The 113,624-nt window shown below is 69.8% G+C and carries 100 protein-coding genes and 2 tRNA genes (2 of these 102 only partly in view); 58 read left to right on the top strand and 44 right to left on the bottom strand.

Annotated elements, in window-relative coordinates:
- Both JOD67_RS21460 and JOD67_RS21455 read right to left on the bottom strand, forming a co-directional pair.
- Window positions 1-1,204, bottom strand: partial view of a M20/M25/M40 family metallo-hydrolase gene (locus tag JOD67_RS21460; RefSeq protein WP_205119427.1) — the 5' portion only. It extends 92 nt beyond the left edge of the window; the window shows 1,204 of its 1,296 coding nt (coding positions 1-1,204); the start codon lies at window positions 1,202-1,204; its stop codon lies off the left edge, out of view.
- Window positions 1,204-2,517 carry a M20/M25/M40 family metallo-hydrolase gene (locus JOD67_RS21455; protein WP_205119426.1) on the bottom strand — a complete coding sequence of 438 codons (1,314 nt, stop codon included), beginning with the start codon at window positions 2,515-2,517 and terminating at the stop codon, window positions 1,204-1,206. The genes JOD67_RS21460 and JOD67_RS21455 overlap by 1 nt, the downstream gene beginning before the upstream one ends.
- 19 nt (window positions 2,518-2,536) lie before the next feature.
- Between JOD67_RS21455 and JOD67_RS21450 the strand changes: the two genes are divergently transcribed.
- Entirely contained in the window at window positions 2,537-3,301 is a 765-nt protein-coding gene (locus JOD67_RS21450) for a GNAT family N-acetyltransferase (protein WP_205119424.1), read from the top strand.
- A gap of 129 nt (window positions 3,302-3,430) precedes the next feature.
- Here JOD67_RS21450 and JOD67_RS21445 read toward each other — a convergent pair whose 3' ends face one another.
- The 4 genes from JOD67_RS21445 to argS are packed head-to-tail and all read right to left on the bottom strand — an operon-like array spanning window position 3,431 to window position 7,598.
- Entirely contained in the window at window positions 3,431-4,072 is a 642-nt protein-coding gene (locus JOD67_RS21445; RefSeq protein WP_205119423.1) for a thymidine kinase, read from the bottom strand.
- Window positions 4,073-4,125: 53 nt separating this feature from the next.
- Window positions 4,126-5,241, bottom strand: a complete 1,116-nt coding sequence (locus JOD67_RS21440) for an alkaline phosphatase family protein (RefSeq protein ID WP_205119421.1) — start codon at window positions 5,239-5,241, stop codon at window positions 4,126-4,128.
- Window positions 5,238-5,843: a DUF5998 family protein gene (locus JOD67_RS21435; protein ID WP_205119419.1), complete on the bottom strand. Its 606-nt coding sequence runs from the start codon at window positions 5,841-5,843 to the stop codon at window positions 5,238-5,240. The genes JOD67_RS21440 and JOD67_RS21435 overlap by 4 nt, the downstream gene beginning before the upstream one ends.
- 27 nt (window positions 5,844-5,870) lie before the next feature.
- On the bottom strand, window positions 5,871-7,598 hold the full coding sequence (gene argS / locus JOD67_RS21430; protein ID WP_205119417.1) for an arginine--tRNA ligase: 1,728 nt from the start codon (window positions 7,596-7,598) through the stop codon (window positions 5,871-5,873).
- Between the two features lie 61 nt (window positions 7,599-7,659).
- Between argS and JOD67_RS21425 the strand changes: the two genes are divergently transcribed.
- Genes JOD67_RS21425 through JOD67_RS21410 form a run of 4 tightly spaced genes read left to right on the top strand, consistent with a single transcriptional unit; the run spans window position 7,660 to window position 9,480 of the window.
- Window positions 7,660-8,313, top strand: coding sequence for an MBL fold metallo-hydrolase (locus tag JOD67_RS21425; protein WP_307782491.1), 654 nt, complete (start codon window positions 7,660-7,662; stop codon window positions 8,311-8,313).
- A gap of 34 nt (window positions 8,314-8,347) precedes the next feature.
- Window positions 8,348-8,698, top strand: a complete 351-nt coding sequence (locus tag JOD67_RS21420) for a hypothetical protein (RefSeq protein WP_205119414.1) — start codon at window positions 8,348-8,350, stop codon at window positions 8,696-8,698.
- Window positions 8,699-8,756: 58 nt separating this feature from the next.
- Window positions 8,757-9,026, top strand: coding sequence for a type II toxin-antitoxin system Phd/YefM family antitoxin (locus tag JOD67_RS21415; protein ID WP_205119412.1), 270 nt, complete (start codon window positions 8,757-8,759; stop codon window positions 9,024-9,026).
- Window positions 9,016-9,480: a type II toxin-antitoxin system VapC family toxin gene (locus JOD67_RS21410; protein ID WP_205119410.1), complete on the top strand. Its 465-nt coding sequence runs from the start codon at window positions 9,016-9,018 to the stop codon at window positions 9,478-9,480. Before JOD67_RS21415 ends, JOD67_RS21410 begins: the two co-directional genes overlap by 11 nt.
- A gap of 228 nt (window positions 9,481-9,708) precedes the next feature.
- On the opposite strand, the gene JOD67_RS21405 is transcribed toward JOD67_RS21410, so the two are convergent.
- Window positions 9,709-10,113: a winged helix-turn-helix transcriptional regulator gene (locus tag JOD67_RS21405; RefSeq protein ID WP_205119408.1), complete on the bottom strand. Its 405-nt coding sequence runs from the start codon at window positions 10,111-10,113 to the stop codon at window positions 9,709-9,711.
- A gap of 105 nt (window positions 10,114-10,218) precedes the next feature.
- On the opposite strand from JOD67_RS21405, the gene JOD67_RS21400 reads away from it, so the two are divergent.
- Both JOD67_RS21400 and JOD67_RS21395 read left to right on the top strand, forming a co-directional pair.
- Window positions 10,219-11,079: an SDR family oxidoreductase gene (locus JOD67_RS21400; protein ID WP_205119406.1), complete on the top strand. Its 861-nt coding sequence runs from the start codon at window positions 10,219-10,221 to the stop codon at window positions 11,077-11,079.
- A 56-nt stretch (window positions 11,080-11,135) separates the two neighbouring features.
- Window positions 11,136-11,630, top strand: coding sequence for a phosphoribosyltransferase (locus tag JOD67_RS21395; protein ID WP_205119404.1), 495 nt, complete (start codon window positions 11,136-11,138; stop codon window positions 11,628-11,630).
- Between the two features lie 3 nt (window positions 11,631-11,633).
- Here the strand turns inward: JOD67_RS21395 and JOD67_RS21390 are convergent, their stop codons facing one another.
- Window positions 11,634-12,881, bottom strand: coding sequence for a hypothetical protein (locus JOD67_RS21390; RefSeq protein ID WP_205119403.1), 1,248 nt, complete (start codon window positions 12,879-12,881; stop codon window positions 11,634-11,636).
- Between the two features lie 4 nt (window positions 12,882-12,885).
- A complete protein-coding gene (locus JOD67_RS21385; RefSeq protein ID WP_205119402.1) occupies window positions 12,886-13,659 on the bottom strand; it encodes an alpha/beta fold hydrolase in 774 nt (257 codons plus the stop codon).
- Between the two features lie 54 nt (window positions 13,660-13,713).
- Between JOD67_RS21385 and JOD67_RS21380 the strand changes: the two genes are divergently transcribed.
- Window positions 13,714-14,196: an LURP-one-related/scramblase family protein gene (locus JOD67_RS21380; protein WP_205119400.1), complete on the top strand. Its 483-nt coding sequence runs from the start codon at window positions 13,714-13,716 to the stop codon at window positions 14,194-14,196.
- A gap of 18 nt (window positions 14,197-14,214) precedes the next feature.
- On the opposite strand, the gene JOD67_RS21375 is transcribed toward JOD67_RS21380, so the two are convergent.
- Entirely contained in the window at window positions 14,215-14,877 is a 663-nt protein-coding gene (locus JOD67_RS21375; RefSeq protein ID WP_205119395.1) for a response regulator transcription factor, read from the bottom strand.
- 147 nt (window positions 14,878-15,024) lie between these two features.
- On the opposite strand from JOD67_RS21375, the gene JOD67_RS21370 reads away from it, so the two are divergent.
- Window positions 15,025-15,402 carry a response regulator gene (locus JOD67_RS21370; protein ID WP_205119393.1) on the top strand — a complete coding sequence of 126 codons (378 nt, stop codon included), beginning with the start codon at window positions 15,025-15,027 and terminating at the stop codon, window positions 15,400-15,402.
- On the opposite strand, the gene JOD67_RS21365 is transcribed toward JOD67_RS21370, so the two are convergent.
- The 8 genes from JOD67_RS21365 to JOD67_RS21330 form a co-directional block, all read right to left on the bottom strand.
- On the bottom strand, window positions 15,365-16,825 hold the full coding sequence (locus JOD67_RS21365) for a phytoene desaturase family protein (RefSeq protein WP_205119392.1): 1,461 nt from the start codon (window positions 16,823-16,825) through the stop codon (window positions 15,365-15,367). The genes JOD67_RS21370 and JOD67_RS21365 overlap by 38 nt on opposite strands.
- A complete protein-coding gene (locus JOD67_RS21360) occupies window positions 16,822-18,756 on the bottom strand; it encodes a sensor histidine kinase (protein WP_307782748.1) in 1,935 nt (644 codons plus the stop codon). Before JOD67_RS21360 ends, JOD67_RS21365 begins: the two co-directional genes overlap by 4 nt.
- Before the next feature lie 205 nt (window positions 18,757-18,961).
- Window positions 18,962-21,259, bottom strand: a complete 2,298-nt coding sequence (locus JOD67_RS21355; protein ID WP_205119388.1) for an ABC transporter permease — start codon at window positions 21,257-21,259, stop codon at window positions 18,962-18,964.
- A 1-nt stretch (window position 21,260) separates the two neighbouring features.
- Entirely contained in the window at window positions 21,261-23,672 is a 2,412-nt protein-coding gene (locus JOD67_RS21350) for an ABC transporter permease (RefSeq protein WP_205119386.1), read from the bottom strand.
- Window positions 23,673-23,864: 192 nt separating this feature from the next.
- A complete protein-coding gene (locus JOD67_RS21345) occupies window positions 23,865-26,270 on the bottom strand; it encodes an ABC transporter permease (protein ID WP_205119384.1) in 2,406 nt (801 codons plus the stop codon).
- Between the two features lie 188 nt (window positions 26,271-26,458).
- Complete coding sequence (locus JOD67_RS21340; RefSeq protein ID WP_205119382.1) at window positions 26,459-28,876, bottom strand: ABC transporter permease; 2,418 nt, start codon at window positions 28,874-28,876, stop codon at window positions 26,459-26,461.
- 189 nt (window positions 28,877-29,065) lie between these two features.
- Complete coding sequence (locus JOD67_RS21335; protein ID WP_205119380.1) at window positions 29,066-29,803, bottom strand: ABC transporter ATP-binding protein; 738 nt, start codon at window positions 29,801-29,803, stop codon at window positions 29,066-29,068.
- Between the two features lie 134 nt (window positions 29,804-29,937).
- On the bottom strand, window positions 29,938-31,251 hold the full coding sequence (locus tag JOD67_RS21330) for an adenylate/guanylate cyclase domain-containing protein (RefSeq protein ID WP_205119379.1): 1,314 nt from the start codon (window positions 31,249-31,251) through the stop codon (window positions 29,938-29,940).
- Window positions 31,252-31,415: 164 nt separating this feature from the next.
- Here JOD67_RS21330 and JOD67_RS21325 point away from each other — a divergent pair, with 164 nt between their 5' ends.
- The 3 genes from JOD67_RS21325 to rpmB all read left to right on the top strand — a co-directional run bounded on the left by JOD67_RS21325 (window position 31,416) and on the right by rpmB (window position 33,617).
- Complete coding sequence (locus tag JOD67_RS21325; RefSeq protein WP_205119378.1) at window positions 31,416-32,408, top strand: cyclic nucleotide-binding domain-containing protein; 993 nt, start codon at window positions 31,416-31,418, stop codon at window positions 32,406-32,408.
- The gene (locus tag JOD67_RS21320; RefSeq protein WP_205119375.1) at window positions 32,405-33,220 is read left to right on the top strand and encodes an MBL fold metallo-hydrolase; all 816 of its coding nucleotides are present in this window, start codon (window positions 32,405-32,407) and stop codon (window positions 33,218-33,220) included. Before JOD67_RS21325 ends, JOD67_RS21320 begins: the two co-directional genes overlap by 4 nt.
- 118 nt (window positions 33,221-33,338) lie before the next feature.
- The gene (gene rpmB / locus JOD67_RS21315) at window positions 33,339-33,617 is read left to right on the top strand and encodes a 50S ribosomal protein L28 (RefSeq protein WP_372442339.1); all 279 of its coding nucleotides are present in this window, start codon (window positions 33,339-33,341) and stop codon (window positions 33,615-33,617) included.
- Window positions 33,618-33,626: 9 nt separating this feature from the next.
- Here the strand turns inward: rpmB and JOD67_RS21310 are convergent, their stop codons facing one another.
- The 3 genes from JOD67_RS21310 to JOD67_RS21300 are packed head-to-tail and all read right to left on the bottom strand — an operon-like array spanning window position 33,627 to window position 35,638.
- Window positions 33,627-34,526 (bottom strand): TIGR03619 family F420-dependent LLM class oxidoreductase, encoded by a 900-nt coding sequence (locus JOD67_RS21310; RefSeq protein WP_205119367.1) that lies wholly within the window; start codon window positions 34,524-34,526, stop codon window positions 33,627-33,629.
- Complete coding sequence (locus JOD67_RS21305; RefSeq protein ID WP_205119360.1) at window positions 34,523-35,083, bottom strand: dihydrofolate reductase family protein; 561 nt, start codon at window positions 35,081-35,083, stop codon at window positions 34,523-34,525. Before JOD67_RS21305 ends, JOD67_RS21310 begins: the two co-directional genes overlap by 4 nt.
- Before the next feature lie 21 nt (window positions 35,084-35,104).
- Window positions 35,105-35,638 (bottom strand): SDR family oxidoreductase, encoded by a 534-nt coding sequence (locus JOD67_RS21300; protein ID WP_205119358.1) that lies wholly within the window; start codon window positions 35,636-35,638, stop codon window positions 35,105-35,107.
- A 63-nt stretch (window positions 35,639-35,701) separates the two neighbouring features.
- Between JOD67_RS21300 and JOD67_RS21295 the strand changes: the two genes are divergently transcribed.
- Window positions 35,702-38,413: an ATP-binding protein gene (locus tag JOD67_RS21295; RefSeq protein ID WP_205119355.1), complete on the top strand. Its 2,712-nt coding sequence runs from the start codon at window positions 35,702-35,704 to the stop codon at window positions 38,411-38,413.
- 113 nt (window positions 38,414-38,526) lie between these two features.
- On the opposite strand, the gene JOD67_RS21290 is transcribed toward JOD67_RS21295, so the two are convergent.
- The 3 genes from JOD67_RS21290 to JOD67_RS21280 all read right to left on the bottom strand — a co-directional run bounded on the left by JOD67_RS21290 (window position 38,527) and on the right by JOD67_RS21280 (window position 40,982).
- The gene (locus tag JOD67_RS21290; protein ID WP_205119353.1) at window positions 38,527-39,084 is read right to left on the bottom strand and encodes a ferritin; all 558 of its coding nucleotides are present in this window, start codon (window positions 39,082-39,084) and stop codon (window positions 38,527-38,529) included.
- A gap of 77 nt (window positions 39,085-39,161) precedes the next feature.
- A complete protein-coding gene (locus JOD67_RS21285; RefSeq protein ID WP_205119351.1) occupies window positions 39,162-40,202 on the bottom strand; it encodes a 2-hydroxyacid dehydrogenase in 1,041 nt (346 codons plus the stop codon).
- Window positions 40,203-40,220: 18 nt separating this feature from the next.
- Window positions 40,221-40,982: a DeoR/GlpR family DNA-binding transcription regulator gene (locus tag JOD67_RS21280; protein WP_205119349.1), complete on the bottom strand. Its 762-nt coding sequence runs from the start codon at window positions 40,980-40,982 to the stop codon at window positions 40,221-40,223.
- Window positions 40,983-41,125: 143 nt separating this feature from the next.
- On the opposite strand from JOD67_RS21280, the gene JOD67_RS21275 reads away from it, so the two are divergent.
- From JOD67_RS21275 to JOD67_RS21245, 7 genes are all read left to right on the top strand, one after another.
- On the top strand, window positions 41,126-42,580 hold the full coding sequence (locus JOD67_RS21275) for an extracellular solute-binding protein (protein ID WP_205119347.1): 1,455 nt from the start codon (window positions 41,126-41,128) through the stop codon (window positions 42,578-42,580).
- Between the two features lie 688 nt (window positions 42,581-43,268).
- The gene (locus tag JOD67_RS21270; protein WP_205119346.1) at window positions 43,269-44,195 is read left to right on the top strand and encodes a carbohydrate ABC transporter permease; all 927 of its coding nucleotides are present in this window, start codon (window positions 43,269-43,271) and stop codon (window positions 44,193-44,195) included.
- Window positions 44,192-45,055, top strand: a complete 864-nt coding sequence (locus JOD67_RS21265; RefSeq protein WP_205119345.1) for a carbohydrate ABC transporter permease — start codon at window positions 44,192-44,194, stop codon at window positions 45,053-45,055. Before JOD67_RS21270 ends, JOD67_RS21265 begins: the two co-directional genes overlap by 4 nt.
- A gap of 1 nt (window position 45,056) precedes the next feature.
- Window positions 45,057-46,082, top strand: a complete 1,026-nt coding sequence (locus tag JOD67_RS21260; protein ID WP_307782490.1) for an NAD(P)-dependent alcohol dehydrogenase — start codon at window positions 45,057-45,059, stop codon at window positions 46,080-46,082.
- Complete coding sequence (locus JOD67_RS21255) at window positions 46,079-47,017, top strand: carbohydrate kinase family protein (protein WP_205119344.1); 939 nt, start codon at window positions 46,079-46,081, stop codon at window positions 47,015-47,017. The genes JOD67_RS21260 and JOD67_RS21255 overlap by 4 nt, the downstream gene beginning before the upstream one ends.
- 170 nt (window positions 47,018-47,187) lie before the next feature.
- Complete coding sequence (locus JOD67_RS41995; RefSeq protein ID WP_205119343.1) at window positions 47,188-48,183, top strand: zinc-dependent alcohol dehydrogenase family protein; 996 nt, start codon at window positions 47,188-47,190, stop codon at window positions 48,181-48,183.
- A gap of 11 nt (window positions 48,184-48,194) precedes the next feature.
- Window positions 48,195-49,184 (top strand): VOC family protein, encoded by a 990-nt coding sequence (locus JOD67_RS21245; RefSeq protein ID WP_205119342.1) that lies wholly within the window; start codon window positions 48,195-48,197, stop codon window positions 49,182-49,184.
- 4 nt (window positions 49,185-49,188) lie between these two features.
- Here JOD67_RS21245 and JOD67_RS21240 read toward each other — a convergent pair whose 3' ends face one another.
- Window positions 49,189-51,582: a glycoside hydrolase family 2 protein gene (locus JOD67_RS21240; protein WP_205119341.1), complete on the bottom strand. Its 2,394-nt coding sequence runs from the start codon at window positions 51,580-51,582 to the stop codon at window positions 49,189-49,191.
- Window positions 51,583-51,678: 96 nt separating this feature from the next.
- On the opposite strand from JOD67_RS21240, the gene JOD67_RS40310 reads away from it, so the two are divergent.
- The 16 genes from JOD67_RS40310 (at window position 51,679) to JOD67_RS21170 (ending at window position 71,940) form a co-directional block, all read left to right on the top strand.
- On the top strand, window positions 51,679-52,641 hold the full coding sequence (locus tag JOD67_RS40310; protein WP_239553956.1) for a hypothetical protein: 963 nt from the start codon (window positions 51,679-51,681) through the stop codon (window positions 52,639-52,641).
- A complete protein-coding gene (locus tag JOD67_RS40305) occupies window positions 52,638-53,021 on the top strand; it encodes a GntR family transcriptional regulator (protein WP_307782489.1) in 384 nt (127 codons plus the stop codon). Before JOD67_RS40310 ends, JOD67_RS40305 begins: the two co-directional genes overlap by 4 nt.
- On the top strand, window positions 53,018-53,836 hold the full coding sequence (locus JOD67_RS21230) for an LLM class flavin-dependent oxidoreductase (RefSeq protein ID WP_205119340.1): 819 nt from the start codon (window positions 53,018-53,020) through the stop codon (window positions 53,834-53,836). The genes JOD67_RS40305 and JOD67_RS21230 overlap by 4 nt, the downstream gene beginning before the upstream one ends.
- A 261-nt stretch (window positions 53,837-54,097) precedes the next feature.
- Complete coding sequence (locus JOD67_RS21225) at window positions 54,098-54,940, top strand: serine hydrolase (protein ID WP_307782488.1); 843 nt, start codon at window positions 54,098-54,100, stop codon at window positions 54,938-54,940.
- Window positions 54,941-55,085: 145 nt separating this feature from the next.
- Entirely contained in the window at window positions 55,086-57,764 is a 2,679-nt protein-coding gene (lanL, locus tag JOD67_RS21220) for a class IV lanthionine synthetase LanL (RefSeq protein WP_205119339.1), read from the top strand.
- Window positions 57,758-59,524, top strand: coding sequence for an alpha/beta hydrolase family protein (locus JOD67_RS21215; protein ID WP_205119338.1), 1,767 nt, complete (start codon window positions 57,758-57,760; stop codon window positions 59,522-59,524). Before lanL ends, JOD67_RS21215 begins: the two co-directional genes overlap by 7 nt.
- Window positions 59,525-59,530: 6 nt before the next feature.
- Complete coding sequence (locus tag JOD67_RS41265) at window positions 59,531-59,659, top strand: hypothetical protein (protein ID WP_275577124.1); 129 nt, start codon at window positions 59,531-59,533, stop codon at window positions 59,657-59,659.
- Window positions 59,660-59,828: 169 nt separating this feature from the next.
- A complete protein-coding gene (locus JOD67_RS21210; protein WP_205119337.1) occupies window positions 59,829-60,911 on the top strand; it encodes a mandelate racemase/muconate lactonizing enzyme family protein in 1,083 nt (360 codons plus the stop codon).
- A gap of 311 nt (window positions 60,912-61,222) precedes the next feature.
- Window positions 61,223-61,840 carry a response regulator transcription factor gene (locus tag JOD67_RS21205; RefSeq protein WP_307782487.1) on the top strand — a complete coding sequence of 206 codons (618 nt, stop codon included), beginning with the start codon at window positions 61,223-61,225 and terminating at the stop codon, window positions 61,838-61,840.
- 245 nt (window positions 61,841-62,085) lie between these two features.
- Window positions 62,086-64,704 (top strand): class III lanthionine synthetase LanKC, encoded by a 2,619-nt coding sequence (gene lanKC, locus JOD67_RS21200; RefSeq protein WP_307782486.1) that lies wholly within the window; start codon window positions 62,086-62,088, stop codon window positions 64,702-64,704.
- Between the two features lie 23 nt (window positions 64,705-64,727).
- Window positions 64,728-64,862: a SapB/AmfS family lanthipeptide gene (locus JOD67_RS21195; protein WP_205119336.1), complete on the top strand. Its 135-nt coding sequence runs from the start codon at window positions 64,728-64,730 to the stop codon at window positions 64,860-64,862.
- Between the two features lie 81 nt (window positions 64,863-64,943).
- The gene (locus JOD67_RS21190) at window positions 64,944-66,989 is read left to right on the top strand and encodes a prolyl oligopeptidase family serine peptidase (RefSeq protein ID WP_205119335.1); all 2,046 of its coding nucleotides are present in this window, start codon (window positions 64,944-64,946) and stop codon (window positions 66,987-66,989) included.
- Window positions 66,986-68,650: an ABC transporter ATP-binding protein gene (locus JOD67_RS21185; protein ID WP_205119334.1), complete on the top strand. Its 1,665-nt coding sequence runs from the start codon at window positions 66,986-66,988 to the stop codon at window positions 68,648-68,650. Before JOD67_RS21190 ends, JOD67_RS21185 begins: the two co-directional genes overlap by 4 nt.
- On the top strand, window positions 68,647-70,377 hold the full coding sequence (locus JOD67_RS41260) for an ABC transporter ATP-binding protein (RefSeq protein WP_205119333.1): 1,731 nt from the start codon (window positions 68,647-68,649) through the stop codon (window positions 70,375-70,377). Before JOD67_RS21185 ends, JOD67_RS41260 begins: the two co-directional genes overlap by 4 nt.
- 42 nt (window positions 70,378-70,419) lie before the next feature.
- Window positions 70,420-71,028: a hypothetical protein gene (locus tag JOD67_RS21175; protein WP_205119332.1), complete on the top strand. Its 609-nt coding sequence runs from the start codon at window positions 70,420-70,422 to the stop codon at window positions 71,026-71,028.
- A gap of 9 nt (window positions 71,029-71,037) precedes the next feature.
- Window positions 71,038-71,940 carry a C40 family peptidase gene (locus tag JOD67_RS21170; protein WP_205119331.1) on the top strand — a complete coding sequence of 301 codons (903 nt, stop codon included), beginning with the start codon at window positions 71,038-71,040 and terminating at the stop codon, window positions 71,938-71,940.
- On the opposite strand, the gene JOD67_RS21165 is transcribed toward JOD67_RS21170, so the two are convergent.
- On the bottom strand, window positions 71,930-72,991 hold the full coding sequence (locus JOD67_RS21165; RefSeq protein ID WP_205119330.1) for a TerC family protein: 1,062 nt from the start codon (window positions 72,989-72,991) through the stop codon (window positions 71,930-71,932). The genes JOD67_RS21170 and JOD67_RS21165 overlap by 11 nt on opposite strands.
- A 297-nt stretch (window positions 72,992-73,288) precedes the next feature.
- On the opposite strand from JOD67_RS21165, the gene sppA reads away from it, so the two are divergent.
- From sppA to JOD67_RS21150, 3 genes are all read left to right on the top strand, one after another.
- A complete protein-coding gene (gene sppA / locus JOD67_RS21160; protein ID WP_205119329.1) occupies window positions 73,289-74,956 on the top strand; it encodes a signal peptide peptidase SppA in 1,668 nt (555 codons plus the stop codon).
- 87 nt (window positions 74,957-75,043) lie between these two features.
- The gene (locus JOD67_RS21155) at window positions 75,044-75,556 is read left to right on the top strand and encodes a hypothetical protein (protein ID WP_205119328.1); all 513 of its coding nucleotides are present in this window, start codon (window positions 75,044-75,046) and stop codon (window positions 75,554-75,556) included.
- Window positions 75,553-75,888, top strand: coding sequence for an MmcQ/YjbR family DNA-binding protein (locus JOD67_RS21150; RefSeq protein WP_205119327.1), 336 nt, complete (start codon window positions 75,553-75,555; stop codon window positions 75,886-75,888). The genes JOD67_RS21155 and JOD67_RS21150 overlap by 4 nt, the downstream gene beginning before the upstream one ends.
- On the opposite strand, the gene JOD67_RS21145 is transcribed toward JOD67_RS21150, so the two are convergent.
- Complete coding sequence (locus tag JOD67_RS21145) at window positions 75,885-76,409, bottom strand: DUF4287 domain-containing protein (protein WP_205119326.1); 525 nt, start codon at window positions 76,407-76,409, stop codon at window positions 75,885-75,887. The two genes, JOD67_RS21150 and JOD67_RS21145, sit on opposite strands and share 4 nt — an antisense overlap.
- Window positions 76,410-76,549: 140 nt before the next feature.
- On the opposite strand from JOD67_RS21145, the gene JOD67_RS21140 reads away from it, so the two are divergent.
- Window positions 76,550-78,799: an alpha-L-rhamnosidase gene (locus JOD67_RS21140; RefSeq protein WP_205119325.1), complete on the top strand. Its 2,250-nt coding sequence runs from the start codon at window positions 76,550-76,552 to the stop codon at window positions 78,797-78,799.
- Here the strand turns inward: JOD67_RS21140 and JOD67_RS21135 are convergent.
- Window positions 78,796-79,095, bottom strand: a complete 300-nt coding sequence (locus JOD67_RS21135; protein WP_205119324.1) for a hypothetical protein — start codon at window positions 79,093-79,095, stop codon at window positions 78,796-78,798. The genes JOD67_RS21140 and JOD67_RS21135 overlap by 4 nt on opposite strands.
- 207 nt (window positions 79,096-79,302) lie before the next feature.
- Between JOD67_RS21135 and JOD67_RS21130 the strand changes: the two genes are divergently transcribed.
- Entirely contained in the window at window positions 79,303-80,631 is a 1,329-nt protein-coding gene (locus JOD67_RS21130; protein ID WP_307782485.1) for a restriction endonuclease, read from the top strand.
- 13 nt (window positions 80,632-80,644) lie between these two features.
- On the opposite strand, the gene typA is transcribed toward JOD67_RS21130, so the two are convergent.
- The gene (typA, locus tag JOD67_RS21125) at window positions 80,645-82,510 is read right to left on the bottom strand and encodes a translational GTPase TypA (protein ID WP_205119322.1); all 1,866 of its coding nucleotides are present in this window, start codon (window positions 82,508-82,510) and stop codon (window positions 80,645-80,647) included.
- A 46-nt stretch (window positions 82,511-82,556) separates the two neighbouring features.
- On the opposite strand from typA, the gene JOD67_RS21120 reads away from it, so the two are divergent.
- The 4 genes from JOD67_RS21120 (at window position 82,557) to JOD67_RS21105 (ending at window position 84,598) form a co-directional block, all read left to right on the top strand.
- Window positions 82,557-83,300, top strand: a complete 744-nt coding sequence (locus tag JOD67_RS21120; RefSeq protein ID WP_205119321.1) for an arginase family protein — start codon at window positions 82,557-82,559, stop codon at window positions 83,298-83,300.
- Window positions 83,301-83,443: 143 nt separating this feature from the next.
- A tRNA-Leu gene (locus JOD67_RS21115) sits at window positions 83,444-83,517 on the top strand.
- A gap of 4 nt (window positions 83,518-83,521) precedes the next feature.
- Window positions 83,522-83,594, top strand: a tRNA-Leu gene (locus JOD67_RS21110).
- A gap of 83 nt (window positions 83,595-83,677) precedes the next feature.
- Window positions 83,678-84,598 carry a hypothetical protein gene (locus JOD67_RS21105; RefSeq protein ID WP_205119320.1) on the top strand — a complete coding sequence of 307 codons (921 nt, stop codon included), beginning with the start codon at window positions 83,678-83,680 and terminating at the stop codon, window positions 84,596-84,598.
- Between the two features lies 1 nt (window position 84,599).
- On the opposite strand, the gene uvrB is transcribed toward JOD67_RS21105, so the two are convergent.
- Window positions 84,600-86,708, bottom strand: coding sequence for an excinuclease ABC subunit UvrB (gene uvrB, locus JOD67_RS21100; protein ID WP_205119319.1), 2,109 nt, complete (start codon window positions 86,706-86,708; stop codon window positions 84,600-84,602).
- 167 nt (window positions 86,709-86,875) lie between these two features.
- Here uvrB and JOD67_RS21095 point away from each other — a divergent pair, with 167 nt between their 5' ends.
- Window positions 86,876-88,126, top strand: coding sequence for an epoxide hydrolase family protein (locus JOD67_RS21095; RefSeq protein WP_205119318.1), 1,251 nt, complete (start codon window positions 86,876-86,878; stop codon window positions 88,124-88,126).
- Between the two features lie 61 nt (window positions 88,127-88,187).
- A complete protein-coding gene (locus tag JOD67_RS21090) occupies window positions 88,188-88,991 on the top strand; it encodes a methyltransferase domain-containing protein (protein WP_205119317.1) in 804 nt (267 codons plus the stop codon).
- Here JOD67_RS21090 and coaE read toward each other — a convergent pair.
- Both coaE and JOD67_RS21080 read right to left on the bottom strand, forming a co-directional pair.
- On the bottom strand, window positions 88,961-89,569 hold the full coding sequence (gene coaE / locus JOD67_RS21085) for a dephospho-CoA kinase (protein WP_205119316.1): 609 nt from the start codon (window positions 89,567-89,569) through the stop codon (window positions 88,961-88,963). The genes JOD67_RS21090 and coaE overlap by 31 nt on opposite strands.
- Window positions 89,570-89,763: 194 nt before the next feature.
- The gene (locus tag JOD67_RS21080; protein WP_205119315.1) at window positions 89,764-90,333 is read right to left on the bottom strand and encodes a hypothetical protein; all 570 of its coding nucleotides are present in this window, start codon (window positions 90,331-90,333) and stop codon (window positions 89,764-89,766) included.
- 121 nt (window positions 90,334-90,454) lie between these two features.
- Between JOD67_RS21080 and JOD67_RS21075 the strand changes: the two genes are divergently transcribed.
- Together JOD67_RS21075 and JOD67_RS21070 are read left to right on the top strand one after the other, a co-directional pair.
- Window positions 90,455-90,829, top strand: coding sequence for a hypothetical protein (locus JOD67_RS21075; protein WP_205119314.1), 375 nt, complete (start codon window positions 90,455-90,457; stop codon window positions 90,827-90,829).
- Between the two features lie 20 nt (window positions 90,830-90,849).
- Window positions 90,850-91,197 carry a hypothetical protein gene (locus tag JOD67_RS21070; RefSeq protein ID WP_205119313.1) on the top strand — a complete coding sequence of 116 codons (348 nt, stop codon included), beginning with the start codon at window positions 90,850-90,852 and terminating at the stop codon, window positions 91,195-91,197.
- Window positions 91,198-91,434: 237 nt separating this feature from the next.
- On the opposite strand, the gene rpsA is transcribed toward JOD67_RS21070, so the two are convergent.
- The 3 genes from rpsA to JOD67_RS21055 form a co-directional block, all read right to left on the bottom strand.
- Entirely contained in the window at window positions 91,435-92,940 is a 1,506-nt protein-coding gene (rpsA, locus tag JOD67_RS21065; protein ID WP_205119312.1) for a 30S ribosomal protein S1, read from the bottom strand.
- A 210-nt stretch (window positions 92,941-93,150) separates the two neighbouring features.
- The gene (locus tag JOD67_RS21060; RefSeq protein ID WP_205119311.1) at window positions 93,151-94,230 is read right to left on the bottom strand and encodes a phosphotransferase family protein; all 1,080 of its coding nucleotides are present in this window, start codon (window positions 94,228-94,230) and stop codon (window positions 93,151-93,153) included.
- Window positions 94,227-95,597 (bottom strand): M18 family aminopeptidase, encoded by a 1,371-nt coding sequence (locus JOD67_RS21055; protein WP_205119310.1) that lies wholly within the window; start codon window positions 95,595-95,597, stop codon window positions 94,227-94,229. The genes JOD67_RS21060 and JOD67_RS21055 overlap by 4 nt, the downstream gene beginning before the upstream one ends.
- Window positions 95,598-95,626: 29 nt before the next feature.
- Here JOD67_RS21055 and JOD67_RS21050 point away from each other — a divergent pair, with 29 nt between their 5' ends.
- On the top strand, window positions 95,627-96,424 hold the full coding sequence (locus JOD67_RS21050; RefSeq protein WP_205119309.1) for a class I SAM-dependent methyltransferase: 798 nt from the start codon (window positions 95,627-95,629) through the stop codon (window positions 96,422-96,424).
- Here JOD67_RS21050 and JOD67_RS21045 read toward each other — a convergent pair.
- Window positions 96,405-97,946 (bottom strand): FAD-binding oxidoreductase, encoded by a 1,542-nt coding sequence (locus JOD67_RS21045; protein ID WP_205119308.1) that lies wholly within the window; start codon window positions 97,944-97,946, stop codon window positions 96,405-96,407. The genes JOD67_RS21050 and JOD67_RS21045 overlap by 20 nt on opposite strands.
- Before the next feature lie 52 nt (window positions 97,947-97,998).
- On the opposite strand from JOD67_RS21045, the gene JOD67_RS21040 reads away from it, so the two are divergent.
- Together JOD67_RS21040 and JOD67_RS21035 are read left to right on the top strand one after the other, a co-directional pair.
- A complete protein-coding gene (locus JOD67_RS21040; RefSeq protein WP_205119307.1) occupies window positions 97,999-98,823 on the top strand; it encodes a MerR family transcriptional regulator in 825 nt (274 codons plus the stop codon).
- A gap of 14 nt (window positions 98,824-98,837) precedes the next feature.
- Window positions 98,838-99,179 carry a VOC family protein gene (locus JOD67_RS21035; protein ID WP_205119306.1) on the top strand — a complete coding sequence of 114 codons (342 nt, stop codon included), beginning with the start codon at window positions 98,838-98,840 and terminating at the stop codon, window positions 99,177-99,179.
- Here JOD67_RS21035 and JOD67_RS21030 read toward each other — a convergent pair.
- Window positions 99,176-100,357 (bottom strand): winged helix DNA-binding domain-containing protein, encoded by a 1,182-nt coding sequence (locus JOD67_RS21030; RefSeq protein ID WP_205119305.1) that lies wholly within the window; start codon window positions 100,355-100,357, stop codon window positions 99,176-99,178. The two genes, JOD67_RS21035 and JOD67_RS21030, sit on opposite strands and share 4 nt — an antisense overlap.
- Before the next feature lie 150 nt (window positions 100,358-100,507).
- Here JOD67_RS21030 and JOD67_RS21025 point away from each other — a divergent pair, with 150 nt between their 5' ends.
- Window positions 100,508-101,125 (top strand): dihydrofolate reductase family protein, encoded by a 618-nt coding sequence (locus tag JOD67_RS21025; RefSeq protein WP_205119304.1) that lies wholly within the window; start codon window positions 100,508-100,510, stop codon window positions 101,123-101,125.
- 22 nt (window positions 101,126-101,147) lie between these two features.
- On the top strand, window positions 101,148-101,471 hold the full coding sequence (locus JOD67_RS21020; protein ID WP_205119303.1) for a YciI family protein: 324 nt from the start codon (window positions 101,148-101,150) through the stop codon (window positions 101,469-101,471).
- A gap of 55 nt (window positions 101,472-101,526) precedes the next feature.
- On the opposite strand, the gene JOD67_RS21015 is transcribed toward JOD67_RS21020, so the two are convergent.
- Both JOD67_RS21015 and polA read right to left on the bottom strand, forming a co-directional pair.
- The gene (locus JOD67_RS21015) at window positions 101,527-101,868 is read right to left on the bottom strand and encodes a Uma2 family endonuclease (RefSeq protein WP_205119302.1); all 342 of its coding nucleotides are present in this window, start codon (window positions 101,866-101,868) and stop codon (window positions 101,527-101,529) included.
- Window positions 101,869-101,995: 127 nt separating this feature from the next.
- The gene (gene polA, locus JOD67_RS21010; RefSeq protein WP_205119301.1) at window positions 101,996-104,692 is read right to left on the bottom strand and encodes a DNA polymerase I; all 2,697 of its coding nucleotides are present in this window, start codon (window positions 104,690-104,692) and stop codon (window positions 101,996-101,998) included.
- Between the two features lie 84 nt (window positions 104,693-104,776).
- Between polA and JOD67_RS21005 the strand changes: the two genes are divergently transcribed.
- A complete protein-coding gene (locus JOD67_RS21005; RefSeq protein ID WP_205119300.1) occupies window positions 104,777-105,193 on the top strand; it encodes a PaaI family thioesterase in 417 nt (138 codons plus the stop codon).
- A 168-nt stretch (window positions 105,194-105,361) separates the two neighbouring features.
- Here the strand turns inward: JOD67_RS21005 and JOD67_RS21000 are convergent, their stop codons facing one another.
- From JOD67_RS21000 to JOD67_RS20990, 3 genes are all read right to left on the bottom strand, one after another.
- Window positions 105,362-106,567 carry a threonine synthase gene (locus JOD67_RS21000; protein WP_205119299.1) on the bottom strand — a complete coding sequence of 402 codons (1,206 nt, stop codon included), beginning with the start codon at window positions 106,565-106,567 and terminating at the stop codon, window positions 105,362-105,364.
- 28 nt (window positions 106,568-106,595) lie between these two features.
- Window positions 106,596-107,912 carry a delta-60 repeat domain-containing protein gene (locus JOD67_RS20995; RefSeq protein ID WP_205119298.1) on the bottom strand — a complete coding sequence of 439 codons (1,317 nt, stop codon included), beginning with the start codon at window positions 107,910-107,912 and terminating at the stop codon, window positions 106,596-106,598.
- Between the two features lie 117 nt (window positions 107,913-108,029).
- The gene (locus tag JOD67_RS20990) at window positions 108,030-110,291 is read right to left on the bottom strand and encodes an ATP-binding cassette domain-containing protein (RefSeq protein ID WP_205119297.1); all 2,262 of its coding nucleotides are present in this window, start codon (window positions 110,289-110,291) and stop codon (window positions 108,030-108,032) included.
- Between the two features lie 60 nt (window positions 110,292-110,351).
- Here JOD67_RS20990 and JOD67_RS20985 point away from each other — a divergent pair, with 60 nt between their 5' ends.
- Complete coding sequence (locus JOD67_RS20985; protein ID WP_205119296.1) at window positions 110,352-111,128, top strand: TetR/AcrR family transcriptional regulator; 777 nt, start codon at window positions 110,352-110,354, stop codon at window positions 111,126-111,128.
- On the opposite strand, the gene JOD67_RS20980 is transcribed toward JOD67_RS20985, so the two are convergent.
- Window positions 111,125-111,628: a putative immunity protein gene (locus JOD67_RS20980; RefSeq protein ID WP_205119295.1), complete on the bottom strand. Its 504-nt coding sequence runs from the start codon at window positions 111,626-111,628 to the stop codon at window positions 111,125-111,127. The two genes, JOD67_RS20985 and JOD67_RS20980, sit on opposite strands and share 4 nt — an antisense overlap.
- Window positions 111,625-112,734 carry an erythromycin esterase family protein gene (locus tag JOD67_RS20975; protein WP_205119294.1) on the bottom strand — a complete coding sequence of 370 codons (1,110 nt, stop codon included), beginning with the start codon at window positions 112,732-112,734 and terminating at the stop codon, window positions 111,625-111,627. The genes JOD67_RS20980 and JOD67_RS20975 overlap by 4 nt, the downstream gene beginning before the upstream one ends.
- A gap of 82 nt (window positions 112,735-112,816) precedes the next feature.
- On the opposite strand from JOD67_RS20975, the gene JOD67_RS20970 reads away from it, so the two are divergent.
- Both JOD67_RS20970 and dinB read left to right on the top strand, forming a co-directional pair.
- Window positions 112,817-113,515, top strand: a complete 699-nt coding sequence (locus tag JOD67_RS20970; RefSeq protein WP_205119293.1) for a TioE family transcriptional regulator — start codon at window positions 112,817-112,819, stop codon at window positions 113,513-113,515.
- 41 nt (window positions 113,516-113,556) lie between these two features.
- Window positions 113,557-113,624, top strand: partial view of a DNA polymerase IV gene (gene dinB, locus JOD67_RS20965; protein ID WP_307782483.1) — the beginning only. It continues 1,123 nt past the right edge of the window; 68 of the gene's 1,191 nt are visible here — the first part of the coding sequence; it begins with the start codon at window positions 113,557-113,559; the stop codon falls past the right edge of the window.

Raw genomic sequence — 113,624 nt, 5'->3', positions numbered from 1 at the left:
CCAGCGGGAAGTCCTCCGGCACCCACATCGGCGAGAACCCGTACCCCGCGATCCCCAGCTGGGCGAAGGCCTTCGCGTCCGTCCCGCCGCCCATGCAATACGGCACCACGACCGCCTCCGGGTCCTCCACACGCAGCGCGGACGCCATCGCCTCGAACCAAGGCGAGTCGATCGGCGCGCTCACCGCCGTCGACCGCGACACGAACTCCCGCACCACGCCCGGCTCCAACAAAGAGTCGACCGTCGCCAGCGCCTCCTCCTCGGTCCCCGGCAGCACCCGCATGTCGACCTGCCCGTACGCCACCGACGGGATCACGTTCACCTTGTAGCCGGCCTCGAGCATCGTCGGAGTCGTGCTGTTCCGGATCGTCGACGCCACAGCCTCGCCTGCCACCCCGAGCCGTTCGACCATCCCGTCGACGTCGTCGAGATCGACCGGAAGCCCGAGCGTCGCGGAGGCCTGTTCGAGGTACGCGCGGACCGTCGGCGTGAGGTGAATCGGCCACTTGTACGAGGCGATCCGGCTCATCGTGGTGACGAGCCGGGTGACCGGGTTCTCGTCGTTCGGCCGCGACCCGTGCCCCGCCCGGCCGTGCGCCGTCAGCTTGAGATGCATAGTGCCGCGCTCCGCCGTGGCGATCGGGTACAGGCGCTTCCCGCCGACGTGGAACGTGTTGCCGCCCCACTCGCTGACGCCGACGACGCAGCTGTCGAAGAGCTCGGCGTGCTTGGCCACGAGGAAACACGCTCCGTACTCGCCGTTGTCCTCCTCGTCGGCGACGAACGCGAACACCACATCCCGCTTCGGCCGCACCCCACTCTCCGCCCACGACAGAGCGCTCGCGAGCATCGAGGCGCACATCGCCTTCATGTCCAGCGCGCCGCGGCCCCAGACGAAGCCGTCCTCGATCGCGCCGGAGAACGGGTCGCACGTCCAGTCCTTCGCTTCAGCAGGCACCACATCGATGTGACCGTGCACGAGCAACGCGTCCAGAGAGGGATCCGCGCCCGGAACGCGGACGACCACGTTCGCCCGGCGAGGAGCGGACTCGATCAGCCGCGGCTCGAGCCCGACCGACGTGAGACGCGCCGCGATGTACTCCGCGCACTCGCGCTCGCCGCGCGAGTCACCCTTGCCGAAGTTCGTCGTGTCGAACCGAAGCAGGTCTGCGGTCAGCTCGACGACGGTGTCTTCCGGAGCCATCAGACGCTCAGCAGGAAGCGGTCGAGAACGCGGGCGCCGAACGTGAGGCCCTCGAGCGGCACCCGTTCGTCCACGCCGTGCGCCAACTGGCGCGACGGGAAGCCCTCGGGGAAGTACAGCGGAGCGAAGCCGTACCCCGCGATGCCCAACGGCGCGAACGCCTTCGCGTCCGTTCCGCCGCCCATGCAGAACGGGACCACCACCGCCTCCGGGTCCTCGGCGCGCAGCGCGGACGCCATCGCCTCGAACCACGGCGTGTCGATCGGCGCGCTGACAGCCGTCGACCGCGACACGAACTCGCGCACCACGCCCGGCTCCAGCAGAGAGTCGATCGTCGCGAGCACCTCGTCCTCGGATCCCGGCAGTACGCGGACGTCGACCTGCCCGTACGCCACCGACGGGATCACGTTCACCTTGTACCCGGCCTCGAGCATCGTCGGCGTCGAGCTGTTCCGCACCGTCGGGATCACCAACTGACCGGCGGCGCCGAGCAGTTCCACAGCGCCGTCGACATCGTCGAGCGAGATCGCGATGCCGAGCGCCGCCGACGTCCGCTCGAGGTACGCGCGAACGGTCGGCGTGAGGCGAATCGGCCACTTGTACGAGGCGATCCGGCTCATCGTGGTGACGAGCCGGGTGACCGGGTTCTCGTCGTTCGGCCGCGACCCGTGCCCCGCCCGACCATGCGCTGTCAGCTTGAGATGCATCGTGCCGCGCTCGGCAGCCCCGACCGGGTAGAGGCGGATCCCGTTCACGTGGTTGGTCATCCCGCCGGACTCGCTGATGCCCGCGACGCAGCCCTCGAGCAGGTCGGCGTGCTTGGTCGCGAGGAACTCCGCCCCGTACTCGCCGTTGTCCTCCTCGTCCGCCACGAACGCGAACACCACGTCCCGCTTCGGCCGCACGCCACGCTGTGCCCACGACAACGCGCTCGCGAGCATCGAGGCGCACATCGCCTTCATGTCGAGCGCACCGCGGCCCCACAGGCAGCCGTCCTCGATCGCGCCGGAGAACGGGTCGTGCGTCCAGTCCTTCGCCTCGGCCGGAACGACGTCGAGGTGACCGTGCACGAGCAGCGCGTCGAGACCGGGATCGGCGCCGGGGATGCGGACGACGACGTTCGCCCGCCGCGGCGCCGACTCGAGCACGGTCGGCTCGAGGCCGACAGACGCGAGCTTGGCGGCCACGTACTCGGCGCACTCGCGTTCGCCGCGGGACTCGCCCTTGCCGAAGTTCGTCGTGTCGAAGCGGACCAGGTCCGCCGTGAGCTCGACGACGGTGTCTTCTGGACGGAGCGGTGAGGTGGTCGTCACGAGGGCTACCGTACGACGGATGATCACGATCTCGGGTGCGGAGCTGGCGTCGCTGCGGCCTTGGTTCGCGCGGGAGCCGCTGGGGCCTCGGCGGCTGCTCGGGCAGCACGTACTGGCGACCGGCGTCGGTGTCGTACGGGTCGACCGCTGGCCGGATCCGGAGCTGGTGCTCGTGGATGTCGTGGGCAACCTGGCGCTGCTCGGAAGGTCCGACGGGTCGCTCCCGGAGTCGATTTCTTCTTACGTACAAGGGGTTCTGGCCGCTTCGCCGGCGCACGAGGTCGCGCTGCGGGCGACGTTCCCCGACCTGAAGGTGTGGGACCGGGTGATCCAGCATCTGCCCGGGGCGCCGCAAGAGGTGGTGCCGCATCGTGGCGCCGTACGACCGCTCAGGCCCGACGACGCGGCGCTGGTGGCGGGGCTCAGCGAGAACGTGTCGTGGATCTCCAAGTCGTGGGGCGGGCCGGCTGGGTTGTCCGGAAGTGGCACCGCTTGGGGCGGGTTCGTCGACGACCGGCTGGTCTCGGTGTCGTGCACGTTCTTCCTGGGCGACGACGAGGAGGACATCGGCATCGTCACCGAGCCGGCGGCACGAGGCCTCGGCCTGGGCGCGGCGTCAGCGGCGGGCGTGTGCCGCGGGATCGTGGAGCGCGGACGTACGCCGACCTGGACCACCTCGCCGGACAACGCGGGCAGCCTCGGCGTGGCACGCAAGCTCGGCTTCATCGGCGCGTGGACCGACGTGCTCTACGTGATCAACGCCGAGATCCCGCCGGTCGACTGAGCCGCACCGATCGACGAACGGTCCCCACCGGCCATCAGCCCAGGTGCCCTCAAACTGTGGGGTTCTGGTAGCGACACGCTGGCGTGTCGCTACCAGAACCCCACAGTTGATCTTCGTGCGATCTGAGCGTCAGGCGGACTGGCCGAACGGCAGGGTGTCGGGCGATCCCGCGCCGGCCGTCTTGGCGGTCACCCGGCGGCGGTGATGGCGGCGGCAGAGCACCTCGTACCCGACCGCCAGCGTGTGCGTGTCGCCGACGACCAGCTGCTCCCCCTCGGTGACCATCACGCCGTCGATCGTCCGCGCGTTGTGGGTGGCGCGCTTGCCGCACCAGCACAGCGCCTGGACCTGCAGCGTCTCCACCCGGTCGGCCAGCTCGATCAGCCGCGCGCTGCCCTCGAAGAGCTTGGTACGGAAGTCGGACAGGATCCCGAACGCGTACACGTCGACACCCAGGTCGTCCACGACCCGCGCGAGCTGCTCGATCTGCGCCGCGGTGTAGAACTGCGCCTCGTCGCAGATGAGGTAGTCCAACCGCGCGCCGGCGGTCATCTCGCGAACGAGCATCTGCAGCAGATCGAGCCCCGGCCGTACCTCGGTCGCCTCGACCGTGAGCCCCAGCCGACTGGACAGAACGGCGTTCCCCGCCCGATCGTGCGACGTGAAGATCCGCCCCACCCGACCACCCTGCCGAGCGTTGTAGTCGGTCTGCAAAGCGAGGGTGGACTTCCCGCAGTCCATCGTCCCGGTGAAGAACACGAGCTCAGCCACGAGGGGACATCCTCCCCCATGCCGTTCGACGCCCGACCTCGGGGCAGGGCAGCTCAGCCGGCGTCGATGAGCAGCGGGATCAGCATCTCGTCGGGGGTCAGGGAGCCGTGCCAGCCGATCAGCTGCTCCTCCATCGGGAACGCCGACAGGACCTGGATGGCGAACTCCCCCGTCGTCGCCACGATCACGTCGCCCAGGCGCGGGAGCACGCGGGGCTCGACAGCGCCGAACCAGCCGGCTGCCACGGCTTCGTCGCGCAGCAACACCTCCGCGCGCGAGCCCAGCTCCGCACGCCACCGGGCCGCCACGTCCGGGGCAGCGTCCGGCAACGTGTAGAGATAGCGCAGCCGCGGGTCGCCGCCGACCAGCACCACGCCCGAGCGCAACGAGGGCACCGCGTCCACGTCCACGCGCGACGCCGCCGGGACGTCGACCATCCCGTGGTCGCCGGTCACCACCAGTACCGCGTCCGACGGCAGGGTCGCGCGCAGCCGCGAGGCCAGCGCGTCGACCACCGCGAGCTGGTGCCGCCACGCCTCCGACCGGCAGCCGTCGCGGTGCCCGGTCCAGTCGAGGTCCCCGTCGTACACGTACACCAAGGCCGGCGTCGAACGGCTCGCCGCGTCAGCCGCCGCCGCGAGCCGCTGCCCGAACGAGTCGGCCGACACGTACGCACCGCCGCGCAGCCCGGCGATCGTCAGCCCCGACCCGCGGAACGCCTTCCGCCCCACCGAGGTCACCGTCACGCCCGACGAGACGGCCTGCTCGAACAGCGTCGGATGCGGCTGCCACTCCAGCGGCGCGACAGTTCCGTCCCAGTGCAACGCGTTCAGCAGCCGCTGCTCCCCCGGCACCAGCGACGTGTACCCGACCACCCCGTGCGTGCCCGGCGCCAGCCCCGTCCCGAGGGAGACGAGGCTGGTCGCGGTCGTCGACGGCACGCCAGCGGTCATCGAGCCCGAGCGAAGCGCCAGCGAGTGCAGATAGGGCGCGTCGGACGGATGCTCGAGCAGCAGGTTCCAGCCCAGCCCGTCGATGAGCATCACGACATACCGCCGGGCAAAGGGCAGCCCGAGCACGTTCGGCGATCCGGACAGCGCCGTCAACGCGGACGGCAACAGGTCGCTGAGCGCGCCGTCGCCGTACCGAGGGAGGACGAAATCCGTCACCGGTGCGTGATGCGGACCGCGGGACCGGTACGCGTCGCCAGCGACAGCTCGAGCGCGAACCCGAGCAGCTTCGCCACCGCGTCACCGCCCTCGGCCGCCGACGCCACCCGCAGGGAGAAGTCGTCGGAGGTGAACGTGCCGGCGTAGCCGTGATCGGCCTCGCAGTTGGGGTCGGCGCACGTCGCCGGCTCCAGGTCGATCCGCCCGACCGCGCCCCAGCCGACCGTCAGCACCGCCTCGTGCACCGGGCCGCCGGGCTCGTACCCAGCCGGGTTGGCGACCGTACGGTTGACGACCACCGAGCTGATCCGGTCGATCGGCACCGCCTCGGTCGACGCGGTCGCGTACGGCGCCGACAGCGTCTCGTCGCCGGGGTGCTCGTCGGTGTGCCCCACGATCAGCCGCGTCGCGGTCAGCACGAGCACGGTGATGTGCCGGCGTACCTCGTCCCGGTCGAACGTCGGCGCGTGGTGCACGAAGTACGACACCACGCGCTCTCCGGCCAAGCACGTCTCCAGGGCGTCCGCGACGACGTCGGGGTAGTAGCCGCTGCGATCGATCGCCGCGCGCAGCTCCTGGGTCGCACTGCCGGTTTCTGCCATGAACTCATCCTTCCAGCCGGACCTCCGCTACATGCGGTCCGGCGCGCTGATGCCGAGCACACCGAGTCCGGCCGCAAGGGTACGTCCGGTGACCTCGCAGAGCACGAGCCGGCTCAGCTTGGTCTGCTCGTCCGGTGCCTTGAGCACCGGGCACTTGTCGTAGAACGCCGTGAACGCCGACGCCAGGTCGAACAGATAGCCGCAGACCCGGTGGATCTCCACGCCGTCGGCGGCGCGCAGCAACGCGGCCTCGAACTCCAGCAGCCGCAGCGCGAGCGCGTGCTCCTCGGGCTCGGCGATGCGCACCTCGACGCCGCGCAGGCTGGCCGGGTCGACCTCGCCGCGCCGCAGGATCGAGCGCGTACGGGCGTGCGCGTACTGCATGTACACACCGGTGTTGCCCTCCATCGCGAGCATCCGGTTCCACTCGAACACGTAGTCCTTGACCCGGTCGTTCGACAGGTCGGCGTACTTGAGCGCGCCGATGCCGACCGCCTTGGCGACCGCCTGCTGCTCCCCCGCTTCGAGGTGGGGGGACTTCTCCTCCACGACGGCGGCCGCCCGGCGGATCGCCTCCTCGAGCAGGTCGACGAGCTTGGGGTTGTTGCCCTCCCGGGTCCGCAGCCGCTTGCGATCCGGCCCGAGTACGACGCCGAACCCGTCGAACTCCGCGGTCGTCGTCTCGCCGTCCAGCCAGCCGGCCTGCTTCGCCGCCTGGAAGACCATGTGGAAGTGGAGCTGCTGGCCGAGGTCGGTGGTGTAGACGAGGCGCTGCGCCTTGAGGTCGCGGATGCGCATGCGGATCGCGGCGAGGTCGGTGGTGTCGTAGTTGTAGCCGCCGTCGCTCTTGCGCAGGATCAGCGGGAACGGGTTGCCGTCGCGGCCCTTGAAGCCGTCCGGGAACACGCAGAGCGCGCCGTCGCTCTCGACCGCGAGGCCGAGCTCGGTGAGCTCCTCGACGACGCTGGCCAGCTGGTCGTTGTACGCGGACTCGCCGACGTTGTCCTCGGGGGTGAGCGTGACGCCGAGCGTCTCGTACACCGCGGCGAAGTAGCGCTCGGACTCAGCGACGAGAACCCTCCACAGGGCAAGGGTTTCCTCGTCACCCGCCTGGAGCTTCACGACCCGTTGGCGGGCGCGATCCTTGAAGTCCTCGTCTTCCTTGAACTTCGCGTTCGCGGCTGTGTAGAGGCCGCCGAGGTCGCTCACGTGCAGGTCGGTGGGGGTGGCGCCCTCGTCGATGAGGTGCTCGATCACCAGGCCGAACTGGGTGCCCCAGTCGCCGATGTGGTTGCGGCGGATCACCTCGTGGCCGAGGTGCTCGAGGATGCGTACGAGCGCGTCGCCGATGATCGTCGAGCGCAGGTGGCCGACGTGCATCTCCTTGGCGACGTTCGGCGAGGAGTAGTCGACGACGATGCGCTGCGGCTCTTTCGCGTTCGGGACGCCGAGCCTGTCGTCGTTCGCCACGTCGGCGACGAGGCCGCTGAGGGTGGTGTCGTTCAGCGTGAGGTTGAGGAAGCCGGGGCCGGCGATCTCGACGTTCGCGACGAGGTCGCCGAGGTCGGCCTTCTCGAGCACCTCGGTCGCGACCTCGCGGGGGTTGCGACGGAGCTTCTTCGCCAACGGCAGCGCGCCGTCCGCCTGGTAGTCGGCGCGGTCGGAGCGCCGTACGGCGGGGTCCGCGGGCTCGCCGGCCACGTCCGCGAACGCGGCGGCCAAACGGTCGGCGATGAGCTGGGGAAGGTCCGTCACCTCTCTATTCTCCCGTGGTCGCCAACTCGATTCCCTGTCGGGCCTACTACTGTGCGGAACCGTGGCGTACACCGGAGAAGTCAAGGACAGCGGACCGCAGACCCGAGAGCTCTCTCGACTGACCGTGACGAAGGTGTCGGTCGGGCCGATGGACAACAACGCTTACCTGTTGCGCTGCACGTCGACCGGCGAGCAGGTGTTGATCGACGCGGCGAACGATGCCGCGACTCTGCTGGCGTTGGTGGGGCCCTCTGGGCTCGCGCGCGTCGCGACCACGCACCAGCACGGCGACCACTGGCAGGCTCTCGCGGAGGTGGTCGCGGCGACCTCGGCCCGTACGACCGCTGGCGCTGACGACGTGGCGGGGATCCCGGTGCCGACCGACGAGCCACTGGTCGACGGCGCTTCGGTGCCAGTCGGCGACTGCACGTTGGAGGCGATCCACCTGGTCGGGCACACGCCCGGCTCGATCGCGTACCTGTACGAGGATCCCGATGGCATCGCGCACGTCTTCACCGGCGACAGCCTCTTCCCGGGCGGGGTGGGGAACACGCGGGGGAACAAGGCCAACTTCGAGAGCCTGATCGGTGACGTCTCGCGGAAGCTGTTCGATCGGCTGCCGGACTCGACCTGGGTGTACCCGGGGCACGGCAACGACACGACGCTCGGCGCCGAGCGGCCTTCGCTGCCTGCGTGGCGGGCTCGCGGTTGGTAGCCTCGCTCCCCTAGTCGACGGGGAGGTCGAGCTGATGGGGTTCTTCGACGAAACGGGACAGACCGCGGCGGACAGTCAGCAGGCGACGACGGCCGGGGTCCAGGCGGTGGCGGCAGCTTTGTTGCTCGTCGTCGGGCCGAGCGTGTGGTTCCAAGTCATGGCGCCGGGCGGGAGCGTCATCCCGACGTTCACGACCGTGATGCTGCTCTGCGGCGCGATCGTCCCCGGCATCCTCGCCCTCCTCAGCTGGCGCCGCCGCCACGCCGCCCCACTGTGGATCCGCGCCGTAGGCGGTGGAGCCCTCCTCGTGGCGGGCATCCTCGTCGCACTCGCCGTCCTCGGCCTCATCCTCGCCACGGTCGCCCCGAACCTCGGTCTCAGCTGAACCACGCCTGGTAGCACGCAGTAGCACGGCGTGCTACAGGTGCCGTAGACTGGCCCCCATGTCAGCGCAGCCTGAGATCACCCAACGGGACCTTCGCATGCGGTCGAAGGAGATCATGGACGCCGTCGAGAACGGGGCGTCGTTCACAGTGACGCGCGACGGCCACCGGATCGGCGAGCTGATCCCGCTGCGCAAGCGCCGGCGCTTCGTCGGGCGCGACGAGTTCGCGGCACTCTCCCGGACCGCCGCGGCCGTCGATCTCGAGGTGTTCCGCGCCGACCAGGAGGCCGCGGTCGACCAGTCGCCTCGCGATCCCTATGACCGCTGAGGTTCACCACGAAGGGCTCATCGACACCAACGTCGTGATCCTGCGCCGCTCCATCGACCCGGCGGAGCTCCCGCTCTACCTGGCAATCAGCGCGCTCACGCTCGCCGAGCTCTCCGCAGGGCCTCACCAGGTCCGCGAACGTTCCAAGACCGTCACCTACGACCCGCATGCGGAGCGGGCGAGACGGCTGGACATCCTCCAACGCACCGAGAGCGAGTTCGAGCCGATACCGTTCGACGCCGAAGCAGCCCGCCAGTTCGGCCGCGTCGCCGCCGCAGTCGTCGCGGCGGGACGCAAACCCCGAGGCCGCATGGTCGACCTGATGATCGCCGCGACAGCGATCGCCCACGGGTTCCCGCTCTACACCACGAACCCGGCCGACTTCGCCGGCCTGGACGACCTCCTCACCGTCGTCCCGGTGCGGGTCTCGCGCCATGACCTGTTGCGTACGTAAGTCGGGGGTGCTGGCGGATGGGCACCGATGCCGCTTTACCTGGCGAGTGGGTGCCTTACGCGGGGTGTATCCCACGTAGAGCGGCAAATGATCATGTAAACATGATCATTTGCCGTGACTACGGAGTCAGCCAGGAGCGACGCAGAGCCATCCAGCAGCATGCGGGCAGCCTGCTCGCCAGCCATGCCGAGACGCCACGGCGTCGCTCCAGCCACTTCCTCACGGGCGCTAGCCGATGCGGGCGGATTTGGCTTCGTCGTAGCGGCGTTGGGACTCGGTCGCTTCCGGGAGGTCGTCCTCGACCTGGCCGATCAGCGCCAGCAGGAGCTTCGTCGTTCGCTCGCCGCGTGGGGTGAGGCTGTACTCCACGCGCGGCGGGATCGTCGACTGCTCGTCGCGGCGGACGAAGCCGTCGCGTTCCAACGCCTGCAAGGTCTGGGCCAGCATCTTCTCGCTCACCCCGTCGACCCGCCGCCGCAACGCATTGAAGCGCGCCGGGCCCGACGCGAGGGCGGCGAGCGCCAGGATTCCCCAGCGGCCGGTGATGTGTTCCAGTACGTCCCGCGACGGGCAGCCGCGGGCGAACACGTCGGCGAGGACCTGTTCGTGCAAGGCGGCGTCGTCGTACGGCATAGCCACCACTGTACCAACCCGCAGCACTAACCCAACGGTTGGCACTTTCGAATAGTTAGTGCAATGCTCGCGGTAAGCGAACCCCAGCCAACCCAAGGACTGCCCATGATCGTCGTCACCGGAGCCACCGGCGGGCTCGGCCGCCTCGTCGTCCAGGACCTCCTCGCCAAAGTCCCCGCAAGCCAGATCCGCGGCGCGGTCCGCACCCCGGAGAACGCCAAGGACCTCGCCGACCTCGGCGTCGACGTACGAAAGGCCGACTACGACCAGCCCGAAACGCTCGCCCAAGCGCTCGAAAGCGCCGACAAAGTCCTGCTGATCTCAGCCAGCGAGCCGGGCAAGCGCGTCCCGCAGCACCAAGCAGTCGTCGACGCCGCTGCCAAGGCGAACGTCAGGCACCTCGCCTACACCAGCGCCCCACGGGCCGACACGTCCAAGCTGTTCGTCGCCCCCGACCACAAGGCGACCGAGGAGCTGATCCGCGCGAGCGGGCTGCCGTTCACGTTCCTCCGCAACGGCTGGTACCACGAGAACTACGCCCAGGTCGTCGCCAACGTCACCGCCACCGGCGTACTGCATGGCAGCGCCCATAGAGGCAAAGTCGCGAGTGCCGCACGCGCCGACTACGCCGCAGCCGCGGCGGAGGTGCTCACCACCGAAGGACACCACGGCAAGACCTACGAGCTGTCCGGCGACGCCGCCTGGACGTACGAAGACCTCGCCGAGGCGATCGGCCGCGAAGCCGGCCGGCAGACCCGCTACGAGGACCACAGCAGAGAAGACCACGCCAAGGTGCTCGCCGACGCCGGCGTTCCCGAGGCCGTCGTCGGCTACCTGCTCACCGCCGACCAGGCCGTCGCCGACCACCTGCTGGGCGACACCTCCGGCGACCTGCGCGCGCTGATCGGCCGCCCCACCACGCCGCTCGCCGCGTACGTCAAGGAGGTGCTCGCCACCCGCGGTTGACCATCCGGCACGATGGTCCCCGGGGATCGCCCGTCGTGGGAAAGGCGCAGGGGGAGATGGCAGAACGCGAAGAGCTCGACTGGCAGCTGTTCGGCAAGGCGACGAGGGAGCTCGCGGAGCAGATCGCGGCGAGCGGGTACGAGCCCGATATCGTGCTCGCGATCGCCAGAGGCGGGCTCTTCCCCGCCGGCGCCCTCGGCTACGCGCTGGACGTGAAGAACCTGCACGTCGTGAACGTCGAGTTCTACACCGGCGTGGAAGAACGCCTCCCCCTCCCCGTCATGCTGCCGCCCGTCCCGAACGTCGTCGACCTTTCCGGCGCCCGCGTCCTCATCACCGACGACGTCGCCGACACCGGCGCGACCCTCAAGCTGGTCAGGGACTTCTGCGCCGACCACGTCGCGGACGCGCGCTGCGCGGTGATCTACGAGAAGACGATCAGCGAGGTCAAGGCCGAGTACGTCTGGAAGCGCACGGACAAGTGGATCAACTTCCCCTGGTCCTCCACGCCGCCGGTCGTAACGCGCGACGGCCAGGTCCTCGACGCCTGAGCGTCAGTAGCCGCCGCCGAAACCACCGCCGCCGTCGAAGCTGCCGGGGTCGGTCGGCCAGCTGCCGATCGCGCCATGCCGGACCGGCGGCGGAGGAGGCGGGCAGGGGTTGGGGCGGCCGGCCCGTTCGGCGGCCTCCTCCAACCAACGGCGGTACGACGGACCGGAGTAGTCCTTGGCGTACGTCGCGCAGTACTCCCCCAGCAGTTGCCCGGTTGGGTCGGCGCGGTCGTACACCTCCCACTGCGACGTACTGAACAGGAACGCCAACGCGTCCCGCTCCTCCGCCGGCAGGTAGCCGGCGTCCGCGACGGCCGACAACGCTTCGGACACCCCAGCCAGCGCGATGCGGCACAGGACCTCGCGGCCCTCGCCGGGTGGAAGCTCGCGCAACGACTGCCGGCAGGCGGCGACGAACGACTCCGGCGCCGGCATCGAAGCCCCGGCGATCAACGCGTTCACCGCACCAGCACCGTGCTGAGGGCCGAAGAACGCGCGCACGGCATCGGGCCGGTCCTGCAACAGCGCGATGAGGACCGGCGCCTCGTCCCGCAGCGTCCCGTCCGTCTTCGGCTGCCGCCGCACCGGCAGGTGGGGGTTGGCCCGCAGTACGTGGGTCAGCCGGGTCGGCGCGCCCTCGTGCCACAGCACCCCGTCCCGCTTGGACAGGACGGCGTCGCCCAGCCGGGACTCCAGCTGGCCGAGCAGAGTCACGTCGGCGGTCTCACCCAGCAGGCCGGCGAGGTCGCTGACCGCCTGGTCGTCGACGCTCTCCACCAGCGCGCCGACGAGCCAGTACCCCACCTCGTGTCCGGGGAACGGCGTGGCGACCGGTCCGAACCGCTCAGTCAGCTGGTGACCCTCGGACGCCGCCCAGGCCAGGTACGCGACGACGCGCGGGACAACGAAGCGCGTCACCGTCACCGGTACGTTGAACAGGCGCCGGCCGGGCAGGTCGACCGCGGTCGCCTCCCGGAAGCCCAACAACACCAGCGACTGGAACGAGAGGCCGCTCCCCTCCCACCTCTGCTCGAGCACCCGCAGCGCCTCGGCGCGGACATCGGCGTCGGCCGCCTTGCAGACGAGGGTCGTCAAGGAAACGATCGGTGCGGCCACGCGGGCGACCTCGTCGTCCGTCTCGACCTTCGCGCGGGCGACCCGCGCGACCAGGCGGTCCGCCGCGAACCGCGTCACCCCTCCCGGACCCGTGACCGCCAACGACTCCCAGAACTCCGTCATACCCTGGCCCATCGCCTCAGTATGTCCCCGAAACGGCGGCCCCAACCGCGGCGGCGAAGGCGTCGAGGTCGTCGTCCATCATCGTGTGCCCCGCGTTCTCGATGACCACGATCCGCACCCCGGCCTCGGCGAGCCCGGCCGGAGCCTCGCCGGTCGACAGCGCGCCGAGTACGTACGTCCGCGGCACCTCGAGCGCACACAGCTGCTCCCGGAACGTCGGCGTACGCTCGGCCAGCAACGACACCGCGGTGCGATGCAGGATCAGCGGATCCCAGCGGCGCATGGTCGCGTGGTACGGCCAGGCCTCCTCGCGTTCGAGCGCCGCGAGCAACGCCGAGAAGCCGCGCTCGACGAAGAACGCCTCGTCCTGCTTGGCGATATGCGCGCTGACCTGGCCGATGCCGGGATCGAGGTTCGGCTCGGCGACGACCAACCGCGAGACCAAGTCAGGCCGCCGCGAAGCCAACGCGATCCCCACCGAGCCGCCCAGGCTGTGTCCCACGAGCACGACGTCCCGCAGCCCCAGCTCGGCCAGCACGGCAGCGACCACGTCGGCGTGCTCCTCGATCGTGGCGCCGAACGCCGACGAGCTCTCGCTCCACCCCGAGCCAATCAGGTCGACGAGCACGGAACGGCGGCCGTGCCGCATCGACGGATGAGCGACGGTCTCGGCGAACACCGCCGTGGTCGCCGAGCCCAGCCCGCCGACGTAGACGACCGCCGGCACCGAGCCCGGCACGTCCACGTACGAGATCCGCGCCGGCAACGAAGGAAGCTGGAGAGTACGCACGAGGACAGATCCTCCCAGTCGCGCAAACCGCCCGAACCCGGCAGGCTGTGCGTCATGCGCTTCCAGATGCAGCAGAAGTTCTTCTCGTTCGGCGACTTCACCATCACCGACGAGGCCGGGAACGACGCGTTCGCCGTCGACTGCCACGCGTTCGTGATCGGCAAGGAGCTGTCCCTCAACGACCTGTCCGGCCGGGAGCTCGCGTTCATCAAGAAGCCGGCCTTCTCGTTCTCCGAGACCTACGACATCAGCCGCGACGGCGAACTCCTCGCCACGATCCACAAGCCGGCGCTGCAGTTCTTCAAGCACAGCTTCGAGATCGAGGGCCCGGACGCGAACGGGCTGAGCGTGGAGGGCGACTTCTTCGAGCTGGAGTACACGTTCGCCCGCAACGGGACGACGGTCGCGCAGGCGTCGAAGGAGTACTTCTCGTTCAGCGACAGCTACGGCGTCGACATCGCCGACGGCGAGGACCCCGTCCTGATCCTGGCCACCTGCGTCGTCATCGACATGGCCTGCCACAGCGACAACGACTAGCCATTGATGGTCGCAGCCTCAGCGGTCCGAGAGGTAGAGCAGCACCGCCATCACGCGGCGGTTCACGTCCCGCTCCGGCGCCAGGCCGAGCTTGCCGAACAGAGCGTTGATGTGCTTCTCGACCGCCCGCTCCGACAGGAACAGCCCCGCCGCCACGGCCGCGTTGCTCTTGCCCTCCGCGATGCCCGCGAGCACCTCGCGTTCCCGCGGCGAGAGCGCGTCCATCGGCGTCGGCCGGGCCTGCCGGGAGTCCGCGACGAGCGCCTCGACCACGACCGGGTCGATCACCGAGCCACCGGCGACGACCGTACGAACGGCGGACGCCAGCTGCGCCGGGTCCGACACGCGCTCCTTGAGCAGGTACGCCCGTCCCCCACTGCCCGCGGCGAGCAGCGGGGTCGCGTACCCGGGCTCGGCGTACTGCGAGAGCACGACGACGCCGACCGACGGGTGCGTCGTCCGCAGCTGGGTCGCCGCCTGGATCCCCTCGTCGGTGTTCGTGGGTGGCATCCGTACGTCGGTCACCACCACGTCGGGCTCCTGCTCCGGGACGGCGGCGAGCAGCTCCGGCAGGTCGGCGCACAGGGCGACGACCTCGAAGTCGGGCTGGCTGTCGAGCAGCCTGCCGATGCCCTCGCGTACCAGGAGGGAGTCCTCGGCGACGACGATCCGTACGGTCACAGACGAAAGAGTACGGTTCGCACGGTTCGGGCGAGCAGGTAGTGCTAGCACCCCGGTAAGCGACCGGCCTGCAGCCCTTGGGCAGATCGACCCCAAGCAGGATCCTGGAATCGGACCCAGACGGGGGGAAACACGAAGGGTAGGACGATGGCAGTGGCGATGACATCGACGGTCGAGGTGCTCATCGTCGATGACCAGGCGCCGTTCCGGATGGTCGCGCGGACGCTCGTACGCCGGCTGGACGGATGGCAGGTGGTCGGCGAAGCGGCCTCTGGAGAGGAAGCGGTCGAGGCGGCCGCGGCGACGCGCCCCGGTCTGGTCCTCATGGACATCAACCTGCCTGGCATCAGCGGCATCGAGGCGACCCGCCGCATCCTCGCGGCGGCACCGGAGACGCAGGTGATCCTGCTGTCGACGTACGCCGACGACGACCTCCCGCCCGACGCCCGCACCTGCGGGGCGAAGGCGTACGTCCGCAAGGACGCCCTCACGCTCGCACTGCTGCGCGAGCTCCAACCCGCTTGAGCGCCAGCCGGGCGGCGTGCCAGCCGCCCATCCCGTGCACGGCAGCCCCCGGCGGCGTCGAGGCCGAGCACAGATACAGCCCTGGCACCGGGGTCTTCCAGGGCGTCAGGCCGTACGTCGGCCGCCCGAAGAACTGACCGATCGACGCCAGGCCGCCGCCGATGTCGCCGCCGACCAGGTTCGCGTTGTGCGCCTCGAGCTCGGCCGGCCCGCGCGAGTGCCGCGCGAGAACGAGGTCCTTCCACCCCGGCGCGTAGCGCGTGAGCTGCGCCTCGATCGCGTCGGTCATGTCGACCGTCGAACCGTTCGGCACGTGGCAGTACGCCCACAACGTGTGCTGTCCGGCCGGTGCCCGCGACGGATCCGCGGCCGTCGCCTGCACGACCAGCACGAACGGCCGCTCGGGGTGCCGACCGGCGGCGACCTCGGCCTCGCTCAGCGCGATCTCGTCCAGCGTCCCGCCGAGATGCACCGTTCCCGCCGAGGCCACCCGAGGGTCGGTCCACGGCATCGGCCCGGACAAAGCCCAGTCCAGCTTGAACACTCCCGGCCCGTAGCGGTACTTCGCCAGCCGCCGCCGATAGCCCGCCGGCAGCCGGTCGCCGCCCACCGCGAGCACCTGCCGGGGCGTCAGGTCGAGCAGCACCGCCGCTGCCGGCGGCAGGTCGTCGAGGGAACGCACCGGCTGCCCGGTCACCACCTCGCCGCCCGCCTTCTCCACCCGCGCCACCAACGCGTCGGCCAGGACCTGCGAGCCGCCCCGCACCACCGGCCACCCGACCGAGTGCACCAGCGAGCCGAGCAGCATCCCGTACCCCGCCGTGAGCGGCTCGCGCAACGACAGCATCGAGTGCGCGGCCATGCCGGCGAACGCAGCACGCGCACCCTCGGTACGGAACACCCGCGGACCCACGACGGTCGCCGGGAGCAGCCCCAGCGCGGCGTACCGCGCACCGGCGAACGGCGCCCGCGGCGGGATCGAGAGCGGCGAGAACAGCGTGTCCACGAGCCGCGAGCCGGCGCGGGCGGTCGCGCCGATCGTCGCGCGCCAGGCCTGCCCGTCCTCCCCCAGGTCGGCAGACGTCTCCTCGAGCGAACGCCGTACGAGCACGGCGGGCTGACCGTCCAGCGGATGCGCCGCGCCGATGGGCGGATGCGCGAACTCCACGCCGTCCTTGGACACGTCGAGCGCCCGGAACGCCTTCGACGCCAGCGTCGTCGGCAGTACGGTCGCGCACGGGTCGTGCAGGAAGCCAGGCAGCGTGAGGGATTCCGTACGCAGTCCGCCGCCCCACCGGTCCGCGCCCTCGACCAGCAGGACCCGGGCGCCCGCCTCCGCGAGAACGACCGCGGCGACCAACCCGTTCGGCCCGGCCCCGACGACGACCGCGTCGAACCCGTCCGGCCGCGTAGCAGCCGTCATGCCGACACCGCCGGCGCAACCGAGACAGCGGGAATCTCGCCGCGTACGCAGGTCCCCGAACCGACCGTCGACTCCACGCTCAACTGCCCGCCGATCGCGCCGAGCCGGTCGGCCATGTTGACGAAGCCCGCGCCGGACAGAGTGCCGGCGGTCTCGAAACCGTGACCATTGTCACCCACCGCGAACCGCAACGTGGACGCGTCCGCGGTGATCTGCACGGTGATCGACGCCTCAGGGCCGGCGTGCTTGCCCGCGTTCTGGATCGCCTCCAGACAACAGAAGTACACGGCCGCCTCGACCTCCTCGGGGTAGCGCCCGGGCAGTTCCACCGTGACGGCACAGGGAAGGGCCGCCCGCCGCGTCACCGCTCGCAACGCTTGTTCCAGTCCATGATTGCGCAACAACGGCGGGTAGATTCCGTGAGCTAGCTCACGGAGTGTCGCGATCGTGGCCTGAACGTCGGTACGCAGCTCCTCCAGCAGCTCGAGCACGGCCGCGCGATCCTCATCGAGCAGCTGCCCTGCCAACCCGAGCTTGACAGACAGCGCGACGAGGTGTTGCTGCGCTCCGTCGTGCAGGTTGCGTTCGATCTCGCGCCGGGAGTTGTCGGCGGCGGTGACGATGCGGAGCCGAGAGGCCTGCAGCTCCTCGTTGCGTTGGCGGAGCTCCTCGAGCGAGGCCTGCAGCGCGGTGTCGAGGCGCATGTTGTGCAGCGCGAGGCCGACCTGGCGGGCCAGCTCGACGAGCACGCGGTCCTCGTCCTCGTCGTACAGCTCCGCGCCCGCTGGCCGGCGCACCACGAGCAGTCCGAGGAGCTCGCCGAGGTGCGCGACCGGCGCCACGCGGATCGGCGCGTTGACGGGTTGGGTGGTGAGCAGCGCCGGCAGCCAGACAGTGAGCCAGCTCGAGCCGGCAATGCGCGTACGGCCGAGCACGACGCGTTCGCGGTCGGTGAGCTGCATCCGGTCGGCTGGCCGGTCGGGCACACTGACCGTACGACTCAGCGTTCCGTCCCCGCCAACCCACACCTCGGCACCGGCGGGGCCGAGCGTGGCGTGCAGCGACTCGGCGAGCTGCAGCAACAGTTCGTCGAACGGGATCGCGCGGGTCATCCGCGCGCCGAACGAGGCCAACGCCTCCTCCGGCGGCGCCTCCGTCCGCCGCAACAGTGAACGGCCGAACGTCGACAACCGCACCCGCGCGGGCAGCGCGAGCACAGCGGACACGAGCGCGGCGACGACCGAGGCAGCGAGGATGTCGCGCTCGCCGCCGACCGGCATCCGCCCGAGCCCGAGCACCACGACGAGGTAGACGCCGATGACGAGGAACGCCAAGCCCGCCGCGACGATCGCCTCGATCAGTGCCCACTCCGCGTACCGCGCCGTCCGCGGCAGCTCGCCGAGCAGCACCCCGAGCGGCAGCAGGATGAGCGCGGCGACGAGCCAGGTCAGCAGCTCCACCGGCGCGCCGAACAGCAGGTGCAGCGCACCCATCACCGCGTCCGCGGCCGCCATCGCGACGGCCGCCGCGGCGACCCACTGCAGCGCGCGCCTCCGCTCGACGGTGGCGCGCGAGCACCGCCACGCGACCGCGATCAGCGTTACAAGACCGATCACCGCGGCACTGGCCAGTGCCCAACCCACGTTGACCGAACCGCCCGAGAGCAGCAGTGAGACCGACCACGCCACTCCCCCAGCGAGCCCCACGGCGGCGAAGATCCGCCGGACCCACGTACCCAGCAGGCCGGTCGGCAACGCGAGGCCGCCCACCAACCACGACGCCATCGCGACCGGGACGACCTCGGGCCACGCGGTCGCCGCAGCCTGGCTCGCCGCGACGAGCGTGGCGATCCGCGCCGGCTCGGTGCGCCTGGTCCGCCAGCAACCGAGCGCGACCAGGGCCCAGATCACGGCCAGGATGGCCGACACCACTCTCAAAGCCCCCATCGTGATCACTCAGCTCTCCTCATGGCGACCGCTCGCACGTGTCGGCCGCGGACGGCCTCCCCGGCATCGGGTCGCGGTGCTCGACGCCGCCGGGTGACCCTGCGGCGACAGACGGCGGCCTTCGGCCGGAGAGCCGTCCTCGGCCCCCGGAAGCCGGCGCCGCCGAGCGTGGTGGTTTCGGCAGCCTTCATCACTCAGCCCTCAGAACTTGACCAACCCGCATGCGGGCGGCACGTTCGCCGGGTAGGACGGCAAGGAGATAGGCGACCAGGAGGGCACCGGGCACGCACAGCAACAGCGGCCAGAACGGCATGGGGGGAACGTACTGCAGCGCCACGTAGTTAGTGACCATCCGCCACAGCAACCGCCCCAGCGCGACGCCGAGCGGCACGCCGAACACCAGACCCACCCCGGCGAGGACGAACGCCTGCACCGCCACGGTCGCCCGGCACTGTCGCCTGCTCATTCCCAACGCGCGAAGCACCGCAAGCTCGGAGCGCCGATTCCGGATCGCGGTCACCAGAGCGTGTCCGACCGCGCCGGTCGCGATCAGCGCGAGGAACACCGACAGCGTGATCGGCAACACCTGCGCCTCCCTGATCTCCAACGGGTACGAGGCCGAGCGCAACCTGTCTACCTCAACGGCCTCCGTTGTCAAACGTTCCTTGACAGCGTCCACGGACACGCCGGGACGAACCGAGACGTACCCGAGGTGGTACTTGAAGGCGCTGAACAATGAGCCGAAGCCGGACTCGGTGAGCCACGCACCGTCGTGGTAGTAGTTCTCCAGACCCTCGGGGACAAAGGCGATTCCCACGACCTCGAAGCTCCGGTCGCCTTGGCTTCCGGAGAGCTGGACCGTCCCGCCGACCTCGACACCGAGGGTCCGAGCCGTATGCGGACCGATGGCGATCTCGCCGGTGTCCTCGGGCATCCGACCGTTCGTCAAGACAGGGTTGACATCGCCGGTGATCGGCTTCCGCTTGTAGACGTTGACCGTTCGCTGCGACGGCTGCGAGGTCGCCACGTCCACCCAGGCCTCGGTGGTGGCGAGCACGCCCTGGTCGTTCGACCAGTCGCCAAGAACCTCCTCCGCCGGAGCGAGCTCTGCGCCGCGAAACCCGAGCAGCCCTTGGAGCTGGTAGACCTGTCCGCCGCGGGCGGGGTTGGTCACCGCCTCGGCGACCCCGGCGACCAACGTGAACGCGGCGAGCACTCCGACGACGCCGAGCACGGCCGCGACGAGGGCAGGCCGTACGGACAACGAGCCACTGCCTCGCCCGCGCTCCAACGCGAAGCGGGTCCCGAGCACGACCGGCACCGGCAGCCCGGAGTTCGCCACCACGCGAGCGACGGCGGAGGACCGCCGCGCGTACGGCTGCGTCTCCGCCGAGGCCGACCATCGAGCCGCCACCGCGACGCCGAGAGTCACGAGTACGACAGCGCCGAGCCACCCGAGACCGAGCACGAGCGGGTCCACGTCGATCCCGGAAACCGGCTCGAACAGGGCCGGATTGCCGAGCGGCATCCACCGCGACCCGGCGACGGCACCACCGACTCCTATCGCGGCGCCGATCATCGCGGCGAGACCCGGTCCGACGCTCGCGCACCACAGCCGAAGCCCGATCGTCATGCCCAACGCCGACAGCACGCGGAACTCCGCGGTGCCTGCGGCGACGTGCCGTGCAACCGCCTGTCCTACGACGATCAGCGCGGCCGCGAACGCCGCGATGCCGAAGGCCAGCAGGAAAGCCGCGTCGAAGTTCCCCGTGCGCCTGGCCAACCCGTGCGCCTCGACCCACGGCCACACGTCGATGTCGGTCCGGCCGGTGATCTTGGCGAGTCCGGCCGTGAACGCCGGCAGGTCTGCCTCGGCGTTCCGCAGCCGTACGAACCCCTGGACCTGCCCGGCGGGCACATCTCCGGGCTGTCTGCCCGGGATCAGGCCGCCGTACGACCCGGGCGTCTCGGCCAGCAGGAACGAGCGGACGACGCCGACGATCCGCACCCGGACCGTCCGTCCCTCCACGAAGCGCAGCGTCACCTCGTCGCCGAGCCGGTGCTTCGTACGCGGGAGGAACAGAGAAGTCACGACCGCCTCGTCAGGTCCCGCCGCGAGCCGACCGGCGAGGACCACCGGCCGCTCCAGGGTGTTCAGGAGCTGATCGTCGAGCGGGACGCCCCACGCGGCATAGGAGTCGGCCGGAACCCCGTCGATCGTGAACGCCTCGCCGACCGCGAGCCCGAGCGCCTCGACCTCGGGCAGCCGCCGGATCCCTTCCCAGTCGATCGTGCGGTTGGGGACGACCGCGTAGTGCGCCGGCGAGGTCGCCTCCAGCAGCCGATCCGCCGCGCTCGCACCCCGGCGAGCACCGGCGACCGCGGTCAGGACCGTCGCGGTGGAGATGGCGACGAGCAACGCGAGCACGACCAGCGAACGCCATCGCCGGCGTACGTCCAGCCGCATCCACGCCGCGAGAAGGCTCATGTCACTCAGCCCTCAGGACTTGTCCGACGCGCATCCCTGCCGCGAGCCGGCCGGGCCACAGGGCGAGCAGGTTCGCGACGAGCAACGCCACGGGAACGATGAGCAGCGACGCCAGTGCCGCGACCGGAGCGGCGTACTCGAGCGGCGTGATGTCGGCGACCACCCGCCACAGGATCCGGCCGATCGCGATGCCGAGCGGAATGCCGAAGACCAACCCGATCGCGGCCAGCACGCTCGCCTGCGTGATCACGATCACCCGTGCCTGCCACCGCGTCATGCCGAGCGCGCGCAACACCGCGACCTCGTGCCGCCGCCGACGCGCGGCCGTGGCGATCGCGTGTCCGACCGCACCGAGCGCCAGCACTCCCAGGAAGCCGCCGAGGAACGCCGGCAGCAGCTGGATGCCGTACAGCAGCAACGCCTGCAAGGGCGGCCTGGGCGGATAGATCGCGCCTTTCAGCGGCTTCGGCAGCGGCTCCTTCAGCCGGCTGGCGACCGCCTCGACATCGGCGCCGGCGCGGAGGTCGAACAGCGCGCTGTGGAACTTCGCCGCCGTGCCGAACAGCGCGCGGTACCCGTCGGCGGTCATCCAACTGCCCTCGGAGTAGTCGCTGTGGGGCGACTCGGGGAGGAAGCCGATGCCCGTCACCTTGACGCTCACCTCCGCGCGTGGCTTCACCGACCCCAACAACAGCAGCTTCGAGCCCACGGTGGCATGCAGTTCCTTCGCCGTCGTCGGTCCGATCGAGATCTCGCCCGCGGTCCTGGGCAGGCGTCCCTCAGACATGACCGTCGGCATTGGACTGCCCGGCCGGACCCCGTACGAGAAGACCGTCAACGTGGAGTCGCCCGCTTCCGCCACGTTCGACGGCGCGTCCGTCACGCTGACGACGTCTGGATCCGCCCGCCACTTCGCGATCCATCCGGCCAAGGCCGGCAGCGGTTTGGGTTCGCCCCAGCCGACCTCCGCCTGCAGTTCGTGCGTCTGGCCGAACCGTTCCAGGCTGCGGGTGGCGTCGGCCACACCGGCCGAGAACGTGAACGCTGCCAGCACGCCGAGGACGCCGGTCACCGCCCCGATGATCGCTGGACGCACCGGCACCGTGCCGCGATCCCGGCCCGGCTCGAGCGCGAACCGGGTCCCGATCACCACCGGAACGGGGAGTCCCAGCCGAGTCGCCGCGGCGGCGAGCATGGAGCGGCGGACGGGCCGCGTGCTGTACGAAGCGAGCAACGCGATCCAGGCCGTGCCGGCGGCCCCGGCCGCTACGGCGAGGACCGCCAGCAGGCCACCGACGCCGAGCACGAGCCAGTCCGCCGACAGACCCGGCGCGGGCTCGAGGAGCGCGGCATCGCCGAACGGCATCCAGATCGAGACGACGAGCGCACCACCGATGCCCAGCAGCGCGCCGGCGAGCCCCGCGATCGCCGGCGGTGCCGTGGCCGACACGACCACCTGGCGCGGGGTCAGGCCGAGCGGGCGAAGCACCAGCAGATCGGCGACCGAGCCCGCCGTGTACCGGGCCAGCGCCTGACCGATGAGGAACAGCGCCGCGAGCAGAGCCGTGATCCCGAACGCGAGCAACGACAACGCCAGGAAGTTGAGCGTCGACTGCGTCCGTGCGTTGTCGTCGGCCGTACTCCACACATCGATCGGCTTTCCCACCGCCCCGGCGAGCTGCCGGCGGAACTCGGGCAGGCCCGCGGCGCCATCCTTCAGCCGAACGATCGCGTTGACCGGCACGGACGGCACGGCACCGACGATGTTCGCCTTGTACTTGTCGAAGAACGCCCCCGTGGTCACCACCGTGCCGAACGACCCGGGCTCGTCGCTGAACCACGGCCCGCGCACCACCCCGACCACCCGGACCTCCTGAGACGGACCATCGGGTGGTGGCGCGTCCGGGGTGTCGTAGGCCTCGTCGATGGTCTCAGGCTTGTACGTGCGCAGCGTGAGCGTGTCTCCGACGCCATAGCCATAGTTCTTCGCGAACGCCGGGGTGAGGACGACCTCGTCGACGCGCGTCGGATCGGCCAGCCTGCCCTCGAACACGATCGGTCGTTCGATCGTGTTCATGATCTCCGCGTCGGCGACGGCCGGCATCCCCTCCTTCGTCTCCTCGAAGGGGATGCCCTCGACCGCAGGACCGTTGAGCGCGATCTCGGCCAACGCCTCCACGCTGGGCAGGGCACGGACCTTCTCCCAGTTGAAGTCAGGATCGTTCGGCACCACGATGCCGTCGTTCGGCAAGGTGTTGGCGAGGAGTCGCGGCAGCACCGACTGTTCGCGCCGCGCTCCGGCGGTCGCGGCCAGGACCGTGCAGCTCGCGACGGCGACCAGCAGCGCCAGCACGACCAGCGACCGCCACCGGCGCCGCAGCTCGATGCCCAACCAGGTCGACAACAAAGTCATCCCCTACTCCGCGCCCTCAGCCGTGCCCATGGCGACCGCTCGCACGTGTCGGCCGTGGACGGCCTCCCCGGCATCGGGTCGCGGTGCTCGACGCCGCCGGGTGACCCTGCGGCGACAGACGGCGGCCTTCGGCCGGAAGAGCCGTCCTCGGCCCCCGGAAGCCGGCGCCGCCGAGCGTGGTGGTTTCTCATGTCACTCCGCTCTCAGAATCTGGCCTAATGGAAGTCGTGCGGCCCGGGCTCCGGGCAGTGCTGCCAGCAGGGTCGCGACGAGCAGCGCGACCGGGACGCTGAGGAGCACGACCCACAACGCGGTCGGCGGAACGTACGCGAGCGGCATCAGCTGCGCGACCATGCGCCACACCGTGCGTCCCAGCACGATGCCGAGCGGTACGCCGACGAGCACGCCGACGACCGCGAGCACCGACGCCTGGGTCACGACCACGCTGCGCGTCTGCCACGGCGTCATCCCCACCGCGCGCAGCACACCGAGCTCACGCCGGCGATGCCGGACGGCCTTGGTCAACGCGTGTGCGACCGCGCTGACCGCGAACAGCCCGAGGAACAGGCCGAGTCCGATCGGCAGCAGCCGGACGTTGCGGATCTCGGCGAGCTGTTGCGGTGGCGGCATCGGCGTGACGTACGCCTGTCTGGTGTCCGTCTTGCCCTTGGCCGCCGCGTACATCCGGTCCGACACGGCCTGCAGATCTCCTCCAGGTCGCAGGCTGAGGAACGCCACGTGGTTGACGAATCCCGTGAACAGCGCCTTGTAGCCGTCGGGCGTGACCACCGCGCCGTCGCTGTAGCCGTTGTACTCGGTCTCCGGCACGAAGCCGATGCCGGTGACGAGGAGCTCCTTCGTGCCCTTGTCGCCGTCCAGCGGCACGGTCGAGCCGACGTCGGCACCGAACCGTTCGGCGGCCTTGGGAGCGAGCAGCACCTCGTACGTGGCGCCCGGCGGCACACCCCGGTCGACGACGAGCGCACCATGCTCCTCGACCGGCATCCCGAACGTGATCACGGTCGACGACCCCGCACCCGCGACGGCGAAGCGGGCATCGACGACGCGCAGCACGTCCGGGTCCTTCTCGACGATGTCGATCAGTGCCACCGGGTCGGCCAGGTCCTTGCCGGTGTGGCCGAAGCCGAGCATGGCCTGGTAGCGCTGGCCGAACCGCTCCGGGCGCTCGGCGGCGTCGGCGACTCCCACGGCGAACAACGTCGCCGCGACGACACCGAGGACGCCGACCATCGCCCCTCCGATGGCGGGCCGCAGGATGGTGCCGCGGATGCGTTCGGGCTCCAGGGCGAGCCGAACGCCGATCACGACGGGAACGGCGAGACCCGCACGCGCGGCCGCCCGCGCGAGCGTCGAGCTGCGCAGTCGCCTTGCGGGCAAGGGCCGGTACAGCAGCAGGATGCCGGCGAGCGCCGCGCCGGCGTACACCAGCAGCGGAACGAGCAGCAGACCGACGGCGAGAACGAGCGCGTCCGCGTGGAGTCCGGGCGACGGCTCGTAGTCGGCAGCCGTACCGAACGGGAACCAGCCCGACACCGCGACCGCGGCGGCGGCGCCGAGGACGGCTCCGGCCACCGCGACGAGTGCGGGAACGACGCCGGCGAGAGCGACGAGCTGCGTCCGTTGCAGCCCGACCGCGCGGAGTGGCTCGAGCTCGAGGACCGCTCGCTGCGTCGTACGGACGACGGCCTGGCCCACCAGTGCGCCCCCGACGAGCAACGCACACAGGCCGAACACGACCAACCAGCTGCTCTCGAACCGGACGACCTCCCGGATGTGCGCCAACTCGGCGGCGCGGTCGTCGAGCTCGTACGGCGTCTTCAGCTCCAGCTGGTCGAGTGCACGGCGGAAGTCCGGGATCGCGGCCTCGCCCCCGTGCAAGCGGACGATCAGGTTCCACACGACCTCGGATTCGTCCTTGTCGACGAAGTTCTCCCGGTAACGCTGGAACACGCCGACCGACGGGGTGAGCTGGCCGGTCGAGTCGACGCTGTCGCCGAACCAGGTCGAGCGGACGACGCCGACGATGCGGACCGGAACCGTCGGACCGCCTGGCCGCGGTGGGGTCACCGAGCGGACGCCGGACACTCCGGTGGTGACCTCCTCCTGGAGGAACAGGCGGAGCGTGACCGAGTCGCCGACCCCGAGGCCGTGCGTCTGGACGAAGCGCTCGGTGACGACGGCCTCATCGGCCATGGTCGGGTCGGCGAGCCTGCCGGCCAGGACTGCCGGGCGCTCGATCGTACGCATCGCGTCGGAGTCCGCCGGCACGTACAGGCCGACGGTCTGCCCGGGCACCTCGTCGATGCCGAATCCCGTGTACCCGTTGAAGGTCGACGATGCCGCGACCTGTGGCAGCGCACGGATCCGCTCGACCTCGACCGGACCGCTCGGGCGCACGATGGCGGTCGCCGGCAACGTCTGCGCGAGCAACCGGTCGAGCGCGGTCGAACCACGAAGCGCCCCGGCGACGGAGGCCAGCACGATGCCCGCGGCGATCGCCACCAGCAGACCGAGCACGACCAGCGAACGCCAGTGCTGCCGGAGGTCGATCCGCAGCCAGAGCAGGAGAAGACTCATCTACTCCGCCCTGCACTCATGGCGACCGCTCGCACGTGTCGGCCGCTGGCGGCCTCCACGGCTTCGGGTCGCGGTGCTCGGCGGCGCCGGGTGGCCCTGTGGCGACAGACGGGGCCTTCGGCCGGAAGGGCCGTCCTCGGACCCCGGAAGCCGACGCCGCCGAGCGTGCTGGCTGATGTTGGTCACCATCATTCGGCCCGGAGGGTGTGGCCGACCTGGAGGCGGGCGGCGCGGTGGCCGGGCCAGGCGGCGAGCAGGTTCGCCAGCAGGACGGCGATCGGGAGACAGAGCAGGACGGCCAGCAACACCGCCGGCGGGGCGTACGCGAACGGCATCAGGTCGGCGACCATCCGCCACAGCGAGCGGCCGAGCACGAACCCGATCGGAACCCCCACCAGCACGCCGATCAACGCGAGCAGCGAGGCCTGCGTGATCACGACAGCGCGCGACTGCCACGGCGTCATGCCGACGGCCCGCAGCACCGCGACGTCGTGCCGCCGCCGACGTACGCCGGTCGCCAGCGCGTGCCCCACCGCACCCATCGCGAGCACCGCGAGGAACGCGCCGAGCGCGATCGGCAGCACCTGCACGTCGCGGATCAGCATCAGCTGGTACGGGATCGTGGGAGCGTCGAACCCGAAGTCCTCGCCGCCTTTCACCGCGGCACCGGCGTCCTTCCGGATCCGAGCCTGCACGGCTTCGAGGTCGACGCCACCGCGGAAGTCCGCGAGCGAGGCGTGGTACTTGGACCCATTCTCGAACAGCGCGTAGTAGCCCGGCCCAGTGACCCAACCGCCGTCCGCGTAGCCGTTGTGCGCTGCCTCGGGAACGAACCCGATCCCGGTCACCGTCATCGTGCGCGCGGTCGGCTTGCTGCCGGTGAGGACGATCGTGCTCCCCACGCTCGCACCGGCGGCCTTCGCGGTGTCCGGCGCCAGCACCACCTCGTCCGCGGTCCGCGGCATCCGACCGTCGGTCAGAACGGTTTCGACGTGACCCTTGACCGGCGCGTAGCTGAACAGCGTCACCGAGACCTTGTCCGACTCGGCCACAGCGATCCGCGCGTCGATGAGACCGACGACGTCCGGATCCTTGGCCCAGCTCGCCAGGATCTGGTCCGAGGGCCCATCGTTGCCGCCGATTCCGAAGACGCCGACGCCCTCGTAGGTCACCCCAAACCGGCGCGGGTTGCTCGCCGCGTCGTTGACACCGGCCGCGAACGTCAACGCGGCAAGGACACCGAGCACGCCAGCGATCGCTCCGACGATCGCCGGCCGAACGGGGACCGCGCTGCGTCCGCGCCCCGGCTCGAGCGCGAAGCGGGAGCCGACCACCATTGCGACCGGAAGGCCCAGTCGTGCGGCGGCACGGGCGATCGCGGACCGCGGCGGAGCGACCGCGAACTCGTTCGAGGCGAACGCAAGGTACGCCGTGCCGACCGTTCCGGCGACCGCGATGACGATCGCGAGCGCCCATCCTGGGGCGAGGATCCACCAGTCGACGTCCAGGCCGGGCGCCGGTTCGGCGTAACCAGCGGCACCGATCGGCATCAACGGCGACAACGCCACTGCGCCACCGACCCCGATCGTCGCACCCACCACCGCGGCGATCGCCGGACCGAGGCTGGCGGCGACCGCGCCCTGCCGCCGGGTGAGGCCCGTCGCGCGCAGGGACTGCAGATCGGCGACCGTCGCGCCGGTGTAGCGGGCCAGTGCCGGACCGACGAGGAACCCAGCCGCGAGGAGGGCGGCGAGCCCGAACGCGAGCAGGCACAGGCTTTCGAACTGGTTCGTCGTCCGAGCCTTCGAGAACTCGGCGTTCTGGACGCGGATGTCGATGTCGCTCCGCTTGGTCAGGGCGATGAGCTGCTGGCGGAACACCGGCAAGGCCGCGTCGCCGCCCTTCAACCGCACCAGCGCGTTGACCGGGACGATCTTTCCGCTCTTGCCCACGAGGTTCGGTCGGTACTCCGCGAACAGGGCGGGCGAGGGGATCACCATTCCCGGGGCACCCACGTGATCGGTGTGCCACGGCGATCGGATGACCCCGACGATCCGGGCCTGGATCGTAGGCCCGTCCGGCGCGACCTCGTAGTTCCCCCAGGCCGCCTCGGCCGTCTCGGGCTTGAACAGGCGCAGCTGGAGATCGTCGCCGACCCCGAGGCCGTAGTTCTTCACGAAGTACGGCGTCACCATGACCTCGTCGGGCCGCGTGAGGTCCGCGAGCTCGCCGTCGATGACGACGGGCTTCTCGATCGTGCGAAAAACCTCAGGCCCGCCGGGCGGGAACCCGGCCACGTTGTCCTCCGCCGGGAAGCCCACGACCTCGAACCCGTTGACGGGAAACTCGGCCACCGCCTCGACCGACGGCAGGGCACGGACGTTGTCCCAGTTGAAGCCAGGCTGGTTGGGCAGCACGAGCAGGTCGGCGGGCAACGTCTGCGCCAGCAACCGGTCGCCCGCCGTCGCGCCGCGTCGCGCCCCGGCGACCGCGGTGAGGACGGTCGCGGTGGCGAACGCGAGCAGCAGCGCCAGCACGACCAACGACCGCCACCGGCGGCGCAGGTCGATCCGCAACCAGCCCTGGGCAAAAACCACTGAGTTCATGGCGACCACTCGCACGTGTCGGCCGCGGGCGGCCTCCCCGGCGTCGGGTCGCGGTGCTCGGCGGCATCGGGTGACCCTGCGGCGACAGACGGCGGCCTTCGGCCGGAGAGCCGTCCTCGGCCCCCGGAAGCCGACCCCGCCGAGCGCGGTGCCTCGGGTCTACCTCGCCTGCTGGTCATGGCGCCTGTGTCACTCCCCCGCGTCTTGGACGCGGCCGTCGCGCATCTTCACCGCGCGGCTGGCGCCGGCGGCGACGTCGGCGGAGTGGGTGACCATCACGATCGTCTGACCGTCGTCGTGCAGCCGGCGGAACAGCTCGAGGATCTCCAACCCACCTTCACTGTCCAACGCGCCCGTCGGCTCGTCGGCGAGCAACAGGCCGGGCTCGTTCACCAACGCCCGCGCGATCGCGAGGCGCTGGCGCTGGCCGCCGGACAGCACCGCCGGGACCTGGTCGGTCCGGTCGCCGAGGCCGAGCAGGTCGAGCAGGTCGCGCGCTCGCGACTCCGCCGCACGGCGCTTCATACCGCCGAGAACGCCAGGCAGCACGAGGTTCTCCAACGCCGACACCCCGTCGAGCAGGTTGAAGAACTGGAAGACGAAGCCGACATGGTGCCGGCGGAACTTCGCGAGCCAGTCCTGGTCGCGCCCGTCGACCCGCTCACCCGCGACCTCGACCGTGCCGTCGTCGAGGGTGTCCAGGCCGGCGATGATGTTGAGCAACGTCGACTTGCCGCAGCCCGACGGCCCCATCACCGCGACGAACTCGCCGGGCATCACGTCGAAGTCGACGCCGCGCAGCGCGCGGACGGGCGCCAGCTCGGCGGTGTACGTGCGGCGAGCACCGCGGACCCGGACGGCCGGCGCGAGGGCGTTGCCGTTCGAGGTCCCCGTCTCTGGCGCGGGCTCGGTCAGCTCGATGGACATCAGGTTTCCTCCGTTGATGATTCGTCGCCAAACTGCTCGTCATCGTCGATGCGTACGTCCACGGGTCGCCACACGGAGAGGCCGAACGGACCTGCCGCACGTGCCGCCCAGGCAATCGCCAGGCTCACGATCACTCACCCCTCTTCCTTGCGCAGAAGGCGAAACGCGATGATCGGCGCGGACCGGTTCTTCAGGGCCTGCGGTCCGAGCGACGACCACCTCGAGCTGTCCGCGAGCGCCTGCACGGTGCTCTCGCCCGCGACCGTCGTACCGCCCGGCCGAGCCAGGTCCTGGAACCGCTGCGCGTTGTTTACCGTGTCGCCGACCAGCGTGTACTCGACACGCTCATCGCTGCCCAAAAGGGCAGCCGCGACCTCGCCGGTCGCCAGACCGATGCCGAGGCCGAACGGGGCGAGCCCGCGCTCGGCCCACTCCAGGTCGAGAGCGCGCTGCTGTTCGTGCATCAGGCACGCCGCCCGGACAGCCGCCTCGGCGTGGTCGGCCTGCGGGTTGGGCGCGCCGAAGACCGCCATGACCGCGTCGCCGACGTACTGCATGACGGTGCCTCCTTCGCCAAGGATGGCGCCATTCATGGCCCGCCGATGGGTATTGAGCTGACCTGCGAGGACAACTGGGTCGGTTTTCTCAGCAATGCCCGAATAGCCACGCACATCGGACATCAGTACGGTGACGTCGAGGCGCTCGGTACGGTCGGTCGCGCCGCGGTCGGTCCGGAGCTTCTCGGCGAGCCCACTGGGCAGCAGCCGGGACAGCGTCTCGCCCTGTTCCTCGCGGCGCAGGATCGCGGTGTGCAGCATCCGAAGCCGGCGCAGCGCGCCCTCGCGTCCGGCACTCGCGCCTCGAGCGAGGTCGAGGAACAGCCGTTCGATCTCGGCGTTCACCGCCTCGGCGGGGGCGCCGAGGGAGTTCGCGATCGCCTTCACCGGCCGCCCCTCGGCGACCTGGCGGAGCAGATCCTCTTCCTGGGTGGAGAGTTCTCCGTCGTCGCGCGCCGGCGCGACGAGCTCGGCGACGATCTGCGGGTCGATCAACGAGCCGCCGGTCGCGACCTCGCGGATCGCCTGGCCGAGCAGCCCGGGGTCGGAGATCCGGTCCTTGAGCAGGTACGCGTAGCCGGCCGCGCCGTCCTCGAGCAGGCGGATCGCGTAGTCGGGATCGTCGTACTGGCTGAGGATGACCACCCCCGTACCGGGCAGCCGCTTGCGGACGAACCGCGCGGCCTCGATCCCCTCCTCCTGGAACGTCGGCGGCATCCGAATGTCGGTGACGAGCACCTGGGGATGCAGTTCGATGGCTCGTTCGACGAGCTCGTCGTAGTCGGCGGCGAGCCCCACCACCTCGACCGACGGATCGCTCGCGAGGAGGGCGCGCACGCCTTCGCGGACGATCAGGTTGTCGTCCGCGAGCAGCACAGTAATGGCGTCCACAGCAGCATTGGACTCTCAGAAAGGGCTGAGCTGAAGGGATGCCAGGACGAAACTGTGGGGGTGCTGGCCTCACCGACTTCTGCGGCTGTCCTGGTCGTCAGAGGCTCTGGAGAAGCCTACGTTCGAACGTGACGCCAGGAGAACCATCCCAGGGGAGGAACAAGATGCGCGTCGAGACGCAGGTGACATCGGTTTCGTGGATCCCGTCCGAGGCCGTGACAGGCATGATGAAAACCGGCTTCGAGGTGGGTTTGGGACATTACGACGAACCGCCGCCGGACATCCTCACCGACGTCGAGGGCATGCGCGTCGGCGGCAAGTTCCGGTTCGCCAACCAGATGCGCGCGTGGGCGGAGTTCGACGAGTCCGGCAAGGTGGTCTCGCACGGCGTCGACGGCGGCTGCCTGATGGGGATCTCGAAGGTGCATGTCGGACCGTTCGGCGCGACGTTCACGAACGTGAAGCTCCCCGAGATCCGGGCCGACCGGGAGCTCGGCGACGGCTGGATCCGGCTGACGCAGACGGCCGGGGGGCGTACGTCGGTGCCGCTGCCGCGCAAGATCAACCGGGCCCCGTTCGTCCGTCTGCAGTCGCCGCTGGTGTGGACGACACTGTCGATCACGCTGTACGCGGACGGGCTGGCGGAGGGCAAGCTCGTCGGCGCGAGCCCGTTCCCGCGGCACTGGGTGTACGACGCGGATGGCACGCTGGACTCCAAGGCCGGCACGACCGACTTCGCCACCTGGATGAGCCAGGACATGGACACGCCGTGGGGCGCGTCCGACTCGCCGGTCATCGTCACCGCGGCGGAGACGGCGCTCGAACGCGAACTTTCCTCGAAGATCATGCGGGGCGGACGCAAGCCGCGGATCCGGCGGCTCGAGGCGGGCGAGGTGCTGATCCTGCAGGGCGAGCCCGACGACCGGCTGTTCCTGCTGCTCGACGGCGTCGTGGCGATCGACGTGGACGGCAAGGCGATCACCGAGCTCGGCCCGGGCGCGGTCATCGGTGAGCGCGCGGTCCTCGAAGGCGGTCGGCGTACGTCGACGGTCACCGCGGTGACGCCGATCCGCGTCGCCGAAGCCGACGCCGCGTCGATCGACCGGCTGGCGCTGGAGGACCTCGCGACCGGGCACCGGAGCGAGTCGGTCCAGTGAAGCTCATTCTGCTCGGCGTACGGGGGTCGACGCCAGCGCCGGGACAGGCGTTCGTCCGCTATGGCGGCCACACGAGCTGTGTGGCCGTCATCGCGGACGGCGCCACCGTCCCTTCGCTGGTGTTGGACGCCGGGACAGGATTGCGCGATCTGGGCACGTTGCTGTGCGGGCACGCGTTCCGCGGCTCGATCGTGCTGACTCATCTGCACTGGGATCACCTGCAGGGCTTGCCGTTCACGCCTTGTGTGGACCGTGCGGACGCGCGTGTCAATCTGTACTTCCCGGCCGCATTGGACGCGTCGCCGTCCGAGCTCGTGGCCCGGCTGATGTCGCCGCCGCTGTTCCCGATTGGGCCGGAAGGTCTGCAGGGTGCGTGGTCGTTTTGTTCTTCGTCGTCGGGGATGGTGGAGGGCTTTTCGCTCACGGTGGCTGAGATTCGGCACAAGGGCGGGGTGACGCACGGGATCCGGGTCGAGCAGGGCGGCCGGTCGTTCGCGTACCTGCCCGACCACCAGGCCCTCCCCCACGACCCCGCGGCCGTCGCCCTCGCCTCCGGCGTCGACGTGCTGCTGCACGACGCGCAGTTCCTGTCCGTCGAACGCCGAGTCGCCGACCTCTACGGCCACTCGACGATCATCGACGCGCTCGACTTCGCCGAAGCCTGCGGAACCGGCGAGCTCGTGCTCCTCCACCACGCGCCGACCCGTACGGACGACCAGCTCGACGTCCTCGCGAAGGAGCTCGCCGAGCTCGACTCCCCCCGGCCGATTTCCCTCGCCCACCAAGGCGACGTCATCTCGTTAAATCGCTAGACCGCCCAGGACGCGGCTCGCTACCTTCGCGACAGAACGTGCTTTGTCGTCGAGGGAATAAGAGCTCTCCGATGCAGTAACCGGTAGCAAGCTCCGCGCGCCACGACCGCGCCGCCTGATGTTCGGCGGCCGGTTCGATCGGCGCGCTGCTTCCTATCCGGTCCTGCACCCTCTCGGAGTCGCCCTTATGGCAGCAGTGTGTGCGCTGTGCGGCAAGGCGCCATCGTTCGGCAATCGAGTGTCCCGCTCGGGCAAGGCCGCCCTGAAGCGCCGCGTCTTCTCTCGGACGCGTCGTAGGTTCCGGCCGAACCTTCAACGCCGCAAGGTGATCGTGGACGGGACGCCCAAGCACATCCTGGTCTGCACGGCCTGCTTGAAGAAGATGCCTCGTGCGTAGCACGAGACGCTAGCCCGCGATCAGGTCCGTCATGACCGACAGCTGTTCGCCCAGCGGTGCGGTCTGGGGCCAGAAGACGTGGTCGATGCCGAGGGTGCGGACGCGCTCCAGGTCCTGCAGCACCTGGTCGACGCTGCCGGTCAACGGTTCGCGTTCGCCGCCCTCGGTCGGCGCTGACGTGACGGCTCCGTTGACGCGGACGACGATCGGCAGCGCGTCCGGTTCGTGGCCGGCCTGCTCGGCCGCGGCCCTAAACGTCGACACCGCATCGGCGAGCATCTCCCACGTCATCATGATCGAGTTCAGCCCCATCCCGAGCCGGGCCGCCCGAGCGATCGCCGCGGGGGCCATCGCGCCGGCGAGCAGCGCGGGGCCGCCGGGCCGCACCGGCTTCGGGCCGGTGAGCGACTTCGCGATCCGGTAGAGCTTCCCCGTGAACTCGACCGGGTCCGGTCCCCACACCGCGCGCATCGCCTCGACGTGCTCGCCGAACCGAGCGCCACGGCCCGCGGTCGGCACGCCGGTCGCCTCGTACTCCGCCGCCATCCAGCCCACGCCCAAGCCGGCAAGCAACCGGCCGCCGCTGAGCTGGTCGAGCGTCGCGAGCCGTCGCGCCAGCACGAGCGGGTTGTGCAGAACGGAGTCGAGCACGCTGGTCCCGAGCGTGATCGTCGAGGTGCGGGCGGCGACGTACGCGAGGGTCTCCACCGGGTCGAACACGCGGCCGTAGCTGTCCGGCAGCGGGTTGTCGTACCCCTCGATCGACGTGGCCGCACCGACGGGCCGCATCAGCCGTTCGAACGTCCACACCGACGCCAGACCGATCCGTTCCGCGCCCTCCGCGGCCGCGACCAGAGCCTCCGGACTCGCTTCGGAGCCGGAACTGGGCAACACCAAACCGAGCTTCATACCGTCTGTCCCTTTCGTACGTCGTAGCGCAGATGAGTGCTGTGCGCGCCGGCCTCGACGGCGACCCGTTCGAGGTCGATCCGCGTGCCGAGCGCGTCGAACAGCCGGACGCCGCCGCCCAGCAAGACGGGTTCGAGATGCAGCTCGATGAGGTCGATCGCGCCGAGGCGGAGCAGTTGGTCGGCCACGTTCGCGCCGCCGATCACGTACACGTCCTTGTCGCCGGCGGCCTCCCGCGCGAGGTCGAGCGCGACCTTGACGTCGGGTACGAACGTGAACGTCGCCGTTCCCGCCACCCGGTCGGGCCGCGGTCGGTGGGTCGGCACGAACACCGGCACCTCGTACGGCGGCGACGCGCCCCAACCATCGACGAGGTCGTACACACCGCGACCTGCGATCGCGGCACCCGACTCGGCGACCACCCGCTGACCCATCGACGGCTCACCGCCGGGCCGGATCACGTCGCCGCCGTGGCCGAGCGGGGTCTCCGGCGTGACTCCCGAACCGGCGATATAGCCGTCCAATGACATCGAAAGCGTGATGCGTACGCGTCCCATCCGTGTCCTTCCCTGGGGCTTCTATCGAGTAGTGAGCGCTACGGCCGAAGACTCGATCTCGTCGGCCGAGGCGGCGCGCACGCGGACGCCATAGGGCGCGAGCTCGCCCGCGAGGTCGCGCAGCAGCGCGTCCGTCGCCGCGGAAGCCACCCCCGAGCCGCCCGGTCCGTGCGAAGCGACGATCAGGCCCGAGCGCTGCCGGACCATCTGCCGCGCGACCGCCCGCGCGGTGACGAACGTCGACGTCACCCCGACGAACAGCGGCCGGGTGAAGTCCGCCACGGTCATGTCCAGCAGCCGCAACCCAAGAACGTCACCACGCTCCACGAGGCAGACCGCGACGTCCACGCCGCCCGCGCGGTCGACGACCGTACGGACGTGTGCAGCTACCGCCTCCTCGTCGAACACGTCCAGCACGGTCGTCGTGGCGACGCCCGCGAGAGCCTGGTCGAGCGAGGCACGAACGACGACGTGGACGGCGGCGCCCTGCTGAGCGAGGGCGGCGGCCGCCGGGCCGCCGCCGTAGACGATCGCGATCTTGTCCGCCAGCAGCATGCCTGAAAGCTAGGCCGCGAGGGTGGTCGCCCGAATCCGTCGTTGGTTCAGTACTTTCGTGGCATGTTGCGTGGCCGGGCGTCCGAGCAGGCCACGATCGACCGGCTCCTCGACGCCGCGCCGGACGGCGGCAGCGGGGCTCTGGTCGTTCGTGGCGAGCCCGGCATCGGCAAGTCCGCGCTGTTGGCGTACGCCCGGGAGCGCTCCCCCGAGCTGCGAGTGCTGCACGCCAGCGGCATCGAGTCCGAGACCGCCGTCCCGTTCGCCGGCCTGCACCAACTTCTCAGGCCGGCCCGAGACCGGCTCGCCGCTCTGCCCGGTCCGCAGCGGCGTGCGCTCGAGGGCGCGTTCGGGCTCGGCGAGCCCAGCGGCGACCGGTTCATGCTCGGCGCCGCCGTGCTGTCGTTGCTCTCCGACCTCGCCGAGGACGCGCCGGTCCTGTGCCTGATCGACGACGCGCACTGGCTCGACCGGGCGACGGTCGACGCGCTGCTGTTCGCGGCCAGGCGGCTCGACCGCGAGGGCGTCGTGATGCTGTTCGCCACCCGCGACTACGGCGCGGTACTCGAGGCGCCCGGCATCGCCGAGCTGCGCCTCGACGGGCTGGAGCCGTCAGCCGCCGCGGACCTGCTCGACGACGCCGGCGAGTCGATGCCGCCGGCCGTACGCGACCACCTCGTCGCCGCGACCGAGGGCAACCCCCTCGCCCTGCTCGAGCTGCCCCGCCTGATCTCGGCCGAGGGCGTCCGGGCGGGTCCGATCCGGCTCACGAACCGGGTCGTCGACGCGTTCCACCACCAGGTCCGCGCGCTGCCGGAGAACAGTCAACGGCTGCTGCTGGTCGCGGCGGCTGACGACACCGGCGACCTCACGGTCGTCCTGCGAGCGGCCGCCGAGCTCGGGCTGGGGCTGACCGAGCTGCAGCCCGCGGAGGCCAGCGGGCTCGTCCTGGTCGAGGCGGACGGCCTCGCGTTCCGCCACCCGCTCGTCCGCGCCGCCGTCTATCACGGCGCGACGCTGGCCGAGCGGACCGCGGCGCACGGCGCTCTCGCCGCGTCCGCCGAGGCGAACGGGGACGAGGACCGCGGCGCCTGGCACCTCGCGATCGCCGCGACCACGCCCGACGAGACCGTCGCCGCCAAGCTCGAACGCGCCGGAACCCGTCAGGCCGCGCGGAACGGGCAGGCCGCCGCGGCGACCGGATTCGAACGAGCGGCGCAGCTGAGTCCCGACGGGACCGACGCCGTACGCAGGATGGCCCTCGCCTGCGAGGCCGCCGTCGCCAGCGGACAGCTGGAGTGGGCGCGCGGTCGGGCCCACCGCGCACTGCCGCAAGCACGCGACAACGCGGTCCGGGCGCGGCTGCTCGACGTCCTGGCCCGCGCGGAGCTCTCCGTCGGCACGCTCGACCGGGCGCACGACCTGCTGGTCGAGGCGGCGGGCCTGGTCGGCGAAGCCGAACCCGACCGCGCGTTCTGGATGCTGGTCGCCGCCGCGCACGCCGGCTGGGCCGGACCGACGAACGAGGACCAGATCGCCGGCCCGCTCGACCAGGTCGACGACCTCGCGTTCGCTCCCGACGAGCCACTGCTCGCGGTCTCCTGGCTGATCCGCTGGGCCACCGCGGTCTCGCTCGGCCGCTCGACCAACCGCTATCCACCGCTCGCGGAGGTCTTGCCGCGCGCTCGCAAGGCAGCCGCCGGCGCCGGGGCGAACGCGCTCGTCGAGGTGGCGAGCTTCGCGTTCATCGCCGGTCGCGACGAGGTGTCGAACGAGGTCGCGCTCGAACTCGTCGGCAGGGCTCGGGCCGAGGGCATGTTGTTCGCGCTGCCGGTGGCGCTCGGGCAGCTGGCGCTCACCCACGTCCTGCGGGGGCGGCATCGCGAGGCGCTGGTCACCGGCGGCGAGGCGGTGCGGATCGGGCGGGACCTCGGCCAGCCGATGTGGGTGCGGTACGCGAGTGGCGCGCTGGCGTACGTCGCGGCGATCGAGGGCTCGGCCGAGGCGTGCGTGCGGTACGCCGCCGACGCGGAGGTCGCCGCGGACGCACCGGACGGCGCCGCCACGGGCACGGAGTGGGCGCGGACCGCGCTCGGGCTGCTCGACCTCGGCGCCGGCCGGGTCGCGGAGGCGTACGACCGGCTGCTGTCCGTGCGAAGCGGGCCGATCCGGCACCAGTCCGCGGTGGTGCGGTGCGTGCCCGATCTGGTGGAGGCGGCGGTCCGGCTGGGACGGGCCGCGGAGGTGGCGGAGGCGTTCGACGCGTACGCCCACTGGGCACAGGTCGTGGACCAGCCGTGGGCCGCGGCGTTGGTGGCGCGGTGCCGGGCGTTGCTCGACGCCGGGTCGGCGGAACGGCACTTCGAGGAGGCGCTCGCGCTGCACGCGACGGACGACCGGCCGTTCGAACGGGGCCGAACATCCTTGCTGTACGGGGAATTCCTGCGCCGCCGACTTCAGCGAGGCGAGGCCCGGGTCCATCTCGGGACGGCGCTGCAGCTGTTCGAGTCGCTCGGTGCCGCGCCGTGGGCCGAACGTGCCCGGATGGAGCTGGACGCGTCCGGCGCCTCGGTCGCGCGGACGTCGGTGCCGGACACGTTCGCGTCGCTGACGCCGCAGGAGCTGCAGATCACCCAGCTCGCCGCGCAGGGCTTGACGAACCGCGACATCGCGGCGCAGTTGTTCCTGAGCCCGCGGACGGTCGCGTACCACCTCTACAAGGCGTACCCGAAGCTCGGCATCGCCTCGCGGGCGGAGCTAGCGGAGCTTCGCTAGCCTCTCCAGGACGTACGGCCACACCTGCGCGAACTGCTCGCGATACTCCACTGCGCCGGGTCGGGCTGCGGGACGGACGCCTTCCCCGCTCCGGCCCGCCTAATCCTCAGTGCCTAGAGCGAGCCGCCTGCGGCGCGCGGGGCGAGGGGGTCGCGGCCGTTGTCGCCGACCGACTCGCGGGCGAGGAAGTCCTCCACGTGGAACAGGTTGTCGCCGGCGCGGTCGACGACCGCGAGCAGCGAGGTCATTGAGGAGACCTCCTCGACCTGCTCCTTCAAGAACCACTGCAGGAACTGCTCGCCGACGTAGTCGTTCTCGTCGCGGGCGGTCTTCGCCAGCAGGATGATGTCCTCGGTGACCTGCCGCTCCTGCTCCAACGCGAGCACGACGAGCTCACGGGCGGTGGTGAACTCGTTCTTCACCTCGTCGGCGCCAGGGATCGTGACCTTGATGTCCTGGTCGAGCAGATACTGCACGATCATCATCGCGTGGTTGCGTTCCTCCAGCGCCTGCCGGTAGAAGTGCGAGGCTAGGCGGGGCAGATCCTGAGCGTCGAACCAGGCGGCCAGCGCGACGTACTGCTGGTGCGCATTGAACTCGTTGCGGATCTGCACCTGGAGGAGCTCCAGGAATTTCGAACCGCTCTTCTTCTTGGCGTGGAGAATCGACATGCCCCGAAGATTAGTGGGAGTCGGTTATCGAAACAAACATGGTTAGGCTGCGCGAAATAAGGGCAGCCTGAGCTTTGTCAGCGCCAGCCGAGAGCGTCGGCATTCGCCGCCGTCGCGACGCGTCCGGTCCGCTCCAGCGAGACGATCGCCTCCGCAACCAGGCGCGCCGAGCGCAGGTTGGTCGTGACGGTATCGCCGCCGAAGTGGGTGGTTATCGTGACGTTGTCGAGCGTTCGGAACGGATTGTCCGCCGCGATCGGTTCGCTGTCGAAAACGTCCAGTCCGGCACCGGCGATGTGCCCATTCGCGAGTGCGGTATACAGAGCGTCATAATCCACGAGCCGGCTGCGGGATGTATTCACGAAATAGCCGGTCGGCTTCATCAACGCGAAATGCCGTGCCGTGATGAACCGTTCGGTCTCGGGTGTGAGCCGCGCGAGAACGTGCACGAAGTCGGACTCGCGAAAGACCGTGTCCAGGTCGACCCGCTTCGCGCCGTACTCCCCCAGCGAGTCGTCGGACACGTACGGGTCAGCGACCAGCAGCTCGACCTCGAAGCCGCGCAGTCGTGCGGCCAGCTCGCGGCCGACATGCCCGAAGCCGACCAGCCCGACCGTACTGCCGCCGATCTCCTGCCCCGGGCCACCGAAGTCCTTCCGCCACGCGCCGTCCTTGACCGACCGGTCCGCGCGGGAGATGTCGCGCGCCTCCGACAGCATCAGCCCGATCGCGAGCTCGGCCACCGCTGACGCGTTCCGGCCGAAGACCGGAACTACCGCGATGCCCCGTTCGGTCGCGGCGGCCAGGTCGACGTTCTCCAGACCGGTCCTTGCGACGACGACCGCCTTGAGATCCGGACCGGCGTCGAGGACCGTCCGGGAGATCGGCGCGAAGTGCAGGGCCAACACCTCGGCGTCGCCCACGGCGTCGAGGATCTCCTCCGATGCCGCGACCGCGCCCGGCCCGCGCACCTCCATCACCTGCTGCGCCGCGTGTTGCTCCCCCTTGGCGCCGGCCCAGTCGACGGTCCGGAGGGGACCGTCGCCGCCGAGCGACGCGAACGCGTCGACGTAGTACTGGGCAGGGATGAAGTGGTCACCGATCACCAAGGTCCGCACAAGGTTCCAACCTAGCGGCTACGCCCGGACGACCTTCGGGCCCACGGACTCGATCTCCGCGGTCGTGTCGTCGTCCAGCTCCACCCCTGTGACGATCACGTCGATGTCCGCCAGGTTCGCGAACCGGCAGAACGAGTCCCGCCCGAACTTCGAGTGATCGGCCAGCAGTACCCGGCGCTTCCCGGCCGACACCATCGCGGTCTTCACCGCGGCCTCCGCCGGCACCGGCGTGGTCAGCCCGCGGGCGACGGACACGCCGTTCGTGCCGAGGAACGACACCTCGACCGAGAGCTCCGCCAGCTGCCGCCGCGCCCAGTCGTCCACCGCGCTGTACGTACGGCCGCGCACCCGGCCGCCCAGCGACCACACCGACAGCGACGCGTGGTCGGAGAGGATCATGCCGATCGGCAACGAGTTCGTCACCACGGTCAGCTCGCGGTCCGTCGGGAACATCCGGGCCAACGCCTCCGGTGTCGACCCACAGTCGACCAGCACCGCGCCCTCCGCGGGCACTTCGGCCAACGCAGCAAGGGCGATCCGCTGCTTCTCCTCCGCGTGCTGCTCCCGCCGGGTCGCCAACCGGGGCTCGTAGTCCAGCCGTTCCACGGGGATCGCTCCACCGTGGACGCGCTTCACCAGGCCGCGTCGCTCGAGGACCGTCAGGTCGCGACGTACGGTCTCCTGCGTCACCTCGAGCTCGTCGGCGAGGCCGGCGACCTCCACCCGCCCGGCGGCCCGCGCGCGGGACAGGATCTCGAGCTGGCGCTCCTCCGCGTACATGGCACCACGATGACAGCCCGATGTCCGAGTCGCAAGCACTTCGGTGTCCGATCTCCTTCGAATCTGTCCGAGTCCCTTGACTTTGGGTGATCAGAACGGTCAACCTGGACCCAATCCCACTTCCCCTCGCAGGAGGGCCCGACATGAGATCGCTCAGCAGAAGGCCTCGGCGTAGCACGAGACGGCAACTGCTCGGGACCGGAGCGGGGCTCGCACTGGCCGGACTCGCGGGCTGCGGCAGCCATGCCGACGCCAAGCGGACCAACAGCGACGACCCCTGGCGGCAGTTCGAAGGAACGACGCTCAACTTCATCTCCGAGAACACCGCGCCCACCGCCGCGATCGCGGCCAACCTCCGCCCGTTCACCGAGCTCACCGGCATCCGCGTCAACATCGTCACGCTCGAGCTCACCGCGCTGGTCCAGAAGGTCGCGCTCGACCTCGCGTCCGGCCAGTCGCAGTACCAGCTCGTGTACGCCGACCCGTACCAGGTGCTCGCGCCGTACGCGAAGGGTCTGGTCGACCTCCGCGAGCTCGCTTCGGAGAGCTCGTTGCCGCAGCTCGAGGGCGGCTTCGACGACTTCATCGGCACGCAGCTCGACGCGGCCGGGCGCTTCTCCGAGCCAGACGCGGTGTTCGCGCTCCCGTACGACTGCCCGACGATGATCTGGCAGTACCGCGCCGACCTGTTCGAGAAGTACGGCGACCAGCTCGGCAACGACCTCGGCTTCGACCCGAAGCCCGGCGACTCGAGCACCTGGGAGCAGTACGCGGCGATCGCTTCGTGGTTCAACGACAATGCATCCGAGGTGGAGTACGGGACCGGACATCAGGCGAAGCAGCACGATTCGCTGATGTGCGATTTCTCCAACCTGCTCTGGGCATACGGCGGCGACTACTTCGAGGACGGCACGACCGTCGGCCGGATCGGGAAGGTCGATCCGGGGCCTTGCCAGCTTGCTGACGACGCCGGCATCGCGGCCGCGGAGATGTACGCCTCGCTGCTCGCGTCGGCCGACCCGGCGTCCCGTACCTGGGACTGGGACGGCGTCGGCGCGGCTTTCCGTGCGGGTCGGATCGCGATGTGCCCGAACTGGCACGAGTTCGCGGCGTCGAACGAGACCGCGCTCCCGGGCAAGGTCGGCTACGCGCGACTGCCCAAGGGACCGGCCCGTTCGGCCAACCACTACGGGGGATGCGGCATCGGCATCAGCGCGAACACGCTGCCGAACGAACGCCGCGCCGCCTGGCTGTTCCTAGTCTGGTCGACATCGCCGGAGATCCAGCTCGCGAACCTGAAGAGCAAGGCCGGCGGCGGAACGCCCACGCGGACGTCGGTGTACGAGCTGCCCGAGGTGCGTGACGCGGAGCAACGCCCGTCCGCGATGCCGAACATCCTCACCGCCCCCGCGGTCAGTGAGGCGTGGCAGGACGAGAACATCGGCCTGCGCCCAAAGATCCCCATGTGGAACGAGTGCGACACCGCGATCTACACCCAGCTCTCCCGCATGCTCGTCGGCGACGCCACCCCAGCGGAGGCGATGAGAGAAACAGCCAAGCGCTTCGACCGCATCGTCGCGAGAGGATGGGCCGGCTGATGCACACTCCACCCACCGCCCCCGCTGCCGGCACTTCCCTAACCCAACTGGGGTTGGCAATCGATGTCCCGGCTGTGAAGACCCCATCCCGGCTAGGGAAGTCGCAGCAGCTGTGGAAACTGGGGACAGCACCGGTCCCCACGACCGCCACCACCACGGCCGCCACCACCACGGCCACCGCCACCACCACGGCCACCGCCACCACCACGGCCGCCGCCGCCACCACGGCCGCCACCACCACCGCCACCGCTGCCGCAACCGCTCGCCGCCCACAACCCGCCACCACTTCACCCACCCAACCGGGGTCAGCAACCGATTGCCGGACCGCTAGCACCCCGTTCCCCTGGGCAAAGTCGCGCAAGCTGTGGAGACCGCGCGCGGAGCGAATCGAAGCCGCAACCGCTCGCCCTCCACAACCCGCCACCACTTCACCCACCCAACCGGGGTTGGCAATCGATGCCCGGGCTACCACAAGCCCGTTCCCGTGGGTGAAGTCGCAGCAGCTGTTGACGGTGGGGACAACGCCAGCCTTGCCAGCGTCCACGCGCACCGCACCCTTCGCCGTCCACATATCCCCAGCCGCCGCCACTTCACCCACCCAACTGGGGTTGGGAATCGATGCCCCGGGCGGCACAGCCCCGTTCCGATGGGTGAAGTCGCTTCGAGCTGTGGACGGAGGTGAGTGGTGATGGCGACGCTCACCAAGGCTCCGCAGCACGCGGCTACGCCGCCGCCCGCCAAGCCGAAGAAGCCGTTGCTCGCGTTCGAGGGTAAGCTGCTCGCGCCCGGTGTGATTCTCCTTGCCGCACTGAGCATTCTCCCGTTCATCGCGATCCTCGTCATGTCCGTCTCGAGGATCCGCCTGCTCGGCGGCGTCGCTGTCGGGTTCGTCGGTCTGGAGAACTGGGCGAGGTTCTTCACCGACCCCGACCTCGCCGCGAACTGGCTCCGCACCGCGGTCTTCTTCCTGCTCACCCTGGGCCTCGAGATGCTGTTCGGCGTCGGCCTCGCGATCTGCCTCTGGCGACTCCTCAAAGGCCGCAACGCCGTTCTGTCCCTCCTCCTGCTCCCGATGTTCGTCGCGCCAGTGATCGTCGGGCTGCTCGGCAGGTTCCTCACCGACTCGACGTTCGGCCTCTACACAGCGGTGCTGAGAACGCTCGGCTACGAGGGCGACATTCTTGGCGGCAAGTACTCCGCGTTCGCCGCCGTCGTCTTCATGGACGTCTGGGAGTGGACGCCGCTCATCACGCTGATCACCCTCGCCGGCCTGTCATCCGTCCCGCTCAGCATCAGGGAGGCCGCGAGCCTCGACGGCGCCGGCACCTGGAAGAGCCTGCGCCACATCGTGCTCCCCAGCATCGCGAACGTCCTCCTCGTCGCGCTCCTCATCCGCTCGATGGACGCGATCCGCTACTTCGACATCATCTGGGTCACCACGAACGGCGGTCCCGCCGACGCGACGAAGGTCGTCCCGGTAAGGCTGTACGAGACCGCGTTCCGCTTCTTCGATCTCGGCTACGCCGCGGCCATCGGACTCGTCATGCTCGCCGCGAGCATCGTCATCGCAAGGGTCTTCGTCAGGCTGCTCGACCAGAAGGGACTGACGAGATGAGCGCCGTCTCCATACCCGCCAGTCCACTCGAACGCGGCACCAAGAAGGCCCGCGTCATCGTCTGGATCGTGCTCGCCGTCGGACTGGTCTGGACCCTTGTCCCGCTGCTGTGGATGTTCACGTCGTCCTTCAAGAACGACCAGGACGTCACCTCCGCCGACCCCAAGGTGCTCTTCGCTCCGACACTCGACAACTACACCGGCCTGTTCACCGGCGCGAACAACCTCACGCCATACCTCTGGCACAGCATCGTCGCCGCCGGCCTGTCCGCGTTCCTCGCCGTCGCGATCGGCGCCCTCGCCGGGTACGGGCTCGCCAGAACGCAGATGCGCGGCAAGAAGCACCTCAGTTTCTGGATCATCTCGACCCGCATGGCACCGATCGCCGCCGTCGTACTGCCACTGTTCCTGATCTTCCGGCAGCTCGGGCTGATCGACTCAATCCCCGGCCTCGTGCTCGCGTACCTCACGTTCGACCTGCCGTTCGCGATCTGGTTGATGAGCGCGTTCTTCGCCGATCTCCCACCAAGCCTGGAGGAATCGGCACTGGTCGCGGGCTGCTCGCGCTGGCAGGCGTTCTGGCAGGTCATCCTGCCCTTGACGAAGTCCGGTCTCGTGACCACATTCGTGCTGTGCCTGGTCTTCGCCTGGAACGACTACGCGTTCGCGCTGGTGTTCAGTGGTCCAAACTCCCAGACGCTGCCGATCGCGGCCAGTCAGCTGGTGACCCAGACCGGCATCGACTGGGGCCAGTTGTGCGCGATCGGTACGTTCGTGGTGGTCCCGATGATGCTCGCGGGGCTTGCCGTACGCCGGTGGCTGGTCACCGGCCTCACGCTCGGAGCCGTGACAGGTGAGTGACGTGTCAACCAACATGCGCACCTCGGTCTTGCGTGGGGTCAAGGACCTCGTCCTGGAAGAACGCCCCGTTCCGACGCCAAAGCCGCACGAGGTGCTCATCAAGGTCACCGCCGTCGGCACCTGTGGTTCCGACGTCCACTACTACGAGCACGGCCGGATCGGCGACTTCGTCGTGGAGAAGCCGATCGTGCTCGGACACGAGCCGAGCGGCGTGGTCGTCGGACGCGGCCGCGGGGCGACCAAGCACGAGCTCGGCCAGCGGGTCTCCCTCGAGCCCGGTGTGCCGTGCCTGCACTGTGTGCAGTGCCGGCTCGGCCGCTACAACCTCTGCCCCGGCATGGTGTTCTTCGCGACCCCGCCCGTCGACGGGGCGTTCTGCGAGTACGTGACGCTGCACGAGGAGTTCGCGCACGCCGTTCCGGACTCGATGTCGGACGAGGCGGCGGCGCTGATCGAGCCGCTCTCAGTCGGCGTGTGGAGCAGCCGCAAGGCGCGGATCGCGCCGGGATCGCGCGTCCTCATCACCGGCGCCGGGCCGATCGGGCTCGTCGCGCTGCAGGCCGCGAAGGCGTTCGGAGCAACCGAGGTCGTGGTCACCGACGTACGTCAACACCGCCTTGCGGTCGCGTCCGAGCTCGGTGCCACGGCGACCGTGGACGTGACCGCGGAACCCCTTGCCGGCGTGGACTTCGAGCCTGATGTACTGATCGAATGCTCGGGCTTCGCGCCGGCGATCGGCGAGGCGATCCGCAAGGTCGGCCGCGCCGGGCGCGTGGTGCTCGTCGGAATGGGAGGTGACGAGATTCCCCTGCCGTTGGGCCATGTCCAGACCCGCGAGCTCGAGGTGACCGGCACGTTCCGGTACGCCAACACCTGGCCGACCGCGATCGCACTTGCCGCGTCCGGCGAGGTCGACCTCGACCGCCTCGTCACGCACCGGTTCGGGCTGGCACAGGTCGAGGACGCCCTCACCATCGCCCAGCGAGACGAGACCGCGATCAAGCCCGTGGTGCTGCCCGGCTCATGACAGTCCTCGTCTTCGGTGAAGCCCTGGTCGACGTCGTCGCGGACCCGGACGACCCGCAACGGTTCACGGCCCATCCCGGCGGGAGCCCGGCGAACCTGTCGATCGCGCTCGCCCGCCTCGGCGTTCAGGTCGAGTTCGCCGGGCGGATCAGCGACGACCGGTTCGGCGGGCTGATCCGCGCGCACCTGACCGCGAACGACGTGGACCTCAGCTACTCGGTCGAGGCACCGGAACAGACGACGCTCGCGATCGTGACGCTCGACGAGAACCGGGCAGCGGAGTACGCGTTCTACTCCACCGGCACGGCGGACTGGCAGTGGACTGACGCCGAACTCCCCCGCGAGCTCGGCCCCGAGATCGCGGCCGTCCACGGCGGCTCGATGACGCTCGCGATGGCGCCGGGCGGCGAGGTGATCGAACGGTTTCTCGCCTCGCAACGGGCCGAACGGGTGGTCACGATCGACCCGAACGTCCGGCCCGACATCATCGGCCCGCTCGACGCGTACCGCGTCCAACTCGAACGCTGGTTGAAGATCGCCGACATCGTGAAGGTGAGCTCGGACGATCTGGCCGTGGTGTACGGCGACGCGGACCCGTTGGCGATCGCGCGGGACTGGCGCGCCGTCGAGGGCGGGCCGTCGCTGGTCGTCGTGACCTGCGCCGGCGACGGGTCGTTCGCGCTGCTCGACGCCGACGACGAGCCCGTACGGCGAGCACCGGAACCCGTCACCGTCGTCGACACGGTCGGCGCGGGCGACTCGTTCATGGCGGGGCTGCTCGACGCGCTGGCGCGGTCGGACCGGCTCAGCCGGCCGGGCCTGGCGAAGCTGACCCGAGAGGACGTCGCCGCGGCGCTCGACTGGGCGACCCGCGTGGCCGGCGTGACCGTCAGCCGGCCCGGAGCCGACCCGCCGCGGCGAGCCGAGGTGCCCTGATGTGCGCGTACTCGCGGCGAAGCCGCCGGCGCGCTGGCGATGCCAGCTCGACCGGCGGCTCCGTCCCCCCTGAACCGCTTCCCCCTATTCGGTCAAGACCGTAACTTGATGACAGGGTAGGCGTCAATGCCTACCCGCCAGTACGTCCAGGACGAGATGAGGAGACGCCCGTGAAGGCCGCCGTGATCAGCGCCCCCGGTGAGGTCAGTGTCGAGACCGTTCCGGACCCCACGCCGGGACCGCGCGACGTCGTGATCAAGGTCGCGGGCTGCGGGATCTGTGGCACCGACCTGCACATCCTGGAGGGCGAGTTCGCGCCCACGTTGCCGGTGATCCCCGGGCACGAGTTCGCGGGTGAGATCGTCGAGATCGGCTCGGCGGTGACGGAGGTACGCGTCGGCCAGCAGGTCGCGGCGGACCCGTCGTTGCACTGCGGCGAGTGCTACTACTGCCGGCGCGCGCGGGGCAACCTGTGCGAGAACTGGGCGGCGATCGGCGTGACGACCGCAGGGGCGGCGGCGGAGTTCGCGGTGGCGCCGGTGAAGAACCTCTACGTACTCCCCGACTCGGTCTCCCCCGCGGATGCCGCCCTGATCGAGCCGCTGTCGTGCGCGGTGCGCGGGTACGACGTCCTGCCGCGGATCCTCGCCGACCATTACCTCATCTACGGCGCGGGCACGATGGGGCTGATGATGATGGAGCTCGCCAAGCGGACGGGCGCGGGCTCGGTGAAGGTCGTCGACCTGAACGCCAAGCGGCTCGAGACGGCCGAGCTGCTCGGCTGCGACGCGACGGCGACGTCGGCGGACGCGCTGGCTCCGGAGCACCCGCGGGGTTGGGACGTCGTGATCGACTGCACCGGCGCGGCGCCCGCGATCCAGGACGGCCTGTCTCGGGTGGGGCGCGGCGGCACGTTCCTCCAGTTCGGCGTGGCGAACTACGACGCGCGGGCGACGATCGAGCCGTACAAGATCTACAACCAGGAGATCACGATCACCGGCTCGATGGCGGTGTTGCACAGCTTCGAACGCGCCGGCGACCTGTTCACCGCCGGGGTCCTCCGGCCCGAGGTGATGATCTCGGACCGCTTCGCGCTGGACGACTACGCGAAGGCATTGGAGCAGTTCAAGGCGGGCATCGGCCGCAAGATCCAGATCGTCCCGTAGGGCTTGGCGTCATGGACCCGTTGCTGGATCGGGCGCGCGTGGTCGTCGAGGCGTTGGAACGCGGCGACGTCGAGACGGTCTACGCATCCCTGACCGCCGGTGCGGCGGACTGGGACTGGGACGCCGCGGCGTGGATCGCGTCGCGGTGGCGGCCGGGGCTGGACGAACACGCGGGCTTGGACCGTGCCGTGGTGGAGGTCCGGCGGGTGAGCGACGTGATGGTGCGCGCCGTCTTCTCCGGCTCGGTCGGTACGGCGTTCGCGACCGTGCTGTTCGACGAGGTCGGCATGGTGACCGGGCTCAACGTCAGCGCCGACGAGCAGGACGGTGGCTATGGGATCTCGATCGCGTGTGAGCGCTCGCAGGTGGAGTCGCTGAGCGCGTTCTACTCCCGGTTGGTCGACGCGCCGCTCGGCTTCGGCGAGGGGTTGGCCCGCCCGCCGCGCTGGCCGGATCCCGCGTACCCACAGCAGATTCACCTCGACGTGCTCGTGTCCGACCTCTCCGCCGCTGAGGCCGAAGTGCTCTCGCTCGGTGCGACGAAACTCCATGACAGTGGGGAGTTCCGGGTCTTCGCCGATCCCGTCGGGCATCCGTTCTGCCTCTACCCCGGTGCGATCGCCGACACCGATCGTCTGGGCATACTGGCGCGCGTCGTCATCGACTGCCCCGACCCCGCCGTGCTGGCCACGTTCTGGGGCGGCCTGCTGGACCTGCCGAGGCGCGTGTTGGACACACCCGGGCGCGTCGTGGTCGCCCGCGAGGACGAGTCACTGCCGATGATCGCCTTGCAGCGTGTGGAGAACTATCAACCGCCAGGGTGGCCGGACCCGAACCGGCCAGCTCAGCTGCACTTCGACATCGGCTTCGACGACCGTCCGACCAAGGAACGCCTCGCCCTCTCGTTGGGCGCGACCCAGCTGCCACCCCAAGGTGGCAGCTGCCCCGTCTACGCCGACCCCGCCGGCCACCCCTTCTGCCTCTGCTACACCGGCGAATAGCCCATCAGTCGTTCACACAACGAACCACGGGCTTGACCAGGCTGGCGGCGGACAGCTTGGGGGCGTTGTGGATGGTGAAGGTGTGCGACTCCCCTGGCAGCAGTGTGACGAGCAGGTCGTCCGCGTACGCGTCGGGCGCGAGGCGATCCGCGAACAGCGACAGGTCGCGGAGCAACGTTCGGGCCGTTACGCGGACCGACTGGCCGTCGACCTCGAGGTCGTACTCCGCCGGCGGGTACGACAGGTCCTTGTCCTCGCCGAAGAACCAGAACGCCCGCTCGCCGTCCGCGGACGCCACGAGCAGCTCGGAATCCGCAGCCACAGCGGCTGATTCGGCGGGCAGCTGCACCTCCTGCGTAGCGCGCGGCGCGATCTCGAGCTGAGCCTCGAAGCGAGCGAGCACCTCGCCCGCGAAGGAGCGGCGCTCGATCGTGACCGTGCCGGACCAGGGCGAAGCGGCATCGTTGACCGCCACCAGTGTCAAGCCGTCCTTGCGCGGCTGGAACGTGAGCAGCCGTGGCGCGTAGACGTTACGAAGCGCGTACCACAACGGCTTCCGCCGCCCGTCGCCGTCGACCGCGGCCCATGACGTCACCGGCCAGCAGTCGTTGAGCTGCCACACGACCGTTCCCATACAGCGCCCATGGTGCGAACGGAAGTGCTCGATGCCGACCGTCAACGCACGCGCCTGGTTGAGCTGGGTGAGCCAGTGCCAGTCCTCGACGTTCGACGGCATCGTGAAGTGCGCGGCCAGCCCGCGGTCGAGCTTGTCGTTGCCGCCGCCCGCCTTCTGGTGGCTGAGTACGCCGGGCGAATCCGGCGCCAGCGGGTCGTCGTGCACCGCGCGGGTCAGCGTCGACCAGGCCGGCGGTCCCTGGAAGCCGAACTCCGCGACGAACCGCGGCACGTAGTCGCGATAGTGCGTGTAGTCGACCTGGTTCCAGACGTCCCAGATGTGCTTGCAGCCATGCTCGTCGACGTTCGGTTGGAGGTCGAACGTGCCGGAGTACGGACTCCCCGGCCAGTACGGACGCGTCGGATCCACCTCGGCGACAACGGAAGGCAGCGTCTCGAGATAGTAAGTCTTGCCCCACCCGCGGTCACCGATCGAGGACTGCCAACCCCAGTCGAACCAGCCCCAGATGTTCTCGTTGTTGCCATTCCACAGCACGAGACTCGGATGTGGCATGAGACGAACGACGTTCTCGCGGGCCTCGGGCACGATCTCCTCGACGATCGGCGAGACCTCCGGATAGGCAGCGCACGCGAACAGAAAGTCCTGCCAGACGAGGATGCCGAGCTCGTCGCAGAGGTCGTAGAACGTGTCCTGCTCGTAGATGCCGCCGCCCCAGATGCGGAGCAGGTCGAGGTGTGCTTCCTTGGCCTGCTCGAGCCGTGCCCGGTAGCGCGTTTCGTCAACGCGGGTGGGGAAACAGTCGTCGGGGATCCAGTTCGCGCCCTTCGCGAAGATCGGCTGGCCGTTGACCTTGATCGTGAACGCGGAGCCGAGCTCGTCCGCGCTCGTGTCCAGCTCGACGGTCCGGAACCCGATCCGCTTGGTCCAGCTGTCCAGCGCTTCGCCGTCGTCGGAGTCGAGCGTGACGGCGAGGTCGTACAGCTGCTGGTCGCCGTACCCGTGCGGCCACCACAGAGCGGCGTCCTCGGCCTCGAGGACGAGGCTCGCCTCGTTCTCACCGGCCGCCATGTCGAGGCTCGCCGTCAGGTCCCCGATGTCCGCCGTGACGCGGACGGGGACGCGCTCCTCGTCGTCGTGCAGTCGCACCAGAACCTCGACGCGGCCGGTCGAACCGTCGACGGTGACCAGCGGTCGGACCTCGTCGAAGCGAGCAACGCTCCAGCTGTGCAGGCGAATCGGCTTCCAGATGCCGGCGGTGACGAGCGTCGGTCCCCAGTCCCAGCCGAAGTTGCAGGCCATCTTGCGGATGAAGTTGAACGGTTCCGGATAGCCAGCCCGCGGCAGCGTGCCGAGGCGTTCCTCCAACGCCGACGCGTACTTCGCCGCCGATGCGAACGTGATCGTCAAGTCGTTCTTGCCCTCGCGCAAGTGCTCCTTGACAGCGAACCGGTACGAACGGTGCATGTTGAACGTCCGCCCGACCTCGACGCCGTTCAGGACGATCGTCGCGATCGTGTCGAGCCCGTCACAGACCAGGTCGACGTTCGACTCGTCGTCCGGCTGCCAGTCGAACGTCGTCGCGTACCGCCAGTCCGTCTCGCCGATCCACCGCAGTTCGTGCTCGTTGCGGTCGAGGTACGGATCGGGAATCCGCCCAGCGGCGAGCAGGTCGGTGTGCACGCACCCCGGTACGGTCGCCGCCACCTCCTCCCCCGCGCCCGTCAACGTCCAGCCGTCGTGCAGGTCCTCCCAGTGCGCCATGCCCCTACTCTCTCCAACGACTTGCGCATCGCCGACGTCCGGGCCATGATTGTGTCAAATACTTGATACAAACAGTGGAGGGGTGGCGGCGCACGCATGAACCTGCTGCTCGGGCTCGGCATCGTGGCCGGGATCGTCGTCTTCTTCTGGGTGTTCCGCTCCACCCCCAAGCAGGGCCAGCACATCCTTGCCCGGTGGAAGGTCCAGAACCCCACGGTCGAGCAGGGCAGGCTCGTCGCCGACTACCTCAAGGAGCGGCGCAACCTCTACCCGTACGTGCTCCTCGCGGTCTTCGTCGGCGGCGCGCTGCTCGGCCTGCTCGTCACGTTCCCCAGCGCCAACTGGCTCGGGTACGTTCTCGCCACCGTTCTCGCCACGCTGCTGATCACCGATCTCGCCGCGAGCCGGCGCAAGCGCACCGAACGGACCCGCACCGCCACGCTGACCGCACGCCGCGTCAGCGACCTCGTCCCGCCGTACGGTCTCGCCGTCCTCGGAGCCCAGCTCGCCATCGGCGTCACGGCACTGGGCGCGAGCATCGCGATCCAGCCCTGGGCCGATGCCGCCAACGCATGGCGCATCCAGCACCGCGCGGAGCTGGAGACCGCAGCCGTCGACATCAGTCCCGCGGTCGTCCCGACCGACCTCGGACCCACCGTGGCCGGCTTCCTCGCGCTCCTGTTCGCCGGCGTCGCGGCGTTCCTCCTGGTCCGCATCGCGCGCGACCGCGGCCCGCTCACGTACGACACCGATGTCGACGACGCGCTCCGCGTCAGGTCGGCCCGCGTCGGCGTCGCGTCCGCCGTCCTCATGTCCGGCGGCCTGCTCTGGACGATGCTCGACCGGCTGGTCGCCTGGGCCCGCCCGATCAACGCGCTCCGGCCCGACGCCGAGGCCGAGAGACTGGCCGCCGACCTGCCGTACGCCGATCCGTCCATGCTCCTCTGGTACGACGCCGCCACCTGGCTGCTCGTCCTCGCGCCGGTCGCCGCCTTCCTCACCTGGGGTCTCCTGCTCAACCCGTGGCGCACCCAACGGCTCGCGGAGGCGACCGGGTGAGCCCCGCACTGAAGATCGTCGTCGACACCCGCAACGGCGTACCGCCCTGGCGGCAGGTACGCGACCAGATCGCGCACCTGGTGGAGGTCGGCCAGCTCGCGCTCGGCACCCGGTTGCCGACGATCCGGCAGCTCGCCTCCGACCTCGGGCTGGCGCCAGGCACGGTGGCGCGCGCGTACAAGGAGCTCGAGGCCGACGGCGTCCTGCACACCGCCCGCAGGCATGGCACGGTCATCGCGGCAGCGCCGAGCGACGGGGCGGATCCGCTGCGGGCGGCGGCCGAGCAGTACGTACAGACCGCCAAGAGCCTGGGCGTGGACGAACGGACCGCCACGTCGTTGGTGCAACGCCTCTACGACCTCACCGAGGAGACCACGTGACCCGCTTCGCCCTCTGGCTGCCGATCTTCGACGAGCTCGCCGACCCGGTCGCGGTCGCCAATCTCGCGGCCGAGGCCGAGGAGGTCGGTTGGGACGGCATCTTCGTCTGGGACCACCTCCGGTGGCGCGAGCCGGTCAAGGCCGTCGCCGACCCGTGGATCACCCTCGCCGCCGTCGCGGCGGCGACCGAGCGCGTACGCATCGGCCCGATGGTCACCCCGCTCGCGCGCCGGCGTCCCACCAAGCTCGCGCGGGAGACCGCGACGCTCGACCTGCTCAGCGGCGGCCGGCTCACGCTCGGCGTCGGGATCGGCAGCGACCGGTTCGGCACCGAGTTCTCCGCGACCGGCGAGCATGTCGAGGACAAAGTCCGCGCGGCCCAGCTCGACGAGTCGCTGGCGATCCTCACCACCGCGTGGTCGGGCGAGACCGTCCAGCACGACGGTGAGCATTACAAGGTCGACGGCATGCGGTTCCTCCCGCGGCCGGTCCAGGAGAACGGCATCCCGATCTGGGCCGCCGGCTTCCCCGGCAACCTCAGGCCGCTCCGCCGGGCCGCGAAGTACGACGGCTTCTTCCCCGTCAACCTCGAGCACCCCGAGCAGCTCGCCGAGGCCCTCGCCAAGCTCACCGAGCTGCGCGCGGAGGCGGGCGCGACGAGGCCGTACGACATCGCGTTCGCTCCCGAGCCCGGCGACGACCCCAAGCCGTACGTCGAAGCCGGCGCGACCTGGATCCTGACCGCGCACGACCCCGCGACCGTTTCGGTGGATGAAATCCGGGGAGTCCTCCGCGACGGACCGCCGAGCGTCTAGGACCTGTTGCGTAAGTCGGGGGTGCTGGCGGATGGGCACCGACGCCGCTCTACCTGGCGAGCGGGTGCCTTACGCGGCATGTACCCCACGTAGAGCGGCAAATGATCATGTAAACATGATCATTTGCCCCCACCCGAGACGCCGGCTCGCCGGTCACGTTGCGGAAGCCGGTGCACGCCACCCAGCGGAACGGTGCCCGCCTCGCCGGCACAACGCCGCGGTGGATAGGACCTGGCCAGAACCTACGCCACACTGTCCTTCGTGACGAACGAGGACGGACGCACGCTGCCCCGGATGGCGGCCCTCGAACCCGAGCTCGACGCGGTCCCCGGAACGGTCTCGATCTGGTGCGGTCGGCTCGACGGCGAGCCCGCGTACGTCCGTGCCCCTGACCTCACGCACAACGCCGCGAGCACGATGAAGGTCGCGATCATGGTCACCGCGTACCGGCTCGCGGACGAGGGCGTGCTCGACCTCGACGAGAAGGTGCTGGTCCACGACGAGTTCGAGTCGGCGAGTGGCGAGGGTACGTACCGTTCGACCGCCGACTACGACAACGACCCGCAGCCGTGGGCACTGCTCGGCCAGACCGCCCCGCTGCGTTGGCTCGTCCGGCGGATGATCGTACGTTCGAGCAACCTGGCAACGAACCTCGTCCTCGAGCAGGTCGGTCTCAAGGCCGTTCGCCTCACCTGGGCACGGGCCGGCGCGACGCACTCGATCGTCAGCCGCGGCATCCAGGACTACGCGGCAGCGGGCGCCGGTCGCAACAACCTCGTCACCGCCGCCGACCTCGCCGGGCTGATGCGCGCGATCGGCAGCCGCCAGGCCGCCAGCAAGAAGTCGTGCCAGGACATGCTCGACGTCCTGCTGTCCCAGGAGGTCACCGAGGACCTCGTCCAGGGACTTCCGCCCGGAACGGCCGTCGCGCACAAGAACGGCTGGATCGACGACATCCGGCACAGTGCCGCGCTGGTGCTGCCCACGGACGCTCCCACGTACGCGCTCGTGGTGTGCGTCAGCGCCACGCTCAGCGAAGAGGAAGGCTGCGCGGTCGTCGCCAAGGTCGGCGCGGCGAGCTGGGCGGATCGGCACCTGTTCTAGGGCCACTTCAGGGCTGCGCCCTGTTCCGGCGGTATCGGACGTATATCGAAATATCCGTTCAAGATCTAGATATTGCCATCTGGCGTCTACTCTTGGTAGTCGTATAGCCACAACAGGTACGCGGACTCCGGCAGAAGGGGCGTCTGTGGGCGACGGGGAAAGGCACCAGCCGCTCGATCTGACCGATCGAGTCCGGTCCCTGTTGGTCCCATTCGACGCCTGGCGACTTCGCCCCGGCAGCCCTTGGGTCGCCGCGATCCCCGCCCGGATGACCGTCCCGGCGCAGGGCTGGAAGCTGCACCTGTCCGCCACGCCCGCCTCGGTCGAACAGGTGCTCGACAGCGTCGTACCGGACCTGGCGCGGGACGGTGTCGCGTTCAAGTTCGCCGCCTCTGTCGACATCGTCCGTTGGCTCACCAGCCGCGAGTGTGGGCGCGCCGAGTTCGGCAAGGTCGTCACGGTCTATCCGGCGAACGACGCCGACGCCGCCGCACTTGCGGCAAGGCTGCACGAGCGCACCGCCGGGCTCGCCGGCCCGCGGATCATGTCCGACCGGCCGATCCAGCCGGGCAGCGTCGTGCACTACCGGTACGGCGGCTTCGGCAGCAGGCGCCGGCTCGACCACGACGGCATCTACCGCGAACTGCTCGTCACACCAGACGGCAGCGAGCTGGTCGACCCCCGCGAAGCGTGGTTCGTTCCGCCGACGTGGGCGCCCAACCCGTTCGACGAGGCGGCAGAATCGCCCACGGAGCAAGAGAAGAAGGCCGTCCTGCTGGGCGACCGGTACGTCGTCCGGCAGGCGTTCCGGCACTCGCCGAAGGGCGGTGTCTACCTCGCGAGCGATCGCGACACCGGCACCGAGGCCGTGGTGAAGCACGCCCGCGCGCACGCCGAGGCAGACCTCGCCGGCCGGGACGCCCGCGACCGGCTGCGGCACGAGGCCCGCATGCTGCGGTGGCTGGAGACGTACGTTCCGGTGCCGACCGTGCTCAACCTGTTCGAGCAGGACGGCGACTTGTTCATGGCCGAACGCCGGCTGGCCGGCGAGCCGCTGCGGCGCTGGGTGCGCGTGCACGCGTCCGGCGCGCCCGGTGTCCCCGCCGCGAAGGCGGTGCCGATGGCGCAGGAGCTGACCGCGCTCGTCCGTACCGTCCACGGCGCCGGTCTCGTGCTGCGCGACCTCAGCCCGACGAACGTGCTCGTCGCCCCGGACGGGACGGCGCAGCTCGTCGACCTCGAGGCGGCCGCGCCGGCGGGGACGTTCGCCCGCCGTACGGGAACGCCCAGCTACCGGGCGCCCGAGCTCGTCGCGGGACCGGACGACGTACGCACCGACCCGGCCGAGGACCTGTTCAGCCTCGGGATGCTGCTGTTCCTGCTCGCGACCGGCAACGACCCGCTGCTGCCGCCGGGCGAACGCGCGACGTCCGACCGGCTGCGGGACTGGCTCGCGACCGTCGCGCCGCACAGCGAGACCGCCCGGCTGCTCGTGCCGACGATCGTCGGGCTCACCGTCGAACGGCCGTCCGACCGGCTGGACCTGGCGTCCGTGCAGCGGCAGCTGGCCGCCGCGGCCGAGCGGTTCGTCGTTCCGCTGCCCGTCGCCGCACTCCTGCCGGACGCCGACCGGCTCGTCGACGACGGCCTCGCCCACCTGGTCGCGACGATGACGCCGGACGACGGGCGGCTCTGGCCGACCGGCGGCTTCGGTGGGCAGACCGATCCGGGGAACGTGCAGCACGGTGCTGCCGGCATCCTGTCCGTCCTGCTGCGCGCCCAGGCCACACCCGGGGTCAGCGGCGCCGCGCGGAAGGCCGCGAACTGGCTGGCCGCGCGGCCGGACGAGGATCCGTTCCTGCCCGGCCTGTACTTCGGTCGCGCCGGCTCCGCCTGGGTGCTCGCCGACGCCGGCCACGCGCTCGACGAGCCTCAGCTGGCCGAACGCGCCGGGCGTATCGCCGAGCGCCTTCCGGTCGCCTGGCCGAACCCCGACGTCGCCCACGGCCTCGCCGGCGCGGGCCTCACGATGCTGCACGTGGCGCACCGGACGGGTCGCAAGGACCTGCTGAAGCGGGCCGGGCTCGCCGCGGACCAGCTGCTCGACGTGGCGAAGCGCAGTGAGCTCGGCATCACCTGGCCTATCCCGACGACGTTCGCCTCCCAGCTCGCCGGCACCTGCCACTACGGCTTCGCGCACGGCGTCGCGGGCATCGGCTACTTCCTGCTCGCCGCTGCCCACGCGACCGAGACCTCGCGGTTCTTCTACCTCGCCCGGGAGGCGGGCGAGACGCTCTGCCGCGCCGGGCAGCTCGACACCGACGGCGCCGCCTGGTGGGCGGCCGGTCCGACCGACCGGACCCGGCTGCCGCACTGGTGCAGCGGGTCGTCGGGCGTCGGCACGTTCCTGCTGCGCCTGTACGCGGTGACCGGCGAGCAGCACTTCGGCGACCTCGCCGCTGCCGCGGCCAAGGCCTCGTACCGGGCGCGGTTCCAGTCCGGACCAGCCGCCTGCCACGGGCTGGCGGGCGACGGGCAGTTCCTGCTCGACGCCGCCGCCGTGTTCGGCGATCGGACGTACCAGCAGTGGGCGGAGGACCTCGTTCCGCTGCTCGCCGCGCGGTCGTGCGTACGCGACGGGCTCGCGCTCGCCGCGGACGAGACCGGCCGGACGGTCGTCGCCGACTACAACGTCGGCCTCGCGGGAGTCGTCGACTTCCTCCACAGATTGCGGCATGGCGGGCCCCGCCCGTTCATGGCCGACGAGCTCCTCGGACTGGAGCTCCACACCGAAAAGACCCACGAAGGGGCCGCCCGATGTTGACCCGGACGAGCTTCCGCTTCTCCCCCACCGGGCGCTACGCCGCCTGCCTGGCGGCGGACAGACCGGGAGCCTGGCAGTTGGAAACCTGGCTTCTGGACCCGCCCGTACCGCCACGCCGCGTCGAGCAACCACGGCCGAACGGACCACGCGCGCAGGTGCTCCCGATGGACGACGGGCGCATCCTGCTGTGCCAGCCGACGGACGCCGAACGCGAGCACGAGATCCTGCTCGCCGGCGCCGACGGCCGGGCACACTCGCTCGGCACGATCACCGCCGACGGGCTGCGGCTGCTGGAGCATCCGAACCCACAGATCCTCGCGGTGGCCGTCGCGTCGTTCCGGAACCAGACCACGACGCTGTCGCTGGTGCGCGCGGAGGACCCGTACATCCGCCCGTCGCTCACGCTCGAGGGGCTGGTCGGCGGCGGGACGTGGCTGGACGGGACCGGTCGCTGGCTGGCGTTGAACCGGGCGCAGAACAAGAAGGTCAGCGCGATCGCGGTCAACCTGCGGACCCGTTCGGTCACGCCGCTGTGGCCGGAGGACCGCGGGCTGCGGCTGCTGTTCGCGACCCCGGACATCCGGGTGGTGGCCGACGCGCAGCATCGGGTCGGCTGGTGTCGTCCGGGTGGCGAGCCGTCCTGGCCAGCGGGGCTGGAGGACGCCCGCCGGCTGTGGCCACTCGCAGCGGACCCCTGGTCGCGGCGGATCGCGTTCCGGGTGGACGACGGGTCGACGTCGCGGCTGGCGATCCTCATCCCGGGGTTGGACCAGCTGAGCTACGTACGGCTGCCGGCCGGCACGCTCGGCGCGACGGCGTCGTGGACCGAGGCGGGGCTGCGGGTGCCGTTCGCGGGGCAGCTGCACGTGCCCGGGATCGCGGAGGTGCGGCCGGGGTCGGCGCAACCGTTCCGGATGCTGCACGGCCTGCGGCCGGCGGGTGGTCCGGGCGGAGGCGGACCGCAGCTGGAGCGCTTCGAGGGGCCGTCGGGTCCGGTGGACGCGGTCGTGTATGGCGACTGGCGTACGGCACCGAAGGTGCTCGTCGCGCTGCACGGCGGGCCGGACGCGGCGTGGCAGCTGCAGCCGGACCAGATGCTGACCGAGCTGGCGGGGCTGGGGCTCGCGGTCGTGGCGGTGAACCCGACCGGATCGCGGGGGTCCGGGTCGATCGCCGGTGCCTGGGGCGGCCCGGACCTTGCCGACGTACGCGCGGTCGCTTCGACGCTGGCTGCTCGACGCGGACCGCTGCTGCTGTTGGGCACCTCGTACGGCGCGTACCTTGCGCTGCTCACGCTCGGCGCGGACCCCGAGCTGTGGTCCCGGGGCGCGGTGCTGGCACCGTTCCTGTCCGGCCCGCGGCTCTACCTGGACGCGCGGCCGCGGGTGCGTGCTCTGTTGGACCGCCTGGGTGGACGCTCGCTGTACCAGGACGCGCTGGGGCCGCGGGACGCGCTGCACTTCGCGGACCAGATCCGCGTACCAGTCCTGATCGTCCACGGCGCGCGGGACGACGTGATCCCGGCGTCGCACTCGCGTGAGCTGTACGCCCGACTGACGCCCCGGCACTTCGGCGTTCGGTACCTGGAACTCGCGGACGCGGGGCACGACCTGCTCACCGGTCCGTCGGCCGGCCAGGTGCTGGAAGTGCTGCGCGCGTTCCTCGCCGACTCGCGGGAACCCCGCGAGATGGCGACCACGAACCTCCTGACGCCGCCACGGGTGCCCGCGGCGGCCGGCGCCATGCGTGAAGGGAGGTGAACGCGAATGGCGGAGCTCACGCTGGACGTCGCAGTGCTGGAGGAGCTGCCCGAGACCGACTCGGTCGAGCTCGGCGGTGACTGCTGCGGGCCTGTCACGTGCTTGTGCACGTGCTTGCTGACCCTCGTGCTGTAGGGCGGCGTCAGGTAGCGCAGGTGGCGAGACCGCCGAAGGTGCGGGGGCAGATGGAGGCTGCCCCCGCACCAGCGGTCATAGTGCCGGAACGAGTGAAGCGGGCCAAGCATTCCCCCGGGCATTTCCGCGACCCGCCCACCAACAAGCGAGCGTGGGCAGAATGGGCGGCGTGCCGATCATCGACATTCGTTGTCATCGCGTCTCCGCTCCCCTCCACACGCCGTTCGTCACCGCCCTTCGGCGGACCAGTACGGTCGACTCCCTGATCGTCGAAGTCATCGACGACGAATGCCACCACGGCTGGGGTGAGGCGCCGCAGGTCTGGCGGGTGACGGGCGAGTCGATGGCCAGCGCCGAGGAGTGTGTCAGGCACCCGCTCACCGACGTCATCAAGAACCAGGACCCGGACGACCTCAACCGACTCCTCGACCAGCTCGCCAGAGCCGTCGAAGCCAACCACGGAGCCAAGGCGGCAGTCGACGAAGCGCTCCATGACCTGGCAGCCCAGCGCGCCGGGCGAAGTCTGCCGAGGTTCCTCGGCGGCACCACCCACCGCGTCCACACCGATGTCACGCTCAGTGCCGGCACCCCGGACGAGCTCGCCGAAGCCGCCAGCCAACGCGTCAAGGAGGGCTTCGACACGCTCAAGGTCAAGGTGGGTACCGACGCCGCCACCGACGTCGAGCGCGTCAAAGCCGTACGCCAAGCCGCCGGCAAAGAGGCGAAGCTCAGACTCGACGCCAACCAGGGCTGGACCCCGCGCGAGGCCGTACGAACGATCACCAAGCTCGAAGACCAGATCATCGAACTCGTCGAACAACCCGTCCAAGCCTGGGACCTCGAAGGTCTCAAGTGGGTCAGCGACCGTGTCGACACCCCGATCCTCGCCGACGAGGCCGTCTACGGCGTCCGCGACCTGGTCGAGCTCATCCAGCGAAGAGCCGCCGACCTCGTCAACGTCAAGCTGGCGAAGTGCGGCGGCATCGCCCAAGCAAGAACGATGCTCGCCCTCGCCGAGCAGTGCGGCGTTGGCACCACGATCGGCTCGATGATGGAGGGTCCGATCGGCGTCGGTGCCGCCGCGAGCCTCGCCGCGGCACAGGGCACGACGCTGGCGTGTGATCTCGATGCGGCGTGGTGGTTGACTAAATCGCCCATAACGGGCGGAATGCATTACAAAGGGGCTAACATCGTCCTTCCGGACACGCCGGGCCTGGGAGTGGGAAATCTCACGCTGAGCGATCCCGCGTAACTCGTGAGTAACCGGCAGTGGCCTGCGCAAACACTAATTCGTCGTCCAATTCAGCCGCATCCGGACAAGGACCCCTTCGGGATAACGGGGCGTGAATCCGAAGAATTCCACGTCACACCCGTAACTAACGGCGTAACGTCATCTTTAACACGTTGGGGCAAGCGGAACGAGGGGGAGCTCACAGTGTGTGGACTCGTAATGCTCATTGAGCACCATCCCTAGCTCGGCACAGGGCTGTACTGACAACTTTTCAGCACGGTCGTGGGTTGCATGACGCCCGCAATCTGGCGCCAAGGGAGGGGCCCGCACTCGTGAACGACACCGCTATCCGCGTCTTGCTCGCGGAGGACATGGCCTTGATCCGGGGCGCGCTCGTCGCGCTGCTCGCCGGAGAGGACGACATCAACGTCGTCGCCGAGATCGACAGCACGGAGTACATCGTTCCGGCCGCCCGCAAGGTCAAGCCCGACGTCATCGTGTTCGACATCGGAATCCCTGGCGTGGATGGGCTCTCCGCCGCGCGGAAGCTGCAAGAAGAGGTGCCGTACTGCCGGACCGTATTACTCAGCAGTACGACAAGCCCACGCACACTGCGACGTGCGCTCGATGCGAACGTACGCGGCTTCGTCGTCAAGGACGCGCCGCCGAACCAGCTCGCCGACACGATCCGCCGCGTCGCCTCCGGAGAGTGCGTGATCGACTCCGAGCTCGCCATGTCGGCTTTGCTCAATCCTGACGGGCCATTGACCGAACGCGAACACGAGGTGCTCGCCTCGGCCGCCGAGGGATCGTCCGTGCCGGAGATCGCTTGCCAGCTCTCTCTCGCGGCCGGCACTGTGCGCAACTACCTGTCCGCGGTCATCACCAAGCTCGGTGCGCGCAACCGCATCGACGCCGTACGGATCGCGCGCGACGCGGGCTGGATCTAGGACCTCTACCACGGGTGCCCGTTCGGGCTACACGAAATAGTCCATTCGGACTAGGCAATTCACGATGCGGGACGACTCAATTCGTCTACGCAAACCTTTGGCATGCCCTTTTCAGCTGAACATCACGCATTGCGTTTGTCGCACTTCCGGGCATGAAGAATGCACATTGGGAAGTGTGGACTTCATGTGAGTTTGATGACGCCATGCACTGTTTGAGAATCCGGACCCGGCCCAAGATGATGGACGTGGATCCCGAAGCCATCGAACAGTACGACCTCTACTGCTTGGTCGACCAACTGTTCTACGACGCGCCGCACGCCGGTGAGACCGGCGAGCCGGACTTCAGCGTCGTCGGCCGTAGCTTCCCCGAGGGTTGGGTCCACCACGCCGACGAGACCTGGCTCTACTTCGCTCCCCCGATGGCCCCAACTCCTCAGCAGGGTTGGAAGATCCACGTCTCGTCGAGCCTCTCCGACGCCGACCGCACGCTCGAGACGGTGTGGGACTACTGCGTCTCCCGCGGCATCCCGTTCAAGTATCTGCGCAGCCGTCCGGTCATGATCATGCTGAACTCGAAGGCCGCGTTCCGCGGCTCGAGCGGCAAGCTCGTCACGATCTATCCGGCCGACGACGCCCAGCTCCACACCATCCTCGACGAGCTCGACGCCCTTCTCCAAGGCGTCCAGGGACCGTACATTCTGAGCGACCTCAGGTACGGAAAAGGCCCGCTCTTCGTCAGGTACGGCGGGTTCATGGAGCGCTACTGCCTGTCCGACACCGGCACGCGCGTCCTCGCCCTCGAGAACGCGGACGGCGAGCTGGTGCCCGACGTACGCGGTCCGGTCTTCGCACTCCCCGACTGGGTGGAGATGCCGGAGTTTCTCCAACCCCACTTGGCGGCCCGTAACTCGGTGTCGGTCGAGGACATCCCGTACCAGGTCGAGAGCGCCGTCCACTTCTCCAACGGCGGTGGGGTCTACCTCGCGAAGGACAAGCGCACCGACAAGTACGTCGTGCTCAAGGAGGCCCGCCCGCACGCCGGCCTCGACGCGATCGGCCGGGACGCGGTGGCCCGGCTGCTGCACGAGCGGGACATCCTCGAACGCCTTGCCGGCTTGGACGTCGTCCCCGAGCTGCTCGACTACTTCCAACTCGGCGACCACCACTTCCTCGTGCTCGAGCACATCGACGGCAGCCCGCTGCAGCGCCTCATCGTCAACCGCTACCCGCTCACGCACCCCGACCCGCCGAGGGGCGAGCTCGCCCGCTACACCCAATGGGCCTTGGGCATGATGGAGCGCGTCGAGCAGGCGATCGCCGCGTTCCACGAGCGCGGCGTGGTGTTCGGCGATCTACACCCGGACAACATCCTTGTCTCGACCGACGACCGCATGGTGCTGATCGACTTCGAGGTGTCGACGCTCGTCGAGGACGAATCCCGTTCCACGCTTGCGCATCCCGGCTTCCAGCCGCCGGCCGAACGGACCGGCGCGGACTCCGACAGGTACGCGCTCGCCTGCATGCACCTGCACCTGTTCGCGCCACAGACCACCGTGCAGCTGAACATGAACCTCGCCAAGGCAGCCCAGCTCGGCGGCGTCGTCGGCGACGTCTTCCAGGGTCCCGACCAGGCCAAGGCCACCACGCGTGCCGTCGACACGATCCTCGGCCGGCACAAGAAGGAACGGACCTCGTTCGACGACGTTCCGATGCCAGGCAACGCGCCGTGGGTGGAGCTCCGCGACGCGCTGCGTACGGCGATCGTCGCGAGCGCGACCCCGGAACGTACCGACCGGCTGTTCCCCGGCGATCCGATGCAGTTCTTCCCCGGCGGCGGCATCAACCTCGCCACCGGCGCCGCCGGCGTGCTGTTCGCGCTCGACGCGACCGGCGCCGGACGGTTCCCCGAGTACGAGGACTGGCTGCTCAAGCACGCCGTCGAGCCCGCGGCTGACACTCCGGCCGGCTTCTACGACGGCCTGCATGGGGTCGCGTTCGTCCTGGACCAGCTCGGCCACCGTCAAGAGGCCCTTGACGTCGTCGAACGCTCTCTCGCCCTGCTGGACGACAACCTCGAGCTGGGCCTGCGTTCCGGCCTCGCCGGCATCGGGCTCAACCTCATGCACCTCGGCGACCGCGCCGGCGAGTCGAAGCTGCTCGACCTGGCCGACCGGATCGTCGCGGTCACGGCCGACCGCCTCGGCGAGCCGATGGACGTGCCGGAGATCAGCGGCGGTGGCTTCGCCCGCGCCGGGCTGATGTACGGCTCCTCCGGCCTCGCGCTGCTGTTCGTCCGCGCGTACGAGCGGACCGGCGACTCGGCGCTGCTCGACCACGCGACGACCGCGATCTACCAGGACCTCCGGCGCTGCATCCGCGGTGAGGACGGCACCCTGCAGGTCAACCAGGGTTGGCGAACGCTCCCGTACCTCGACGAGGGCTCGGCGGGCATCGCGCTCGCCCTGGCACGCTACCTCCGGCACCGGCGGGACGAGGATCTCACCGCCGACCTGCGCGACCTGAGCGCCGTCGCCCGAGCCGGCTACTTCGTCCAGTCCGGCCTGTTCGCCGGCCGCGCCAGCATGCTCGCGATGGTCGGCGCGCTGCGCCGCGGCGGCTTCGTTCCGGACGGAGACGACAGCGCGGACCTGCTGATCCGCGGCCTGCGCTGGCACGCGATGACCCATGCGGGTGGACTCGCGTTTCCCGGCGACCAGCTCCTCAGACTCTCGATGGACTTCTCGACCGGCACCGCCGGAGTCCTGTTCGCCCTGGGCACCGTCGAGCACGACGCTCCGGTGTACCTCCCGTTCTTCGGACCGCCCGGTACTGGTGGGCGGTCCGAATACCCCAGCAACGACTAGACCTCGAAAGGTGGTGTAACAACATGGCTCTCCTCGACCTCCAGGGACTCGAGACCCCGGGTGGGCACGGCGGCGGACACGGTGGCGGTAGCACGCTCACCCTGCTCGGCTGCGGCTCCCGTCGCCCGAGCAACCTCAGCCTGCTGCTCTGCCACTGAGCGTAGGCGCCCGGATCCCGGGTCGGCCCCCTCGTGGTCCGACCCGGGATCTACCCGTACGCAAGGAGGATGTGTCCGTTTATGAGGTACCCGGAAGCCGCCCGTCAACCCATCGTTGACGACCTGTACGGCCACCGCGTACCCGACCCGTACCGCTGGCTGGAGGACCCGGCCAGCCCAGAGACCCAGCGCTGGCAGAGCGCACAGGACACGCTCTGGCGCGAGTACGTCGAGGACAACCTCGCAGGCCAGGTACCAATGAGAGACCGCATCGCCGAGCTGAGCGCGGTCGGATCGATCACGCTGCCGTCGTGGCGCGGCAGCCGCGCGTTCTATCTTCGCCGCGATCCTCAACAGGAGCACGCGATTCTCTACGTCGCGCGCGAGGACGGCACCGAGACGGCACTGCTCGACCCGGTCGCCCTGGACAGCAGCGGCACGATCACGCTCGACCACTGGCAACCCGATCCCACCGGGCGGTACGTCACCGTCCAGCTCTCCAGCGCCGGCACCGAACGCGGCCAGCTGTATGTCATCGACGTCGACGCCGAGAACGGCATCGACGGGCCGATCGACCGCGTGCGCTACTCCCCCATCGCCTGGCTCGCCGACGGCTCCGCGTTCTACTACGTCCGCGCGCTCGCCGACCTCAGCGCGTGGCGCGTCTGGCTGCACCGCGTGGCCAAGCCAGCGGAGCAGGACGTCGAGGTGTTCGGCAACGGACGCGCGGAAACGACGTCGTACGGGCTCGGCATGAGTGCCGACGGCCGCTGGCTCGTCGTCTCCGCCACCGCGGGGACGAGCGCGGCGAACGACGTCTACCTCGCCGACCTCCACGCGTCATCCCCAGAGAGCCCGATCTTCCAAGCAGTTCAGGAGAATCTCGCCGGGCAGACCGTCGCCAACGTCGCTCCGGACGGGCGGCTCTACCTCGCCACGACCGTCGACGCACCGTACGGCCGCGTCTGCGTCACCGACCCTGCCAAGCCCGCGCCGGAGCACTGGACCGACCTCGTCCGCGCCGAGACCGGCAGCGTGCTCGCCGACTTCGCCGTCCTCGACGGCCTGCAGCGGCCGCTGCTCGTCGTCGCGACCATCCAGCACGCGGCCAGCAGCCTGTCCCTCCACGATCTCCACACCGGCGAGCGCGTCGGCGCGATCCGGCTGCCGGGCATCGGCACCGTGACCGGCCTGACCACCCGCCCGAGCAACGCGCACGAGCTGTGGTTCGGCTACGCCGACCACGTCACGCCCGAGGCCGTCTACGTGTTCGACGCGAGGACCGGCACCGTCGCCCCAGCGGCCGCGACGCATCGAGGGGTGCCGAACGTCGAGGCGCACGACGTCCTCTATCCCTCCGCCGACGGAACGCCGGTGCGGATGGTCGTCCTCACCCGCCCTGACCGCACAGGCCCACGGCCCACGATCCTCTACGGGTACGGCGGATTCGGCGTGCCGATGTCCCCCTCGTACTCCAGCTTCACGCTCGCCTGGGTCGAGGCGGGTGGCGCGTTCGCGGCCGTCCAGCTCCGCGGCGGCAGCGAGGAAGGCGCCGACTGGCACCGTGCCGGAACCCTTGCCCAGAAGCAGAACACGTTCGACGACTTCGTCGCGGCGGCCGAACACCTCATCGCCGACGGCTGGACGACCGCCGACCAGCTCGGCGCGTGCGGCGAGTCGAACGGCGGCCTCACCGTCGGCGCCGCGATCACCCAACGGCCGGACCTGTTCGCCGCAGCGGTCGCTTCGGCACCGTTGCTCGACATGGCCAGGTACGAGCTCACCGGGCTCGGACCGAGCTGGCGCACCGAGTACGGGACAGCGAACGACCCGGAGCAGGTCGGCTGGCTGCTCGGCTACTCGCCGTACCACCACGTGTCCGCCCAGACCGCCTACCCGGCCGTGCTGTTCAACGTGTTTGCCAGCGACACCCGCGTCGACCCGCTGCACGCCCGCAAGACCTGCGCCGCGCTGCAGTGGGCGAGCACGAGCGAACGCCCCGTGCTGATCCGCACCGAACGCGACGCCGGCCACGGCGCGCAGGCGGTGAGCGCCTCGGTCGACGTCGCCGCCGACCTGCTCGCGTTCCTCGCTGTCAACACCGGCTTGCAGGTCGGTGGGCCATGACCTCGTTCGGCGCGATCGCCCGGCGCGGTGGCGGTTGGCTCGTTCCGCTCGCGGTGACCGGCCTCGCCGGTACGGCGGTGACGCTCGCGCTGCCGACCGTTCTGGGGCGTACGGTCGACGCGCTCGTCGCCCACGGGGACATCACCCGCTGGCTCGCGATCGCCGCCGGACTGATCGCGCTCGCCGTCGCCTGTGATCTTGTCGACGACTTCGCCGACACCGCGACCTCGGCCAAGACCACGGCCTGGCTGCGCAACCGCGTCGTCCGCCGGGTGCTCGCCGCCGGACCCGACCGCACCCGCCAGTTCGACGCGGGCGACCTCGTCAGCCGGCTGTCCGGCAACACCGTCGACGCCGCACAGGCCGGACCGGCGCTGATCTCGCTCATCACCGCGGGCATTCCGCCGACCGGAGCGCTCGTCCTGCTCGCGTTCATCGACTGGTGGCTGGTCGTCGCGTTCGCGGGCGGAGTCGTGCTCGTCGTGCTCGTCCTCGTGGTCTTCGCCCGTCGTACGGCGGAGATCGTCGAGGACTACTTGCGTATCCAGGCCAAGATCGCCGCCCGGCTCACCGAAGCCCTCGGCGGCGCGAGGACGATCGCCGCGGCGGGCACCGTCGACCGCGAGGAACGCCGCGTTCTCGCCTCCCTCCCGGAGCTGCACGAGCAGGGCTCCCGCACCTGGCGGGTGCTCGCCTCGTCGGGCGCGCAGGCCGCGGTCGTCGGGCCGCTCGTCCTCGTCGCGGTGCTCGCCGTCGGGGGTTTCGCCTTGGCGGACGGGCGAATCTCCGCCGGCGAGCTGTTCGCGGCCAGCCAGTACGCGGTCCTCGGCGCCGGACTCGGATCGCTCAGCGGCGTGCTGGGCGAGCTGGCGCGCGCCCGAGCCAGCGCGCGCCGGCTCGCCGAGATCTTCGCGATCGAGCCCACGACGTACGGCGACCGCGCACTGCCCGCCGGACCAGGGCGGCTCGAGCTCCGTTCGGTGACCGTGCGAGCGGACGACGACACGGTCCTACTCGGCGGCGTTTCCCTCACGGTGGAAGGCGGATCTTCGGTCGCGATCGTCGGCCCGTCGGGTGCGGGCAAGTCCGTCCTCGCCGCTGTGGCTGGCCGGCTTCGCGATCCCGACGAAGGGCAGGTCTTCCTGGACGGCGTGCCGCTGAGCGAGCTCGACCACGACGCGCTGCGCGACGCGATCGGCTGCGCGTTCGAACGTCCCACGCTGTTCGGCGGCACGATCCGGCGCACGATCGAGCTCGGCGGGCGGCAGGACAAGGTCGTCGTCGAGGCGATGGCACGCTCGACCCACGCGCACGAGTTCGTCAGCCGGCTGCCCGACGGCTACGAAACGCCGCTCGAGCTGGCCCCGATGTCCGGCGGCGAACGGCAGCGGCTCGGGCTCGCCCGTGCCTGGCAGGCCGACCGCGTGCTCGTCCTCGACGACGCGACCGCGAGCCTGGACATGGTCACCGAGATGCAGATCGGGCAGACGCTGACCCACGACGGCGGCGGCATCCGGCGTACCCGGCTGATCGTCACGCACCGGGCCGCCACCGCCGCGCGCGCCGACCTCGTCGTGTGGCTGGACGGCGGGCACATCCGGGCGATCGGCACGCATGCCGAGCTGCAGAACGACCGGTCGTACCGGGACCTGTTCCGATGACCGGGCCGCTCGGGTTCACCTGGCGGTCGATCCGCCGGCCGGCGACGCTCGGGCTCGCGCTCTGGTCGCTGGTGCAGGCGATCCCGACGGCGATCTCGGGCCTCGCGGTCGCGCGAGCGCTGGACGAGGGATTCCTGGCCGGCAAGCCGATGGTCGGCGCCGCCTGGCTGGCCGCGTTCGTCGGCGGCTCACTGGTCGGCGCTGTGGGCGCGCGGCAGCTGTACCGCGGGCTCGGCTCGTTGGTCGAACCGTTCCGCGACGACCTGGTCCGTCGCGTGGTCGGTGGGGCGTTGCGCCGCAGCGTCGCGGGTGAGGCGGACGACGGCGCGGTCGCCCGGCTGACCCGGCAGGTCGAGATCGTGCGCGACTCGTACGCGGGCCTGCTCGTCGTCGTCCTCAGCTTCGCCGCCACCGCGGCCGGCGTCGCGGTGGGGCTCGCGTCAGTCGCGCCGGCGATGGTCGTGCTGATCCTGCCGCCGTTCCTGCTCGGTGTCGGCCTGTTCGCCGGCACCCTCGGGCTCGCGAGCCGCCGCCACCGCGAGTCGATGTACGCCGACGAACGCCTCGCCACCGTCGCCGGCACCGTGCTCGCCGGCACCCGGGACGTCGCGGCCTGCGGCGCCGAGGACGAGGCCGCGGCGATGGTCGAACGGCCGATCGCCACCCAGGCCGCCGCCGAACGCGCGCTCGCCCGCGTCGCGGCGCTCCGGACGCTCTGCTTCGCGATCGGCGGCTGGCTGCCACTGCTTGTCCTACTGGCCGGCGGACCGTGGCTGGTGTCGCGCGGGCTCAGCGCCGGCGCGATCCTCGGCGGCCTGACGTACGTCCTGTTCGGCCTGCAGTCGACGCTGCGGACGCTGATGAACGCGCTCGGCGACACCGGCGTCCGCTACATCGTCACGCTGAGGCGGATCCTGTCCACCGGCGCCGCGTTCTCGGAGCCACCGCGGCGGGCCGAGGTCGGGGCCGGTGCGCCGCCGGACCTGGCTGTGCGCGGGCTGACGTTCGCGTACGGGCCGCAGGCGGACCCCGTCCTGTCCGACCTCGACCTGACCGTGCCGTACGGAACGCACCTCGCGATCGTCGGGCCGAGTGGCATCGGCAAGTCCACGCTCGCCGGGCTGCTGTGCGGGCTGCTCCGACCCGGAGAGGGCGCCGTCGAGCTCGGTGGCGTGCCGGTCGAGTCGCTCGCCCCCTCGCAGCTCGCGTCGCTGCGGGTGCTGATCCCGCAGGAGGCGTACGTCTTCGCCGGCACGGTCCTGGAGAACGTGAGCTACCTCAACCCCGATGTCTCTCCTGTCGAGCTCGCAAACGCCGCGGGTGCGGTGGGTGCGGAGCCGCTGCTCGCCCGGCTGGGCGGGCTACACGCCGAGATCGACCCCGGCGGGCTGTCGGCCGGCGAGCGGCAGCTGATCGCGCTCGTTCGGGCGTACGTCTCCCCCGCACCCGTCGTCGTGCTCGACGAGGCGACCTGCCACCTCGACCCGGTCGCGGAGGAACGCGCGGAGGAGGCGTTCGGACGGCGACCCGGGACGCTGATCGTGATCGCGCACCGGATCAGCTCGGCGCGGCGTGCGCGGCAGGTGCTCGTTCTGGACGGATCGAAGGCGGCATTGGGTACGCACGACACGCTGCTCGAGACCTCGACGCTGTACCGGGACCTGTTCGGGCACTGGGCGGGGGTGAACTGGCCCGATTACACCGCGCGGCACTCGACTCGGGCGTAGCGTGGAACGCTCCACGCCACGGGGATCTCCTGGAGGTGGGAGATGTTCGTTCAAGTCATTCAGGCCCGCACGAAGCAGGTCGACGCCGTCGAGGCGATGATGGGCCGTTGGAGCGACGAACTGCAGGCAGGCTCGATCGGCTGGTTGGGAACGACCGCCGGGATCACCGAGGACGGCACGGCGATCTCCGTCGTCCGCTTCGACTCCGCCGAGTCCGCGCGGGCGAACTCCGACCGACCCGAGCAGGGCGCCTGGTGGAACGAGTTCGCGAAGCTGCTGGACGGTGAGGCGACGTTCCACGACTGCACCGACGTCCACACGCTCGGCGCCGGAGGGTCCGATCAGGCCGGCTTCGTCCAGATCATCCAGGGCCGGATCAGCGACCGGAGCCAGCTGACCGACGCCTGGTCGGACCTGGAGAAGCTGCTCGCCGTCGAACGGCCGGAGCTCCTCGGGACGATGCTGGCGTTCCACGACGACGGGAGCGGGTTCACCGAGGTCGCGTACTTCACGACCGAGGCCGAGGCGCGCGCCGGCGAGGCCAATGAACCGTCGGAGGACGCGAAGCGGATGTGGGAACGGGAACGCGCGCTCTACACCGACCTGTCCTACTTCGACATCCGCGAGCCCTGGCTGCCTTCGCCCGGATAAATTGGCTGGGTGCCTCCCACCACCACCTCAGCGACCCATGCCGTCGGCGTCCGGACCACCACGTTGTGGCGGACCCCGGAATCACCGCGTCCGATCGACGCGCCGATCCTCGCGGCTGACCCGCGGGGGTGGGCGGCGGCGCAGGACCGCGAGGCCCGGCTGGGCCTGGACGGCATCGCGGACACGCAGCTGCTGCTCGGCGAGCCGGTGGAGTTGCTCGAGGAACGCGACGGCTGGGCGCGGGTCGTGGTGCCGTGGCAGCCGTCCGGGGCCGACCCGCGCGGCTACCCGGGCTGGGTCCCGCTCGCGCACCTGACCACGCCGCCCGCCGCGAGCGTCGAGGAAGCGGTCGTGGTCGAGTCGACGGCGGTGTTGCGTCGTACGCCGGGCGGCCCGCCGGTGCTCGACGACGTCTCGTACGCGACGATCCTCCCGGTCGCGTCGCAGGCCGACGGCGCGGCTCTCGTCCACCTGCCCGGTGGCGGGCAGGCGTGGCTGGACGAGGGCTTCCTCGTACGCAAGGCGAGCCGGCAGCTGCCGGTCGACGCGTCCGCGGTGCTGGAGCAGGCGCGCAGGTTCGTCGGGTTGGACTATCTGTGGTCCGGGATGTGCGCGTTCGGGCTGGACTGCTCGGGCCTGGTGCACATCTCGTTCCGGGCGCTCGGACGCGTGGTGCCGCGCGACGCCAAGGACCAGGCCGACTTCGCCGAGCCGGTGCCGCTGGACGAGGTGCAGGCGGGCGACCTGTTCTTCTTCGCCAAGCCTGGCAAGGAGATCTCGCACGTCGGGTTCGCCACGGGTGCCGAGAGCGTCATCCTGCACGCACCCGGCACCGGCAACCCGGTCGAGGAGGCACCGATGTCCGGCCGACGCAAACAGACCTTGACGTCGGCCGGTCGCCTTACGGTGTAGGCCGCGTCGGCGCGTTGTCGTTCTTGTCCGTCTGCGCGTCGACGGAGGTCGTGCCGTTGGCGGCGTCCGCCGCTTCCTTGCGCTGCACCTTGCGGGTGTGGACGAGGCTGGCGATCGTCGTGATGGCGAGCGCGCCGATGATGACGGACAGCGAGACCACGATGCCGATGTCGGGCACGCCCTCGAGGTGCTCGCCGCCGTTGATGAACGGCAGGTTGTTCTCGTGCAGGGCGTGCAAGATGAGCTTGACACCGATGAAGACCAGGATCGCGGCGAGGCCGTACGTCAAGTACACCAGGCGGTTCAGCAGCCCGCCGAGCAGGAAGTACAGCTGGCGAAGGCCCATCAGCGCGAACACGTTCGCGGTGAAGACGAGGTACGGCTCGTTCGTCAGGCCGTAGATCGCGGGGATCGAGTCGAGCGCGAACACCAGGTCGGTCGAGCCGAGCGCGATCATCACGATCAGCATCGGGGTGACGAGGCGTTTGCCGTTCTCCACGACAGTGAGCTTCACGCCGTTGAACTTGTCCGTCGCGGGCAGGTGCGTCTTCGCCCAACGGATGAGGGCGTTCTCCTTGTAGTCCTCGTCGCCCATCTCGCCCTGGCGGGCGAACTGGATGCCGGTGAACAGCAGGAACGCGCCGAAGATGTAGAAGACCCACGCGAAGTTGTTGATGGCCGCGGCGCCGAGGGCGATGAAGATGCCGCGCATGACGAGGGCCAGGACGATGCCGATCAGCAACGCTGTCTGCTGGAACTGCCTCGGCACGTTGAAGCGCGTCATGATGATGATGAACACGAACAAGTTGTCGACAGACAAGCTGTATTCGGTGATCCAGCCGGCGAAGAACTCACCGGCGAACTGGCCGCCGGTGAAGATCCAGACGCCGATGCCGAACAGCACCGCGAGTCCGACGTAGAAGGCGATCGCGAGGCTGGCTTCCTTCATCGACGGCTCGTGTGGCCGCCTGCCGATGACGAAGATGTCCACGATCAGAACGGCAACGAGGATGCCGATCGTCAGGTACCAAACCCACGGGTGCAGGTCCACCGGGCATACCTCCGAGAGAAGTGTCGAGAATGGCGCGTTCCCTCGGAGGTCTCTTCCGCTCCAGCGTTCCGGAGCCGGCGACACCGGGCCAAGATCGGCCGGGCTGACGATGTCGCCGCGAAGGAATACTCCCCTCCACGTGCGTTAACGCCATTCTCCCGTACGTCCTTCCCGACCTCCAACTCGGGGGTCGCGCTTTGTGACCAGTGACACACTGGCCGCGCCTGACCGTCACCTGCGACTGCCTCGTCCACAAGGGAGCGGCGGCCGTGGCTGCCTCCGCCTAGGCTGGGCGCCATGGTCACCACCGTGCTCGAACTGGACCTCACCACCCCGATCCTCGAGGCGCCGCCGTCGGATCCGCTCGGCGCGGCGCTCACCCGGCGCCGGCCGTTGCTGCGCGACCTGGTCGAGGGCCTCTACCTCGCGGCCGAGGACGACGAGGTCGCCGGGCTCGTGGCGCACATCGGCAGCTCCGCGCCGGCGCTGTCGCAGACGCAGGAGCTCCGGGACGCGGTGCGCCACTTCGCCGCGAGCGGGAAGCGGACCGTCGCGTGGGCGGAGTCGTTCGGCGAGCTCGGGCCGGGCACGGTGCCGTACTACCTCGCGACCGCGTTCGACGAGATCTGGATCCAGCCGTCCGGCGACGTCGGGCTCACCGGCGTGATGGCCCAGGCGGTCTTCGTCAAGGACGCGCTGGCCAAGCTGGGCGTGGAGCCGCAGCTGTCGCGGCGGCGGGAGTACAAGAACGCCGCCGACATGTTCCTGTCGTCCTCGATGACCGACGCGCACCGCGAGGCCGCCGGCCGGTTGGCAGCCTCGGCGATGGAGCAGGTCGTGGCTGGGGTGGCTTCTCGTCGTTCGCTCACCGAGGAACGAGTACGAGAGCTGGTCGACCTGGCTCCGCTGTCGGCCGCGTTGGCGTTGGAGCACGGGCTGGTCGACCGGCTGGGCTACCGGGACGAGGTCTACTCCTCGCTGCGCTCGTCGCTGGGCGAGAGCCGGCTGCGGTTCGTGCACCGGTACCGGCGGGCTCGGCTGATGGAGCCGCGGACGGCGTTCAACCGCTTCTCGCGGCGGCCGGCGGTCGCCGTCGTGCACGGCGCGGGCGACATCCACCTCGGCCGCGGCGGGCGGCGCGGGTTCGGCGGCGGCACGTCGATCGGCTCGGAGAGCCTGTCGGCGGCCATCCGTTCGGCCGCGCAGGCGCCGGACGTGCACGCGATCGTGCTGCGGGTGGACAGCCCGGGCGGCTCGTACGTCGCGTCGGACGCGATCCGGCGCGAGGTCATCCGGGCGCGCGGAACGGGCAAGCCGGTGATCGTCTCGATGGGGTCGGCGGCGGCGTCCGGCGGGTACTTCATCTCGATGGCGTCCGACACGATCGTGGCGCAGCCGGGGACGCTGACCGGGTCGATCGGCGTGTTCGGCGGCAAGGCCGTGGTGCGGGGCTTGCTCGACCGGGTCGGCGTCGCGTTCGACTCGGTGTCGGAGGGCGCCCAGGCGGAGATGTTCTCCTCGTACGAGAAGTTCACCCCCGCGGAATGGGAGCGGCTCGAGGAGTGGCTGGACCGGGTGTACGAGGACTTCACCGCGAAGGTCGCCGACGACCGGGGACTGTCGCGGGAGCGGGTCGAGGAGATCGCGCGCGGGCGGGTGTGGACGGGAGCCGACGCGCACTCTCGGGGGCTGGTGGACGAGCTGGGCGGGCTCGAGCGGGCGCTGGACATCGCGTGCGCTCGTTCTGGGCTGGACCGGGACGAGGTGGAGGTGCGTACCGTGCCTCGGTTGGGCTTCCTGGAACGGTTCCGAACGCCGGAGTCCTCCGAAGACCTGCCGGCAGCGGCTGCCCTTTCGTTCGGTCCGGGCGGTGGCCTGGCCGGACCGGCGGCGGCGTTGGCCGCCGCGTTCGGCGTCCCGCCGGCGGGGGTGCTGACGGCGCCGGTGCTCTTCACGCTGCGTTAGCCGTTCGCCCGAACAGCGGGCGCGCTCGCGGCTGGCGCTCTACGCTCGTGCGGGGATCACCTCATCGGGTGTTACGGGAGACCACAAATGGACGTCAGCGCGTTCTACGGCATCGTGTCTGGACTGAGCTTTACCCTGCTGGGCTTGTGGTTCGTGGTCGCGGACCGGCACAAGGACTGGTTCCTCGTGCCCGTTCGGCGGCGGATGGCGTACGTCGTGGCGCTGCACTTCATGCTGCCGGGCACGATGTCGGTGCTCTCGCTGGTGGCGCCGGAGATCCCCGCGGTGTGGCGGATCGTGTTCGCCCTGTGCGGCGTGGCGGGTGTGACCGGAGTGGTGCTGATTGCGCAGGCCCTGCGGGACGAGTACGGGCGGATCCGGCTCGCGGGCATCACGATGGCGGTGGCCCTGCCCATCTACATCTTCGTGATCGTCTTCGCCCTGGCACCGCAGGCGAGCGGATTCACCGGCTTGCAGCCGCGTCAGGTGGAGGCCATCCTGATCGCCGGAATCATCCTGCTCGGGCTGCACGCCGCCTGGTTCCTGACGACGGAGCCCGCGCCCGCGGCCGAACGTAAGGAAGCGACGACAGAGGCATGAACGCCGAGGAGCTGCGGACGTACTGCCTGGCCAAGCCCGGCGCCTGGCCCGACGAACCCTGGGAGGGCGACTCGGTCGCGAAGGTGGGCGACAAGATCTTCGCCTTCCTGGGCTCGTCGTCGGTGGGGTTGAAGTGCGGCCGTACCCGCGAGGAGGCGGACGAGCTCCTGGCCCGCTACCCCGCCGACGCCGCGAAGATGGCGTACATCGGCCGGTCGGGCTGGAACACCGTCCAGCTCGGCGGCGCGATTCCGGACGACGAGGTGTACGAGCTGATCGACTGGTCGTACGACACCGTGGTCGCGAAGCTCCCGAAACGCCTGCGCCCTTAGTTCTCCAGGGTCGTCTTGAGGGCGGCGAGGCGCTGCTGCCAGAACTGTTTGAGCTGCTGGGCCTGCTCGGGGTCTGGGATCAGCTCATGTTCGACCGCGATCGCGCTCTTGCCGGTGTCCTTGGCCTCGAACGTGAAGCTGACCCTCGTCCCGTCGGCGTTGTCGAACCTCGTGGACTTGTTCGTCCGCGAGGTGCGCTCACGGAGCTCGAGGTCGGGGAGCCAGGATTCCCGGTCCTCGGTGACCGCGCGGTAGAGCTGCTCGACACCGACGTTCACGGTCTTGCTGGCACCCACCGTGAGCGTGCCGTCCTTCCGCGCTCCAGCCGGTCTGATCCCGCGCGCCTGCTCGTACTCGACGATGAGCTTCTGCGCCCACCAGGCACTGAGTTGATGCTCCTGGCGCAACCAGGCCGAGATCTCCTGGAACTCTTGCCCCGGCGCACCCCACTCGTCCAGCAATCCGAACCACTCGGCGTACGTCCGCCCCGCGGCCAGCCGATCCAGCTTCTCCGTACCCATCGTGTCCTCCTCGTGTCGACTCTTCCATGAGTGACGTAGAAGCTGGATCGGGGATCTCGACATGGCCACCTCATGACGTGTGGCTGGGCAAGACCGGCACCTGCTTGACCACCGGCTCGGTCGGAGGTTTGAGTCGTGACATGTCTGTCACCTGGTCCGCCTCGATGATCACGCCGTACGCCGATCTCGGCTCCGCTCCCCTGTTCCGCAAGGAGATCGAGCTCGACGCCGACCACGGGTCCGTCGAGTCCGCCGTCCTGCACGTGAGCAGCCTCGGTGTCTTCGAGGCCGCGATCAACGGCCGACCGGTCGGTGACGACGTGCTCAGCCCCGGGTGGAGCAGTTACGAGTGGAGGGTGCGGTACCGCTCGTACGATGTCGCCGCGCTGCTCGAGGAGCGCAACGTGCTGACCGTGTCCGTCGGCAACGGCTGGTACCGCGGCCGGTTGGGCTTCGCCGGGATGCGCGAGCTGTACGGCGACCGGCTCGGCCTCATCGCGCAGCTGGAGATCGGCTTCGCCGACGGGCACCGGCAGACGGTCGTCAGCGACGAGACCTGGACGGCCATCGCCTCCGACATCCTGGCCGACGACCTCTACGACGGGCAGACCATCGACGCCCGCCGACGGGATCCGGACTGGTACACCTTCGGCGGGAGTCAGCGATGGGTGCTGAACGCGCGCACGCTCGACTTCGACCCGGCCAAGCTGACGCCGTACGTCGGTCCGCCCGTGATCCGGCACGAAACGCTCGCCCCGGTGAAGATCTGGAGCTCACCGTCGGGGCGCACCCTGGTCGATTTCGACCAGAACCTGGTCGGCTGGCTGCGCTTCACCGTCCGCGGCCCACGCGGCAGCGAGATCAGGATCCGGCATGCAGAGGTCCTCGAGGACGGCGAGCTCGGCGTCCGGCCGTTGCGTGACGCCCAGGCGACCGACCGCTTCATCCTCAGTGGCGGCGACGACTTCTTCGAACCCACCAAGACGTTCCACGGCTTCCGGTACGCCGAGATCACCGGCTGGCCCGGCGAGCTCACCGCCGACTCGGTCGAGGCGGTCGTCGTCCACTCGGAGCTGCGGCGGACCGGACTCTTCGAATGCTCGGACCCAGAGCTCAACCAGTTCCACCGCAACGTCGTCTGGGGCACCAGGGGCAACTTCCTCGATCTGCCCACCGACTGCCCGCAGCGGAACGAGCGGCTCGGGTGGACTGGCGACATCGCCGCCTTCGCCCCGTCGGCGGCGTACCTCTTCGACGTGAACGCATTCCTGTCCGACTGGCTGCTCGACCTGGCCCTGGAGCAACGGCACCACGAGGGCCTGGTGCCGTTCGTGATCCCGGATGTGCTGAAGCTCCTGCGCGACCCCGCGGGTTTCCCGTCGCGGGACAGCACGGCGGTCTGGAGCGACGCCGCGGTGTGGGTGCCCTGGACGCTCTACCAGGCGTACGGCGACCGCGGCATCCTCGAGCGCCAGTACGAGTCGATGGCCGCGCACGTGCGGCGGGTCGGCACGCTCACCTCGCCGAACGGGCTGTGGGACACGGGCTTCCAGTTCGGCGACTGGCTCGACCCGGACGCCCCGCCGGACAAGCCGGCGGACGCCAAGGCGGACAAGGGCGTCGTCGCCACCGCGTGCCTGTACCACTCCGCTCGGCTCGTCGCCTCGACGGCGTCCCTGCTGGGGCGTTCAGAGGACGCGGCGGAGTTCACCGCGCTGGCCGACCGGACCCGCTTGGCGTTCAACTCCCAGTACGTCTCCGCCGATGGCACGATCTTGTCGGACTGCACGACGGTGTACACGCTGGCGATCGTCTTCGGGCTGCTCTCCGCGCCGCTGGAGACCGCGGCGGGCAATCGGCTGGCCGAGCTGGCGGCGAAGAGCGGGCACCGGATCTCTACCGGCTTCGCCGGGACACCGTTCATCACCGACGCGTTGACGCAGACCGGTCACCTCGACACCGCGTACGCCCTGCTCATGCAGCGCGAGTGCCCGTCCTGGCTGTACCCCGTGACGATGGGCGCCACCACGGTCTGGGAACGCTGGGACTCGATGCTGCCCGATGGGTCGATCAACCCCGGCCAGATGACCAGCTTCAACCACTACGCGCTGGGAGCGGTCGCGGACTGGATGCACCGCGTGGTCGGCGGCATCGCGCCGCTCGAGCCGGGCTACTCCCGGGTGCGGATCGCGCCGCGCCCGGGTGGCGGCCTCACCTGGGCCAAGACCAGCCTCGAGACACCGCACGGCCTGGTCCAGGTCAGCTGGCGTGTCGACGACGGCGGCCGTCTCGCGGTGGAGGCCTCGCTGCCCGAGGGCGTCACCGGCGTGCTGTCGCTGGAGGGATCGCCGGACCGGGAGCTCGCTTCCGGTCCGTCCAGCTTCGGCTAACGGATCGTGGCGCGCGGGTCGCTGACGCTGACCAGCTGCTGGTGCAGCTTCCAGTTCTCGTCGTCCTGCGCGGTGATCGAGAGAACGACGTCGCTGCAGCGCAGGCAGGTGCCGAGCCGGATCCGCAGCTTGCGCTCCGGCTCGGCGATCTGCAGATTCGCCTCGTCGTGCGCGGCCTCGGCGTTCCAGTGATGCCTACCGCCGTTCACGCACACATCGAGCGCCCTCGTCGCAGCCCGCGAGCTCCGATCCCGATCAGCCGTCTTCGCCCGCAGATTCTCGCCATAGGTGCTCACAGGGTGCCGCCTCTCATTCGAAGGCCATGGGCATCCTCTTTTGTCACCCACCACCTGCGACGGTACTCCCCCGGCGAACCGCATCGCGGTCACGCCCGCCTGACGACCGCTGCCCGCGCGCTCCTCGCGTAGGTCCGCGACATGAGCGACGGTGGAGGAAGGTCGAATTCTCCTGATCCGACCGCTCGGATACTGGATCATGTACGCGTGAGCCATGACCGGCAGGTTTCGGTGCTCGAGGTCCTGCGCTATGCGACCAAGTCCAATCGGGTCGTGATCGAGCTCGACGGGTACCTCAACTACCACTTCGTCACGAGCCCACCCGAGAACAGTGACGTACCCAAGCTGATGCTCATGGCTGGGATCAACCTTGCGGCCCCGGTGGCGGCGCCAGATCGTCAACGCCGACCCGTGATCAGTCTGCGATCAAGTCCATGGAACGCTGGCCAGGCTTCAAACCCGTGGCACGACGAGTTCGATCTCGACCATGGGCACGTCCGCTACTACGGCGACCACAAGCCCACCACCGTTGGACTCCCTGGTGCGACTACCGGGAACCGAGCGCTGCTCGACGCCTGGGCACTCCATGCCGCCACTGCGCCAGCCGAGCGCCTTCAAGCTCCGCCGCTTCTGATCTACCGTTCCGTCTCCGTGGTCCGCGACAGACAGATCCTGGTCAAGGGACACGTCGAGTTCTGCGGAGCAGCCATCATCGAACGGCTCGAGCATGTGGTGCAGCGCGACCCGGGGACAGGACGCAGCTTTCCCAATCTGGTACTGGATCTGGCCGTCATCGATCTCACCGCGACCGGTGACGCTCTGGACATGCGCTGGATCGACGATCGGCGTGATCCCACGCTTGATGCCGAGCAGGCGGCACGCCACGCACCAGAGTCCTGGATGCGATGGGTCAGGGACGGCCGCGCGGCCATTCCCCGCATGCGCCGGCGCGTTCTGTCCTCTCGTGTTCGCTCCACAACCGACCAGCTTCCCACCGTGGGGTCCGACGAGGAGAGCGTCCTGCAACGGCTCTACACCTTCTTCGACGGACGCAAACACGCCTTCGAACTGCTCGCCGCGAGGGTCAGCGCGCAGATCCTCGGTCGCTCTGGTGCGCGGTATCGGGACGGCTGGCTCACTCGGCCGGGCGGCGACGGCGGAGTGGACTTCGTCGGTCGGCTCGACGTCGGTACTGCCGCCAACAACACGCCTCTCGTTGTGCTAGGCCAAGCCAAGTGTGTGAAACCCACCTCCTCGATCGGACCCGATCAGGTCGCTCGTGTTGTGGCGCGGCTACGGCGTGGATGGATCGGCGTCTTCGTGACGACCGGAACGTTCAGCCGGCAGGCACAGGTCGAGGTGATAGACGACCAGTACCCGCTCGTCCTCGTGGACGGCAAGACCCTCGCCGAGCAGGTCCATCAGATGGCAGCTGCCGACTACGACGACGATCTCGACGCACTCCTCGCGTCTGTCATCGCCGACTACGACATCGCCATCACGTATCGCCGGCCCGACGAGATCCTGCTCGGGTAGGCCGCTCCCGGGCTCAGTTCTTGCGAGCGCGGGCGCGGGACTTTTCGCGGTCGGTTTGGCTGAGGGCCATCTTGCGGATCCGGATCGCGTTCGGCGTCACTTCGACGCACTCGTCCTCGCGGCAGAACTCCAGCGCCTGCTCGAGGGACAGCTCCTTCGCCGGCACCAACCGCTCCAGCTCGTCCGCTGTCGACGAGCGGACGTTCGTCAGCTTCTTCTCCCGGCAGGCGTTGACGTCCATGTCGTCCTGGCGCGAGTTCTCGCCGACGATCATCCCCTCGTACACCTCAGTGCCCGGCTTGACGAACAGCGTCCCGCGCTCCTGCAGGTTGAAGCAGGCGTACGCGGTCACGGCGCCGCGGCGGTCGGCGACCAGGGAGCCGCGCGGACGGGTGCGGAGCTCACCGGCCCACGGCTCGTACTTCTCGAACACGTGGTGAACGAGCCCCGTCCCCCGCGTCTCGGTGAGGAACTCGGTCCGGAACCCGATCAGGCCCCGCGCCGGCACGAGGTAGTCGAGCCGCACCCAGCCCGTGCCGTGGTTGACCATCTGCTCCAGCCGGGCCTTGCGCAGACCCAGCAGCTGAGTGACGACCCCGACGTACTCCTCCGGTACGTCGATCGTCACCCGCTCGACCGGCTCGTGCACCTTGCCGTCGATCTCGCGCGTGACGACCTGCGGCTTGCCCACGGTGATCTCGAAGCCCTCGCGCCGCATGATCTCGACGAGAACGGCGAGCTGCAACTCACCCCGGCCCTGAACCTCCCAGACCTCAGGACGCTCGGTGTCGAGGACGCGGATCGACACGTTGCCGATGGTCTCGGCGTCGAGGCGGTTCTTGACCAGCCGCGCCGTGACCTTCGAGCCGGACTGCCCGGACAGCGGCGAGGTGTTGATGCCGATCGTCACCGAGATCGACGGCTCGTCGACGTGGATGACAGGCAACGGGTTCGGGGCGTCGACGTCGGCCAGCGTCTCGCCGATCGTGATCTCCGGGATGCCGGCGATCGCGACGATGTCGCCCGGGCCGGCCTCGTCGGCGGGCACCCGGTCGAGCGCCTCGGTGATCAGCAGGTCGGTGACCTTGACCTTCTCGACCGTTCCGTCCCGCCGGCACCACGCGACGGTGGCGCCGCGCTGCAGCCGGCCCTGGTGGATGCGGCACAGCGCGAGGCGGCCGAGGTACGGCGAGGCGTCGAGGTTCGTGACGTGCGCCTGGAGCGGCGCCCCCTCGGTGTACGAAGGCGCCGGGACGGTCTTGAGGATCGTCTCGAGTAGCGGTCGGAGGTCGGTCTCCTCGGGCAGCCCGCCGTCGGGAGTCTGCGTCAGCGAGGCGCGGCCGGCGCGGGCCGAGGCGTACACGATCGGGAAGTCCAGCGCGGCGGTGTCGGCCTGCGGGTCGTCGAGCAGGTCGAGGAACAGTTCGTACGTCTGGTCCACGATCTCACTGATCCGGCTGTCCGGCCGGTCCACCTTGTTGACGACGAGGACGACGGGGAGCTTCTTGTGCAGCGCCTTGCGGAGGACGAAGCGCGTCTGCGGCAGCGGACCCTCGGAGGCGTCGACGAGCAGCAGGACGCCGTCGACCATCTCCAGCGCGCGTTCGACCTCGCCGCCGAAGTCGGCGTGGCCGGGGGTGTCGACGATGTTGAGCGTGACCGGGCCGTCGTCGGACACCCAGCGGACCGCGGTGTTCTTCGCGAGGATCGTGATGCCCTTCTCGCGCTCGAGGTCCATCGAGTCCATGACGCGCTCGTTGACGTCTTGGTTTTCACGGAAGACGCCTGACTGCCACAGCATCGCGTCCACGAGGGTGGTCTTGCCGTGGTCGACGTGGGCGATGATCGCGACGTTGCGGAGGTCGGAACGAGTTGCCATATGCACCATTCTCTCTGACGCGTCGCGCGCGGCTACCATCGCGGTCGTGCAGCTCACTTACGTCCCGTACCACCTGGACCAGCACCATCCCGACCTGGCGGTCCCGTTGCCGGCCGGGGCGGACGTGACCGAGATCACGGTGGAGCTGCCCGCGGGCGACGTCTTCGCCCGATTGGTGCCGTTGTACTCGGCAGTGGCGGGTGCCGTTGCCGCCTCGCCGGAGACGCCTGTGGTGTCGGGCGACTGCACGGTGACGCTCGCCATGGCAGCCGGCATGCTGCGCGCGGGGCTCGATCCGTCGGTGGTCTGGATCGACGCGCACGGCGACGTGCAGACGTTGGAGACGAGTGCGTCGGGCTACGTCGGCGGAACGGCGTTGCGCCTCCTCCTCGGCTACCGGCGCGAGGCCGTGCTCGACCGGCTCGGGGTCGCTCCGTTCGCTTCGGACCGGGTGCTGCTGGTGGACGCCCGCGACCTCGACCCGCCGGAGGTGGAGTTCCTCGCCTCGTCGGCCGTCCGCCGCGTGCCGCTCTCATCGCTCCCCTCGTCGCTACCGGAGGGGCAGCTCCTGGTGAACGTCGACCTCGACGTGCTCGCCCCCTCAGCCCTCCCCGGTGCCCGTTACGTGGCGCCGGGCGGACCCTCCGTGGCCACGCTGGTCTCGGCGGTCCGCACCATCCTGGCCACCGGCCGCGTCGAAGGCCTCCACATCGCCTGTACGTGGGAGCCCGGCCGCCCGGACCTCCAATCCCTGCGCGGCGAGATCATCGCCGAGCTGCTCACCCCGTAAACCGCTGGCGGCCGGCCCGTACGCACTGAAACACTTGCGGGCATGGCCATCCGACTCGACCGACTGCCCGAGGCGTCCCTCGCCCGGGCCGGTCGACCGCGCGCCTGACCAGCCCTCCCGCCGCGAGTGACGCCGCTTCGTCTGCGGCTCTACTCCAATCGGTAGAGAGGCCAGTCCCAGGAACTGGATGATCCGGGTTCGAATCCCGGGAGCCGCACGACGCCCCCGTAGCCCAACGGAAGAGGCGGCAGCATGAGGTGCTGCACGTTGCAGGTTCAAATCCTGCCGGGGGCACGCAGCCACTGCCGGTTCAAGGTGAGATTCTTCCTACCTGGAAGGGAGGTGACGGCGAGTGTCAGGACAAAGAACGTCGATCCATGAACAAGCGGTTGCGGTGGTTCGATGACAGCGCGCCGATGCTGCGGCTAGTCGCTTTCCGGCTTGGCCTCGATGGCAGCCTTTCAGCTGACGAGGATTGCAACGCCTGCCCCTTGTGCCTTCGCGTCTTCACGCGTCAAGCGGCGATCGACGGTGAGCTGACCGAGGAGCACGTGCCGCCGAAGAGCCTTGACGGACGCGGCTTGCTGCTGACCTGCTGCGACTGCAACAACTCCGCCGGCTCCAAGATCGATGCACAGGCAGCGCGTCAGCGGGAGGTGGTCGACTTCGCTCGTGGCATGGCGAGCGCCATGGTTTCGGTCACGATCCATGCTGATGGCGTGCCGCTTCGCGGCGAAGCACGATGGTCAGACCGGGGCCTGGAGATCTTCGGCGTGCCCCAGCGGAACAACCCGATGGAGCAGGCTGAACACCTCCGAACTCTCGACGCTTTCGTTGAACGAGGTACTCCGAACCCGAGCGTCGTGATCACCACCGACATGCACTTCGAGGAGGTGCACGTCCGGCTGTCATGGGTGAGATCGGCATACCTGGTGGCGTTCGCCGCGCTGGGATGGAGCTACGTCCTGCGTGACGTGATGCAGCCAATCAGGGACCAGCTTATGCGGTCCGACGAGCGCATTCTTCCTACGAACATGCTGCGCGACCCCGATGCTCCGCCTAACAAACGAAGGATGCTGCTGGTCGAGCAGCCCGACGAGCTGCGATCCCTGGCTGTCACTCTCGGCGAATGGACGGTCTTTCTCCCCGGGATCTCCCGTCCGCTCACCTACCAGCAGCTGAGCGAAGGTGTCGCGCAGACCCGCAACGGGCACAGCAGGGTTAAGTTTCGCCTGCATGGCAAGGGAGTTCCTTGGCCGAGCAGGCCGGTCTACGCCCTTGATCGGCTGACCGTCTAGGCTACTTCACTCCCGCTTCGTGCATCCCCCGCAGCTCGCGCTTGAGCTCGGAGATCTCGTCGCGCAAGCGAGCGGCTAGCTCGAACTGGAGTTGCTCCGCGGCGGAGTGCATCTGATCGTTGAGGTCCTGGATCAGATCGGCCAGGTCGGACGACGGCATGGCGACGAGGTTGCGGGCGTGTTGGCCTACTTCGGCGCGGCTGCCCAACGACGGGACCGGGGACTTGCCGCGGGACTGCTGTCGGCCGGAGCCTCCGAGCAGCTTCTGGGTGTCCTCGTCCTCGCGCGCCAGCATGTCGGTGATGTCGGCGATCTTCTTCCGCAGTGGCTGGGGGTCGACGCCGCGCTCGGTGTTGTATGCGACCTGCTTCGCCCGGCGGCGGTTGGTCTCTTCGATTGCCGACTGCATGGACGGCGTCATCGAGTCGGCGTACATGTGCACCTGGCCGGACACGTTACGGGCGGCGCGGCCGATGGTCTGGATCAGGGACGTTCCGGAACGGAGGAAGCCTTCCTTGTCCGCATCGAGGATCGCCACCAGCGACACCTCGGGGAGGTCGAGGCCCTCACGCAGCAGGTTGATGCCGACGAGAACGTCGAACTCCCCCAGCCGCAGCTCGCGCAGCAACTCCACCCGGCGCAGGGTGTCGACCTCGGAGTGCAGATACCGCACCCGAATCCCCTGCTCCAGCAGGTAGTCCGTCAGGTCCTCCGACATCTTCTTCGTCAACGTCGTGACCAGCACTCGCTCAGAACGAGCCTCGCGCAGCCGGATCTCGTGGATCAGATCGTCGATCTGCCCCTTCGTCCCCTTGATGATCACCTCGGGGTCCACCAAGCCCGTGGGCCGGATGATCTGCTCGACGAAACCGTTCGCCTTCGCCAGCTCGTACGGCCCCGGCGTCGCGGACAGGTACACCGACTGGTGGACGCGCTCCTGGAACTCCTCGAACCGCAGCGGCCGGTTGTCCATCGCCGACGGCAGCCGGAAGCCGTGCTCGACCAGCGTCCGCTTCCGCGACATGTCACCCTCGTACATCCCGCCGACCTGCGGGATCGTCACGTGCGACTCGTCGATCACCAGCAGGTAGTCCTCGGGGAAGAAGTCGAGCAACGTGCTCGGCGGCGTCCCCACGCCACGACCGTCGATGTGCCGCGAGTAGTTCTCGATGCCCGAGCACGTCCCGATCTGGCGCATCATCTCGATGTCGTACGTCGTCCGCATCCGCAGCCGCTGGGCCTCGAGCAGCTTGCCCTGCTTCTCCAACTCCGCAAGGCGTTCCTCGAGCTCGCCCTCGATCGAGCCGATCGCGCGCTCCATCCGCTCCGGCCCCGCGACGTAGTGCGTGGCCGGGAAGATCGCGACCTCCTGGTCCTCCGAGATCACCTCACCCGTCACCGGATGCATGGTCGACAGCCGCTCGACCTCGTCGCCGAAGAACTCCACCCGGATGGCGTGCTCGTCGAAGGTCTGGAAGACCTCCAACGTGTCCCCGCGCACCCGGAACGTCCCGCGCGCGCCGGACAGGTCGTTGCGCGCGTACTGCATCTGCACCAGCCGCCGCAGCAGCTGGTCGCGGTTGATCTCCTCGCCTACCTTCAGCCACTCCATCCGGGCGACGTACTCGTCCGGCGAGCCCAGGCCGTAGATGCACGACACCGTCGCCACCACGATCGTGTCGCGCCGACTCATCAGCGACTTCGTCGCGTGGTGGCGGAGCCGCTCGACCTCGTCGTTGATCGAGGAGTCCTTCTCGATGTACGTATCGGACTGCGGGACGTACGCCTCGGGCTGGTAGTAGTCGTAGTAAGAGACGAAGTACTCGACCGCGTTCTCCGGGAACAGCTGGCGCAGCTCGTTGGCGAACTGGGCGGCGAGCGTCTTGTTCGGCTCGATCACCAGCGTCGGGCGCTGCACCTGCTCGACCACCCAGGCGATGCTGGCGGTCTTGCCGGTGCCCGTCGCACCGAGCAGCACGACGTCCGTTTCGCCCGCATTGACCCTCTTCGTGATCTCCTCGATCGCCGCCGGCTGGTCACCGGACGGCGAGTAGTCGGAGACCACCTTGAACGGGGGTCCACTGCGGATGAGGTCCTTGAGCGCACGCATGCCACCAAGGTACGCGGCCCCACCGACAACGCGTCTGGGACGGCTCAGGCGTCGCGCCCGGGCCTGTGGAGGACCGGATTCGGTTGTCCGAGAAACCTGGCACCATCCTCCCCAGCACCGATCGACGCGGAGGGGAGACCGCCATGCAACGAGTGTCACGAAGAGGAATGCTGCGAACGGCCGCGGTAGCCGGCGCGGCCGCGCCTGTCAGCGCGCTGGGGTTCGCGGGTACGGCCGAGGCCGACTCGGACGTCCCGCAGCTGCGCCTACCACCGGCCACCGAGGCCGTCACACCGTTCCGGCTCAAGGTGCCGGAAGGCCTGCTGCGCGACCTCGGGCGCCGGCTCGCGGCCACCCGCTGGCCCGAGCAGGAGACCGTTCCCGACCGGAGCCAGGGCGCCCAGCTCGCGCGCGTTCGAAAGCTTGTTCGCTATTGGCAGAAGCACTACGACGGACGCCGGCTGGAGTCGCGGCTGAACAGGTTCCCGCAGTTCCGCACCAAGCTCGACGGCCTGGGCTTCCACTTCCTGCACGTCCGGTCCAAGCACGCGAACGCCCTGCCGCTGATCCTCACGCACGGCTGGCCGGGCTCGGTGGTCGAGTTCCTGCGCACGATCGCCCCACTGACCGACCCGACCGCGCACGGCGGCAAGGCGAGCGACGCGTTCCACGTCGTCGTCCCGTCCCTTCCCGGGTACGGCTTCTCCGATCGCCCGAGCGCCCCGGGCTGGGGCATCCAGCGGACCGCGAAGGCCTGGGACACGCTCATGCACCGGCTCGGCTACGACCGCTACGTCGCCCAGGGCGGCGACTGGGGCGCGATGATCACGGCGGAGCTGGCGCGGCTCGGACCGCCCGGCCTCGCCAGCATCCACCTGAACTTCTTCCCGGAGTTCGAGCCGCCGGTCGGCGACCCGCCCACGCCGGAGGAGCAGGAGGCGCTGAAGAAGCTGGAGTACTTCAGCACCCAGGAGTTCGGCTACTTCGCCGAGCAGGGCACCCGGCCGCAGACCATTGGGTACGGGCTCACCGACTCGCCCGTCGGCCAGGCGTCCTGGATCTACGAGAAGTTCACGGCCTGGACCGACAGCGACGGCGACCCCGAGAGCGTGCTCGGGTACGACCAGATGCTCGACGCGATCATGGCCTACTGGGTGCCGGCCACCGCGACGTCCTCGGCGCGGTTCTACTGGGAGGCCAACCGCGGCCCGGTGACGTTCGGTCCGGTCCAGGTGCCGCTCGGGTTCAGCGTGTTCCCGGGCGAGGTCGTCCCGACACCGAAGGTCTGGGCGGAGCGGGCGTACGGCGACAAGCTCGTCTACTTCAACAAGCTCCCGGCCGGTGGCCACTTCGCCGCGTTCGAGCAGCCCGCCCTGTTCGTCGACGAGCTCCGGAAGTGGGGGCGGTTGGTCCGATAGCCATCGCAAAGCTGAGATAGCTGACAACACGAGTCAGTGGAGCCCGGCTACCCTCGGCCAGGTGGAACCTGAGCGCTACATCATCGACCCCGCCGTGCAGCCGGGGTACGTCGCGACCCGAGACGCCCGTACGTTCATGCCGTTCCTGCTCCCCCACCTGCGCCCAGGGCTGCACATCCTGGACGCGGGCTGCGGCGTCGGCGCGATCACGCTCGACCTCGCGGCGACCGTCCAGCCCGGCCGCATCGTCGGCATCGACGTCGACGTGGAGCAGGTGAAGACGGCGCGGACGACGGCCGAGCAACGCGGGCTCGCGGCGGAGTTCGAGGTCGGGTCGGCGTACGCGCTGCCGTTCGAGGACGCGACCTTCGACGTCGTGTACTCCAACGCCGTCCTGCTCTACCTCCGCGAGCCGGTGAAGGCGCTCGCTGAGATGCGTCGCGTGCTGCGCCCCGGTGGGGTCGCGGCTGTGTCCGACGACGACATCTCCACGATCGTGTTCTCGCCGGCGGACGCCGGTCTGGACCTCGCGCCGGGGCTGTTCTCCAAGGCCGTCGCGCATCAGGGCGGCAACACGAGCTACTCGCGGCACCTGCGCAGGCTCATGCTCGAGGCCGGGTTCGCACGGACCCAGGGCCACGCGCTCACGCCCGAGGTGTACGGGGACGCCAAGGCGACGCGTTGGATGGCCGACTTCGCGATCGGCCTGTTCGGCGCCCCGACCATGGCCGACCTGGTCGTTGCCGAGGGCTGGGCGTCGCGGGAGGAGCTGGACCGGCTGCTCGCCTCACTCGACGCGTGGGCGGAGCTGCCCGACGCGTTCCTGACCTGGCTCTATTGCGCCGCCCTCGGCTGGGTCGACTGAAGCCGATCCCACAGCTCGCGGACCTGGCGTTCCAGGTCGGCGAGCGTCCCGGAGTTGTCCAGCACGACGTCCGCGGCGGCTCGGCGGTCGTCCCTGCTGGCCTGCGCCGCGATCCGTGACCGCGCCTCGGCCTCGGACATGCCGCGGGTACGTTCGAGCCGCTCGATCTGCACGTCCTCGGGGACGTCCACGATCACGAGCTGGTCGAAGTTCCGCGCCTGACCCGTCTCGACGAGCAGCGGGATCGAGTGCACGACGACCGCGTCCGGCGGCGCGTCGGCCTCGAGCGCCGCCGCCCGCGCCCGGACCCGCGGATGGACGATCGCCTCCAGCTTGCGCCGCGCGGCCTCGTCGCCGAACACGACCCGGCCCAGCGCCGGACGGTCGAGCGCGCCGTCCGGGCCGAGGACGCCAGGCCCGAAGACGGCGGTGACCTCGGTGAGCCCGTCCGTTCCCGGCGCGACGACCTCCCGCGCCAGCAGGTCGGCGTCGATCACGACCGCGCCGAGCTGGGCGAGCAGTCGGGTGACCTCGCTCTTCCCGGACGCGATACCGCCGGTGAGTCCGATGCGGAGCATGCGCGGAATCTACCGCTGTCTACGGGAGACAGATCCACCACACTCGGCGGGTTCGGCTTCCGGGGGCCGAGGACGATCCCTCCGGCCGAAGGCCGCCGTCTTATCGCCGCAGGGTCACCCGAAGCCGCCGAGCACCGCGACCCGATGCCCGTGAGGCCGGCCACGGCCGAGCGGTGCGAGCGGTCGCCATGAGCTCAGCCGTGCGCGACGACCTGGGCCATGGCACGGCGGGCGCGTTCGAGGCTGCCGGACAGCGGCTCGTCGAAGCGGGACGGGTTGAACGGCGCCCGCGTGGACACGTACAGCCCGTTCGCCACCTGCTCGACGTGCGCGCCCGCGTACGCCTGGGCGATGCCGACGTGCAGGCGGGTCAGGTCGAACCAGGCGTCCAGGAACAGGTCCGGCTCGGGCGTGACCAGCAGGTCCTTCGGCGACAGGAACGGCGCCTCGAGCACGATCGAGGCGTACAGCGGCCGCAACGTCATCGCGAGCGCGACCAGCACCTCACGGAGCTGGTCGCCGAGCTTGTAGGCGGCCTTCTCGTCGGTGTACGGGCGTTCCAACGCCGAGCCGTCCACCACGACCTCGATCGGGTCGGCGTCCAGCAGGGCGAGCGAGGTCATCGGCGAGCAGCGGCGTACGACCGGGTCGGCCAGCCCACCGAGGCGGGTCACGACCTCGCGCACCTCCGAGACCAGAGCGTCGTCGCGACGCCCTGGAACGAAGAGGCCGACTCCCGCCGGCTGCCACCCGAGCTCGTGCACCTTCCCAGTGTTGCTGGTTGTGGAGCCCGTGCACAGCCTCTGCCGGGGATGTACCGGAGATGTCCCGGAGTTCCCCCTGAACACGCTTCTACGTACGCCTGTACCGGTCTATAACGAGGGCATGACCCAGACGAACGTTCCTCGCGACGAGGTAGAAGCCGCGCTGCTCACCCGGCGCGAGCTGGGGCCGGACTACGAGCCGGCGATCGTGGACTCGCTGGTGGAACGGATCGACCAGGCGGTCGCGTACCGGGTCCAGCAAGAGCTGCAGCAGCGCCGCCCGCCGGCGCCCGCACCCGAGCCGGAGCCGACGCCGTCGCGCAACGGGCACTCGAACCGGTCGCTCGCGCTCGCGATCACCAGCGTGCTGGTGGCGGTCCCCGTGTCCGCGGCGGCCGCGTCGGTCGACGGCATCGGGTGGCTCTTCGCGATCGCCATCCTCGGGTTCGTGCTGATGATCAACGTGGTGTACGTGAACGGTGGTCCGCGCCGATGAGCGGAGGTATAACGGTGACCATGGCGCAGTCGGAGATCCCCCGCGAAGACGTCGAGGCCGCTCTGCACACCCGGCGCGAGCTGGGAGCGGACTACGAGCCGGCCATCGTGGACTCGCTGGTGGAACGCATCGACTCGGCCATCGAGGCGCGCGTGGCAGCCGAGCTGCAGCGGCGCGCGCCGGTGACGAACGACCTGTCCCGCAAGGACCACGCCGACCGCTCGCTGGCGCTCGGCATCGTGACGATCGTGCTGGCGGTTCCGCTGACCGCGATCTCGGCCGCGATGGTCGGCTTCCTCGCGGTGGTCCTGGTCTGGGTCGGCCTGGTGGCCATCAACGTGGCCTACGCGCTCGGCAACCGCCGCTAGAGGCGGGCCGGCACCAAGAGACGGCCCTCGGTCCTTGGCGGACCGGGGGCCGTTTCGCGCGTCCCAACTCCGACGTGGCCGTGATCATGTCCGTGATCATGAAGGCATTCCGGCGTATAGCCATGCTCCGCCTTCATGATCACGTTCATGATCACGTTCATGATCACCGGGCGCACAAGGGCGAAGGCCCCGGTCCACGTGGGACCGAGGCCTTCAACAGTGCTGTGTATCAGGTGCTCACGTGTTGCCGGTGAGCTTCTCCCGCAGCGCGGCGAGCGCCTCGTCCGAGGCGAGCGTGCCCTCGGCCGGTGCGGACTCGTCCACGGTGGAGGTGTACGTCGACGGAGCTCCCGCTCCCGCGTCGCCGGCAGTGGGGCCCTCTTCGGCTTCTGCCTTGCGGGCCGCCTCGACCTGCGACTTGTGCGCCTCCCAGCGGGTGTGGGCCTCGGCGTACTCCTTCTCCCACTGCGCCTGCTGGGTCTCGAAGCCCTCGAGCCACTCGCCCGTCTCCGGGTCGAATCCCTCGGGGTACTTGTAGTTGCCCTGGTCGTCGTACTCCGCCGCCATGCCGTACAGCGTGGGGTCGAAGTGCTCCGACACCGTGTCGGCACCCTCGTTCGCCTGCTTCAGCGACAGCGAGATCCGGCGGCGCTCCAGGTCGATGTCGATGATCTTGACCATCACATCGTTGCCGACCTGAACGACCTGCTCCGGGATCTCCACGTGGCGCTCGGCCAGCTCGGAGATGTGCACCAGACCCTCGATGCCGTCGTCCACCCGGACGAACGCACCGAACGGAACCAGCTTGGTGACCTTGCCCGGCACGATCTGCCCGATCTGGTGGATCCGGGCGAACTGCTGCCACGGGTCCTCCTGCGTCGACTTGAGCGACAGCGAGACGCGCTCGCGGTCCAGGTCGACATCGAGCACCTCGACCGTGACCTCCTGGCCGACCTCGACGACCTCGGACGGGTGGTCGATGTGCTTCCAGGACAGCTCGGACACGTGCACCAGACCGTCGACGCCACCGAGGTCGACGAACGCACCGAAGTTGACGATCGACGACACGACGCCCTTGCGGATCTGGCCCTTCTGCAGCTGGTTGAGGAAGTTCTGCCGAACCTCCGACTGCGTCTGCTCGAGCCAGGCGCGGCGGGACAGGACCACGTTGTTGCGGTTCTTGTCCAGCTCGATGATCTTCGCCTCGAGCTCGCGGCCGACGTACGGCTGCAGGTCGCGCACGCGGCGCATCTCGACCAGCGACGCGGGCAGGAAGCCACGCAGGCCGATGTCGAGGATCAGGCCGCCCTTGACCACCTCGATGACCGTGCCGGTGACGACGCCGTCCTCGTCCTTGATCTGCTCGATCGTTCCCCAGGCGCGCTCGTACTGCGCGCGCTTCTTGGAGAGGATGAGCCGACCTTCCTTGTCCTCCTTCTGGAGAACCAGGGCCTCGATCGGATCGCCGACCTTGACCACATCGCTCGGATCGACGTCGTGCTTGATCGACAGCTCGCGAGCCGGGATCACGCCCTCGGTCTTGTAACCAATGTCGAGCAGGACCTCGTCCCTGTCGACCTTGACGACGGTGCCCTCGACAATGTCACCGTCATTGAAGTACTTGATCGTCTCGTCGATCGCGGCGAGGAAATCCTCTTCCGAACCCACGTCGTTCACCGCTACCTGCGGCGTCTCCTGCTGGGCCGGTGCTGTGGACAGCGGGGCCTCGATGCTGCTCGTCATCTGGTTGGTGGCTCCGATATGGACTGGTCGTCGTACGGCACGCGTCATGGCCTTTTGTTCGCACCGCCGAGAGAGCCCGGTCCGATGTGCTGACGAGACCGGAAAATCCACCGATGAGAGCGCGAGCCTGCTCCGTCCGAGGTCGCACAGGCCCACAACGCTCTTCCCAGGATACGGGGGGCTGTTGATCAGGGTCAACGCGGGCCAGGATTATACGATCTTTCTTGGGCCTCGGCTCGTGGCCGTGGTCACATCGGCCAGCGCGACCCAATCCGGACGTCCCGCGGCCAACGTGCCGGTACGAGCGGTCGCCCGCACCAGCTCGTGGACGCGTTCGACCAGCTCAAAGCCGGTTCGGCGGGCGACGAGGTCGACCATCGCGTACAGGTCGACGGCCCGCGCCAGGTCCATAAATCCCTCGTCCACAGGCGGCGCGTACGCGACGAACGCCTGGACCACAGCCACGCAAAACGCCTCGTCGGACTCCAGCCGGAGCAGGTTGCCGAGGTCGGTGTACGGCGTACCGGCGTGCGCGAACTCCCAGTCGATCAGCCCGGTGACCTCGCCGGTCGTCGCGTCGACCAGCACGTTCTTCGGATTGAGGTCGCTGTGGCACAGGCTGATCCGCCTCGTCGCAGTCCGGCTCGTCGAGGAAGCCCCGACAGCACGTCGGATGTCGCCTGACAGGGGGTGGCGTGCGGCGAAACTGAGCGAGCCGGGGCTGCGACCATCAGAATCTGGTCTGTCGAGCAGCAGCTGGGCATCGTCGGCGACCTCGAGGAGCGCGTCGAACTCCTCCGCCGTCCAGTGCGCGAACGCGCCGACGTCGCGGTGGCTCTCCACCCACGGCCGCAGCCCGCCGCCCTCGGGCGGCCACGGCCGTACGGCGAGGTCGGCGCCGGCGAACGCGCCCGCCCGCAGGAACGGGATGCCGGCGAGCCGGGCGAGCTCCCGACCGAGGCTGTGGCCGGCAGTCCGCTTCGTCGCGTCGTCGGCCTCGGGGAGCAGCTCGTCGAGCCGGATGCCGGGCAGCAGCTCGAGCAGCAGGTGGGCAGGCCCGTCGAGGTCGGCCTTCCGCTGGTCGAGCACCCGCGGCACGGGAACGATGCCGCGGACGAACTCCAGCAGCGCGGCATCGACCTCGGCCCGCTCCGGGTCGCGCAGGTAGAGCCGGAGCACGGCTTCCTCCCCCGCGGCGCCGACGAGGAACGTCTCGCCGCTGTAGCCGCCGGCCAGCGGCCGGACGTCGGCGCCGAGCAGCTCCCGTGCGGCGTCGGCGAGCTCGCTCATGCGGCTGGCGTGAGGAACGCGGTCAGCGCGGCGACGTACATGGCCGGGTCGTACGCGCCGCACAGCTCGCGCGCGGAGTGCATGGCGAGCTGCGGAGCGCCGACGTCGACCGTCGTGACGCCGATCCCCGCCGCCGTCATCGGGCCGACCGTGGTGCCGCAGGGCAGGTCGGAACGGTTGGTGAAGCGCTGCATCGGGACGCCGGCCTGCTCACACGCCAGGGCGAACGCTCCGGTGCCGCGAGCGTCGGTCGCGTAGCGGAGGTTGGTGTTCTGCTTGAGGACCGGTCCCCCGTTGATCTGGATCGGGTGCGACGGCTCGTGCCGCTCGGCGTAGTTCGGGTGCGTGGCGTGCGCCATGTCGCCGGACGCGCAGATCGAGCCGGCCAGTGCGCGGAGCAGGTCCTCGCGGTCGCCGCCGCTGCTGGCGACGACACGTTCGAGCACGACCGGCAGCAGCGTCGAGCCGGCGCCGCGCTCGGACACGCTGCCGACCTCCTCGTGGTCGAACAGCGCGAGCACCGGGATCTGGTCGCTGGCGGGCGCGTCGGCCGCGTCGAGCATCGCGCGCAGGCCGGCGTACGTCGTGCCGAGGTTGTCCAGCCGTGGCGCGCTGACGAGGTCGCCCTCGCGACCGATCCGCTGGCTGGGCGCGAGGTCGTGCGTCATCAGCTCCCAGCCGAGGATGTCTGCCGCCTCGACACCGAGCTCCTTGGCGAGGAACCCGTGGAAGTCGGCGAGATCGGTGCCGACGCCCCAGATCGGGTTCAGGTGCTGCTGCGGGTTGAGCTTCACGCCGTCGGCGTTGACGCCGCGGTCCAGGTGCGGCGCGAGCTGCGGGAGATGCAGGATCGGCCGGTCGACCTTGAGTAGCTGGAGCGCGGGCCCGTTCGCCGTTCGGACGCTGACCCGCCCGGACAGGCCGAGGTCGCGGCCGAGCCAGGTGTTGAACAGCGGGCCGCCGTACGGTTCGGCGGCGAGCAGCTGCCACCCCGCGCGGCTCACGTCGGGGTGCGGCTTGATCCGCAGGTTGGGGCTGTCGGTGTGGGCGCCGACGATGCGGAACGGCGTGCCGACGTCACCGTTGTGCTCGGTGCTCCACGCGATGAGGCTGCCGCCGCGGCGGACGAAGAACCGCCCGTTCTCGCGGGGCCAGCGCGCGGTCTCCTCCAGCTCCAGGAACCCCTGCCGGCTCAGCCGCAACGCGGCCTCGTCGGCGGCGTGGAACGGCGACGGCGACGCGTCGATGAACGCGCACATGCCGTCGGCCTCCCCAGTCGAACGGCTGGGATGGGTACTGGCGCCGGCCTCACCGGTCGAAGGGCCCGGAGTGGTGAAGTCGGCGAAGAAGCCCGCAGCGGATGCCATGACAACGATCCTGCCATTCGGCCGCCAGAATGAGCGGCGTGGGAGCGAATCTGGACAACGCCGCGTCGGTGCGCGCCAACCGGAGCTGGTGGGACGCGAACGCCGACGAGTACCAGGCGGAGCACGGGACATTCCTCCGCGACACCGGCTTCGTGTGGGGACCGGAGGGACTGGACGAGTCGTCGGCGCGGTTGCTGGGCGACGTCGCCGGCAGGCGGGTGCTCGAGGTCGGCTGCGGGGCGGCCCAGTGCGCGCGCTGGCTGCGCTCTTCCGGCGCGTCGCCGGTTGGCCTCGACCTGGCCTTGCGACAGCTGCAGCACTCCCGGCGGATCTCGGAGCAGACCGGCCTGGACGTACCCGTGGTGTGCGCGGACGCCGGTCGGCTCCCGTTCTCCGACGGTGTGTTCGACGCGGCGTGCTCGGCGTACGGGGCGCTGCCGTTCGTGGCCGACGCCGGCCTGGTGCTGCGCGAGGTGCGACGGGCGCTCCGGCCGGGTGGGGCGTTCGTGTTCAGCGTCACGCATCCGATCCGCTGGGCGTTCCTCGACGACCCGTCGCACCGCGGGTTGGTCGTGAACCAGTCGTACTTCGACCGCACGCCGTACGTCGAGCACGACGAGTCCGGCCGGCCGAGCTACGCCGAGCACCACCGCACGATCGGCGACTGGGTCAGGCTGATCGCCGAAGCGGGCTTCGCATTGCGCGACCTCGTCGAGCCGGAGTGGCCCGACGGCAACCGCCAGACCTGGGACGGCTGGAGCCCGTTGCGCGGCCAGCTCATTCCCGGAACGGCGATCTTCTGCTGCGTCAAAACACGCCAGGGTTGAGGATTCCGGCGGGGTCGAGCGCCTGCTTGGCCGCACGGAAAGCCATGGCGAACGGCTCGGGGCGCTGTTTCGCGTACCAGGGCTGATGATCGCGCCCCACGGCGTGGTGATGCGTGATCGTTCCGCCATGTGCGGCGAGAGCGTCGGAGACCGCGACCTTCAGCTCGTCCCACTGCTGGACCAGGCTCCCCCAGCGGCCGGTGGCGTAGATGCCGAAGTACGGCGCCGGACCGTCCGGGTAGACGTGGGTGAACCTGCAGGTCACGATTCCGCGGCCGGCGACCTGCTTGATCGCGTCGTGCGCCGCGGTGGTGACCGCGGCGTGCAGGTCGCCGAACGCGCTCCAGGTGCACGCGGTCTCGAACGTCTCCACGATCAGGCTCGAACGCACCAAGGCGTCGCGCTGGTACGGCATCCGGAGGAACGCCTCCCGCCAGCTACCTGCCGCGTCCTTGCGTTCCTCTGGGCGGCCGCCGTGGTCGCGGCAGATCTCGAGTCCTCGTTCCAACGCGGCGTCGACCGGGTGGTCGGCGGACTCCCAGGCCAGCAGCAGCAAGCCGCCGTTGACACTGACGCCCGCGTTGAGGAACGCCTCGGCGGCGTCGAGCAGCCGGCAGTTCGCGGGATGCAGCCCGGACTGCGCGACCAGCCTTGTCGCGGTGACCGCGGCGGCGTAGTCGTCGAACGCGATGGAGGCGGAGGCGCGCCAGGTCGGCCTCGCCTGGAGGCGCATCCAGGCCTCGGTGATCACGCCGAGGGTGCCCTCGGAGCCGAGGAAGAGCCGATCCGGCGAGGGTCCGGCACCGGAGGCCGGGACGCGCAGCGACTCGCTGATGCCGACCGGGGTGACCGTACGGATCGACTCGACCAGGTCGTCGATGTGCGTGGCGAGCGTGGCGAAGTGCCCGCCGGCTCTGGTGGCGAGCCAGCCGCCGAGCGTGGAGAACTCGAACGACTGCGGGTAGTGCCGCAGCGTGAGGTCGTGCTTCTTGAGCTGCTCTTCGAGGTTCGGGCCGAACGTGCCGGCCTGGATCCTCGCCGCTCGGCTCATGGGGTCGACCTCGAGGACTTTGTCCATGGCCGAAAGGTCGAGCGAGACGACGCCCGGATAGTCGGCCGCGCAGCGTGGCTCTACGCCGCCGACGACGGATGAGCCGCCGCCGTACGGGATGACCGCGACGCCCTCGCGCGTGCACCAGTCGAGGATGTCGACCACGTCCTGCTCGGTGCGCGGGCGCGCGATCAGGTCGGGGACGCTCTCGACGTTGCCTTCGAGGTTGCGGGCGATGTCGCGGAACGCCTTGCCGTGGCTGTGGGCGACGCGGTCCTCCGGGTCGTCGCTGAACGGTGGCCGGCTGATCCGCGGCTTCGGCAGTGCCAGGGTGCGGGCATCGGGAGGCGGGTGGTCGGTGAGGTCGTGGCCGGGGAGCAGCGCGGCGACACGGGCCATGAGCGCTTCGCGCTCAGCGCCCGCCACTGCGGCATGCTCGTAGCCCCAGCCCCACCAGCAACGCTTCGCCATCCGAGCATTCTTGCTTGACTCTCCCCCGGGAGGAGACTCCACTGTGTCCCCCATGACCGAGCCGCTGCTGCCGATTGGCGCGTTCTCCCGAGCGACGCTGCTGTCGGTGAAGGCGCTGCGCAACTACCACGAGGCGGGCATCCTCGTGCCGGCGTCGGTGGATCCGCAGACGGGCTACCGGGCGTACGCGTTGTCCCAGCTCACCGACGGCGCGGTACTGCGGCGGCTGCGCGAGCTCGACCTGCCGCTCGAGGCGGCGAAGCAGATCCTGCTGGCGCGGGATCCGGCCGTCACCCAGCGCATCCTCGCGACTCATCAGGCGGCGATGCGGGAACGGTTAGAGCAGGCGCAGCGGATCGTCACCGAGCTGCAGGCGAGCGTCGAGCAGCCGTCGATGCACACGCCGGTGCACGTGCGGGACGAGCCTGCCGCGCACACGTTGGCGGTGCGCGGGACCGTGCCCGAACGGCAGTTCGCCACGTTCCTCGGCGACGCCTACCCGTCCATCGCCGACGCGGTGCGTTCCGCTTCGGCGACGCCGTCCGGGCCGGTGGGCGCGCTCTATTCGGCGGTCCTGCAGGACGAGGAGGCCGAGCCGATCGAGGCGTACCAGCCGATCGCCGCTCCGGTCACTCCCCCGCCCGGGCCGGTCGTGTTGAGCGAGCTACCCGCGATGCGGGTGGCGGTGCTCGTTCATGCCGGCTCGTACGAGTCGATCACCGAGACCTACCGCGCGCTCGGGGCGTGGGTGGCGCAGCACGCGTCCTGGAGCGAGCTGCCGGTGCGGGAGTCGTACCTGATCAGCTACACGGAGACCGCCGATCCAGCGGACTTCCGTACCGAGATCCTCTGGCCGATCGTCGGCCAGGTGTCCTGAAAGGCCTTGTTTCCATGGGAATTCGTGTCAGCAACGTCACCTTCGACTGCGACAACCCCGGCCTCGTCGCGGAGTTCTGGGCGGCGGTGCTCGACGGCACGGTCGAGACGCGGGTCCCGAACGCGTTTCTGGGGATGAAGACGGCAGCGAGCGGAGACTTCTTCTTCATCCGCGTTCCGGAGCAGAAGGGCGCGAAGAACCGGCTGCACCTCGACCTCGACACCGGCGGCGCCCGCGAGGCGGAGGTGGCGCGGCTGCTCGAGCTCGGAGCGACGGTGGTCACGGAGAAGGACGAATGGGGCCACCGGTGGACTGTGCTGCAGGACCCGGAGGGCAACGAGTTCTGCGTGGCCTAAGCGGACAGCTCACGTTCTAGTGGCGTGCGGAAGCGGGGGATGACGCAGACGTCGCCGAGCCAACGAGTGAGACGTTCGGCTTCTTGTTCGGCTCGCCACTCGTGCTCGCTGCCGACGTCCTCGAGGAACTGGTAGACGACCTCGCCGCTCTTGCGTTGGGCCCAGCCGCCGACGACGCGGCCGTCGGCCCAGATGGTGGGGCCGGCGTTGCCGTTGGTGTCGAACAGCCGCTTGCCGTGCTCGCCCAGGTACCACTCCCGCTGCTGCCAACCCATCGTGGTCGGATCAAGCGCGGGGAGGAACGTCAACCACGGCTTGACAGCTGGCTTGGTAGGCGCGTCGTCACCGTTCAGGACGAGGCCGATGGTGCCGTTGCCGAGGTCCACCTCGGTCGGCTCGAGGGTGGCGAGCGCCCTCTTAACGTCCGCGGCGGTCCACTTCGTCCACCAGCGGAGGTCGGCGATCGTTCCCGGGCCGAACGCGCTCAACCAGGCGCGGACGAGCTCGACCTTCGCCTCTTCGGTGGTCATCGTGTCGAGGTGCTCGCCGAGCCAGACCTCGGGCGTCGTCCAGCGGTACTGGCTGCTGAGCCAGGTGCCGCGCGGGCGGCCACGGATGATCTTGCCTTCGGCGGACAGCAGGAACAGGACGCGGGTGGTGATGTTGACCTCGGCCTCATAGCTCTTGCCCTGGGCCATCCGCAGCTTGGTCTTCAGGCGCGGCTCGTCGGTGGAGAGCTCCTGGGCGAACGCTTCCTTGCGTACCTCGAGCGCCCGGACCGTACTGGCGGCGACGTCGTCGAGGAACGTGGCCGCGTCCTCGATGTCGCTGCCCACGCCGAGGTGCCTGATCAGCAGCTTGCGCTGCTCGACCGCGATCGCTCGCGCGGACGACGCCTGGATGACCGGCGCGAGCTCGCGCGGCGGCACGAACATCGTGCGACGCATGCCGAGCAGCCGGACGAGCGTGCGGTCGACGTACAACGCCTGCTCGATCTGCTCGACGGTCGGCTTTTTCAGCCGCGCCCAGGCGGACAGGTAGACGGTCGCGGGATCGGTGCCGTGCAGCGCGACGACCGAACGCGCCGCCTCGGCCACGTCGTCGGTCCGGAACGGCGCCGCGATCCGCTGCCGCTTCGCCACCCGAGCCCGCCGCTCGGCCACGTCGATCGTGCGCATCGTCGGCCAGTGTGGCACGTCGTCGACGACCGGCGCCCCAGCATCTGCTGGAAGATCTCCGTGCGGCGGTGTCGGATCGGGGCGGTGGCGTTCGTAGCGGGGGTGAGGCAGCCCACAAGGGGCCGGCACCGACGTGAAGGAAGCGCGAACATGAAGCTGACGACCATGACCCAGCTCACCATCGACGGCGTGATGCAGGGGAACGGCCACTCGTTCGAGGAGGACCGCAAGAACGGATTCGTGCGCGGCGGCTGGGCTCGGGGGAAGGGTGACGCCGAGACCGTCGCGTACCTCAACCAAACCTTCCAGCGCGCCGACGCGTTCCTGTTCGGCCGGCGGACCTTTGAGATCTTCGCTGGTTCGTGGGGGACGTTGACCGAGCAGGATGTCCCTGGCTGGGAGCCCGTCATGCGGGCGTTGAACAACCAGCCCAAGTACGTGGTGTCGAGCACGCTCGCCGATCCCGAGTGGGCCGGTACCACCGTGCTGTCCGACGACCTTGCGACCGCCATCGCGGACCTGAAGTCCAAGCCCGGGCGTGAGCTGCAGGTGCACGGCAGTGGCGTCCTGATCCGGTGGCTGCTGGAGAACGAGCTCATCGACGAGCTGACCCTGGTCGTGTTCCCGGTGATCCTCGGCCAGGGCGAGAGACTGTTCCCGGACGCCGGCCCGGATCTCGCGCTCGACCTGGTCGAGTCGCGCGTCGATTCGAAGGGCGTGACGATCCAGGTCTTCCGTCCGGCGGGGCGCCCGCAGTATGCGGCCTGAGGCCACAGGAGATGATCCTCAGATGAAATATCTGGTTTCGGTGATCGACGACAAGAGCAATCCCGGCAGTGGGGACAGGCAGCCTGCCATCAGCGCGTTCAACGAACGCCTGATCGCCGAGGGCTACTGGGTCTTCGCGGGCGGGCTAGCCGACACCGCCGCGGCCACAGTCATCGACAACCGCGGCGAGCAGGCGGTGATCAGCGACGGACCGTTCGTGGAGTCCAAGGAGTACCTCGCCGGCGTCTGGGTGTGGGAAGCCCCCGACCTGGACGTGGCGCTCAAGCTCGCCACCGAGGCGTCGAAGATCTGCGATCGGAAGATCGAGGTACGACCGTTCCAGTGAGCAACGTCGAGGAGGCGATCACCCGGGCCGACCACGAGTGGGCCCGGGTGGCGCGTCACAGGTCGCGCAGAAGTGCGTCGACCTCGATCGACATGCCGAGGTCCGCGATCTCCAGCCGTTCGCCCAGACCGGCGCGGGCGTCCTCGACGTAGTCCGCACCCTCGCGGCGGTAGAGGAACAACTCCAGCCGGGGCTCGAGCTCGACGCGCAGATACCAGGGGATGCCCGCCTCGCTGTACTGCATCGGCTTGACCTTGCGATCGCGGAACTTGCCCGAGCGCGACACGATCTCCACCGCCATTGCGGTGTCCGCCGCGCGGTTGACAACCTCTTCGGTCCGGCGGAGCACGACGATGTCGGGGACCAGGATCCGCATCGGGCGCAGCCGAAGGTTCACGCCTGCACGACCTTGAGGTCCTTGGCCTTGCGTTGGTGGAGCTCCATCCACAGTCGAACCAGGACCTGCTGATGCTTCGTCGCCTGTGGAAAGCTCGGCGACCCGCACGGCTGTGGACGAAACCGGGTCAGTGGCCCGCTTCGTGCCAGGTGCGGCCCTCGCCGACAGAGACGTCCAGCGCGACCGTCAGCTCGGCCGCGGCGCCCATATGGTCGCGGACGTGCTTCTCCAGCTCGTCCCGCTCCCCCGCCGCCACCTCGAACACGAGCTCGTCGTGCACCTGCAGCAGCATCCGAGACTTCAAGCCGGCTTGGCGCAACGCCCGGTCGACGTTCAGCATCGCGACCTTGATGATGTCCGCGGCCGAACCCTGGATCGGCGCGTTCAACGCCATCCGCTCGGCCATCTCGCGGCGCTGGCGGTTGTCGCTCAGCAGGTCGGGCAGGTAGCGCCGGCGGCCGAGAATGGTTTCGGTGTAGCCGGTCTTGCGCGCCTCCGCCACGATCCCCTGCAGGTAGTCGCGTACGCCGCCGAAGCGTTCGAAGTACTCGTCCATCAGCTCGCGTGCCTCGGCGACCGGGATGTTCAGCTGCGCCGACAGGCCGTACGACGACAGCCCGTACGCCAAGCCGTAGTTCATCGCCTTGATCTTCGCCCGCATCTCCGTCGTGACCTCCGAGGCATCGACTCCGAAGACCCGCGAAGCTGTCGCCGCGTGGAAGTCCATCCCGGAACGGAACGACTCGATGATCCCCGCGTCCTCGGACAGGTGCGCCATGATCCGCATCTCGATCTGGCTGTAGTCCGCGGTCAGCAGGCTCTCGTACCCAGGCCCGACGACGAACGCCTCGCGGATCCGGCGCCCCTCCTCGGTGCGGATCGGGATGTTCTGCAGGTTGGGCTCGGTCGATGACAGCCGCCCGGTCGCCGCGATCGTCTGGTTGAACGTCGTGTGGATCCGCGCGTCCGAGGCGACCGTCTTCAACAGTCCCTCGACCGTCTGCCGCAGCCGCGACGCGTCCCGGTGTGCCAGCAGGTGGGCGAGGAACGGGTGCTCGGTCTGGACGTACAGCGCCTGCAGCGCGTCCGCATCCGTCGTGTACCCGGTCTTCGTCCGCTTCGTCTTCGGCATCTCGAGCTCGTCGAACAGCACCACCTGCAGCTGCTTCGGCGAACCCAGGTTGATCTCCTTGCCGATCACGCGGTACGCGTCGTCCGCCGCCTGCTTCACCTGCCCGGCGAAGCGTGCCTCGAGGTCGGTCAGCAACTCGACGTCGGCGGCGACGCCGACCTGCTCCATCCGGGCGAGCACCTTCTCCAACGGCAGCTCGACATCGCGCAGCAACGGCGAGCCGCCGCTGTTCTCCAGCTCGGTGTCCAACGCCTCCGCGAGGTCGATCACCGCGCGAGCCCGCACCATCGCGACCTCCGGAACGCCGGTCTCCTCGGCAACCCCGTCAAGGCTGAGTTGACCGTCCGCCGGGTCCTCCGAACGCAGCTCCCGCCGCAGATACCGCAGCACCAGGTCGGCGAGGTCGTACGACCGCTGGTCCGGCCGCACGAGGTACGCCGACAGCGCGGTGTCACTGGTCACGCCCGCGATGCGCCAACCGTGCGCGGCCAACGCGAGCATCGGCCCCTTCGCGTCGTGTAGCGCCTTCTCGTGGTCGGCGTCCTCGAGCCACGCCTTCAGCGCGTTCTCGTCCTCCGGCGACACCTCGGCCGGGTCGACCCACGCCGCGGTGCCGTCCGACGACGCGAGCGCCACGCCGTCGACGCGCCCGGTGCCGCTCCCCCACGCGCCCTGCACGTGCAGGCCGGTGCGGACGTCACCCATCGCGTGCGACGACAACCACTCGGCGACCGCCCCGGGCGCGAGCTTGGTGCCGACGACCTCGAAGCCCTCGTCGGCCTCCGGCTCCGGCGTGGCGAGCGTCTGGAACAGCCGGTCGCGCAGCACCCGGAACTCCAGCGAGTCGAACAGCTGGTGGATCTGGTCGCGGTCCCACGGCTGCAGGTTGAGCTCGCTCGGCTGGTACGGCAGCACGAGGTCCTCGACCAAACCGTTCAGCTGCCTGTTCTGCAGCACCTGGCCGAGGTGCTCGCGCAGCGAGTCGCCGACCTTGCCCTTGATCGACTCGACGTTGGTGACGATGTCGTCCAGCGAGCCGTACTGGTTGATCCACTTCGCCGCGGTCTTGGCGCCCACGCCGGGCACGCCCGGCAGGTTGTCGCTGGACTCGCCGACGAGCGCGGCGAGGTCGGGATAGCGCTCCGGCGGGATCGTGTAGCGCCGGACGACCTCCTCCGGCGTGATCCGCGCGACCTCGGAGACGCCGCGGGTCGGGTAGATCACCGTGAGCTGGTCGGTGACGAGCTGGAACGTGTCGCGGTCGCCGGACACGACGAGCACCTCGAAGCCCGCCTCGAGACCCTGCTTACCGAGCGTGGCGATGACGTCGTCGGCCTCGTAGCCCTCGAGCTCGACGTGCACGATGTTCAACGCGTCCAGCACGTCCTTGATCAACGACAGCTGGCTGCGGAACTCGTCGGGCGTCTTCGCCCTGTTCGCCTTGTACTCGGTGTAGACGTCGCTGCGGAACGTCTTCTTGCCGACGTCGAAGGCCACCGCGATGTGCGTCGGCTGCTCGTCGCGGATCATGTTGATCAACATCGAGGTGAAGCCGTACACCGCGTTCGTGGTCTGCCCCGTCTTGGTGGAGAAGTTCTCCGGTGGCAGGGCGTACCAGGCCCGATAGGCCAGCGAATGGCCGTCGAGCAGGAGCAGGCGGGACCCGGTCGTGGGGGTGTCGGTAGCAGCCACGGTGTGACTCTAGTCGGGGCCACCGACAGCCTCGGCAGGTACGTTGGTCCAGCGGTTGGTGAATCGAATTCCTTGGAGACATGCATGGCTGAACAGCTGGAGCAGCTGGACCTGTCGACGTTCAAGTCGACGTTGGCGGACCGGATGGGGATCGAGATCACCGAGGCCACCGCCGAACGTACCGTCGGGACGATGCCCGTCGAGGGCAACACCCAGCCGTACGGGGTCCTGCACGGGGGCGCCAACTGTGTCCTCGCCGAGACGCTGGGGTCGATCGCCTCCGCGATCCACGGCTGGCCCGAACGGATCGCCCTGGGCGTCGACATCAACGCCACCCACCACCGCGCCGTCTCGTCGGGCAAGGTGATGGGCGTCGCCACGCCACTGCACCTCGGCAGGAGCGTCGCGAGCTACGAGATCGCGATCACCGACGAGGAGGGCCGCCCGGTGTGCACGGCCCGCCTCACCTGCTTCCTGCGCCCGGCGCCCAAGCCGCAGTGAGCTCGTCCAGGAACAGGTAGTCCGCCGCGTCATGGGTCCGGGTCTTCGCGACCTGGACCCTGACGCTGGCGTGACGAACTGGTGATCATGTACGTGATCATGAAGCCGGACTGGTCGTATACGCCGGGTTTGCCTTCATGATCACGTACATGATCACGGCGAGGGCGGTCAGGTCTGTAGGCCGGCGGCTCGGAGCTGGTCGCGGATGGCGGGCCAGTCCGGGGCGAGCTCGGCGGCGGGGTGGAGGCCGACTGAGCGGTCCTTGAAGCCGCTCGAGGTCGCGATGCAGACGACCGGTCCCTCCCCCAGCTCGTCGGCGACCGTACGGTAGCCAGCGAGGCCAGCGGCACTGGACAGCTCGTACCAGAGGCCGGCGTGGGCGAGGGTCTCCGCCGCCGCGCGCAGCTCGGCGTCGGTCGAGGTCAGGGGTGCGCCGCCGCTGTCGCGGACGGCGACACGCGCGCGGTAGCCGCTGACGGGCGAGGCGATCGAGTACGCGTCGTTCGGCGCCACCTCGACCCGACCGGTCGGCGTGCCCGCCGCGAACGCCGCCGCCAAGGGCGCGCCCGCACGGGACTCGCACGAGAACATCCGCGGCGCGCGCGACACGACACCGAGCCGCCGCAGCTCGACGAAGCCCTTCCACACCCCATAGAGCAACTCGCCATACCCCGTCGGCACGAACACCGCCGCCGGCACGGAGCCCAGGTCCGAGACGATCTCGTACGCGATCGTCTTGTACCCCTCCGGCCCGAACGGGTGCCCGGTGTGCGTGACGGTCAGGTTGCTCACCGGGTGCAGCCCGAACTCCTCGACCACCCGCCGCATCAACGGCCACCGTGCGGCGGCCGGTACCGGGAGCACCACCGCGCCATACGCCTGCAGGAACGAGGACACCGCCGGCGGCATCCCGGCGGACGCGAACACGACGCACGGCAGCCCCGCCCGGGCGGCGTACGCGGCCGCCGACGCGCCGTGGTTGCCGGACGACGCCACGACAATGCCCGGCGCGCCGATGTGCACCGCGGCGCTGACCGTGCAGCGGTTGAGGCGGTCCTTGTGGCTCCAGGTCGGATTACGCGACTCGTCCTTGATCCACAAGCCGTCGCCCGCCTCGACGAGCGGCGTCGCACCCTCCTCCAGGCCCGGCGCGGCGAGCGGCGGCAGCAGTGCCGCCCACCGGTCGAGCCCAGATCCCCTTGCAGGATTGATAAACCCAGCGGACAGCTCGTCGTACGCGTAGTCCACCTCGAGCGGGTACGCGAGCTCGTCGGTACTGGTCCCCGGACACCCCGCCGTCAGCGGAGGAAAGAGCGGATAGGTCAGGTCGGGGTCGCCGAGCGACCGTTGCACGCGGGCGAGCGATGCGGTCATGGCCGACGACCCTAACGGCCGACCTGGGCTAAGGGAGGTTCCTCGCCACCGCGAAGTCGCTCCCACTCGCTCCGTACGACTGGCCGCCGACGACAAGCCGCCCGTTCGTCTGCACCGCCATCCCGTACCCGTAGTCGTAGTCCCCCACAGCGGTGGGGACGAGCTCCGCGAGCGCGCCGTTCGCGCCGTAACGAGCGACCGCGAAGACGAGCTGACCGTTCACCGACGTCGAGCCGGCGACCAGCACCCCGTTGTCCGAACGGAGCGCGAGATCCGACGCGCTGTCGTGACTGCCGGCGCCGTTGACGTCGGTCTGGACGACCCCGCCGGTGCCGAACGCGGTGTCGAGCGTGCCGTTCGCCTTGTACCGCGCCAACGTGAGGTCGTTGTTGCCGCCAGTGAGGGACGCGCCCGCCTCGCCCGCGACGACGATCCGGCCGTCGGATCGGACCGCGAGGTCGTGCACCCGCGACCGGCCGGTCGACACGTTCGTGACCGTCTTCCCGCCGCTGCCGAACGAGGTGTCGAGCGCACCAGCCGCGGTGAGACGGACGAGCCCGAACTCCCAGCCGATCCCGCCCCGCCCGTAGTCCCGCCCCGCGTTGCCGGCGACGACGATCCGGCCGTTGGACTGGATGGCGACGGCGTACGCGAGGTCGAACGGCCGGCTGCTCACGTCCGGCACGCTGACCGACGTGAGCGCGATCCCGCCGGTGCCGAACGCCGAGTCGAGGGTCCCGTTCGCGAGATACCGAACGGTCGCGAACTGCCAGCCGACCGCCGTCGAGTACGCCCCGCCGGCGACCACGATCCGGCCGTTCGACTGCAGCGCGACGGCACGCGCGCCGCCGATCGCGCTGCTGTACAGGTTGGTCAGCACCTTGCCGCCGGTGCCGAACGTCGAGTCCAGCGTCCCGTTCGCGAGATACCGGGCGGCGGCGAAGCGATAGTTCCAGCCGGTTCCGGAAAGTCCGACGACCACGAGCTTGCCGTCGGGCTGCCGCACCAGCGCGGTCGCGATGTCGTCCTGCCCGCCAAAGTCGGTCGTCACCTTGCCGCCCGTACCGAACGACGGGTCCAGCGCTCCGTTCGCCAGGTAGCGGACCAGCGCGAAGTCACCGGTGCCACCCGACGGCGTCGACCAGCCCGCGGCGCCGATGGCGCCGTCCGGCTGGACGAGCACGTCGTTGGCGGCGTCCACGCTGTCCGCCCCGCCGAGGTCGGTCAGCACGGCGCCGCCGGTTCCGAAGGTCGAGTCCAACGAGATGGCGGCGCTCGCCGCGGTCGGCGTCAGCAGTATCGCCGCGCCGACCACGGCCGAAGCCGCGAGGAATCTCGCACGCATGCCCACGGCCTTGGCCCCCCAAAGGTCGATGGGTTTCAGCGTTGCACGCGCCGAGGGACGGTGTCCGCGGATCTTGGAACGAGGTCCGGACCCTACCGAAACTTCCGCGACACGCCTCTATGCCCCGAGATACGTGCGTAGATGCTGGGCTGTCAGCGAGTCGCCCGAACCCACCAGCTCGTGCGGGGTCCCGGTGAACACGATCTCGCCGCCGTCGTGCCCGGCGCCCGGACCGAGGTCGATGATCCAGTCCGCGTGCGCCATCACCGCCTGGTGGTGCTCGATCACGATCACCGAGTTGCCGGAGTCGACCAACCGGTCCAGCAACGCGAGCAACTGGTCGACGTCGGCGAGGTGCAGGCCGGTCGTCGGCTCGTCGAGGATGTACGTCGCGGACTTCTCCGCCATGTGGATGGCGAGCTTCAGCCGCTGCCGTTCGCCGCCGGACAGCGTGTTCAACGGCTGGCCGAGCCGAACGTAGCCGAGCCCCACATCGCCCAGCCTGTTGAGGATCGTGCGCGCCGGACCCTTAGTGAAGAACTCGCGCGCCTCGGCCACCGACATCGCCAGCACGTCGGCGATGTTCTTGCCGTTCAGCTCGTACGTCAGGACCTTCGCGGTGAACCGCCGGCCCTCGCACTCCTCGCAGATCGACGCGACACCGGCCATCATCGCGAGGTCGGTGTAGACCAGCCCGATGCCCTTGCACTTCGGGCACGCGCCCTCGGAGTTGGCCGAGAACAGCGCCGGCTTCACCCCGTTCGCCTTGGCGAACGCCGAACGGATCGGGTCGAGCAGACCGGAGTACGTCGCGGGGTTGCTCCGCCGCGAGCCGCGGATCGCGGACTGGTCCACCACGATCACGTCACGCCGTTTCGCCAACGAGCCATGAATCAACGAGCTCTTGCCGGATCCCGCGACACCGGTGACGACGGTGAGAACGCCGAGCGGAACATCGACACTCACGTTCTTCAGGTTGTGCAGATCGGCATCCTTGATCGACACCTGGCCGGTCGCCTCGCGGACGGTCTCACGCAGCGTCGCCCGGTGGTCGAGGTGCCGGCCGGTCAGCGTGTCGGACTTGCGGAGGCCGGGGACGTCGCCGGTGAAGCAGATGTGCCCTCCGTCGGAGCCCGCGCCGGGGCCGAGGTCGACGACGTAGTCCGCGATCTGGATCGTCTCCGGCTTGTGTTCGACGACGAGAACAGTGTTTCCCTTGTCTCGCAGGCGAAGCAGCAGCTTGTTCATCCGCTCGATGTCGTGCGGGTGCATGCCGACGGTGGGCTCGTCGAACACGTACGTGACGTCGGTCAATGCCGAGCCGAGGTGCCGAATCATCTTCACCCGTTGGGCTTCGCCGCCGGACAGCGTGCCGGACTCGCGGTCGAGGCTGAGGTAGCCGAGGCCGATCCCGACGAGGCTGTCGAGAGTTTCGCGCAGCGAGGTGAGCAACGGAGTGACCGACGGATCGTCGATGCTCCGGCAGAACTCGGCGAGGTCGCTGATCTGCATGGCCGAGCATTCGGCGATGTTCTTGCCGTGGATCTTCGAGGAGAGTGCCGCCTCGTTCAGCCGCGCGCCGTGGCAGGACGGGCAGCTCGCGAACGTCACCGCGCGATCCACGAACGCCCGCATGTGCGGCTGCAGCGCGTCCTTGTCCTTCGACAGGTAGATGCGCCGGACCTTCACCAGCAGACCTTCGTAGGTCAGGTTGTACTCCGCCAGCTTGATCTTGGTCGCCGGCAGGTTGAGGAACTTCTCCCACTGCTCCTCGGTGTAGTCCTTGAGCTTCGTGTCCTTGTCGAAGTAGCCGGAGTCGGCGATCGTGCGCCAGTACCAGGTGCCGACGTCGAACTGCGGAACGGTGATCGCGCCCTCGTTCAGCGACAGCTCACGGTCGACGAGTTGGTCGAGGTCGATCGTCGAGACCTTGCCGAGCCCCTCGCACTCCGGGCACGCGCCCTCGGGCAGGTTGAAGCTGAACGCGCCGGACGTCCCGACGTGCGGAACGCCGATGCGGCTGAACATGATCCGCAGCAGCGTGTGCGCGTCGGTCGCGGTGCCGACGGTCGAGCGGGAGTTGGCGCCCATCCGTTCCTGGTCGACGACGATCGCCGCCGAGAGGTTGTGCAGCGCGTCGACGTCCGGGCGGCCCACGTTTGGCATGAAGGACTGGATGAACGCGGTGTAGGTTTCGTTGATCAACCGCTGGGACTCCGCGGCGATCGTCCCGAACACGAGTGAGGACTTGCCCGATCCGGAGATGCCGGTGAACACGGTGAGGCGTCGCTTCGGGATGTCGACCGAGACGTCGGCCAGGTTGTTCGCCCTGGCTCCTCGGACCTGGATGACGTCATGGCTGTCGGCGGGATTGCTCATCGTTTCCTTAGCAGCTAGAGTCACGGGCCTTATAGCTTACAACGTAAGGAGTTCGTTCGGGTGGTGGTTTTCGCGGGCCAGGGCGAGGCGGAGCGGTCGATGCGGTTGCTCTGGCGTGCGGGTGCGCCCGAGCCTCGCACGAGTCCCGGACCCAAGCCAGCGCTCTCCATCGACGACATCATCCGGGTGGCCACCGACATCGCCGACAGCGAAGGCATGGCCGCGCTGTCGATGCGTACGGTCGGCGAGCGGCTCGGCCGGACGGCGATGGCGCTCTACACGTACGTGCCGAGCAAGCGGGAGCTGCTCGACCTGATGTACGACCACCTGCTGGGCGAGCTGCCGTCGACGTACGACGCCGCGTTGCCCTGGCGGGAGGCCGTCACCGCGTGGGCGACGGACTGGCGTGCGTTCTATCTGCGGCATCCGTGGGTGCTCCAGATCTCGCAGGCGCGGCCGGTGCTCGGGCCGGGCGAGTTCGCCTCGACCGACGCGGCCGCCGGGGTGTTGGAACGGACCGGGCTGCCCGCGGACGAGCAGCGGCGAGTGTTCGCGATCGTCATGCACTTCGTCCGGGGCAACGCCTCCTCGGTGGTCGACTCGCGGCAGGCGGCCTTGGCGACGGGGGTGTCGGACGAGGAGTGGTGGAGCTCGCGCGCCTCGCTGCTGGACGAGGTCGCGCCGGACTTCACCGCGCGCTTCCCGCGCGCCATGGGACTGCAGTCGGGCGCGGCCTTCGCGCCTGGGCAGACGTACCTGGAGTACGTCGAGGCGGAGACCGAACGCAGCTTCACGTTCGGCCTCCATGCGTTGCTGGACGGCATCGCCGCCTCCTAGCTCCGGAGGGTGGCGTCGAGCTCGCGGATGAGCTCGCCGACGCGACCTCCGCCCGGTGGTGCCGAGGGATAGCGCTCGAGCACTTCGACGACGGTGGGCGTCGCGCGCTGCGTTGCGCGCTCGAGCCGCGCCTCTCCAGTCGTCAGCTCGGCGACGCGCGCCGCGTACGCCGCCGACCCGAGGAGGTGCTTGACCTGGGTGGCCTTCGCGAGCGGATGCAGGTACGCCGCTCCTGCGGCAGCGAGGGCGGCCCGGGCAGCTTCGCGCGCGACTTCGGTGTCGGCTTCGCTCGCTGCCCGCATGGCCGCCCAGGCGGCGTCACGGATCGCCTTGGTCCGCTTGCCGCCGCGAGCGAACGCCCACGCCGCCTCGATCGCTTCCCTCGGACGGGGGTCGTCGGGGTGCGCCTGCGCGAAGACGTCCAGGACGTCCTCCGCGCAGGCCGCCGCGAAGGCGGTCACCGCGCGGAGCTCGTCCTGGCTCAGCTCGAAGTCGGTCATGCGTCCGCGATGTGCAGGATCGCGTCGGCCCCGTCCAGCGTGGCGGGGTTGAGCGGGATGAGCCCCGTCCTCGGATCGTGGTCGGTGCGGACGCGACCGGACCTCACGTCAGTCGCGGTCAGACCCCAGGTCGTGAACTCCTTCTGGAGCAGTCCCTCGTGGGTGTCGGACTCCGGCTCTCCCAGTCCGAGGTGCTCGCTGCGGCCCAGGCTGCCGGCGACGAAGACGTACTTGTCGCCCCAGAGTGCGGCGACGATCGCTCCGGCACCGATCCAGCCGAGGTCCATCTCCCCGAGCCGCCAGGCGGCGTAGTGCTTCTGCAGATGGGTGTTGTGGGCGAACAACACCGTTCGGCCGCGGCGGGCTTCGACTTGGCGGATCTCGATCAGGTTCTGGGCCATCAGCCCGTCTCTCAAGGAGAGCAGGCGGTAGATCCGTGCGGCCTGCTCTTCTGGCCGGGCGGACTGCTTGTGGTAGCGGAGCAGGCCGAGGCCGGCGGTGAGGTGGATCCTGGCGCGGCGCCACTCGACGGTGTCGGCGGGAGCGTCGTCGAGCTGGCGGAGCATCTCCTCGCCGATCGCGCGGAGCTGCTCGGCGTCCTGGGTCGCGCCCGGCGAGGCGGCGGGATCCAGGATCGCCTCCGTGCGGCTCCAGCGTTCGTCGTCGCCGACGAGGCTGGCGAGGTCGTGGTCCAGCTTCAGGTAGTCGCGAGCCTTCTCGAGGTACGCGAGGGGGCTGGGTGCGGACATGTTCTCGGTGGGTGCGTCGAAGCCGTGGAACGCCACCCGTTCCGCGACCGGTCGGCTTTGGTTGTACTCGCGCAGCCAGGCGACGAGCTGGCGGTAGGTGTCGAACGTGCCGAGATTGTGCGAGAAGCCCGCGCTCATCGCCTCGTCCAGGCTGCCGACGCCCTCGCGGACGAAGTCGTCGACGACGAGCGCGGCGATGCGGTCCGATTCGATGGCGATCGACCTCACGCCCTGGTCGACGAGGTGGGTGAGGAGGTCGTTGCGGATCCGGCCGAAGACGGGCTCCAGGTGGGTGGGTTCGCCGAGGGCCAACACGTCGAATGAGGATGGGAGGAACTCCCGGATGTCCTGGCTCATATGCCTAGATCGTATCGTTGAGCAGACGGTTGAGACTTTCTCCGACCTCTGGCCGGCACCGGTGCGATAAAGTCTCCAACTAGTGCCCACCCTGAGACCTACGGACCTGGCCCGGGAGCACGGGATTTCCACCCAGGCGGTCCGCAACTACGAGCGGAGCGGCTTCCTCCCGCCGGCCGAGCGCACCGCGAGCGGCTACCGCGTCTACACCAGAGTGCACGCGGCAGCGCTCCGTGCCTACCTCGCGCTCATTCCCGCGTACGGCCACGCGGCCAGCGGGCAGATCATGGCGGCGGTCCACCGTTCCGAGCTCGACCACGCCTTGTTGGTCATCGACCGCGGCCACGGTCAGCTCCTCCGCGACCGGGAGACCCTGGCCTCGGTCCGGGCGGCGATCGAGCAGCTGACCGACACCTCCCCCGCGGCGCCCGCGGGTGAGCGGACGATCGGCGAGCTCGCGCACCGGCTCGGCGTGACGCCGGCGACGCTGCGCGCCTGGGAGAGCGTCGGCATCCTCGTACCTGTTCGCGATCCGGCGACCGGGTATCGCACGTACGGGGCGAGCGACGTCCGCGACGCCGAGCTCGCGCACCTGCTGCGGCGGGGCGGGTATCTGCTGGAGCACATCGCGTCCGTCGTTCAGCAGGTCCGTACGGCGGGCGGGACCGACTCGCTGGCCGCCGCGTTGACGGGCTGGCAGCACAAGCTCACCGAGCGGGGGTTGGCGATGCTGACCGCCTCGGCTCGGCTCAGCGACTATCTGAGCGTTCGTCTCGACTGAGGGGCTCGCGGATTGTCGGTGGTCGATGCGAACATGTGTTCGTGACCGGGAAGGCGACGATCCTGCACGCTGACCTCGACTCGTTCTACGCGTCGGTCGAGCAGCGTGA

Source organism: Tenggerimyces flavus (assembly GCF_016907715.1).
Lineage (GTDB): Bacteria > Actinomycetota > Actinomycetes > Propionibacteriales > Actinopolymorphaceae > Tenggerimyces > Tenggerimyces flavus.
The sequence above is the reverse complement of the archived record's forward strand: the minus strand, read 5'-3'. Positions and strand labels throughout refer to the sequence as shown.

Excerpts from the sequence above, each read along its gene's own strand:
- JOD67_RS21450 (WP_205119424.1), top strand. The coding sequence starts at position 2,537 with ATGATCACGATCTCGGGTGCGGAGCTGGCGTCGCTGCGGCCTTGGTTC.
- JOD67_RS21435 (WP_205119419.1), bottom strand. The coding sequence starts at position 5,843 with ATGGCAGAAACCGGCAGTGCGACCCAGGAGCTGCGCGCGGCGATCGAT.
- JOD67_RS21420 (WP_205119414.1), top strand. The coding sequence starts at position 8,348 with ATGGGGTTCTTCGACGAAACGGGACAGACCGCGGCGGACAGTCAGCAG.
- JOD67_RS21415 (WP_205119412.1), top strand. The coding sequence starts at position 8,757 with ATGTCAGCGCAGCCTGAGATCACCCAACGGGACCTTCGCATGCGGTCG.
- JOD67_RS21410 (WP_205119410.1), top strand. The coding sequence starts at position 9,016 with ATGACCGCTGAGGTTCACCACGAAGGGCTCATCGACACCAACGTCGTG.
- JOD67_RS21405 (WP_205119408.1), bottom strand. The coding sequence starts at position 10,113 with ATGCCGTACGACGACGCCGCCTTGCACGAACAGGTCCTCGCCGACGTG.
- JOD67_RS21400 (WP_205119406.1), top strand. The coding sequence starts at position 10,219 with ATGATCGTCGTCACCGGAGCCACCGGCGGGCTCGGCCGCCTCGTCGTC.
- JOD67_RS21395 (WP_205119404.1), top strand. The coding sequence starts at position 11,136 with ATGGCAGAACGCGAAGAGCTCGACTGGCAGCTGTTCGGCAAGGCGACG.
- JOD67_RS21390 (WP_205119403.1), bottom strand. The coding sequence starts at position 12,881 with ATGGGCCAGGGTATGACGGAGTTCTGGGAGTCGTTGGCGGTCACGGGT.
- JOD67_RS21380 (WP_205119400.1), top strand. The coding sequence starts at position 13,714 with ATGCGCTTCCAGATGCAGCAGAAGTTCTTCTCGTTCGGCGACTTCACC.
- JOD67_RS21370 (WP_205119393.1), top strand. The coding sequence starts at position 15,025 with ATGGCAGTGGCGATGACATCGACGGTCGAGGTGCTCATCGTCGATGAC.
- JOD67_RS21365 (WP_205119392.1), bottom strand. The coding sequence starts at position 16,825 with ATGACGGCTGCTACGCGGCCGGACGGGTTCGACGCGGTCGTCGTCGGG.
- JOD67_RS21355 (WP_205119388.1), bottom strand. The coding sequence starts at position 21,259 with ATGAGCCTTCTCGCGGCGTGGATGCGGCTGGACGTACGCCGGCGATGG.
- JOD67_RS21350 (WP_205119386.1), bottom strand. The coding sequence starts at position 23,672 with ATGACTTTGTTGTCGACCTGGTTGGGCATCGAGCTGCGGCGCCGGTGG.
- JOD67_RS21345 (WP_205119384.1), bottom strand. The coding sequence starts at position 26,270 with ATGAGTCTTCTCCTGCTCTGGCTGCGGATCGACCTCCGGCAGCACTGG.
- JOD67_RS21340 (WP_205119382.1), bottom strand. The coding sequence starts at position 28,876 with ATGAACTCAGTGGTTTTTGCCCAGGGCTGGTTGCGGATCGACCTGCGC.
- JOD67_RS21335 (WP_205119380.1), bottom strand. The coding sequence starts at position 29,803 with ATGTCCATCGAGCTGACCGAGCCCGCGCCAGAGACGGGGACCTCGAAC.
- JOD67_RS21325 (WP_205119378.1), top strand. The coding sequence starts at position 31,416 with ATGCGCGTCGAGACGCAGGTGACATCGGTTTCGTGGATCCCGTCCGAG.
- rpmB (WP_372442339.1), top strand. The coding sequence starts at position 33,339 with ATGTTCGGCGGCCGGTTCGATCGGCGCGCTGCTTCCTATCCGGTCCTG.
- JOD67_RS21310 (WP_205119367.1), bottom strand. The coding sequence starts at position 34,526 with ATGAAGCTCGGTTTGGTGTTGCCCAGTTCCGGCTCCGAAGCGAGTCCG.
- JOD67_RS21305 (WP_205119360.1), bottom strand. The coding sequence starts at position 35,083 with ATGGGACGCGTACGCATCACGCTTTCGATGTCATTGGACGGCTATATC.
- JOD67_RS21300 (WP_205119358.1), bottom strand. The coding sequence starts at position 35,638 with ATGCTGCTGGCGGACAAGATCGCGATCGTCTACGGCGGCGGCCCGGCG.
- JOD67_RS21295 (WP_205119355.1), top strand. The coding sequence starts at position 35,702 with ATGTTGCGTGGCCGGGCGTCCGAGCAGGCCACGATCGACCGGCTCCTC.
- JOD67_RS21290 (WP_205119353.1), bottom strand. The coding sequence starts at position 39,084 with ATGTCGATTCTCCACGCCAAGAAGAAGAGCGGTTCGAAATTCCTGGAG.
- JOD67_RS21280 (WP_205119349.1), bottom strand. The coding sequence starts at position 40,982 with ATGTACGCGGAGGAGCGCCAGCTCGAGATCCTGTCCCGCGCGCGGGCC.
- JOD67_RS21275 (WP_205119347.1), top strand. The coding sequence starts at position 41,126 with ATGAGATCGCTCAGCAGAAGGCCTCGGCGTAGCACGAGACGGCAACTG.
- JOD67_RS21270 (WP_205119346.1), top strand. The coding sequence starts at position 43,269 with ATGGCGACGCTCACCAAGGCTCCGCAGCACGCGGCTACGCCGCCGCCC.
- JOD67_RS21265 (WP_205119345.1), top strand. The coding sequence starts at position 44,192 with ATGAGCGCCGTCTCCATACCCGCCAGTCCACTCGAACGCGGCACCAAG.
- JOD67_RS21255 (WP_205119344.1), top strand. The coding sequence starts at position 46,079 with ATGACAGTCCTCGTCTTCGGTGAAGCCCTGGTCGACGTCGTCGCGGAC.
- JOD67_RS21245 (WP_205119342.1), top strand. The coding sequence starts at position 48,195 with ATGGACCCGTTGCTGGATCGGGCGCGCGTGGTCGTCGAGGCGTTGGAA.
- JOD67_RS21240 (WP_205119341.1), bottom strand. The coding sequence starts at position 51,582 with ATGGCGCACTGGGAGGACCTGCACGACGGCTGGACGTTGACGGGCGCG.
- JOD67_RS40310 (WP_239553956.1), top strand. The coding sequence starts at position 51,679 with ATGAACCTGCTGCTCGGGCTCGGCATCGTGGCCGGGATCGTCGTCTTC.
- JOD67_RS21215 (WP_205119338.1), top strand. The coding sequence starts at position 57,758 with ATGTTGACCCGGACGAGCTTCCGCTTCTCCCCCACCGGGCGCTACGCC.
- JOD67_RS41265 (WP_275577124.1), top strand. The coding sequence starts at position 59,531 with ATGGCGGAGCTCACGCTGGACGTCGCAGTGCTGGAGGAGCTGCCCGAG.
- JOD67_RS21195 (WP_205119336.1), top strand. The coding sequence starts at position 64,728 with ATGGCTCTCCTCGACCTCCAGGGACTCGAGACCCCGGGTGGGCACGGC.
- JOD67_RS21190 (WP_205119335.1), top strand. The coding sequence starts at position 64,944 with ATGAGGTACCCGGAAGCCGCCCGTCAACCCATCGTTGACGACCTGTAC.
- JOD67_RS21185 (WP_205119334.1), top strand. The coding sequence starts at position 66,986 with ATGACCTCGTTCGGCGCGATCGCCCGGCGCGGTGGCGGTTGGCTCGTT.
- JOD67_RS41260 (WP_205119333.1), top strand. The coding sequence starts at position 68,647 with ATGACCGGGCCGCTCGGGTTCACCTGGCGGTCGATCCGCCGGCCGGCG.
- JOD67_RS21175 (WP_205119332.1), top strand. The coding sequence starts at position 70,420 with ATGTTCGTTCAAGTCATTCAGGCCCGCACGAAGCAGGTCGACGCCGTC.
- sppA (WP_205119329.1), top strand. The coding sequence starts at position 73,289 with ATGGTCACCACCGTGCTCGAACTGGACCTCACCACCCCGATCCTCGAG.
- JOD67_RS21155 (WP_205119328.1), top strand. The coding sequence starts at position 75,044 with ATGGACGTCAGCGCGTTCTACGGCATCGTGTCTGGACTGAGCTTTACC.
- JOD67_RS21150 (WP_205119327.1), top strand. The coding sequence starts at position 75,553 with ATGAACGCCGAGGAGCTGCGGACGTACTGCCTGGCCAAGCCCGGCGCC.
- JOD67_RS21145 (WP_205119326.1), bottom strand. The coding sequence starts at position 76,409 with ATGGGTACGGAGAAGCTGGATCGGCTGGCCGCGGGGCGGACGTACGCC.
- JOD67_RS21140 (WP_205119325.1), top strand. The coding sequence starts at position 76,550 with ATGTCTGTCACCTGGTCCGCCTCGATGATCACGCCGTACGCCGATCTC.
- typA (WP_205119322.1), bottom strand. The coding sequence starts at position 82,510 with ATGGCAACTCGTTCCGACCTCCGCAACGTCGCGATCATCGCCCACGTC.
- JOD67_RS21105 (WP_205119320.1), top strand. The coding sequence starts at position 83,678 with ATGAACAAGCGGTTGCGGTGGTTCGATGACAGCGCGCCGATGCTGCGG.
- uvrB (WP_205119319.1), bottom strand. The coding sequence starts at position 86,708 with ATGCGTGCGCTCAAGGACCTCATCCGCAGTGGACCCCCGTTCAAGGTG.
- JOD67_RS21095 (WP_205119318.1), top strand. The coding sequence starts at position 86,876 with ATGCTGCGAACGGCCGCGGTAGCCGGCGCGGCCGCGCCTGTCAGCGCG.
- coaE (WP_205119316.1), bottom strand. The coding sequence starts at position 89,569 with ATGCTCCGCATCGGACTCACCGGCGGTATCGCGTCCGGGAAGAGCGAG.
- JOD67_RS21075 (WP_205119314.1), top strand. The coding sequence starts at position 90,455 with ATGACCCAGACGAACGTTCCTCGCGACGAGGTAGAAGCCGCGCTGCTC.
- JOD67_RS21070 (WP_205119313.1), top strand. The coding sequence starts at position 90,850 with ATGGCGCAGTCGGAGATCCCCCGCGAAGACGTCGAGGCCGCTCTGCAC.
- rpsA (WP_205119312.1), bottom strand. The coding sequence starts at position 92,940 with ATGACGAGCAGCATCGAGGCCCCGCTGTCCACAGCACCGGCCCAGCAG.
- JOD67_RS21060 (WP_205119311.1), bottom strand. The coding sequence starts at position 94,230 with ATGAGCGAGCTCGCCGACGCCGCACGGGAGCTGCTCGGCGCCGACGTC.
- JOD67_RS21055 (WP_205119310.1), bottom strand. The coding sequence starts at position 95,597 with ATGGCATCCGCTGCGGGCTTCTTCGCCGACTTCACCACTCCGGGCCCT.
- JOD67_RS21050 (WP_205119309.1), top strand. The coding sequence starts at position 95,627 with ATGAGCGGCGTGGGAGCGAATCTGGACAACGCCGCGTCGGTGCGCGCC.
- JOD67_RS21045 (WP_205119308.1), bottom strand. The coding sequence starts at position 97,946 with ATGGCGAAGCGTTGCTGGTGGGGCTGGGGCTACGAGCATGCCGCAGTG.
- JOD67_RS21040 (WP_205119307.1), top strand. The coding sequence starts at position 97,999 with ATGACCGAGCCGCTGCTGCCGATTGGCGCGTTCTCCCGAGCGACGCTG.
- JOD67_RS21035 (WP_205119306.1), top strand. The coding sequence starts at position 98,838 with ATGGGAATTCGTGTCAGCAACGTCACCTTCGACTGCGACAACCCCGGC.
- JOD67_RS21030 (WP_205119305.1), bottom strand. The coding sequence starts at position 100,357 with ATGCGCACGATCGACGTGGCCGAGCGGCGGGCTCGGGTGGCGAAGCGG.
- JOD67_RS21025 (WP_205119304.1), top strand. The coding sequence starts at position 100,508 with ATGAAGCTGACGACCATGACCCAGCTCACCATCGACGGCGTGATGCAG.
- JOD67_RS21020 (WP_205119303.1), top strand. The coding sequence starts at position 101,148 with ATGAAATATCTGGTTTCGGTGATCGACGACAAGAGCAATCCCGGCAGT.
- JOD67_RS21005 (WP_205119300.1), top strand. The coding sequence starts at position 104,777 with ATGGCTGAACAGCTGGAGCAGCTGGACCTGTCGACGTTCAAGTCGACG.
- JOD67_RS21000 (WP_205119299.1), bottom strand. The coding sequence starts at position 106,567 with ATGACCGCATCGCTCGCCCGCGTGCAACGGTCGCTCGGCGACCCCGAC.
- JOD67_RS20995 (WP_205119298.1), bottom strand. The coding sequence starts at position 107,912 with ATGCGTGCGAGATTCCTCGCGGCTTCGGCCGTGGTCGGCGCGGCGATA.
- JOD67_RS20990 (WP_205119297.1), bottom strand. The coding sequence starts at position 110,291 with ATGAGCAATCCCGCCGACAGCCATGACGTCATCCAGGTCCGAGGAGCC.
- JOD67_RS20980 (WP_205119295.1), bottom strand. The coding sequence starts at position 111,628 with ATGACCGACTTCGAGCTGAGCCAGGACGAGCTCCGCGCGGTGACCGCC.
- JOD67_RS20975 (WP_205119294.1), bottom strand. The coding sequence starts at position 112,734 with ATGAGCCAGGACATCCGGGAGTTCCTCCCATCCTCATTCGACGTGTTG.